Genomic DNA, 115,343 nt, shown 5'->3' with positions numbered 1-115,343 from the left:
GTTGATCTATTACTTAAATGTTATATGTGATGTGAATAACTTATTATTAATGGTTTGTATCGATGAAAATGGACCAAAATTCTCACCTTTTGAGATTATGAAGGCGTTAGCTCGAACATGGATTTTCTTACCAAGGGAAAAATTTTCTTACCTAAAACTCTTTGATAAAATTGCTGGGAATCCGCAAATTATCGAGAGGCAATTTGGGGAAATTATTCTTGATATGAAGTTTGCTGGTAGAGAAATAAAATCATATATTCCACTACAAGAGGTCATGAAAAGTTTAGTTTATTATTTTCCAGAGTTAGAAAGTCAGATTGAAACTACTTTACTAAAGGAAATGTCCAGAATTGAAGAAGAATTATTGATGTTCTTTAATCAGATTCGATCTACTATTGAGCTGCCCAATGTATCTACTATAGATAGAAAATATTTAGCTGATGAGGATGCATTCTTATACTTCGATAATGATTCAGTTATCCTAAGTGAAGAACAAGATCTGCTTTTAAAGGGTATTGCATACAGCATTAAAATTTTTTTTACAAAGAAGGAAATGGAATTTTAAAGCAGTTCTTTTATGGGGCCATAAGAAATTTAAAGCGCATCTTAGTAGTATTCTATATCGAAAAATACAATCAAATCTTAACAGAGCATGCTTGGGAATGGATATATATAACAGAAGATTCACGTTTAGTGAAAGTTTTGTTAGCAAAATTAATCATTGATGATGCAATGGGATTAAAACACCAAAAAGCTCAATCAGATATTCGAAAAGCAATGCTTGAGAACAAAACATTAACGCAGACAATTGCCGATTATATGGATAATGTGGAGATAATGAAACAGGTGGAGAAATATTTAGAATCTGATGATTAATTTTGCTAAAGAAACAGGTAATCCTGTGAGGGAATGCAATTTTTGTCTGTGATGTCCCCATTTATTTATAACGGAAACTATACCTAAAATAATTTCGCTAAATTAATTTAAACTACCATAAATCGGATAGAGGATTGGTGAATGTGGGATATATTTCAATTTCCCCACCTTCTTTTTATATGAAGTCTATTTCGCTGAATCATTAGAACAAGTAAAACAAAAAATTGGAGAGTAGTGTATAACACAAAAAGAAATTAATGAAGATCGTGATTTCGAAATAATAGAAATTACAGTATTCGAATGGAAACTAGATAAAAATAATAGCAGTGTCAAGGAAAAAGGTGATTACTATGACCAATAAATTAAGTGAAAGAAGTATCTTGTACAATTTAAAACCTGTCGGTATGGGTAGTAAATATGTGGAAAGCCTAACAAGCTATTTATTGAGGATTGCATATGAACATAATTTTACTATTGGAGATTTAATGAAAAATTTAATAGCTCCTCAAATTAAGAAAAAATATTTAATTAGAAGTGCTACATATGGAGGTAATCGTTTTTATGAGGGGGCCAAGACAATTAATGGTTTTATGGAAAATTCGAATGATTTAGTGAAAGTAATAGAGACATTAACATCCAGGAGTGATTTATCCAATCTGACCTTAAATAAATGGAAAGATTTTATTCCGTTAAGAAATCTTTTAAAGGAATCTCTTTCTTGGTGTCCGGAGTGTATTCAAAGCTGGCAATCCGGTTCGAAAGTTTACTATCCTCTTATTTGGTATATAAGACCAGTAAATATTTGCATAGAACATAATTGCTATCTTTTAGAAGAGTGTCCAGTTTGTGAAAAAAAAGTTGATATACTACGGAGGCAAATGTTGTCCGGATTTTGTCCTAATTGTTTTGCTTCATTATCTGTAACTGCAAGTAATGCAAAACCTGATTCCCCTGAATTAAAGTGGCAAAAGTTTGTTATTCAAAATATTGAAGATATATTAACAATGGATAACACTAGTCCCATTATACAAAGTTATAGAGGTCAAATATTAAATAGATTAAATATAATTTATGATGAAAATTTTTCAGGAAACATATCAAACTTCTCCAAGTTCCTTAACATACCGAAAAGCACTTTGCGATGCTGGTTATCCAATAAAAAATTCCCCACCACCATAATTGAAATGAAGTATTCCACCGTGGCATGGATTCTAGAAAAAGCAGATGATCCATTGGATAATTTGGAGGAAGGCCAAGATAATATTTGGAGAGAAAACATGACTTATAAAAGTCAAATAGGAAAAGAAAACAATGAAGAACGCTATAAAATTGGGAAAGAAGCAAGTGGTATAATAAAGGATATTGAAAAGATGAATAATTCAGTAATTCAGAATGTTTCAAATAGACATCATATATTAGCACTCGTTTCGCCACATAAACCAATCCCAGAAAAATATAAAGGATTATTCTATGGTGTTTCGGTAGGTACTTTTAAACTTATAAATAAATGTCTAGAGAAAAAACAGAATTTGGAGAATGGAGCAACTATATTTAAAAAAACTCTACAAGTATTGGAAAAACAATTGACAGTAGTTAACGACACATTTTTTAACATCAATCCACTTGAAAGTTGTTTAATAAATATTGGGACGATTGGAGAAGCATGTGATGTCCCAATAGACCTTTATTTCTTTGTAATAAGCTTTTAATCTCTAATAATAATAAAAAATGGATGTAATTTAAGACTAATTTATAGCTTCAAAGGGAGGATTAAAATGGAGTATCAATTTGAGGTTACGTTTCGAATAGGAAAAGATAATTCTACAAAAGATGTTAAAGAAATAAACATTACCGATAAAATAATTAATATGTTTGGTTCCTTGTATGGAGAAAGTCAAATAATAGATCTAGGCAATCATTTTAACTTGTATCACCAATACGGAAAACATAAATGGCATCTTAGTAAGGGGGGGAAAACTGCCGTACCAAAATCTTTTCCAAAGCACATATCAATAAATTTAGAAAAAAAACCTGGTACTTCAGTTTCAGGAAACTTTGGAGAAGTTCTTACAATTTTTATTCTTAAAAAGTTATTTCTTCCAAAGAAATTAACTATCTGTCACTTAACTTCCAATCGGACATGCCCGGATTTAATACTAGATTCTAGCGTAATTGATACTTATTGGTCTAGTAAGGCGCCAAAATATTCCTTACCGCCCTTACCACATATTTTATTGGGAGAATGTAAGAATACAAAGTTTCCCGAGGCTTTAAATCAATTGGCATCAATTTGGTATGAGATGGGACCTCCACCTAGTAATCCATTATTTGGGTTTGGGATAATATCTAACTTAAAATATAGGACTGTCCCACCAAAGATTACATTTAGTATAATTTCTCCAGCAAATGACACAGCTTTATATAATAAATTAGATGATGTAGCTAATGGTAGGGTAAAGACAACACCAACTATTAAAAGTATGAAACTTGATGACTTCAAAGGAGGTTTATTATATGGCATCTAAAGACCCTTTGAAAGATTTTATAAGTATTATGGACCAAATTGAATTATCTTTATGGCTTGGTAATTATGAAGATTGGAAACAATATATAAAAACCCTTTTAAAGGAATTAAAAGAACAATATCAATCAACTGGTTCTGAATATAATCCAGCGAAGTTGTTCATTCCTGATTTAATAGACCAATTAAAATTATCAAATATTAAAAATCTAAAAGATATGAATTGTAATAGCTTTACTAAAGACTTGCGACCAAATGTACATAAAATAGTATATACTTTAATTCATATTGGAAGTAATACGTACGAATTTAGAGGGAAAATATATTCTCAAATAGAGCATTTAGAAGGGGACACTTCCTTTGAAATTAATGTTAATGACAGTTCTAATAACTTTTTTGGAATTATTTTATATTCAATGATTGATAATCTTGTTCACGGTAAAATAATGACAAAAGAGGAATCCCTTAAAGAAGAACAACTTGTAGAAATAGGAAATATTATTTTAAATCTAGTGTTTGATAAATTGTCTAATATTGAAAGTTAACTTTATTTTATAGTCTATTTTGAAGTAAAGCTTTGGCTCTGTTAAAGAACTATGTTGATATTTGCCCACCTGTACAGTTGGTGTTAAAACTCATTCAAAATTAAGAATGTATGTACGGTGGGTCCTATGAGTATCAAAGACTTTCTTAATTTGTCTTTAAATAAAAAGACATCTAGACATTCCTCTATTTCTTAAAAAAATTCTAGGTTTTATACTTAATTCTTTACACAATAAAAATTGTGTTTACAGTTGGGATTCCTTTTCCTCATTCTATCAAAGAAATAAAAACATTTTCTAATCCACAATGAAATCCCAATTCTGCTTGTTAAGAACGATTATTCTTTCAATGACTTTTTAAAACATCTCCAAGATTATTTTCAATAGCAAGAAGTATTGCGTTTTGAAAGTTTATTATTACAAAATTTGAAGTTGGTTAAAGTAATGCCGAGGATATGATTGGATAAGGAACTTTGGACTGAGAAAAGAATTCTGGTCTGGGAGAGGGATTCCAAAAAATGTGCTAGAGGTAAGGTGGATATATCAATTGATAATTGTCATATTGATCATATTAAATCTGGTATATTTGAAGATATGGAGATTTCTCCTAAAATCACATTTGAAGGAGACGAAGCAGATACTGTAGTAGGTCTTGTTGCTGCAGGTTTGGGAATATCTATTTTACCGAATATGAAGGGGATTGACCAAAGTAAAATATCTCAATTAAGTATCGATTCGCCCCAATCTCGTAGGACTATTGGACTTGCTGAAGTTCAAGGAAGATATTTATCACCAGCAACATGGCAATTTAAACAATTTGTTTTTGACTACTTTTGTAAATCAGAATAAATGTTATTCTTCAGCAAAAGGGGGCTTTACTTCAATAGGGGTAAGGCATTTTTCTTGTTCAACTCCCTTAGTTTAATACGATTTTCTCTCGAATACTCGCTTATTCGCAGGATTTCATAACCCTTGATATAAAGTTAACGATTAAATGAAATGAGTTCAGATCTATATTAGATATTTCTATTCTAAATGGGACGTTTAATCTTTGATTCTGTAAGTTATTAGGCTGCCAACGGTGATAATGGTTGAATTTTATCAGGACAATAGGATTCATTACGGCGAGATATGCCTACAAAAATTCTAGCCAACTTGCCAATTAACTTCATAATTGATTTCATTTTCTTCATTTTTTTCACTTTAACATTATGAGAATATAATGCTTGAAATTCTGGGTTATTCATCACAAGACACATTGTCGCTAAATAAAGGAATCTCCTTAGTCTTGAACGTCCACGCTTAGAAATGACAATTTGGCCTTTCCACTTACCTGAACTTGCTTCAGCTAAATGCAAGCCTGCATGGCGAAGGGATCCTGAACAATACTTAGAAATTGTTCTTTGTCACGAGTTTGGTCATGTTATAGACAAAGATTTTACAGATGGATTTTATAAAAAAATTAGGGGAATTAAAGAAAAGTTGAATAATGAAATAGATAACCTCGAATCTCGAAATAATGGTAAACCTAAAGAAGAAAAAATAAAAGAGATTAATAAGATTCTAAAAGAATTAAGGGAAGTGAATACCCGGCTGAGCAAAGAGCATGTCAATTAGGGGAGAAATTCATCTCGAAACATTTGATAGATGATTACAAAAAACGTAGTACAGAACTTTTACAAATTTACCATACTTCATATAACTTTGAAGAAGACAACTTTTAATAAGTTGTCTTCTTATAGAATCACAAGAGTGAATATATTTTCTTTGTGTATACTGCATTTTTAAATCCTATCAGTTCACTATATCACTAGTCTCAAAATAAATTTTCTATACAGTAGGGACAAATATTCTGTTCCCAAAGTTTTTGGAAAGTATTAATGTTTACTATGCGCTTGCAGTTTTTGCAATTGATACTTTCGCCTTCTGAGAGACTTATCTGTTCATAAATTTCTTGAGGTGAATAAATATACCGTCTAACCTTGTCGTGAATAGGAGCATATTCTAACCAAAAGTTAAATTGATTTTCATTTTTATGTAGAGAATAAGTGCAAGAGTAATCTATTGCATATATATTAAGGCGTTTTTCATCATCACCGACTTTATTTGAAACATCTTTTTTTCTCATATGTATTAACCTTTGATAAAACAGTTCTGAGAATTCAGGGGTATTTAAAAGTTCTATGTTTTCTTTTGTAATCTCAATAGCGAAATGACTGGATTTCTTTAGTCTACAGAAATCTTCAATATTTTTTAATACGATATTTACCTTATTATTGAATTTAATGTTATTCCTTTTGGTTTGTCCATGAGACTTTATAGCAGTTTCTATCATTCCTTTACTTATATATTGAAAGGGTCTTCCTGGTGTTAATACATCGGTTCTATATGAGATGTATTGGTCAATACATTCACTAAGCATAAGTCCAAAATCTCGACTGTTTCCCATAGAAGCAATTACTAGTTCTTTAAAATTCTCCTCATTTCGAAACAAGGTACTATAATCAACTTGATACGAAGATAAATATTTTGATAATCGCTTATCTACTAAATCCTTAAAATAATTCAAACATCTACTGCTTTCATGATTTGAGTCCTCATAAATTAAAGAGGTATCGAGATTAATAGGATGGGGTAAATCTGCACCTTGAACTAGTTGGTGTAAATTTCCACGGCCAGGTACAAAAGCAATCCAAAAATATATTGGTGATCCATTTATTTTATCAATGAAGTTAGCTGTGTATTCTTGAATAATATTGTCTTTATATATCTTTTCCCATTCGTCTACATAAAAGACAATTGAATTAAGTGATAATTTATTTAAAAGAATGACAAGATTATCTTTCACACTAGATAAATTCAAATATGATAAGTAATCATTATTTTTTAACAATTTTTCAGATGACTCTTCTATTTGTTTACCTAGTATCTCACTCGATAAACTCAGCTCTTTTCCCTTTATACTTCCATTAACTTTACTACAAAGTTCATTAATTTCCTTTTGGTAGTTCTCAAGTGATAAACTTCCGGTACTAATTTCAAATATTTTTTCGTTACCTAATCGACTTATATTTTTAAAATCAATTATTGTAATTAATGCGTCTGTTAATGCTTTAATTGTTTCGCGATCATCCTTATTAAAGAGCAATTTTAATTCTTGGAAAATATTTTCTGCTTTCATGCTTTTTAATAAACGGAGAATTTGAAATTGAATCTGTTCATAAATGTGAATGCTAAAGATCCGATTAAACATTTCGGCATTTATATTTTCAGGGAAAGATATATTTTTTAGATTAATATATATAGATAAGGTTTTATGTTCATTAATTGTACTATTAAGCTTATCATTCGATAATAATAAAAGATGTGTTTTACCTGTACCTCTTTCACCATTTATAATTCCACTTGAATTTTTTGATTTTTCTATAAGAGTGTTCAAAAATTGATTGTTATCTACATGTAAGTCTTGTAAATCTGTTATTATCTTTTTACTATTATGATCACCAAAATTAATTTCGTCTTTTAAGTTGGTAAATGCACTTTTGATAGTTGCTATAAACTTAGGATCGTCAATAAAATCATTAAGCTGAGCCATAGAGCAATCTCCTTATATTTTTATATTTAAATTATAAGGAAATTATGGTAGATTGTATATGTATTTTAATATTTAGGGGATTTTAACTACAGAACTAGGCTAGATGCAACCTTTAGGTACAACAAATAATATAACAAAGATAAAGGAAAGAAAAATAATTGGTTAATAGAAAGAAAAATTTTTATATCAAAAATCTCATTTTGATCCATTCCGTTGAACTATTCTGAAAGGTTTGTTGCGTAGTACATCGATACTGGTAATATCAAAAAATTTAATACGCACATATTTTGCTGTAGTGCTTAATTTGAATTACGATTCAGAAGAACTAGACAAAATTGATTACAACTAGTTCTATAATATCGATAATAATACTTTAATCCACAAATGGATGAAATATATAATTCTGTTGACTTTGATGTTGGGCAATATATTGCAAATAAATTCCCTGCGTTTACAATGGTTAGTGCTGGAATAGATATAGATGAAGTGTATAACGAAAACTTTGGTAAATTGAGTAGGGAGATTCATTATTCAAATTTCAATGACTTTGTTGACGAACATTTTGAGATAAAATCGTTAGTTTATTTCCTGAATGATGAGTACGTGAACTATATCAAAAAACAATTTGAAAAAAATCAAGATAGAAATAGAACAGACAATTCAATAACTACATTAGTTACACCTACTTCAGATAGTGAACCAACTCTTTCGAAAGCGGTTGTACATCCAATTCATCCTATAGAAAAAACGAATCAACCTACACAAATTAAACCGCAAACAAGGTCCTCGATAGATAGAAGTGAGGTTACAAAGAGTAAAAATGGTAAATATGCTGAAAGGTTAGTGCGTAACAAACTAAAAGACATATATGATACATTAAGATGGACATCGGAAAATTCGGAAATTCCAGCTGAGAGGAATCAATCTTCTATATATGATATGGAATATCAAAGAGATGGAAAGAATGTTTATGTTGAAGTCAAAGCTGCAGTTAATAATTTCTATATGTCATCCGCTGAGTACCATTTTGCACACGAACACGCGGAATCGTATGAGATATATTTAGTCGATTTGGGAAAAGAGCATATTGATGGACCACATATCATTTATGAATTTGAGGCATCAAAAACTGCAACTCAGTATAGATTTGCTTATAATATGCAGTAATTTTTATTTTTTTAGGAGTATAGATATAGGGTAGTTAACTAATATAACGAACCAACTCATATCCATTTAACCAATTTAAAGATGAATGAGGATGAAGAATTAAGAGTGTTAGAACATTGTGGTGGGGTTAGTAAACTTGCGGTAGTGTTAATTCTTATAATAGAAATATCTGATAATATTAATTTATCTAACAATCAAGAACAATGAAATACAAAGAGGTGTCCTAAAGACTACTGGGGATACCTCTTTTATTATAATAAATGCTTCTAAATAGGTTAAACCCAAATAAATTACTTTTTGTCTAATTTATTTAGTCTATTCTAGATGGTCTAAAATAGACCACTGCTAAAAGATGTTAACTTATTATTGTTACCCGCACCTGTGATTATGATGCGTTAAGTTTTTTCTAGTCTATTTCTCAGAAAAGCTTGGATAGGATTTAAAGTAGAGATAAAGGAATGGCTGTGAGGCTATGTGTTTAAATAGAAGCGGGTTCTTAATTTCAAACTTAATTTTCACTAAAGAGCTTATAATTGAGTACCTGTTTAGATAGGAAAAACATACATTGAGTTGAATTACTCTTTACAAAGATTGCACTGTTTGTAATTTGAATTTTGTTGATCTTATACAGGTTTTGGCCACTTTGGTAAAACACTATGAAAACTTTTCTTTAATAATAATTCTTTCCTATAAAAGAATTTTGGTATTAAATTTTCACAATTAGTTACATACATATCCTTTAAAAATTTTTATATTAAAATCGGAAACACCGATGCGATGGGAATGTTTTTTTTACATAATAAATATTACTAACCTTAGCGGCTATGTTCTTGACTATTGAGGGTGTAGTTACTAATGAGCCTGAAGAACAAAGGCTGCATGTCAAATTGAGTGGCATGGAGTCCATGATGTAAGTGTAAAGAGAGCTATTTATAAAAGTCGAACATAGTACATCTATCTTCTTGATTGTCATAATTGCATTCATTGAGTCACTGCAAAGCGGTGGCGAAAATTGTTTTAATATATAATTAATTTGAGTGTTGTGTTACCATCCGTTATTTGGCGATAACAATTTGACATTATGCTGGTGTTGACACTTTTTATTGGAGATCCTAAATAAAGGAGTTATGAATAATGATAACACTCCAAATCCGAAAGTTTAGCTAGTATTGATATAAATCTTAACGAATTTGATGATAAGGCTTTTTTATAAAGAAATTTTTTTAATTATTGTCTTTCCACAGGCGTATCCCAATTGTAAAAGTGTATACGAAGACTGTAATTGTTCGATATACTTAGATAATAAAAACATCAGTATGGATATGGATAACGTAGAGTTAATAGGGTGTTTTTGGACAAATCGGAATTCAAGTGTAAAAAAAATAGTTTAAAACGGGTAATATCTATGCTATTATGATTATTATTTGATTAACTATTATTAGTTGAAATGTATCTATTAGTTGTTGTATTATTATATTAACTTAATAATCTCTTGATTGCATTTTATGCACTTTGGGTCAGAAGCACTGGACAGAGTGGATTGTTTACACAATCCGTCTGTCCTTTTTTATTTGTCTTTTTAGCTTAAAGGCAAAAAAAATGAATATTTCTAAAAGGTTTTTAAATTTATTATGGTGCGATGGTAATTTAAAAATGTAATTCGGGGGAAAAACATAAGAGGGAGCAATTGTATTGACAAAATTACTACAAAATAGAGAACTAAGTAATCATTCACAGTTTGATCATTCAACACTCTTACAAGAAGTTCTAGAACTTATCAAAAAGAATCAAAGCTGCTCTATGGACCAGATCAATTCTTTTGAGTGGGCGGTTAGTGGATTTATCGATTTTTTAAAGAATAATAGGGTAGAACCTAGTATTAGCAATATCAATGTAAGACTAAGTACGCGTTGGTTAGATTCATTAGAGAATGAGGAACAACATCAAGGGACGATTATCATGAAAATAATGGTCATCACTTCCTTCTTCACACATTTAAACCATCTAGGAATGATCTCATTTAACCCATTTTTAGAGTGCTATAAACATATAAACCATTCCATTAATCATTTATAAAATCTTGTGCATATAACTAACAGGCGTAATTTGGTTATAGAAGACACGATTTTATTAAAATCGGAATGTTTGTATATAGAGACTAGAAGACTTAGCAATAACGTGATAATAATCGAAACCAGTATAAAGGGGAAATAAAAATGGATGTACAATTAACAAACCAAAAAAATGCTACAATACAAGGTAAAATTAAGGACCGTATTAATGGTAAATCTACTATACGTGCCGCTTATGAAACCATGCAAGGTACTCGCTCATGGTCAAAAAACACCCTGTCTTCCTACAACAATAATATTTCAATACTGGAAGACTTTATGCTTGAAAACAAAATTGATCCGATCATCGAAAACATTGATTTTGAATTTGTAGTCCAGTGGATCAAGTACTTACGTGAGAAAAAACATGATAAATCAAAAACCATTAAGAACCGAATCGCAACCATGTCATCGATTTTTTCCTTTTTCAAAAATAATGGAGTCTTGGGGGCTAACCCATTTTTAGCGATTAAGGTTCAAGTGACAGATGTTGGGTATCATTCTCGAGTGCTAAGCTTTACAGAGGTCGTTGAAATTTATTCAGTCGTGAAGACAGATCCAGAACTCATGATGATGGAAATACCCATTCACCTAGATTTATTTACAGGATTAAGGAATGTGACATTGAGTAAATTAACCGCGAATTCGATTTCAAATGTAGAAAAAGGACTTCGATATGGAGATTTAGAAGGAGAAGAAGAGGAGGGCAGTGATCAAGAAATTGAATTAAATACGTCAAAATACAAAAAAGGTTTTATTCCATTACCTCCAATTCTTCTTAAAAGAGTAAATCAATATAAAGAAGATATGAAATTAAAAGGGGAGGATGCATTATTATATGGACTTCATGGGAAAGCATTGGCGAATAAGCAATTTAATCATATGGTAAAGAAACTATGCGATGTGCTGCAATGGGAGGATGAAAAGAAAATTACTCCTTATGCCTTCCGTTACACGTTTTCGACCATGTTAGGGGAAATGGGGGTTTCTGATGATGCCATTCGTTATGGTTTAGGTCACAGCATTGAAGCATCAAAAGGAACTTTAACTAGATATGTTCGCTTGGAAACCAGATACATAAAGGAATTACGAATTGCCCAAAACATTTTGGAAGAAGTTCTAGAAACACTTTTTATGCTCCAAGAGCATCATCTGATGAATGTTGATATAGAACAAATATATCAGGAATTACCGGATCTTTATAAACGAGCATTCAAGAATGAACAAAGCATTACACAGTTCAAAAACTATTTAATTGAGTTGGCACATAAGAATAAACAAATGGAATTGATCAACTTGAATGGTCAATCCACCATGCAACAAGGCAGTTTCCAAGATACACAAGCGTTTCAACAAACGAATCCATATATAATTCAATCAGGTGGGCAGGTCCCAAACATGTACATGCAACAAGCGGATCCTAACATAATTGGAATGATGATGCAACAACTATATCAAATGATGAAGAGGAACATGAATCCACAACCACAAGGTATGTTCCATTCGGATGGACCATTTAGTCAGGCATCCGCTATCCATCCATCTATGCAAACTTATCCTAATTTTCCACCTGGACGTAACCTTTGAGGAAAAAAGCTCCCATTACGGGAGCTTACTTTACTTATCTAAATGAAAACTATGGATGGCCTTCCGTTTTTGTTCAAAATCTACATGAGTGTAAATAGAAGTGGTTGCCAAACTTTCGTGTCCCAACAACTCTTGAAGCGTCCGAATATCCACATTCTCTTTGTTTTCTTGAAGAAGGAGGGTCGCAAATGTATGTCTCATATGATGAAGAGAAAACCGTTTAGGTGGAAGTCCTGATTTTTCAATTGTGTCCTTAAAAATACTATGGAGACCACGACCATTTAGTTTTTCTCCGTATTTATTTCGAAAAACCGGCTCTTCCGGATGGATTTGATAAGCTAATAAACTGCCTCGATAATCGATAAACAGCTTGTGGACCATTGGATGGAGGGGAAGGAGGCGTTCTTTTTTTCCTTTCCCAAATACTTTTACGGTCATATTGTCTAGATTCACTTGCTGCCAAGTGAGATCCACCAACTCTTGTCGTCTCATGCCTGTACTTGGCAGGAGTTTAAACATCAAATGATTTCTTAAGGCGAATCGACCTTGATCTTGCTCAAGAAAGCGAAAAAGCATCTGAAGTTCCGAAAGAGTCATGTAAACAGGGAGCTTATTATCATGTTTCGGTAATTCGATTCCAGCCATAAAATCGACTGTTATGAAGCGTTCTTTTAAGCAATATCTCGATAGTGATTTTAGGCACGAAATCTTTCTGGCCATTGTCCGTGGCTTCAACTCGTATTTGAGCACCATTTCTTGAATGTACCGTCTTACAGTAGAAGGAATTAAGTCTTCGAGTTGTAGCGAACGGTTATGACGAATTAAAAAGTCTTGTAGTGTTTTCAGGTCATATTCATAACTAATCAAGGTATTTTGAGAGTAGTTTCGCTCGACCTGTAAGTATAATAAAAATTCATCCATTGCTTGTGTTAGTAGCATGTTAAAGCCTCCTAGTTGAAATTAAAATAATAAACAAAGTAGAAATTATAGTTCAAATTTGATGAACTATGGGTTAAGCCAATTAACATAACTACCCGAAAGGAGACAATATTATGAGGAACTTAAGGGAACGAAGTTCCATATATCAATTATTATGGGGAGTTACAGAGGAAACGTCAGTTATGACGATAATTTTTATCTAGTTTACATAATATATATTATAGGAAGTTGAGTTTTAAAATTTAATTTAGTCTCATAACCAAAGAATACTTGTTTCATTGAGACGAAATAGATTTTTCATTAAAATAAAGTTATTTTCAAGCCGTTAGTTTTTTAGTAACATTCTGGATCTGGCTGTTCTGGAATTTTGTTAATCATAATAGTTTTTAACTATTTATGTATTAATTATTGATTAGAATCTAAATGATCATGTTTTTGATCGATCTTTTTGGTTTTATTCTATTTCTAGTTTACATAATAACTTATCCAATTAAATTTAGTTATGTAATTTAATTTTGTTTTTACCAATAAAATACCTGTATTTAATGCGCATATTATCTATATTTTGTATAGAAAATTTTGTACACATTAAATACAGGTTTATTTATTAATAATATTAATTAACAAAGGATAACTTCTACATCAATTTCTGGATTAACTTCTTTTAGCTTTTTAATAAATTGCGATTGATCTTTCGGTGAAATGATTACTGTATACCACTTGTTATACTGTATCTCAATTCGATCCATTGATAATGCAGGACTTGAAATAATGCTTTTGGTACTATTTATCGATTTAATTGCTTTTATATCAATATTTGCATATTTAAATGGTCCGGCAATAATTTTTAAATTTCCGTTATTAGTAATCTCATAATAGGTGTTTGTCCATAACCAAATAATTAAAACGAAAGAAATTAAAACTATAACAAGACCTAACAATGTATCTGAATCATGAATTCCTTGGATAAGCAAAAAAATCATTGTACTGAACAATATAATTATAAGACTCCACATACTAATTGATATGATAGGTCCTTTTTTAGAATAGAAACGCATAACCTCTTACTCCCCCACTTTAAAATCTCTATATGTATACTTACGAATGAGATGATAATTAGTTTCAAATTGGAAAAAAGTATTAAATGAAAAATTTAAACAATGATGCTGATTCTGATTCTGTTTCCATAAAGAACTCGCTTTACAAATACAATGCAGATAATTTTCAACAATAGCTACTAACAAATCCATAAAAAAAACACAGTTTTTCACCTGTGTTAAATATTTACCGATTCATTTATCAAATATTTTCTTGCTGAACCCATGTATAGCGATCGATAGAATTCGGGAATATTTGATTCGAATTCTATGTGTATTGGGGCATCTAAAAGCAATGAATGGTACTGAAGAAATTGTTTGTCCCCATTAATCATCAATCTAAGTAGGTTTGGCAGATCTTTTTGATAAATCATATAACGAATTTGAGCAAGTTTATCGTCACTCTCTTCATAATTTATATTGATTTTACCTAAAAGAATATATTCCCCCATTTTTGTAGTCCATTCAGCTTGAATTACGTCGAAAAAACTATTCTTGGAAGTTAGTGAAGGTTGGTGTGTCCCAATTGATAAATACCATGTACCAGACGCTTCACAATGTGTTAAAAAGTATTTTCTACCTTCCAAAGGGTTTAAAGATGTTGCTGGAGGAATAATTCTTACTGAAAATTTGTCAAATTGATCCATGGTAAGCATCTCCTCTTGTAACTATGCTTACCATATTGTATGATACTCGCCTAGAAAGAGTTCCCGATCTTTTTATTTTGAATGTTAGAAAGGGAATCATTCCTATTGGAACTTTACATTTATTAATTGCCAAGAACCATTATTATAATACCAGACAGATGAAACCGTTCCTAGGATATCTGCATGAGATGCTCCGCTAATTTGTCGAAATGCATTTAAACCATACCCCTCTCTCCCCTGCACTTTTACTACTTTATACATTGCAACGGGATCAATCATTAATTCGGTAGGTTCATTTAGTTTACCGTTTTCTTGGTATAATCCTAAACGAATGTAATCTTTTTTTCGACTTGATAAATCGATTACTTTTGTGTATTTTGTTTCAGGAATTGTGATTTTTGCTTTGTAGTTGTCTTTAAATTGGCCTTGTATATTTAATGAAGGTGGCAAAGGAATTTCTAGCCCTTTTCCATCTTTAAGTGTGGATAGATGATAATTGTATAAACCTCCGCTGCCACCGGTTGCACTTGATTCTAAAAGATCTGCAACCCCATCATGATTTAAGTCAACAAATTCAATTTTTGGTTCGTAACCGAGTTCATAGTCGATTTGAAATTTACCATTAGTTGAAGAAGTGATCTCAGCCCAGACTTTCTTCATATACATGCTAGTTGGATCCACTTGGATCCCTTTTAACACAATTTTTTCAGGTTTTTGATCACCTGTCACATCCACATTATATTCTTGAATAATTTTTTCCTTAATTGCTGCTGTTTCCCCTGCATATGTAATCGCCACAGTACTAAGTGACATTAGAAAAAAGGCAAGGAAAGCAAAGAAATATTCATGTTTCATGGCTGTTTATCCTCCTTGCTTCATTTATTTTCTATTATTTCCAATACCCCTCTGGCTATGTAAATAAATCCAATAATAATGATAAAATTTTTTGGACTATGATATCAAAAAAGCATTTGCCTCGAGGGACAAATGCTTTTCAAAGTTAATTCTCTTTTTCATTAACTTTTACGTTTAAACGATCTTTCCATACCTCATCTACTGATCCATTTTCGGTTTCATCTATGACAAAAGAGCCATTGGAGTATCGATCGTTAAATCGTAAGCTTTGGATTGATACTGTTTCAGTAACATCTTTCTCTGTGTGAATAAACATGATGTCTTCATTTTTTACGATATCTAGCCCTACTATTCGGTGTGGATTGTTTTTCAATTCACGTAGCATAACTACACCACGCTTAGCCCGAGAAGCTTTTTCAAACTCAGACAATTTCATTTTTTTCACAGCTCCACGCTGTGTTGCAACAAATACTGCCTCATTATTTGGATGATTGATTATTTTTGCAGAAACTACATAATCTCCATCTTTTAAATTGATCCCTTTTACACCTGCTGCACGCGCTCCAACAATATTTACTTCTTCCTCATTAAACCATAGACCAAATCCAAAGTGTGTCGCGGCAAAAATATCTTTAGAACCATCAGTAAGATGAACTTCTACTACTTCGTCATCACCTTTTAAGTTAATCGCTACAAGTGGTTTGGAGTAACGCTGTGCTTGATAGTGTATGAGTTCAGATTTTTTTGCCATTCCATTTTTAGTGAAAAATAATAAGAAATGTTGTGCATTGAAATCTTTTACTTCAAAAACTTTTATAATTCTTTCATCTCTATCGATAGGAATAATATTTGCTATATGCTGTCCGAGATCTTTCCAGCGGATATCAGGTAGTTCGTGTACTGGACAATATAAATAATTCCCTTTATTTGTAAACAATAAGATGATACTTGTCGTATTTATCTCTTCTTGGAATAAAACTCGATCGGTTTCTTTTATTGCCAGGTCTTGTCCATTTGAAGCTGTATATGATCTGAGACTTGTACGTTTTACATAGCCATCCTTAGTAACAGTAACCATAACATCTTCGTTCGGAATCATGACTTCCAAATTGATTTTAATTTCTTCAATCTCATTTTCAATAAGCGTTCTGCGGTCATTCGCATATTTCTTTTTAATTTCTTTTAATTCTTTTTTTATTACACTGAATAGTTTTTTCTCGCTGTCCAAAATCGAAGTAAGCTCTTCAATTTTTTGATTAAGTTCCTCCGCTTCCTTTTGAAGAGCGGTTATATCAGTATTGGTTAAACGGTATAACTGCAAGGAAACAATTGCTTCTGATTGTGCTTCAGTAAATTGAAATTTATCAATCAAGTTATCCTTTGCATTTCGTTTATCCTTTGATGCTCTAATAGTCGCTATAACCTCATCAAGAATCGATAATGCTTTCATTAGTCCGTCAACAATATGTTGACGCTCACGAGCTTTTTGCAGATCATATTTTGTCCGATTGGTTACTACTTCTTTACGGTGTTCAATGTAAGCATCTAATAGTTCTCTGAGCCCCATTAGTTTTGGTCTGCGATTATGTATCGCTACCATGTTAAAATTATACGCAATTTGTAAATCGGTATTTTTAAACAAGAAGTTTAAGACACCTTCTGCGTTTGCTTCTTTTTTTAATTCAATAACGATACGAAGCCCTGTTCGGTCGGTTTCATCACGAACTTCTGATATTCCTTCAACTTTACGGTCTAATCGTAATTCATCAATCTTCTTAACCATGTTTGCTTTATTGACTTCATAAGGGATTTCAGTGATTACGATTTGCTGTCTGCCGCCACGGATGTCCTCGATTTCTGTTTTTCCTCGGACAACCATTTTACCTTTACCTGATTCATAGGCTTTTTTAATGCCATCAATTCCTTGTATGATTCCACCTGTAGGAAAATCAGGTCCTTTAATAACTTCCATTAGTTCATCTACAGTGCATTCTGGTTTTTCGATACGCATAATAGTCCCATCAATGATTTCACCTAAATGATGAGGAGGAATATCGGTTGCATAACCAGCTGAAATTCCTGTTGAACCATTGATTAAAAGATTTGGAAATCTAGCTGGCAATACAGTCGGTTCTTTTGATGTATCATCAAAATTCGGGATAAAATCTACAGTATTCTTATCGATATCTTGTAATAATTCAGAAGCTATTGCGGATAATCTAGCTTCTGTGTAACGCATGGCAGCAGCAGGGTCTCCATCAATACTTCCGTTATTCCCATGCATTTCAACAAGAACATTTCTTACTTTCCAATCTTGACTCATACGAACCATAGCATCATAAACGGATGTGTCACCATGAGGGTGATAATTACCGATTACATTACCGACCGTTTTTGCTGATTTTCGAAATCCTTTATCAGCTGTGTTTCCTTCTACGTGCATAGCAAATAATATACGACGTTGCACAGGCTTTAAACCATCACGTGCATCGGGAAGTGCACGATCTTGAATTATATATTTACTATATCTTCCGAACCGATCACCTAAAACCTCTTCAAGGGGCAGATCTTGGAATTTCTCTAACATTGACATTAATCCTCTTCCCCTCCATCAACTAATATGTTTTCGTTCTCTAAAATGCTTTGATCTTCTTCAAGTCCAAAAGCGACATTGTTTTCTATCCACTTTCTTCTTGGTTCTACTTTATCACCCATTAATGTCGTTACACGTCGTTCTGCCCGAGCTGCATCATCAATTCGAACACGTATTAATGTTCTGGATTCCGGATTCATCGTTGTGTCCCATAATTGATCCGCATTCATTTCACCAAGACCTTTATAGCGCTGCAGAATATAACCTTTTCCAACCTTTTTGGTTACACCATTTAATTCGTCATCTGTCCAAGCATATTCAATTACTTCTTTTTTTCCAGTACCTTTACTTACTTTATATAACGGCGGTAAAGCGATATATACTTTACTAGCTTCTAAAAGAGGCCTCATATATCGATAAAAGAAAGTTAGTAATAAAACTTGAATATGCGCACCATCTGTATCTGCATCTGTCATGATAATGACTTTGTCATAATTCACATCATCTATATTAAAATCTGGGCCAACACCAGCACCAATCGTATGAATAATCGTATTAATTTCTTCGTTTTTAAAAATATCTTGAAGTTTTGCTTTCTCTGTGTTAATTACTTTACCGCGAAGAGGAAGTACCGCTTGGAACCTTCGATCTCGTCCTTGTTTAGCAGAGCCTCCTGCAGAATCACCTTCCACAAGATAAAGTTCATTCTTCTGTGGATTACGAGATTGTGCAGGTGTCAATTTTCCTGATAGTAAGCTTTCTGATTTTTTTCGTTTTTTTCCACTTCGGGCTTCTTCACGTGCCTTGCGAGCCGCTTCCCTTGCTTGTGCGGCCTTTATCGACTTTTTAATTAAAAGGTTACTGGATTCGGGATTTTCCTCAAGGAAATAGGCTAGATGTTCAGAAATCACAGCATCTACTGCGGATCTTGCTTCACTCGTACCAAGTTTTCCTTTTGTTTGTCCTTCAAATTGCAGCAATTCTTCAGGAATACGAACAGAAACAATCGCTGATAGTCCTTCACGGATATCTGTTCCTTCTAAATTCTTATCCCTTTCTTTTAACAGATTTACTTTACGTGCATATTCATTGATTACTCGGGTCATCGCGCTTTTGGCACCTACTTCATGGGTACCACCATCTTTTGTCCGAACATTATTAACAAAAGATAGCATGTTCTCAGAAAAGCCATCGTTAAATTGGAAGGCATATTCGACTTCTATATTGCTTGCTTCTCCTTCAATGAATACTACGGGATGAAGGACATCCTTGCCTTCATTTAAATACTCTACAAAGGCTTCTATTCCATTCTCATAATGAAATACATCTTTTTGATCGAATCTTTCATCAATAATCTCAATTTTTAACCCTTTTAGTAAAAAAGCAGATTCTCTCAAACGTTCACATAAAATATCGTAATTGTAAGTAATTGTGCTGAAAATAGTTGGATCAGGTTTAAAATGAATGAGTGTACCTGTTTGATTGGATTTACCGATTTTTTCAAGTGTTGTATCGGGTTTACCGCCATCCTTAAATTTTTGCTGGTACACAAATCCATCACGTTTAATCGTAACGACGAGCCATTCAGATAAAGCGTTGACGACGGAAGCACCAACACCATGCAAACCACCACTCGTTTTATATCCGCCTTGACCGAATTTTCCGCCGGCATGTAATACTGTGAAAATGACTTCTGTGGTGGGCTTGCCTAATTTATGCATACCCGTTGGCATTCCACGACCTTTATCCTGAACACTAATACTGTTATCTTTATGTATTTTAACGATAATATGATCTCCGTTTCCTGCCAATGCTTCATCAACGGAGTTATCTACAATTTCATATACTAGATGATGTAAGCCGCGAGCATCAGTTGAGCCAATGTACATCCCAGGACGTTTGCGTACAGCCTCAAGGCCCTCTAATACCTGTATTGCATCATCATTATATTCTATCAAGTTTTGTTTCTTTGCCACAAAAATTCCCCTTTCAATAACGCTGCTCTCTCTATTTATACCTTTATTGAAAAGTACATAAGACGAATAAATTTGTTTTACATTAATAAAAAACAAACAAATGTTCTTAGTTTATTATATCATTTTCCGAACGAACATCTAACAACTATTTTAACGATAAATTTATTTTTAGCAAATTCTTTTTAGAAATAGGTTATAGCAAGTCTTGCTTGCTTTAGTTCATACAGGATAAAAAAGCAAGCGTAAAAAATGATACGCTTGCTGATAAAAAGAAGATTATTTTGTTAAAGCATGCTCTACTTTAATACAGCGATTCATAATTACGGTCTTTCCTTTTTCTTTTAAGTACTGATAGGCTTCTTCATTTTCAACGCCAAGCTGTGCCCAAAATACATCTGCATTCATTTCAGCAAATTCTTTCGCAAGTTCTGGCAGGTATTCAGATCGTCTAAAGATATTGACAATGTCAACATGCTCTTTGATATCTTTTAATGATGCTACCGCTTTTGCCCCTAGTACTTCATCAACAGATGGATTCACAGGGATGATTTCATAACCTGCCTTTTGCATCGCTTCTGAAACCATATAGGAGGTACGTTCTGGATTGGCACTTAATCCTACTACAGCTACTCTCTTTGCCTTTTTTAATATTTTTCCAATCTCATCTCTGCTAGGATTCTCAATTGGCATAAAAAAACCTCCTGTCCAAAATAAAATTCTATAATTATCGTACTTTATTGCCTGCATAACTGCAAACCTTAGTCTAGTGAATCTGTTTCTTTCTCCACCGTAAATATTGCTCAGTTATGACTGCAGCGATTGTTCCGAGAATCAGTCCATTATTGATGATAGATGCAATTACTACTGGAAGACCTACTGTTGCTTCTGCTGGAAGAAACATGACTCCAACACCAATTAAAAAACCTAAACCTGCTGAAGTATAAGTAATTTGTCGATCATTTGATTTTTCGATTTCAGAAAGTGCCAATCCAACCATTTTTGTAAAGATAACAAATGTAACCGCGTATCCCACCGGTGCAGGTAAAGCACTCATAATATTCATTATTGGAGGAAGAAGGGAAATAATTGTGACAATTAGACTACCTAAAATAAATGGTTTTATTGATTTAATTCCTGTTTGTGTGACAAATCCTGCGGCACCAGAAATAGGAACCGAACCAATGCTTGAGAAAATTCCTCCAGTAATTTGATTAATCCCAGAAATAAAGCCTGCTTGTCGATAACGTACTGGAATATTTTTGTCTTTGTTTAATACTTCCTCCATCACCCGTATGGATGCGATCATATTGGTTACTAATAATATTGTAATAAAGAAGGAGGTAACGATGATTCCTGAATCTAGCTTTGGAACATCAAAAGAAAGTATTTCGGGAAACGATATCCATGAATGACTTTTTGGAACCTCTGGAGCAATCCCAAAAATAATAAATAAGATCCACCCAATAATCATGCCAAACATAATGGAAAATTGTTTGATCCATTGTATTCGCACTTGACCTAAGTAAAAGGATAGCAGAATGATAACAAAGCATAGTACAGCGGTTTTAGGCTGAATATGGTGAATGCCATTTGTTAACCCAAGCATCCCTTTCATAAAGGACCCGCTTAATTGGAGGATGAGTAAAAATAAATAAATAAATGTGATCGTTGGTGTAAATAGTTTTGCTAATTTTTGAATTAAACCGAACGCAGATAAAAGAAAGAAAAATACACCACTTAAGATCATTCCACCCGATAGTTCTCGTAGTGTTTCAATATTTGAAGTATATAAAGTACCTACAAACCCTGCATAAATAGTAAATACACCCCACCACAAGCCGGCAGGTCCTTCATTAATAGGTAAGCGATGTCCAAGTATTCCTTGAAGTAATCCAGCGATCCCTAATACAAAAATTGTTCTTTCTACAAATGCGGATGTTTCCGCTGGACTTAAATGATACAAATCAGCAATAGCAATAGGAGCTGCAATAGCTCCTGCAATCATAAAAGCCATCCATTGGATGGCAGAAACTGTTGTTTTCAAATCAAAAACCCCTAACTTTCTAACTCTTAAATCAATGTTTTGCTTTAATATACCCTCGACATTGGAAATTATTAAATGCCGTTTTCATATTAATTATTTAAAGCTTATAAAATCATTATTTTATTAAAAACAGATAATGATTTTATAAGTTGAATTCAGCTGTATGGTACGCGTGAAGCGATTTTTTTACGTAGAAAACCTAGCTGAACGTCTACCATACAGCGTTTGTATATAATAAATCATTATTTATTAAAAGCAGATAATGATGTTTGAAGTGCTAGCCAAGCTGATTGGTCACCGAAATATCGTGCCCATGAGGCAACACCCGCTAGTTTATAGTGTGCAGCCAGTTCCGCTCTTTTTCTCAATGATCGTTCATCTTCTAACCACATTTTATATACCGTATCCGTTTTAGGATCGCTATATTCAACATAGTTTTGACCTGACTCAGCATCTTCAGTAGTTTTCAAATTTTTTTCTTTAATCCATGCTTTTGCTTGTTCCATTGATAATGTTTGCGAAGAAACGAGGGTTTTCCCATCTTTTACTTCTTCCTTCCATAAGCGAGTATAAAATGGGACACCTAGAATAAGTTTATTACTTGGTACTTCATTTAAAAGCTGCTCTAAATTGTTTTTTACCCATGGAAGACTAGCCACGCTTCCTGATGTTGGGGAATTTCCCCAATGTTCATCATAAGCCATAACAATCAAGTAATCGACAACAGTAGCAAGCTTATCTCTCTCGTAGAATTCTGACCAATTACCTTTAGCAATGAATGTAATATCCATCGAAACAAACTTACCGGCTTTATGAAGGTAGGCAGAAGCTTCTCGAACAAACTGCGTGACAAGCGGTCCATCTTCTGGAGAAACATTTTCAATATCAATGTTCAACCCATCCAATTGATAGGTTTTCATATAAGTTAGTAATTGATTGATAATCTTTTTTCTCGTTTCATAATGACTAAAGGCTTCTTTTGTTAGATCTGGATCAAAGGAATTTGAAAATAACGCCCAAACCTGATATCCGTTTTTCTTCGCCCATTTGACATATGACTCAGAAGCTAGATTTGTTACTTCACCCTTCCCATTTTTTAATTTAAACCATGTAGGTGAAACAACATTGACACCAGGCATTTTAGGTAAATTAGCTGGATCTGGTGTTTTTGTATAAATAGCTTCCCATGTTAAATGAATAGGCTCTCTTATCATTGGCAACTTCGTTTTTTCTTGATGGGTTGTCGTTGAAACTAGCATTTTTTGTTTTTTATTGACATACCCCTTCTTTATAAAACCGCCTAACCCTTCTTTTGTCCGAACGTAGTAGTAATCATCTACTATTTTTTCAATACGGATATTTTCTCCTGAATGAACGTCAACTACGTAAGGTGATTGTAAATTAGGCTTGGTCCGGAGTCTTAAAAATGCCTGACGGGCATTTTTATTTGTGATGTTACCTTGATAATAGGAGTCTTGGTTTTTTTCAATCCAAACGATTTTTTCGTTTTTCGTTACATGATATTGAATACTATAAATTAATTTTAAAGTATTTAAGTCTATATATAGTTGGTTATTCATATTTTTAACTATAGGATAAGTTGTTTTTTCAGGTAATTGATTAATGAAATAACCGTTCTTATCGATAGGAAATTGAATTACTCGATGATTTGTTGTGAAAATAACTGAATTTGTTTCAACAAAAATTGAATCGTCAATCCCTTTTTTTATAACGTCTAAAGGAACAAATAATTTATTACCTTCAAGTACAGCATTACCTTGGATTTTTCCATTAAGTAATATGGAATATTCTTTACTCACATATTTTTCATTTTCAGTAGAAGCAAAAGGATAAAGATAGACTAATAGACTAATTGTAACAAAGAGAAATAAAAGAACTATCCCTAGCATTATTTTTTTCGATCGATTGGTATTGGATTTAACTTCTATAGTTGGCATCTCATTTCCTCCCTTCTTCATCCTACATGAGTACTACAAGCAAGAAAAGAGGAAAATAGAATTTTTAATAAAATTTTTCTTTCCCTTGAGTACATGGTACAATAAGAAAGCTTTATAGTTTCGTTTTAAAAGGGGTTATGGTTATGACGTATGCACTTATTATTATTTTAGCTTATTTACTAGGTTCCATTCCATCAGGTTTAATCGTTGGGAAGCTTTTCTATGGAATTGATATTAGGAAACATGGGAGTGGAAATCTGGGTGCTACGAATACCTTTCGAACATTAGGTATTAAAGCAGGGATTGCTGTAACGGCAGCTGATATATTAAAAGGGACTCTTGCTACTCTTCTACCAAAACTTTTTGGTATCGATGACTCTATTCATCCATTATTAATTGGGTTATTTGCTGTAGTAGGTCATATGTTTCCGATTTTTGCAGGTTTTCGTGGTGGAAAAGCTGTTGCAACTTCAGCTGGGGTATTGTTAGCATATGTTCCCATTTTATTTATAGTTCTTATAGGTGTATTTTTTATTAGTTTGAAGATATGTAAATATGTATCTTTATCATCTATCATAGCCGGTATCTTTGCAATTATTTATTCGATTATTTATACATTAGTGACTGGAGATTGGCCGTTAATGGTGGTAGTAATTGCATTATCTTCTTTTGTAATTTATCGTCATCGAGCTAATTTAGCTCGAATAAAAAATAAAACTGAACCAAAAATTAAATGGCTATAAGAATATATAAGCTATAAATGAATGGATCCTTTTATATAGGATTCATTTTTTATTTTTTTAAACTATAAAAATAAGGACTAAAATATTTGCAACTATTGTAAAATAGAATGGATTCTGAAAAGAAAGTTGGTGAACTTATGACAAAAAAGCGAAATTCTATTTTATTCTTGATTATTATTATTTTATTGCTGTTCATTTTTGCTTTATGTTATATGCAATATCACCAATGGAAAAATTCCTTTGCAAAACAAATACACTCTTCCCTCCCGAATTCTTCAAGAAGTGTGAATACAGCTCCGAAGGATTTTCATTCAAGTGCTGTTATTGGTGGAATTGGAGATATACTTGTTCATGATTGGGTGTATGAAGATGCAAAAACGAAAAACGGATATAATTTCAAGCCTATCTTTCAACCTGTAAAATCTCTGCTTCAAGGTACAGATTTATTGATTGCAAACCAAGAGTCTATTCCAGGTGGTGAAAAATTAGGAATATCGAGTTACCCTATATTTAATAGCCCGTTCGAAATTGTTGATGCGATTATGGATGCTGGAGTTAATTTCTTATCAACAGCTAATAATCATGCATTAGATAAAGGAGAAGCTGGAATATTAATTTCAATATCTTATTTTGAGAAGAAGAAACTACCACATGTTGGTACATTTAAAGATGAAAAGGATCAGCAAACACTTCGAATTGAAAATGTAAATGGAATTAAAGTAGCCATTCTTGCTTATACTTACGGTACAAATGGAATCCCTCTTCCAGAAGGAAAAAACTATTTAGTTAATATTATTGATAAGAAAAAAATCTTACTCGAGTTGAAAAGAGCTCGCAGTCAAGCAGATATCGTGATCTTGAGTCTCCATTGGGGAATCGAATATATGCGGCAACCAACCGAAGAACAAAAAGAATTGGCCAAACTTTTTACAAATGGTGGTGCGGATGTCATTCTAGGCACCCATCCTCATGTCTTACAGCCAATTGAAAAGCTTCGTACGGAAGACGGTAGAGATGCATATGTTGTTTATTCACTTGGTAACTTCATTTCCGGTCAAATGTGGGATTATAAAGACATTGGTGGAATGTTCGAATTCAAAGTTTCGAAAGACATAATTGAAAATGTGAAGAACATAAAAATAAGCGACATTCAGTTTCACCCAACATTTGTTTTCAATCAAAATCTTCATCATTATCGTGTATATCCTTTAAAAGAAGCTTATCAAAAAGGAATGATTGATCACTCCTACAACGAAATCATGCAGCATATGATGAATGGTGTAAAATAAAGTGAATAGATTAACATGTAGCCCTTCATTCCCCAACTATGCTTGTTCAATAGGAGTCAAAAATTATTAGGCATAATCATAGAATGATTCCTGTGAAAAAGCTTATAATGTTGTTATATGGATACTCTTATTCAAGAGAGGAGCTAACTTCATGGAAATTCGCATTACAGATGAAGCTGGAAAATGGTTTAAAGATGAGATGTTTTTAAAAAATGGAGATAGTATAAGGTTTTTTGTTAAATATGGTGGCTCTTCACCAGTTCAAGAGGGCTTTTCTTTAGGGATATCAAACGAAGCACCTAGTGATATTGCTGTTCATACTGAACAAGGTGGCATTGTTTATTATATTGAAGAAAAAGATCTTTGGTATTTTGATGATCACCATTTATATGTAAGCTATGACGGAGATTTAGACGAACCTGTATATGAATATAAAAAAATGTAATAAGCACCACCTTGCCAATAATTATTTATTGGTAGGGTGGTGTGTTTGTATACTATTTTTTTGCATTTTCATATGCTTTATGCCAATCAGGGAAAATTTTACGAATAGATACAGGACGAAAGTTTTCTTTTTTTACGCAAACATGTTTAGATTTTGCTAAAACTGATAAATCTCCATCTTCAGTTAATACTTCATACCCATATGTAACACGTATACCATCATATTCCTCTATCCATGTTTTCACTTTAGCTATTTCTCCGTAACGAACAGGCTTCTTATAGGATATTTCAATATCAATGACAGGAGATAATATCCCTTCGTTTTCCATGTCAGCATATTTAAATCCTAAATCCTCTATTAATTGAGTGCGACCTAGCTCTAACCAAACTAAATAATTGGCGTGATAAACGACACCCATCTGATCTGTTTCTGCATAACGTACTTGAATATCTGTTTCTGAAATGATCATACCAATAAAAAACACCTTTCTTATGAAATATACCCCTTAATATTATCATTAATTAAGGTTCTGTTAAACAATATAGCTAATGTCTAAAACAGCCTACCGTGGTACATGTTCATTACGATTCATTCGAATAAAACCCATTCATATGTACCACGGTAGGCTCTAAATAACATAGCCTAATAAAAAATAAAGCCGGCAATTATATGCCAGCTTTATTTCTAATTATTGATAATTATTATATTGTGCCTCATCTTTAACTTCGCTTCGCATTGCTTCAATGCTTTCTCGACGGCGTTCATTCTTTGCTTCAATTTTCGCACGTTCTTCATTGTTAGACAGGCTTGCAGTGTCTTCTGCTTTTTCAATATTTTCTAGAGTATTATCAATCATGTTTTGCAGCTTTTCTACATTATCACTACGATCATCTGGTTTTGGTTGATTCGAAGCCATCTCGAATTTCCTCCTTTTAGGTGAATGAGGTAACCACTATTCACAGCGGCACAGTCTTAGTATGACTTTTTTTCATAAAAACAGTCTGGATTTTTATAAAAAGTTAAGCAATATCACTAAATTATTCACCTTTTGTTTGCATTACTTGTGCGTGTTCACCAGATTTATTTTGCATTTGTTTTCCTTTATTTCCACCGAAGGAACGGGGCTGCATCCCGATATGGTTTGGAACAAAATCCTTGGAATTTCTTTTTGGCTTACTCATTCAAATTCCCCCTTTGATAATATATTTCACCTAAGCCTGAGGGAATATGAGTGAAAAAGATAGGTTTATTCTGCTAATTTAATCGAATGCTTTTGTTCCAGCTTCGTTTCAATACGTTCAATTGCTTCTTGATCTTTTAATAATGCTTGTTTATTTTCTAGTACTAGATCTGAAAAAGACTTTTTGTTTATTTTTCTCATGTATACTTCTCCTTCTTAAATTGTTCTTTATTTATAGTATGGGCATAATATTAGAAATTTATAATTATTTTTCCAATACTTAAAAATTAGGCTTAGTTAAATATTCCTATTAATATTAGCATATTCTATTGTAATTCCCAAGGAATTTACAAAATTTTAACGAAATTATAAAAAATCACCTCATTATCAAGGTGATTTTTTTAATATTTTTTCTAAGATTTTCGAATCGATTTGGCCAATATGTTTAGCGATGATTTTTCCTTGTTGATCAATAAAATACGTAGTCGGAATAGCTATAATTTGATATCTGTTGTTTATTATGTCCTTTATATCTAAAAGAATGGGAAAGGTTAAGCCTAACTTATTTATAAATCCTTTTACATTGGCCTTTGTATCAATATTAATAGCTAAAATTTCGATATCTGTTCGGTGTTTTTGATAAAAATTTTCTAATAATGGCATTTCTGATCGACAAGGTTGACACCATGTTGCAAAAAAGTTAATGATTACTTTTTTACCTTTCATGTCAGATAAACGTATTACTTTTCCATCTAGTGTTTTTAATTGAAAATCGGGAGCACTAGAACCAGTTTCAAGTCCTTTATGTAAGTCCTCCGTCTCAGAAACCGGTTCTTCTACTTGTGATGACAAACTATCATAGTACATTTGTTCGAGTTCATTATTATTGATGATCGTTTTCTTTGTTCGATCAGCAGAAACATAATCTTTTTCCTTTCCCACAGCTTGTACAACCATAACTCCAACTAAAATGGAAATAATGACAATTGGTAATATCTTTTTTAGCATTTGATCCTCCAATTAATTTAATTATTAATATTAGTTATAGCTTGTACTGTCATTTATATGTAGAAAATCTTATATTAGAATTACGAAAAGAGGAAGCGCAGGAGCTAGACAATAAAAAAACACACTCTGTAATTTACAGAGTGTGTTGAAATTTTACGATATTAAGCTTGAAGCTTATCGCGAAGTACCATTTGTAAAATACCACCATGACGATAGTAATCAATTTCAATGTCTGAATCAAAACGTACAAGTACTTCAAATTGTTTTTTGTTTCCAGCTTCATCAGTAGCAGTTACTGTCACAATATCACGTGGTTTAATATTTTCATCGATTTGAACATCAATGATTTCTTTACCAGTTAAACCAAGTGTTTCTGCGTTTTCACCTTTCTTAAATTGAAGAGGTAATACACCCATCAATGCAAGGTTAGAACGGTGGATACGTTCAAAGCTTTCTGCAATAACTGTTTTAATACCAAGTAGATTTGTACCTTTTGCTGCCCAGTCACGAGATGATCCCATTCCGTAATCTTTACCAGCAAGAACAACTAATCCAGTACCTTCTTCTTTGTATTTCATGCAAGCATCATACATTGAAGTTACTTCATTAGTTGGCCAGTAAGTAGAATAGCCACCCTCTGTTCCAGGAGCAATTTGGTTACGAATACGGATATTCGCAAATGTACCACGCATCATTACTTCATGGTGACCACGACGAGAACCATAAGAGTTAAATTCACGAGGCTCTACTCCGTTTTCACGTAAGTATTTACCTGCAGGTGTATCTTTACCAATTGCACCAGCTGGTGAAATATGGTCAGTTGTTACAGAATCACCGAATTTAGCTATAACACGAAGACTAGATAATGGTTTAACTTCGTCTGGATTTGGTGAAAGATTTTCAAAGAATGGCGGATTCGCAATATAAGTTGATTTTTCATCCCAAGTATATAAAGGATCATTACTTGTTTTGATTTCATTCCAACGTTTATTATCGTCGAATACACTTTCATATTCTTTACGGAATAATTCAGGTGTTACACTTTGTTTTACTGCTTCATTTACTTCCTCAGTAGATGGCCAAATATCTTTCATGAATACATCGTTGCCATCTTTATCTTTTCCAATTGGTTCGTTTACAAGATCGATGTCCACAGTACCTGCTAATGCATAAGCAACAACTAGCGGTGGTGATGCTAAGTAGTTTGCTTTTACAAGCGGGTGGATACGTCCTTCAAAGTTACGGTTACCAGAAAGTACTGAAGTAACAAGTAAATCGCTATCTGCAATAGTCTTTTCGATTTCGTCTTTAAGAGGACCAGAGTTACCGATACATGTTGTACATCCATAACCAACAAGGTTGAATCCAATTTGTTCTAAATATGGAAGTAAACCAGAATCTCTTAAATAACCAGTAACAACTTTAGAACCAGGTGCTAAAGAAGTTTTAACATATTTAGGAACTTCTAATCCTTTCTCAACTGCTTTTTTCGCTACTAATCCAGCGCCTAACATAACATATGGGTTAGATGTGTTTGTACAGCTTGTAATCGCAGCAATGGCAACAGCACCTGTTTTCATTGTTGCTTCATCACCATTATCAAATTTAACAACTGCTTCTTTATTAATTTCTTTATCAGTTAATCCGAAGCCTTGGTTACCTACAGGTGCAGTTAATGCTTCTTGGAATGCTTTTTGCATTTTAGAAAGCGGAATTAAGTCTTGTGGACGTTTAGGACCTGAAAGATTTGCTTCGATTTCAGATAAATTAATTTCAACTACATCTGTATATACTGGTTCTTCGTTTTCAGGAGTGAAGAACATGTTGTTTTCTTGAAGATATTTTTCAACAAGTTTAATTTGCTCTTCAGGGCGACCAGTTAGACGAAGATATTCTATGCTTTCGGCATCTACTGGGAAGAAACCACATGTAGCTCCATATTCAGGTGCCATATTTGCAATTGTTGCACGATCTGCAAGTGGTAATACTGATACACCAGGACCGAAGAACTCAACAAATTTACCAACTACACCTTTTTGACGTAGAACTTGTGTTACTTTAAGTGCTAAGTCAGTAGCAGTAGCTCCATTTGGAAGTTCACCAACAAGTTTAACACCGATTACTTCTGGAATTGGGAAGTATGAAGGCTGTCCAAGCATACCTGCTTCTGCTTCAATACCACCAACACCCCAACCAAGAACACCAATACCATTGATCATAGTTGTATGGGAGTCGGTACCAACTAGAGTATCAGGGAATGCTTCAAATTCACCGTCAGCTGTTTCAATTGCATGAACAACACTTGCTAAGTATTCTAAGTTAACTTGGTGAACGATACCTGTTGCTGGTGGAACTGCACGGTAGTTATCAAATGCTTTTGTAGCCCAGCTTAAGAATTGATAACGCTCTGCATTACGTTCAAATTCAAAATCCATATTTGCTTTAAGTGCATCCGGAGTACCATATTTATCAACTTGTACTGAATGGTCAATTACAAGATCTACTGGAATTTCAGGATTAATTTTATCAGGATTTCCACCTAAGTCTGCCATTGCTTTACGTAATGATGCAAGGTCTACTACTGCTGGTACACCTGTGAAGTCTTGAAGAATAACACGAGAAGGTTTGAAAGGCACTTCTGCGTCTTTTACTTCTTCAGATCCCCATTTTGCTAAGTTTTCTACATGTTCTTTTGTAATGACACGGCCATCCAGTTGGCGAAGTACAGATTCTAATAATACTTTTACAGAGTATGGTAAGCGAGATACTTTCGCTATACCTGCTTCTTCAAGTGCAGTAAGACGATAGAAGTTATAACGTTTGCCTTCTAAGTCGAATGAAGTGCGAGCGTTAAATAAATCGTTTTTAGCCACCTGAGATTCCCCCTTTTTCAACAATTGTCATAATTGCTTATAATTTTTACGAAAAGCTCGAAATATGTTCATTAACTTTTCACATAATAACATCTTAATACAAGAATTTACATAAGTAAATAACAAGAAAGTTATTGTTTTTAATAAGAATTTCTTATTGGTAGAAATTTGTCATGTTAATTCCGATGAAACGATCCCATCACTTCAGTTGTTTCAGTGATATTTACAAAAGCATTTGGATCAATTTCTTTAATTAAAGATTTTACTTCAGTTAGTTGATAACGTGTGATTACAGTCATCAGAATTTTTCGATTTTCACCAGAATATGCACCTTCCCCATCTATTAAGGTTATACCTCGATAAACACATGAGAGGAGCTTCTCTTTCATTTCTTTGCCCTTATCAGTAACGATCATTAGTGTAAGCTTTATATGCTTGGTGTGAATTGTATCAATTACTTTCCCAGTTGCATATATTGTTACCATTGTGTTTAAGGCGGCATCCCAGCTAAATATGAATCCGGAAATAATCACAACAACTGCATTCATAGCAGAGAGTATAGAACCTAAAGGGAAATCTTTTTTCTTATTTAACAGCATCGCAAGGATATCGAATCCGCCAGATGAACCTGAAACTCTAAATATTAGACCAATTCCTAATCCAGTCAATACTCCACCAAATAATGAAGAAAGAATAGGTTCAGTTGAAATTTGTTTAATAGGTATCACAAATAATCCTAATGAAATAACAACAACAGATAAGATTGTGTAGAAAATAAATTGTTTACCTAACTTGAAAACTCCTATAATCAGCAAAGGAAGATTAAGTAAAAAGTTAATTATTCCCGTATTAATAGGAGTAATGAGTCCAAACATAATGGCAATTCCACTTAATCCACTACTTAAAATTCCGTGAGGTATGAGAAAAAAATTATATGCTGCACTTACGATTAATGACCCAAATATGATAGTAAGTATTTTGTTCATTCCTATTCCCCTTTATATATACATTATCTCTAGTGAAATAATTATATTAGAGAAATAATGAATCAAATAAATAAAAGTTTTTTCAGAAATGTTGAATTCTAATGGAGATTCGAAAATTTAATTACACACTAATATTAGGTCCTTTTTAAGTTTAAGATTAAGCCTTTGTTTAATTTCATCTCCCACTGTAAACAATATACAAGGAGGTGAAATTAAATGGTGAAAAGAAAGGCGAATCATATAATACCAGGAATGAATGCCGCTAAAGCTCAAGGAAAAGGAACTGGATATAACGAAGAATTTTCAAATGAACCTCTGACTGAAAAACAAAAGCAAAACAACAAAAAGCGGAAGAAAAATCAATAATTAAGTGAAAAACTCGTCTTTAGGGGCTGTTGACTATTGGGAAGGTGTTCTCTTTTTGTCCGTCGCCCAGACGAGTTTTTATTATTGTTCCATATTCACTTCATTTACAATTTGTTCGATATCGGAAAGATATTTTGTTAGCTGCTCTTTTTGTGTTTGACTAGCAACTTCCATTGCATTTTCAATTTGTTGATAAGTTTCATTTACCTCTTGTTTTAAATGCTTCAATTGTTGTCCATAGCCGGCACTATCTTGAACCAAATTGGAATAACCATCTTTTACTTGTTCAAAACTTTTTTGTGCAGCTTGAAACGCTTGTTGTTTATTTTTATGATATGCCATATTTCTGCTCCTTTTCAAAATTGCTAATCATGATTAGTTTATTATTGCTTTCATCGTTTTTTAAAACGATCATTACATACTTAAGATTGTGCAGATTTTCATAAATTATACGGTATAAACAGGTCGGAATAACACAATCTATCTAAAGGAGGGATAATTATAATGGCTAATAAAAATGATGGAAAAGATATGAGGAAAAATGCTCCAAAAGGAGATAATTCTAACCAACCAGAACCATTAAGCGGTTCAAAAAAGGTTAAAAACCGAAATCATACGCGCCAAAAACATAACCAAGGACATGATATGTAGGAAAAAGCTCTTTTCTTAAACTTTGTTGCTATTTGTAAATAGAGTAAAAATCGGCAGTAGGATTTTTACGGTTATTTTCCGCTATCAAAATGAAATATAGAATGTAGAAAAGAGCACGACATTATATTTATTTAGGATTCACACTAGATGCGAAAAGCAACAATTTATACGAAAACAGCCTAGGAAAAACACATGAAATAAGGTACTAGGAAAATTTCCTAGTACCTATTTGTAAGGTTGAATACTTAATAACTCCGATAAATCAACTATTTCAAAGCCTTTTTTGTTTAATTCTTCGATTATGATCGGGACCGCTTTTGCTGTTTCTGCTTTATCATCGTTTGAATGCATTAATATGATGTCGCCATTTCGAACATTCGATACAACGTTTTTAACTATATTTTCATAATCTTTTTGTGACCAATCAAGTGTATCGATTGACCATAAAACAATATGATATCCAAGCTGACTCGCATTTGATATGACAGACTGATTTGTTTCACCATAAGGAGGCCGAAGAATAGCTGGCTTTTTGCCAATGATTTTTTCAATTGCTTTTTCTGTATCTAGTAAATCTTTTTTCATTTCTGCTGAATTTTTTTTCGTTAAATCATCATGGAAATAGCTGTGGCTTAAAACAAGATTGCCATTTTGGTAAGCTTGTTTGACCACTTCAGGATATTGTTTTACTCGTTCTCCGATGAAAAAGAAATTTCCTTTTACATGGAATTTTTCTAAAGTATTGATAATTTCTGGAGTGTTTATATTGTCAGGGCCATCATCAAAAGTAAGAGCTACTTTTTTTACATTAGGTCCATTTACAGAGACTTCTTTATGTTTCTTAGCCAATAAAACTGCATCCTCACGCCATTTCATCATATTTTTCCATGCGAAATCACTTAGTTGATTGCTATTACCTTTAATCGGCAGAAAATAATCTGTCTTTTCGGCCTGTTTACAACATGCTTGGTCCCATTGCTGATCATAGACGGAGATATGATCAACTTTCCCTGTAGACTGCTTAATAATAAATTTCAGCTGATAGCTTTTATTCACTTGATATACGACAATATTTTCTTCATTATTTTTTCTTTGATCATATGGTTTACCTAATACTTTTTGGATCAATTTAAAATCAAGATTTTGTAATTGTTTATCATAGGATCTTACGTCGTAGATGATGTTTTTATTATTATATCCATACGTAATTTTTTTCTCATCGTAAACAGCATAAAACCCATTATTTACTTGATCAATCTTATCTGGTTGCCCCCACTTTTCCTGAACATATTTAAAGTTTTGAGTGAGTTTTGTAGATGCATTTTCTACCTCACCTTTATCTGCAAGTTCTTTCATTTTTATTATTTGATTTTCCTGATGTATTGTTTTTGATTGATGATCATTTGATGTATTAGTCACAACTTTTTCAGGTTCCTTATTATGATCTGTTTGATTTTTCACACATGCAGATAATGCGAATACGACCATTATGGGAATAAACAATCGTATAATATATTTCATTGCCAAGAAATCTCTCCTTTAAATTTTCAAATACCCTATCTAAATAAATTTATTCTAAATCGATCATTTAGTATAGGCCTTCTCCTACATTATTCTGCTTTCTTATAAAGATCTACATAATGTAAGACATCTTCAACATATTGTTCACTATGATTGTATGAATAAATCGCTTTTCGCAATTTTCCATTGGCGGCTCCATTTTGTGACAGATAATTTGCTGCACTAAAAATAGCATCTTCAATATCCCAAACATCCGCTTTTCCATCACCATTGGCATCCACACCGTATCCACCATATTTCTTAATAACGGCGGGATCTTCTTTTTCCTTTTTAGAGATTTTTCCTTTCCCTTTTCCTTTACATGTTGGATGCTGCCAACCAACAAAAGTACACGGCATAAATTGCATCGGACCTTCAGCCCCAACTGGTGATATCATTGGATCCATTGTTGAGAATCTTGTTTCAACTCGATGATGCGCGGCAAGTACATACCATGGAACCCCATACTTCTTTTCCGCTGCTTTATAAATTGGGATGTACTCTTTTGGAATTAATTCTTGGATTTTGGTTTCATGTTTTCTTGATTCTTGCTTTTGGTTATGAATAATCCCATAAAAAGCTAATACAATAAGTGGTATCAATAGAATAATCAATGGTGATTTCTTTTTTATTTTTCTTTTATTCCTTGCTTTTTTCATTCTTATATAAGGTCCTTTCAGTTATCCACAAAAAAATTCTAAAATAAAAGGCATAACTAAGTAATACTAGTTATGCCAATTATACATGAACTCCATAAAAATTTTAATGTAATAGTATATCTCTTTAAATTTTAGTCTTTATTTATTATTTGTTTTTTTAAACCTTTTTATTTTAAGTTTACTAGGATATACGATTTTTCTATTTGGAAATTTAGGTTCTTTTTCTTTAATATACCTTCCGAAGATAAATAGTATGTAAGTCCCTAAAGCCACATAATAGAAAAAAGGAATATGTACAAATTTTGTTTTAGCTACCAAATAAAACATATAAAATAAGAATAATGTTATAAGTACACTGTTTTTTGGTAATCCGATTTTTTTCAAACTTGGAATTTTTATTGTACTAACCATTAAAATACATAATCCATAATAAATTAGAATGAACACCCATAAGGAGAAAAAACTTTCAAATAAAACTAAAAATGCAATAATTCCACCTGATAAAGTAATTGGAATACCCTTAAAATACTTTAATGATTCATTCATTGATGTTATATTGAATCTCGCTAAGCGATAAGCTCCGAATAAAGGAAGCAATCCTGATGCAATCAGCCCATACATCCCAAAATCACTAAAATAAGTATGTGCTGTAAGAAAGGCCGGAGCTACCCCAAAGGACACTATATCTGCTAGGGAATCTAGTTCTTTTCCTATCTCATTAGATACCCCTAATATTCTTGCTACTCTTCCATCTAGTGCGTCTAGCATAATGGCAATAAAAATTAAAATTGTTGCATTTTTGCTATCGCCATTTATGATGTATCCAATTGATAAGAAGCCACAAAATAAATTTCCAAATGTTAATATGTTAGGTATATGTTTCTTCATTCGGCACTTCCTTTAAAATTATATTCCTATTTCTTCTCCCCTAATTATATATTATTTCTATCTATTCCTTTCTTCAACAAACATTTTTAGAAATCCCGGGTTATTTACTATATATTTTTTCTAATTAATGGATATCTCAATGTTTTAGGATAACATTTATGGTTAACAACAGCAAAATAAAAATACCTACACTCGATTATTCATGTAGGTATTTATATTCTATAAACTTTTCCCCATTCCTTTAAAGAAAGCTAAAAAGAATGATACCGATCGATTAATATCCGGATCTTTCATCATTTTCATTAACTGAAATGTGTTTATATCTTTTTCTTCTTCAAGACTAGAAACTGCCGACTCGATCCCTTTGCTAACTCCCTTTTTGAGAATGTTTAATTGATTTTTGTTAAGATTTTCGGTTTGCGATAGAAGTTCCAACATTGAAGTGAGTATATTTTTATCCTTTAAATTCTTTACAATCTTTCCTATTTCTATTAGTTCATCCTGATAATGAAGTAATGTCGCATTTCCGTTATGTGGTAATGGTCTTGTTGTAATATTCCCTTTCTTTTTCTCAATTGGTTTCCCCATTCCTTCACCAAGCTTTCATAATGTAGTGACTTTACAATATATGCTGGATATCGTTAATTGATGAATAAACCTATATTTCTGATCTAATGAAAGAAAGCTGTATCTTATTGTCGTGATTTACTCTTTTTCGGACATACTATTTTTTAAGGGAGGAATAAATATGTCTAGAAGAAGTAAACGAACGTTAGTTCCCGGTGCAAGAAATGCATTAGACGATTTTAAAGGAAAAGTAATGGCTAATAAAGGTTATCAAGTAAATCCTAATGAACCAAACAATGTAAAATATGAAGTTGCTAAAGAACAAGGTGTACCGTTAAAGAAAGGTTACAATGGACATCTTACATCAGAGGAAGCTGGAAAAGTGGGTGGCCCGATAGGCGGTAATATGGTAAGAGAAATGATTCGCATGGCACAGGAGCAACTTAGTAAAAAGCAATAATGCCGGGAAATCCCGGCATAAAAAATTAATATTTATTTAGATCGAACATTTTTTAAAACATTGATTACAAATAAAAGAATTCCAACAGAAGCAATTGTTGCACCTGTAGCAATGACAGGCTCGACATCAGCGTTTCCACCCTCTAAAATGATTAAACCAATGATCATTATAGGTAAACCAATATTATGAAGCCAGAAGTGAATCTTCCCTAATATGCTATTGCCTGCATCAGGAAATTGATGATAAATAATTCCAGCTAGTGCGAGAGATGCCCAACCTAATAAGTTAATATGTGCATGTGAAGGTGCATATTGAAAATGATGAGTAATCGACATATACATGCCCAACCCAATCCCTATCAGAAAGTAGATTACTGATATTTTTATTAACTTTTCTCCCAAAATAAATCCCCCTTGAAATGAAGTAGTTATACTATACCTACTTCACTATATTCGGTACACTAGCTAATGATACAGGGGAGGAAAAATTTTTTATTGGTCTTTTAAAAACTTCAAGGTAGGAAAAATATATTCAAAAAGTTCTTCATTTGTAAAATGGCCTTTTATTCCATGCTGTTTTAAGAAGTACTCCACTATTTCACTGTGGGAAAGACCAACTTGTATTAAACCTCTTGCAATAGTTTTTAAATAAGAGGATGTTGGCACGTTAAAGGTGGCATTTTCGATTTGTTGATTACTTGTAAATGTAAACATCGGAGCCCCGTCTTTTACACCAAGATACATAATTCTTCCGTACCAACCATCATTAATCGTAGAAAATCCATTTTTAATCACTTCTTGTAGATCAATATTTATTTTTTCCTGATCATTTTCTTGGGCTACTACGTCAATAAATTGTTCCTCTGTTATTAAATACATACGACCATATGTTTTATGATCATTCAATTTTTCATAATCGATAAAAGCAACTCCACCTGCCCCCCATTTGCTTTTTTCTTTTGCAAAATAAAGTGGATACGGGATTTCTATCTTTTCATTTGCTTTTGGAGTGGTTTGATCACGACATCCTTTTTCTTTTTTATCAGATCCTGTTGGTTTTTCACCAATTATGTAACACAAAAATCGATCATAGCAAATATTAGATCCATAACTGACATACCATACATTCATGCTTGTTTTCTCCTTATGTTAGAATTTGTTTTATACTGTTTAATAGTTTCGATAGATAAAATAAATATCCTTCCTTAAAGAAAAGGAAGGATAAAAATAACGTCGATAATTAAGAAATGATTTAGTTCATTTTTTGAATTTATAGGTTTAAGTTAAACTAGAGAAGCAAAAATGCAATCGGTATTGTAATGATAAGAGTTAAAATGACACGCTCAATCCAAATGACAATTAGCTTTGGAAGTGAGATTGGTATATCAGTAGAAACGATACACGGAATTAATGCTGAAAAGAAAATAATCGCTGATACTGATACGACAGCAATAACAAATTTTGTTACAAGAGCACTCCCCGTCACAAACAAGGCTGGTAAAAACATCTCCGCAATTGAAACAGCACTTGCCTTTGCCGCGAGTAATGGTTCAGGAAGATGAAACAACGCTGTGATTGGATAAAAAATATAACCAATAATATCAAAGACTGGTGTATATTCTGCTAATACTAATCCCAATAAACCAACCGAGAGAATTGATGGTAATATGGACATTGTCATAATAAAGCCATCTTTTAAATTGACCCAAATATTTTTACCAAGACTAGGTGAGCCTTGAGCAGCTACCATTGCTTCCTTCCAAGCATGTTTAAAGCGGTCCCCTTTGACAAGTTCTTCCGGTTTTCCTTCACCATCGTAATATTCATCACTCATCGAACGAAGCGGCCATATTCTAACGGTTAAAGCGGTTACAATAAAGGTTATTACTAAAGTTGCCCAGAAATAAAGATTCCACATGTTCATCAAGCCAAGTGTTTTGGCGACAACAATCATAAATGTAGCAGATACGGTAGAAAACCCAGTAGCAATGATAGCAGCTTCCTTCACCGTATATTTCCCTTCTTTAAACACACGGTTTGTAATTAATAAACCGATTGAATAACTCCCAACAAAAGATGCTACTGCATCAACAGCAGATCTGCCAGGTGTTTTCCAAACTGGTCGCATAACAGGTTGCATTAATACACCAATAAATTCTAATAACCCATAGCCAACTAATAGAGCGAGAAAAACTGAACCAATTGGTACGAGCAGCCCGACAGACACAACCAATTTATTAAACAGAAATGGTCCCATATCAGGAGCTCCCAGCCATTTTGGTTCAAGTTTAAAAACAAGCAAACATGCAACCAATAGCCCTATTACTTTGAAAATTGAAAAAAATATAGATATACCATTCTTATTCCATGTCTTTGTATAAAAAGGATAGATTGCACCAAATAAGATAACAATTAATGCATAATACGGTATAATAGATGGTACGCTTTTTTGTATAAATGTAACAATATGATCTAACATGATGGATGATGTGCCATTAATAGATATTGGAATAAAAAACATAAATATTCCAATTGCACTGTAACATACGAACTTTAATATATTGCTCCAATTCGTATTTGAATGAATTTGAGGGAGATTAGTAGATTTCAGTTTTGTATTTTCCATGATCATTACCCCTTTGTTTGATTAGATGTGGCTGTCTATTAATTGTCGAGCACTTATTAGACAGCCACAAATACCTCTATCTTCAATAGATATTATTTAACTTAACTGACCTTTCTCAACAACGATTTTTCCAGACTTGATCACTGTATCTGTATGATTCATTCCATAGTGGTATTGAAGCTGCATGTAATTTGGAACATTTAGAATGACAACATCGGCTTTCTTTCCGACTTCTAGACTTCCAATTTCTTTTCCGCGATTAATTGCATGAGCAGCATTAATCGTACAAGCTGTAATTGCTTCTGCAGGTGTCATTCCCATTTTCATACAAGCTAGATTCATAATAAATGGCAAGGATGTTGTGGGAGATGAGCCAGGATTACAATCAGTCGATAAAGCTACTGGTACGCCTTCATCTATCATTTTTCTTCCTCGAGCTGAATCCGCCATTAAGAAAAATGCCGTACCAGGCAGTAACACCCCTATTACTCCTTTTTCGGCCATCTTTTTGATTCCATTATCTGAAGCTCGTAATAAATGATCTGCAGAAATGGCTCCAACCTCAGCCGCTAATTCAGCACCCTCATATGGTTCAATCTCATCAGCATGAATTTTCGGGATTAGATCATACTTTTTACCCGCTTCAAGGATTCTTCGACTTTGTTCCGGAGTGAAAACTCCTCTTTCACAAAAGACATCATTAAATTCGGCTAGATTTCCCTTTGCTACTTCTGGAATCATCTCTTTGGTGACAATTCTTACAAATTCGTCAGGGTTTTCCTTATAATTTGCAGGAACAGCATGTGCTCCCATAAAGGTGCTTACAACATCAATCACATGTTCATCGTTTAAGCGTTTTGCTACTTCAAGTTGTTTTTTTTCTGTTTCCCAATCTAAACCATACCCACTTTTTGCTTCGATGGTTGTTACACCATGTTTTAAAAATGAGTTTAAACGTTTTTTGCTTTCAGAAAGTAATTCCTCATGAGAGGCTTCTCTAGTCCTTGAAGTTGTTGCATGAATGCCGCCGCCATTATTCATAATTTCCATATAGGTAGCGCCATTTAGACGCATATTAAATTCATTTTCACGACTTCCTGCATAAACAATATGGGTATGCGGATCAATAAGTCCTGGTAAAACGATTTTTCCTGTTGCATCAATTATCATTGCTTCATCTAATCGGTTTGAAAATTTCACCTGTAATTCCTCTGTCGTACCTACCGCCTTTATTATTCCATCCTCTAACCAAGCTGCACCATCGTTAATTATCTCGAGATGATTCATCTCTTCTTTTGTTAATGGTTTTTCAGATCCTCCACTGACAGTAATCAATTCATTCGCATGCTGTATAAAAATTGGTTTCTCTGACAATTTTAGTACCTCCTTATTAGAAAAGCGTAAGCGTCTTGGTCAGCCCCAATCCAAAAATGCTGGGTTTATGATTATGAGGGGCTGACTCCTCCCGCTTGACCTGTTAAATTTACTTCTTTAATTTGATGAACGAAGCATAGGAATATGAATTCCTTTATCATTTGCTGTTTTTATGGCTAAATCATATCCTGCATCCACATGACGGACAACACCCATTCCAGGATCAGTAGTTAATACACGTTCAAGTCGTTTTTCTGCTTCTTTCGTACCGTCAGCAACAATAACCATACCTGCATGTAAGGAATAGCCCATACCTACACCGCCGCCATGATGAACTGATACCCAGCTTGCTCCGCCAACTGCATTGATTAAAGCATTTAATATTGGCCAGTCCGCAACAGCATCACTACCATCCTTCATTCCTTCTGTTTCACGATTTGGTGAGGCAACAGAACCTGAATCTAAATGATCACGTCCAATAACGATTGGAGCTTTCAATTCACCTTTTGCCACCATATCATTGATGATTTTTCCAAATCTTGCACGTTCTCCGTAACCAAGCCAGCAAATGCGTGATGGAAGTCCTTGAAATTGAATTTTTTCCTGAGCCATTTTAATCCAATTACATAAATGTTTATTATCGCTAAATTCGCGAAGAATTACTTCATCTGTTTTATAAATATCTTCTGGATCACCAGATAATGCTACCCAACGGAAAGGACCTTTTCCTTCACAAAATTGCGGACGAATATATGCTGGAACAAATCCAGGGAAATTGAAGGCATTATCCACTCCTTCATCCTTTGCCACTTGACGGATATTGTTTCCATAATCAAAGGTAATCGCACCTTTTTCTTGCATGACAAGCATTGCCTTTACATGATCAGCCATGCTTGCTTTTGATAATTTTACATATTCAGCTGGATTTTCTTTACGTAAATTTTCGGCTGCTTCTAAACTGTAACCTACTGGAATGTAACCATTTAAAGGATCATGAGCAGACGTTTGATCTGTTAGTACATCTGGGATAAAGCCTATTTTGATCATTTGTGGTAAAATTTCAGCAGCATTTCCCAATAATCCAATGGATAAGGCTTTTCCTTCTGTCTTAGCTTCTTTTGCTAATCGAATTGCTTCCTCTAATGAATTCGTTTTTACATCCAAATAGCGTGTTTCAATTCGACGATCAATTCTTGTTTCATCTACTTCAATGGCAATACATACACCCTCAGCCATTGTTACAGCAAGTGGTTGTGCTCCACCCATTCCACCAAGCCCAGCTGTTACAGTGATCGTTTGTTTTAACGATTCTCCAAAATGCTGCCTTGCTAATTCAGCAAAAGTTTCATAAGTTCCTTGTACAATTCCCTGACTACCTATATAGATCCAACTGCCTGCAGTCATCTGTCCATACATCATTAGCCCTTTTTTATCAAGCTCATGGAACGTATCCCAATTTGCCCAAGCAGGAACTAGATTAGAATTGGCGATAAGTACTCGTGGAGCATCTGCATGTGTTTTAAAGACAGCAACAGGCTTACCGGATTGTACAAGCAAAGTTTCATCTGATTCTAGCTCGTGAAGTGTTTTTACAATCGCATCATAACAATCCCAGTTCCTTGCAGCTTTTCCGATACCTCCATATACAACAAGATCTTCAGGTCTTTCTGCCACATCTTTATTTAAATTGTTCATTAGCATTCTTAGCGCTGCTTCTTGAACCCAACCTTTTGCATGCAATTCTGTACCTGTATAATTATGAATCTCTCTTTTTGTATCCGTTTTCATATTTGTTACCTCCTAAATTATATTCACTTCCTTCCTCTATTATAAAAACGAAAAATTCAGTAAAGTAATTTAATAATATTAGTTTTTTTGCACAAACATGATATTTTTCATTTCTTTTTTATAATAAAATGTAAACAAATTTATAATTAATTTATATTTTTATAATTTTATTTGATTTGTTTAGAACAGAAGAAAAGAACCAGTTTAGTATCGACTGGTTCCTCTTTTGGGGTTGTCTTCTTAAAATCGAGTCATTATCTACCGATTGCCAATCGATTCAATTGTTCGAAATTGCTTAGCAGTCTTTCCTACGGAATTTTTAAATACTCTTGAAAAGTAATGTTGATTTTGGAAACCTATTAAAGCTGCGATTTCTTTTATCGTCATATCAGACTCAATAAGTAATCTTTTCGCTTCCTTAATCCTAAGGTCTGTTAAGCTTTCACGAAAGGTTTTCTTCGTTTTTTCTACGAATAAATGACTTAAATAGGTGGAATTTCGTCCGACATAGCTAGACAATTCACTTAAATCCAAGTCTTGTTTCCAATAATTTAGCTCCATATAGTGTAAACATTTATCAATAATATCGAGATGCTGATTTTTACTCGTATCTTTAACGGCATCAATTATTCTCGATGTAAAAATTAATAGCTTTTGTATAATACGATAGATTAATGGCTCGTATAAAATCGTATCAAATAATTCTAAATACTCTTGTTCATAAATACTTTGATCAAGGTTAGCTGATTTCATATGCCTTCGTATTTGCGCCAAAATACTAGTTAGGCGAATCCGTAGTAAACCAGGATCTGGGTAGGAGTCTGTAAATTGTAAAAACTCACTGGATAAAAATTGAGAAATTCCTTCTTTATTTCCCTCATTTAGAAAGCTTATCCACTGTCTTTGCTCACTTGGTGTTAAAAACGGATCGATAAACTTCCACCGTAATTTATTATTGAATTGAAGTACCTGTCTGTATCCGACAAAGAAAGTTACCTCTGTCATTTTTTTTGTATGAATATATTTTTCATGAATAGTTAATTCAGGTTGTTTTTCTTGATTTATGATGATACAAATCGGCTCCTGTTCATGATGTTCCCAATCATACATAAAGCGTTTACAAATTTCATTCCAATTTACGTGAGATTGATCTTTGAATAAACAAATAGTCATATCACTTAAAGGGAAAATTAAAGGAGACACAGGGAATAAGTAATCTTTTAAAAAACTATTTAATATTGGTAGAATACTAGATTTTTCTGGTTGAAAAGCAACAAATAAAAATGGTTTTGCCTGTTTGCTTTCTGCTAAAAATAATTGTTCATATACTACCTCTTGTGTCAATGTGTGAATAGAAATTTTCTCGGTTTGCTTTCTTTTCCTATCAAAATCTCGAATGATTAAATTGATATTATTTAACAACTCTTGAGGAGAAAATGGCTTAATTAATAAAAATTTTGTCCCGATATCAATTGCTTTCTTGGCAGCACCATAGGTTGCCTCCATCGTTAACGAAATAATTACAGGTTCATTGATTTTAATTGCTTTTACTAGTGACTCATCAGTACCAATATTCATTTCATAGATAAAAATATCTGGCTGTTCATTTTCAAGATCCGTAATTGCATTTGCTAAATTAGACGCTACTTTTACTGTTACATTTGATATAGAAGACTCTATGAGCCACTGAATTCCTTTTGCCTCAAATTCATCATGATTCGCAATTAATATTTTGATCAATTTTCTCACCACCTACTCCAATGTTTCATAACCTCATTATCCCAAAGACAGAAATGTTGGTAAAGAATGAATACTATTATATAGAAAAGGACATTTTTTAAAAATGTCCTTTAAACAATTACTTTTTTAAATTGTGATATTTTCCTTCAAAGTACAGAAGTGGATTTCCGTCGTTAATAATGATATCAGTAACCTTACCAATAACGAGCATGTGGTCTCCAGCTTGTTTCAATTCATATTTTTCACAAGAAATAGCTGCAAGTGTGTCCTTTAATATCGGCTGTCCATTAAGACGATCGAAATCAATAGGTTTCTCTGGCTTTAGTTGATTTGCAAAAATCATTGAATATGATTGTTGGTCTTCTTTTAAAAAGCTAATGGAAAATTTATCTGCTTGGACAATCTTATCGTACATAGATGCTTTTTCATCTATCGATACTAAAACAAGCATTGGATCTAGTGATATTGACATAAAAGCATTCACCGTCATGCCATGTATATCACCATCTACTTCAGTTGTTACAACTGTGATACCAGTCGCAAACTTTCCCATTGCATCGCGAAATGTTCGTTGATCCATCTGTATCCCCCTACTATTGTTTACGAAGGCTCTTTTCTAAAACTTTGTTGCTTTTGAAAAGAAAATCTTAATAAAAACCGCCAAATCATCTAATAATTAATTTTTTTAGAAAAGATGCCCCGAAACCGAGCTATATTTGAAAGTTATCTTTTTACGATAAAACAAGAATATTTTCAAAAACAACCTTTACGAAAACGTATTTCATGATTTAACTATACATTTTTTAGATTTTTATTGTCAAAGGCTCTTTCCTTTTAATATATAGTTTTGAAAATTAATTATATGATGTTAAGAAAAAAGACAAGCTTTATAATCCATGTGTTACTCGCTGTGTTTGTTTTATTTTTTTCTTTTGACCAGAAAAAATGGTGAAGATAATGACAAATAGGAAAAAGAAGCTTGATATTTGAAATAACGTACCGATTGAAACGACCTGAGCCAAAATTCCAAATATTAATCCGCTTGCTCCAATTCCTAAATCAATCGCTGAATAGAACATCCCATTTGCTACTCCACGTCGCTCTGGTACGGTTTTTTGCAGTACCCACGCTTGTAGAGTTGGAATTAATGAACCATATCCAGCTCCAAACAGAATACCTGATATGATGATATAGATATTAGAAGTTGCAAAAGAAAGAACCCATAAAGCAATAAATGTTAGAGTAGCACAGATTAAAATTAATGCTCTAGGCCCTTTTCTGTCGAACCATCTACCAGTTATAGGACGAACCAAAGTTGCTACCACTGCATTACATAAATAAAATAAATAGATTTGATGAAGTCCTCTTTCCTCACTAAAAATAACAATAAAAGTGACAATCGTTCCATAGCCAAATGTCGCCATTAATGTAACAAACGCCGGATACCAGCTTGACTTTTCAATTAAAGAGCCGAAAAAGGAAAATTGAACCTCATCTGCACGTTTATTTTTCACCACTTCAGGTGTTTTGTACTTAACAATTACAAGTAGCAAAATTGCAATAGCACTTAAAATGGTGGACACTACAATAATGATGGAAAATTGAAAATGCTGATAGAGAAAAATTCCCAAACTCGGTGCAATGATCATTCCAACCGTAGCGGATAGACCGAAATATCCCATACCTTCACCTAATCTTGCATTAGGTACCACATCTACTGCAGCTGTTCCATTTGCAGTTGTTGACCAACCCCAACCAATACCGTGCAATAATCGAAAGCCTAAAAAAATAAAGACAATTTGTGAAACTGGATACAAAATCGTTATCACTAACAGTGATATTGCACCTATAATAACAAGTGCTTTCCGCTCCCTATATTCTAGAAAATAACCAATAAATGGCCTAATAATGACTGCCCCAATGGAAAATAATGTTGTGGCTAATCCAATTTCAATACCTGAGGCTCCTAATGATTGAATATATGGGGGGATGGTTGGAATCAACATTTGAAAGCCCATAAAAACAAAAAGATTGGCAATAATTAATAAACTAAATGATCTCGTCCATAAGGGCACAGTCGATGTTTTACTCCCCATTTAACCTCTCCTCTCTCTATATTAATAAAATGGATTCGAAAAGGAATCCATTTTTATATAAAGATATAATTTTATATAGTTTATTTTTTCGTATATCGAAATATTCTTTAAACAATCATACTATACAATGTTAAATTAAAAAATATTTTATTAAAAACTTTAAGAATTATTTTTTTGAAAAATGAAAGAAAAAGTGATTGCGTTGAAAAATTACAAAGCCTTTTAAAGTTTCTGTTATTTTGATATCAATTTAAACTGATATTATTGGCACATATCCTCTTTCAATACTTGGAATTGTCCTTTTAATTTTGTTTCACCCTCACTGTTTTTCACAAAAACATTTCCGACAAGCCTGTTCTCCCCATTAATTTCTATTTCGTCAATAATACTACCCTCAATGGATAAGTTTTCTCCTGGTTTCGTCATTGCTGAAAAACGTACTTTGAATTGACGTAAATTTTTACGTGGGAACCATTTTCCTAATGCCTCTCCAGCCATCCCCATAATTAACATGCCGTGTGCAATTACTCCTCCTAAACCTGCTTCTTCCCCAATTGGTACGACAGTATGGATGGGATTAAAATCACCAGAAGCACCTGCATATCGGACAAGCTGAGTATGAGTGATCGTTGGTTTATGAATGGTTTCTATATTCTGCATATAAACTCCTCCTACATTTTCGACTATAATTAATGCCTTTCAATGATAGTTGATCGACTTTTAAGAACAACTTGTCCATCTCTTTTATAAATTACTTCGATGGTAATAAAATCCATTCTCCTTTTCTCAATATGCGAAATGACTTCAGCTGAACAAGAAATAGTATCCCCTGCATAAATATTACCAAAGTATTCGTATTCCTGTTCGCCATGGAGCACCATTAATGGGTCCAGTTCTAGCTTTTGTATAAGGGTTTCAAAATCTAAACCACCCCACATTTCGATAACGGTTGGAAACGTGGGAGGGATAGGTATATCTTTATATCCATTATCTTTAGCTGACCCTATTTCATAATAAATCGGATTATCATCGCCAATCGCTAAAGCAAATTCCTTTATCTTTCCACCCTCTATGGTAAATGAATCAATAGAAAAAGTAAGTCCTGCTTTATTCATGAATTCAGCTCCTTTAGATTTATAGACATTATAGAAAGTATTCGAAATTAAATGCTTAAACTCCTTCTCTAATAGAAACATTGTAACTCATTATTTTCCAATTAGCACATGTCACTGATTGTCGAAACTAAATTTTTATTGGGTAAAATAACAAGTGAAAATAGTTTACGTTTTTATAATTATTGAATAAAATAAAAACATGTCTAGACTTTCCTTAAGGAAACTTTTTTGTTCGAAGTTTACATTTAGATAGGGAGGAAACAAACCTTGAGTGATAAAGCATTTACTCGTAAATACAACCCTAAAATGAGTAAAACAAAACTATCCGCTGATGCAGTACTAAGAGGAGAGGTTGGCGGAATTAAAAAAATTCTCCCCTTTTTAGGCCCAGCATTTATTGCTGCAGTGGCATATATTGATCCCGGAAATTTCGCAACAAATATCACCGCAGGTTCTAAATATGGTTATCTACTGCTCTGGGTAATTGCCTTTTCCAACTTATTGGCAGTTCTAATACAATCATTATCTGCGAAGTTAGGTATAGCCACAGGAAAAAACCTCCCTGAAGTTTCGAGAGAAAATTTTCCACAAGGAGTTTCTATCTTTTTATGGATTCAAAGTGAATTAGTTATCATTGCAACCGATTTGGCTGAATTTATCGGGGCAGCACTGGGACTTTATTTACTATTTGATATTCCAATGATTCCAGCTGCAATCATTACAGCTGCAGGCTCATTTGCTATATTAGAACTACAGCGCCGTGGATTTCGCTCATTAGAAGCTGGAATTGCTGCAATGGTACTGATTGTTGTATTAGCATTTGCTTTTCAAACATTTCTTGCAAAACCAGACTTAGGATCGGTGTTGGGTGGAATGTTTACTCCTAAATTCCAAGGTGTGGATAGTATATTATTGGCTGCCGGTATATTAGGTGCTACCGTTATGCCACATGCAATTTACCTACATTCTTCGCTTACACAAAATCGGATTGTAGGAAGAAATGAGATGGAGAAAAAAAGAATTTATAAATTCGAATTTATTGATATTATCATTGCTATGATTATCGCTGGTGCAATTAATATGTGTATGTTAATTATTTCAGCTGCATTATTTTTCAAAAACGGTTTGGTCGTAGAGGATTTAGATGTTGCCTTTCACGAATTTGGTCATTTTGTAGGGCCAGTTGCAGCCATGTCCTTTGGTTTAGGTTTATTAATTGCTGGATTGTCTAGTTCTTCAGTAGGAACGATGGCAGGTGATGTAGTTATGCAAGGTTTCATCAATGTTCGAATAAATTTATATCTACGAAGAGCAATAACGATGATACCTGCCCTTGCGATCATTATTTCGGGTGTAAATGCAACAGATGCATTAATTATGAGCCAAGTTATTTTATCCTTTGGAATTGCCTTCGCGCTCGTTCCTCTTATTATGTTTACAAGTAATAAAAAAATTATGGGCGGACTTACGAATCATCGGATTACTACCATTATTGCATGGGTAGTTGCAGCGTTAGTTATTTTGTTGAATCTCTTCTTATTGATTGAAACATTTAAATAAATTTAAGCAAGATAAAATGTAAAAAAGTCGTGATTATTTCATTTATAATCACGACTTTTTTATGATTATTACTTATGAGTTCATCGTCATTACAACGGCTGTTGCTATAATTTCTGCACCCGTAAACATTGCTTTATGATCAAATGTCATATTCGGATGATGAAGCCCAGGCTTAAGATCGCACCCAAGGCCTAACATCGTTGCTTTTAACCCCGGTCTCTTAATGGTATAGTAATGAAAATCATCGCCTCCCGTTGTTTGTATCGGTGGTACATAGTTATCGATACCTAACACTTGGATAATCGCTTTTTTCATACAATTTGTGGCGTCAGCATTAGCAACAGCTGCAGGTACATTTGAACTTATCTTATATGGGATTTTCACTTCGTAAAATCGTTCTAATGCATCGATCATTAAATCGATTTTTGCTTGCATTTTTTCCATGGCTTCATTTGTTTGCGCTCTCATATCTAAACTAAATTCGGCGTGTCCTGGGATAATGTTAGAACTCTCGCCTCCTGCTTGAAACTTGGTCAACTTTACTGATGATGGAACAAGTGGATCAATATGAATGGTTTTCAGCATTTGATCGAGTGTTGCTCCTATCTCAATTGCATTAGCACCTAGATGCGGTCTAGCTCCATGTAAATCATCGCCCATAATTTTTCCATTAATAAATCGACAGGCACCATGGATAATCATTGGAGAACAATAACCATTAGGCACCTCTTGAAAAGGACGTAAATGTACACCGAATAAGTAATCAACATCATCAACGACTTGTTTTTCTACCATGCTTAACGCACCCTGTCCTTTTTCTTCAGCAGGTTGAAAGATAAACCGAACTGTACCATTTAACTCTGTGTTCTTTAGTAAGAATAAGACTCCAATTGCAATCGTCATATGTGCATCATGACCACATGAATGATTCGCTTGAAACTTCCCATTCACTTCCTGCCACAATGCATCAATGTCTGCACGAATAGCAATGACTGGTTTTCCGTTCCCTATTTCAGCGATTAAACCTGTACTATTTTCAAATGTCGAAACTCGGCATCCGTGTTTCTCAACAAGTTCCTTTAAAAATTTCGTCGTTTCTTTTTCTTCCCAGCTAATTTCTGGATTTTGATGAAGCTGATGAAAGATCTGAAGCAGTTCATCTTTCACTTCATTCGAACAAACAAACATGAATATCCTCCTTCTTAGAAGTAAAAATCTATAGTAATTTTAATTAAATTTAAAATTTCAAACAATAAAAATATAATATTACATACATTAACCTAATACTTCACACAAATCTATACAATAGTTTATAGTGTTTGATTACTTTAGGTGATTTATTAAGGCTCTTTTCTCTGACATATAAAAAAATAGGATCGAAATCCATCATATTTCCTGTTTAGACTGTTTATTAACGACAATTTTTACAAAAAGATCGGACATAAAAAAGAAAATATAGTCCTTATGTGACTATATTTCCTAATTACTGTTATGATATTGAGTTCCTAATTAATTCAGGAAGCCATACATGCAAATCCTGAAATTGAAAACCTAAGTCTGTTGCTTTTTGATTCGACATCGTCCATGTACTTGGAATAGCATATGGTGTTTGTTTATCGTCCTCTTGACTTATTTCTACTTTTGCTTTTTTCCCTGTAGCTTCTTCAATATAAGCTATAAATTCTTTTAAAGTGACCGTTCCATTTGTACAAGTATTAATTGGTCCCTGGAAATCTGTGCTGCTGATCCAGCTAAGAAATTTTCCTGCTTCATCTTCATTAATAAAGCTTATGGAAGCCTCTAGATTCCTTAAATAAATGGTTTCTTCATTTATAACTTTGTCTATATAATAAATCATTCTTTGTGTATAATCATTTTCACCTAGAACGATCGGAAATCTAACAGTTACAACTGGGAATGGTGATTTTTGAAAAAAAACAGCTTCAGCTTGCCGTTTTCCTTCTTGATAAGTGACATCATCTTGTTCCTCATACTTTATTGGATAAGTGTATGGGTCAAAATCATTTTCATTTAGTTCCCTGTCGACAATATCGTAAACCGATAAAGTAGAGGTGAAAATGTATTTTTTCGTCTTGTTTTCAAAAACATCAATGGCGTTCCGTGCGTCGATTGAAGAATAACAAATTTGATCAAATACTATATCCCACTCCCTGCCTTCGAATGCCGTATGGAAAGATTCAACATCATTTCGATCAAATTGAATCGTATCTACTTGATCTGAGAAAGGTATAGGTGTGTTCCCTCTGATAGCAACCGTTACCGATACACCATTATCAAGTAAGGATTGGACTAGTTTCACTCCAAAGAACCTTGTTCCACCTAATACTAATGCAGTTTTCATCTTATTCTCCTCTCAAAGTGTATTCAATGTATATTTCGCTTAAATTTTTTAAATTCCTTCATTTTTCTACTAGGAATAGCGTCAGGAACATGCGGATTTTAAAAACAATAAAAAAACATCTCAATTAAGTAATATGAGATGTTTGTAAAATGAATGATTTTATTTACCGACGATATTAAATGGCTGATTCATTTCAATGGAACGATTTGTTGTACTTCTAACAGCTTCTTTGATTGCACTTCCCCCACCATATAATTCTAATGCATTTAAACCTGCTTCTGTAGGACCATTCGGTGCTGCTACGTTTTTACGTAGTGTAGCAGGTGAACCCTGTTGGGCCAATACCATTTTTGCAGCGCCTAGTACTGTTTGCGCAACGATGGAGCGAATCTGTTGTTCAGATAAGCCGCCTTCTACTCCAACTTGCTCCATTTGCTCCATAAAGTAATAAAAATACGCTGGTCCACTACCTGCAATACCCGTAAATATGTCCATGTTTTTTTCGGGAATTAGATAAACTTCACCAATACTTCTTAATAACATTTTAGCGATGTCAATTTGTTCTTCTGATACATATTGACCGACTGTCATAGCAGTTGCAGATTCAGAAACCATACTTGAAGTGTTTGGCATGACTCTTATAACTGGCTGATTTTTTAAGTTTGCTTCAAAATACTCTGTCGTAATACTTGTTACTATAGATAGAATTAACTGATCAGAACGAACATTAGAACTTAACAGTCCCAGAACATCTTCAATATGTTTTGGTTGCACAGCCAATACAATTGTATTAAAATCATTTAATTGATTTTTATTCTCATCAAAAATATTTATCTTATATTTTGCTTGTAATTCATTTAAACGATCGTGATTCATTCTGTTTTGTACATAAATTTGGTTCGCTGGGATAATGGCTGATTGGATCATTCCAGAGATTATCGCTTCAGCCATCGGACCAGCACCGAAAAATAAAACTTTTTGATTTTGTAACATACATACCTCTTCCTTTCAATTAATATATCGTATCATGTTAGACGATAATTACAAGGAATAAAGTATGGAATGAAAAAGTAAAAAAATTTCAATTCTTTATTTAGTCTTGATTTCCCCTAATAATGCTTCAATCTCTTCTGCTAATGTTAAAGGTTTTATCGCCGGTGAATATCTTGAGACCACTCTCCCTTCTCGATTCACCAGAAATTTTGTGAAGTTCCATTTAATCTTTTTTGATCCTAGAATTCCGGGAACTTCCTTTGTTAAGTACTGAAATAGCGGGTGAGCGTCTTTTCCGTTGACATTGATTTTTTGAAACATGGGAAAGCTTACTCCGTAATTCAAAGAGCAAAACTCCTCTATTTCTTGATTTTCTCCCGGATCCTGGTGATTAAATTGATTGCATGGAAACCCTAGTATTTCTAACCCTTTTTCATGATATTTTTGATATAAATCTTGTAATTCCTTAAACTGAGGTGTAAAACCGCATTTGCTGGCAGTATTGACTATGAGTAATACCTTCCCTTGATAATCCGAAAATAATTGTTTATTTCCATTCATTCGTATAGCCTCAAATTGGTAAATATTCATTTCCTGCACACCTCGCGTATATTCATAATTTAATAGCAATCAACTCTTTATATTTTAATATAATGCATGTGAACGATTAGATTCAAATAACTTAAACGAAAAAAATGGCGGATTATTTGCCGCCGTTTTCAGGTAAGTATTTGAGAAAATATTATTCATTTATATACGGATAAGAAATATGAATGCCATTTATGGTTCCTGGTTCATGATCGTCTTGCAGTGCTTGTATAAAATCCTCAAATTCTTCTTGTAAATTTTCTGGTGCACCGGGCTTCAAATGCCAATTTCCAGGCTCGTCTACAAAAAAGGGACTATTCATAAATCTTGGTCTAATTCTAGGCAATATAGATCACACCTTTTTGCTTTATTATTTTCGTAATAAGTAAAATAATACACTTTTACAGTGTCACAGAGTTTTCCCTTTCCATATACTGAAATTCGATTTACAATAAAATGAGAAATCTTTAGGAGTGAAGATGATTGACGAATATTTGGATACCTATTTTGAGTATTATGGTTATTATTTATATAGTGATTGGTGTATTTTTGATACGTTTCCTAAAGAAAAATAAAAAATCATAAACTTTGATTCATTTTTTTAGTTATACATAACAGGGAGTGGGATTAATCGAAAAACAGGGGATTTCTTTAAACCCTGTTTTTCTTATGTCTAGCTCCAGCGCTTACGCTTTTCTTATTTCCCTATTCATATGCCAAATAGGCCCTGAACATCCATAAATGCTTTTCAAATCTACCTTGCAGATCGTTTAATAAATCTACGGTTGGTTGATCTTGTTGTTCTTCTGCTAGATTTCTTCCTGTTTCATTTATTTCTCTCACTATTTGTTCATAATCTTTAATAAGCTGCTCCATGATTTCTTTTTCCTTATCATCAGCTTGAGCTTCAACAAGTGTTGTTTCTTCTAAGTACTTACTCATCGTCGCTAAAGGCTTGCCTCCAATTGTTAATACTCGTTCAGCGATTTTATCTAAATCTTCGGCCATTTCATTATAAAGATTTTCAAATAAACTATGTAATTGGAAGAAATGCTTCCCTTGTACAAACCAATGATATCGATGTAATTTTACATACATAACAGTAAAATTTGATAACTCTTGATTCAAAAAATTGACTAGCTGCTGATTTGACATCCAAAAATCCTTTCCTTTCCAAATAGATTTAATCTTAGTATTAGATAGAAGTTCTTTTTTATTCATTTGGCTTTATTAATCGATGATAAAATCTCTCGTAGGATATGTGTTAAGTGAGTTCTTTACGTAGTAAAACTAGCTGAACGTAAAAAAGGGCGGTTTGCACCGCACCTTAATTAATATTCGATTTCTTCATAATCTTTCGGCTGTGGAAGTGGATTATTAGGTACCTTTGTTTTTTGCTTTTCTTTGGATTTCTGCTGAACTTTATTCGTATTCGGTTTAACATTTTTACTCATATTCTCACCTCGAGTATATTTTGAGCAAAATGTTGATGAATATTCATATGAAATTCTGTAAATTCAATTTATCACTGCTTATCACCTAGCATTGACTTTATTTAGGAACTGTAATAATCGTGGGTTGTCTGAATGGTTAAATACCTCTTCAGGTGTTCCTTTTTCAACAACTATTCCATGATCCATAAAGATCACTTGATCGGCTACATCACGTGCAAACTGCATTTCATGTGTAACAACGACCATTGTCATTCCTTCATTTGCTAAATCTTTCATTACTTTTAGCACTTCTCCTACAAGCTCTGGATCTAAAGCAGATGTTGGTTCATCGAATAGTAAAACTTGTGGATCCATCGCCATCGCCCTAGCAATGCCTATTCGTTGTTGTTGACCACCTGAAAGCTGATGTGGGTACATTTCCCCGCGATCTTTAAGCCCCACTTTTTCCAATAACCCTAGTGCTTTTTGTCTTGCTTCCGTTTTTGATCGTTTTAAAACAGTTGTTTGGCCTTCCATGATGTTTTCCATTGCTGTTAAATGAGGAAATAAATTATAACCTTGAAATACCATTCCAGTCTGTCTCCGAATCGGCATCACCTCTTGTAGTTTAAGCCTATTTTTCTCATGAAAATTAATTTTTTTATCCCCTATTGATAGAAAACCTTTATCAGGTGTTTCTAATAGATTCAAGCAACGAAGGAGAGTTGTTTTACCTGAGCCAGAAGGACCAATGATAACAGCCGTTTTTCCTTTAGCTATAGTAAGATCAATTCCTTTTAAAACCTCTAGATCTTTAAAACTTTTATGTAAATGTTCAATTGTAATCATTTATTTTCCTCCATTATTTTGCTACTGTCCGATCATATCTTCTTTCTAGCAAGGATTGACCAAATGATAGTACAGTACTAAAAATTAAATAGATAAATGCAACCTCTACATAAAGCCAAAGAGGTTCATATGTAGCTGCAACGATTTGTTGACTTTTTTGAAACATTTCTGTCACTGTTATGGTTGCTGCTAAGGAGGTATCTTTGACTAAGCTGATAAAGGAATTACCTAATGGAGGCAAGGATACACGCATAGCTTGGGGTAAAATAATTCTCCTCATTGCTTGGGATTTAGTCATTCCAATCGAAAAGGCTGCTTCCCACTGCCCTTTTTGAATAGATAAAATCGATGCCCGGAAGATTTCTGAACTATAGGCTCCTACATTCAGTGTAAAGCCAATCACCGCTGCTGGAAAAGGGTTTAATGTAATCCCTAAATTCGGTAATCCATAAAAAAGTATAAAAAGCTGAACGAGCAATGGTGTCCCCCTGAAAATCCATACATAGAATTTGGCAAGAACGATTAAGGGCTTTATATTTGAAATTCGGACAATCGCTGTAAAAAAAGCTAATAATGTCCCTAAAATAAATGCAATGATAGAAAGAGGAATTGTAAAATATAAACCGGCCTTTAATATTGGAAAAAAGGAATCACTAAGGATTCCTATTATTCTCGAGGTTGCCTCATTTGTAAACATCTATTTTCCATTCCTTTATTTCGACACATCTGTGCCAAACCATTTTTTTGAGATTTTTAAATACGTACCATCTTTTTTCATGCCAGCTAATGCTCCATTCACAGCATCAACTAGCTCTTTCGAATTTTTTCTAAATAAAAAAGCATTGTTTGTTGCATTTTTTTCCTCATAAACAACTTTTATTGGAAGATTGGGCTGGTGCTTTCTTAAATCATAATAGGAAAGACTATCATTAATTGTTGCGTCTATCCTTTTCGAAGTGATCAAATCAATTGCTTGATTAAAACCATCAACAACGGTGTTGGTTGCTCCATGGTCCTCTGCGATTTTTCTGTAGTTACTATCTAATGATTGTCCTACCTTTTTTCCTTTTAAGTCGTCTAATGATTTAATATCATTATTATCTTTACTTACTACCAATACAGCTTTAGATACAATATATGGATCGGACATATCGTATTTTTTTAAACGATCCGTTCTTACAGCAACCTCATTGGCTATTAGGTCATACCGCTTTGCATCTAATCCAGCGATCATGCCATCCCATTTTGTTTCAATATATTTAGTTTTTATTTTTAATCGTTTAAACACTTCATTTGCTATATCAATATCGAAACCTGTCAAATTGCCTGATTTATCATGAAAGGTAAAAGGTGAGTAAGTTCCTTCCGTTCCAATGGTTACTTCCCCTTTATCTTTTATTTGATCATAAAGATTTTTTTGCTCTTTCTTATTTCCACCTTTTGCGGCACATGCTGTTAATGCAATAACAATGGACATCGCTAAAATTGCAAGAAATATTTTTTTCATTTTTGTTCCCTCACTATGCTTGGAATATATCATAGTTTACCCTTGGCAATTCGTGCTATGCATGACCTGATTTTTTAAATATCCTTAAATTTCTTATTTTCTTGCATTCAAATCACCTTATTAATGTTTGTACATATATTAATAATGAAGGAGGTGGTTAAACATGGTTCTATTATTTTTGGCTGCCATTGTCGCAGGATTCGCTTTACTTGGCCTTAGCCTTTTAGGAGTCGTAACCGCCACATTAGCAACAGTACTTGAATTTATTGGTGCAGCAGCAGTAGTAGTATTTGCAATCGTATTGATCGTAAAGGCGATCATGGCCCTATTTGGAAAACTTAAACTTTAACATCCTTTTTTAAAAATCTGTGGAGGATGTCTGTTATCATAAGATTTATTTAGGACTCATTTATAATTATCATTTATCTAAGTGGGAGCAATCCCACTTTGTTATTTTTTAAAAAAACATACATATTGTCCAATAATTATTAAAAAGATAAAATAAAGGAGGTTATTACTCATGGTAAATCAAGACTTTGAAAAGTTTCATCAGCTGCAAGAAAAACATAAATCCAGCTATCTTGGGAAAAAGTCCGACCAAAAGCAATTAAATTCAGATCCTGACTATAACAACCAGTCTGATACTGATAAAGTAATTGGTGCTACTGGTAGAGAAGTAAAATAAGCTAGTCTATTCCTCCACTGTCAGCTATATTAAAAAAAGACCTATTACCTTAGGATCACATGTCCTGGGGTTATAGGTCTTTAATGTTTTTCAGGTTGTACTCCAACTTATCTGCTTTAATACAAAAAATCAGTTTCCAAAAGAAAACTGATTTGTTCATTGTCATTATAAAAGGCCGCCTTTGCCGTATGAGTATTAAGAAAGTTTTAAACCACCACTCCTCAAAGTGGGTGTTTGCAGAAACATTCTTGCTTGTCCTCCATGCCATATAGGCAGAGACATGTCATTCCAGTTCCAATATAAAACTCCCTATTACAGCTTAAAGGTTAAAACTTTATTATCAATACGTACAATGCAGCTTGTATTGTTATATTACTTTATAATAAGATTTTTTTCAAGTGAAAAATCTTCCTAAACATATTCTTAGATTAATATGAAAAATGATACAATTGAATAAGCATTTTTCATTCTAGTTATTTAAAAAGTTGGCAGTTGATCTAAATTATTTTCTTTAATTCCATCAGGCTCGCTCCTCAATATGTCCCTTCCATATTTATGAAATACATCAACATTTGCTAATTTACCTGACTTTGCTTCTTCCAATGCACTTACATAATCTAGTTCTCTTCCATTATCAGTTTTTATGGCGATAATATCACCATCGTCATTTTTTCTAACAGCGACAATCTCTTCCTTTCCACTGACTTTATTTTGATTTGCTACTTCTTTCCTAGCATTTTCTTCTCCATGAATTTTATATTGTTCATAAATCTGCTCAAAATCTTTTGATTCCAATTCATCCACCTCCCGAACGTATATTTAGTATGCTCGATTGATTACAATTTATGTATTATGATTAAAGGAGACTTTTTTCACAGGATGAAAATTACTACTTTTGTCATGATGTACAGATTGATGCTATTTCTATAAAATAGACATTGGGGCGAAAATTTGTATTTTATCTTTCAATATTTCCTATTTTAAGAATTTAGTTTGAATATGGAAATCTCTTTGTATATAATAAGATAAGATAAAAAAGAACATTGGCTCCCAACCAATGTTCCTATACACAGTAAACTGCATGAAGCAGTGGCCCTTTTTTAGGAAACTGTTAACCTACCCTTATCCATGGCCCGGCAGGGTGGGTTATTTCTTTTTTGTCAGAGAAATAACGACTGTAATCACGGTAACGATTAATGACCCAAACATCATCATTAGCGATAACGCCTCGTAAAATGTGATCATCAGTGATCCCCCTTTCGGATAAGAAGTAACCACCGCCACCCTGCTATACTGTGTTACCCATTATTATAGCACAAGCATTTTGAGTTTTTAGAAATTTCTTACAAAATCAATTCAATCTACCTACACTTTTTGTGAAAATAAGATGATTGGTCTATGTCCACTCGTTTGTTTACATAATGATGTTACTGTAAATAATAATTTTTTATTAAGGCTCTTTTCGTATAAATTGTTGTTTTTAGACTATAAACTTAGTCCGTTGATTTCCGCTCCAGACACTTGCTTTCCGTGGGGAGGGATGGGAGCCTCCTCGGCGTTACCGCTTGTGGGGTCTCCCACTTCCCTCTTTTTCCCGCAGGAGTCAAGTGTCCTCCGCTACAATCAACTCAGATTGTTAATAAAATATCACTAAAAAAGCAACAAACTTTACGAAAACAGCCTTTATTAAAATAAAGAGACTGTCTGAAAATTAAAATTCTCAGACAGCCCCCTAAACATTTTAATTTGTTGTTTCTAGTTGTTTCCACTTAAGTCCCATCTCTGGACGTTGGTAGTTTATTAGTTTTTCCAATAATTCTAAAGCATTAGGTGCTGAAACAAGAAGAGCTTTGTTTGAAGGATTCATGAAGCCCTCATTTGCAGCGTGATCGACCATTTTTATGATTGGATCGTAAAAATGATCGATATTTAATACACCTACTGGCTTCTGATGAATTCCGATTTGAGACCAACAAATCGCTTCAAATAATTCTTCGAAAGTTCCATAACCACCTGGCAATGCGATAAAGCAATCGGATAGCTCACTCATCTTTGCCTTTCTTTCATGCATTGTGTTGACTTCTATCAATTCAGTTAAACCTTGGTGAACAATCTCACCTTTAAATAGGGATTTGGGCATGACACCAATCACATTCCCTCCATTTTTAAGAACTTCATTAGCTACCTCACCCATTAATCCAACACATGAGCCGCCATACACTAAATCCAAATTATGCTTTATTAACAATTGTCCAAGCTCCTTAGCTTGGACAGCATATTCTTCTTTTTCCCCTAAATTTGATCCTGCATATACACAAACTCTTTTCATTTTATCACCTTCTATTTATACTTTAATTTTGCTTTACACTTAAATGATTACGAATAGATTCTATCGCTTCTTCTATGTTGTTTACATTTATAGTTATTTTACGATCATCTGGATATTGCTTTGCTGTATGTTCATATAATGGGTCATAGTAATATTCCAGTAAAAGTCCGACTGCGGAAGAGTAATCCTCTGATTTTAAATCTGATTCAATTTTATTAGCAATAGGAGTATGGATCCTCCTTTTAATTCTTGTGAATGCTTCAAAGCACTCTTCTTCGTGTTCCCATGGTTGGTAGTCCTCCAATATATGACGAATGCGTTCTTCTATTGGCATTTCGATAAAAAATTGAAGCCCCTGTTCCTTTTTTTTAACAACAAAGTCAGGGAGTGTAACTTTGCCGACCCTTTTGCTTTCCCCTTCAAATAAAATAAAAGGTGATTGTTGGAAAGGAAGAATGTTTTCAACAAGTAAAGCATCAAATGTTTTTTGATTATTTGGCTCTAACCCAATTTGACCAAATATGGATCCTCTATGTTTTGCCATCCCTTCAAGATCTAAAACTGGGAAACCTTCTTCATTTAGACGACGGAGAATAGTTGTTTTTCCGGAGCCAGTATATCCATTTAACACAAAGACTTCAGGTTTAATTTCTAAGGTTTTTAACGTACCTACAACCCAATTACGATATGATCGATAGCCTCCATTTAATCGAAAGACGTTTATCCCCATTAATGAAAGAACGGTCGCTGACGTTTTACTTCTCATTCCTCCACGCCAGCAAAAAACTGCTTTTTGACCATTTATTTGTGCAAATTCTTTTACAAAGGCAGGGAGCTTGGCAGAGACAATCTCAAGTCCTCTTTCTTTGGCAGCTTGTGGACTAATTTGCTTATAAATTGTCCCAATTTCTGCTCTTTCCTCGTCATTAAAAAAAGGAATATTTAAACTACCAGGAATTGTTGCATCTTTATATTCGGAAGGAGAACGTACATCAATTACTGTAAGCTCGTTTTTATTTTTTAAAGTAAGTAATTCATTAATCGAAATATCCTGGAACACAATGTTTCCTCCTTTTAGATCAAGGACAAATATTACTGATATGTAGTGCATGCCTTTACTACGGATTTAGAAGATCTATGACATAGGATATATAATAAAATTACATCACTATTATATGACCTGGGTTTTCACTAGTTACTCCACCAATTAAAGCTGCCTCGACCCCAGCTTTTTGTAAATCGGAAAGGAGAGATTCTGCTTCCTCACCTGCAACTGAAATTAAGAGCCCGCCTGATGTAACAGCATCACATAATATCCATTGATCAATTTGATCCATCGTTTCTGGGAAAGTAACATTTTTTTCAATGTGAGCATAATTATTTTTAGTCCCGCCGGGTATTGCGCCTGCTTCAGCTAACTCCCTTACACGAGGCAGTATTGGCACTTGTTCTTTATATATGCGAAGCCCAGTATTACTTCCTTTTGCCAATTCTGTAGCATGTCCCAGCAATCCAAATCCGGTTACATCTGTACATGCATGGACATTATAGGATTCCATCGTTTCAGCGGCAGTTTTATTTAAAGTTGTCATGACATTTGTCACACGGGCAATTTCTTCTTCAGTTAGAAGATCACGTTTTATGGATGTCGTCATTATTCCTACACCAATAGGTTTTGTTAAAATCAATTTATCCCCATGTCTTGCACCCGCATTTGTACGTACTTTATCAGGATGGACAATTCCAGTAACCGCTAGACCAAATTTTGGTTCTTTATCATCTATTGAGTGACCACCTACAAGAGTTACACCTGCTTCTTTTAACTTATCCCCTGCACCACGTAAAATATCTGCTAGAATTTCTTTGTCCAATGTATGAATTGGAAAGGCAACAATATTCAATGCAGTAAGAGGCTTTCCTCCCATAGCATATATATCACTAATTGCATTTGCTGCAGCAATCTGACCAAACGAATAAGGATCATCAACAATTGGTGTAAAAAAATCAACAGTTTGTACGATTGCTAAATCGTCACTTAATCGATAGACTCCAGCATCATCACTTGTGTCTAAGCCTACTAATAAATCCGGATTTGGAACGGCCGGTGGCAAAGTTCGGATCACGGCTGCCAAATCTGCTGGACCGATTTTACAGCCACAGCCTCCTTTGGTAGATAGTGAAGTAAGTTTAATAGTATTTGTGTTTGTCATTAGACAACACCCTTTCTTTTAAAGCTATTTACTTATTATTATAGAACACAAAGTCAAAAATTGCATAATGAATGAATTGACTACACGTCTTACTGTAAATTGTATATAATGGAATTAGCAGAATATAATAAGAAAAGCGAAAGCGCCGCAGCGCTAGTGTACGGATTTCGTAGTCTTCGACTGAGATAAAGGAAACACTGCGAGGTAGTTAACGAGCTAGTGAAATTGGCACTTCAAATTTCACCTGATGTTGACTTATCGTAGGGAGGAGACGGAGAAATCCGCTAGCCGATAGGCGCTGGAGCTAGACAAAAAAGGAACATTGGTGTACACCAATGTTCCTTAACACAGCTACTGCATGATGTGCAGTGGCCCATGAGGAAGAATAGCTCACCCCAACTACGGCCTAGGCAGGGTGGGTTATTTTCTTTTCTCAAGAGAAATAACAATGGTAATCACGGCTACGATTAATGACCCAAAAGTGAGCATTAGCGTTAACGCTTCGTAAACTGTGATCAATAGTAATCACCCCCCTTCACTAAAGGAGTGACCACTACCACCCTGCAACTGTGTCCTTATCATTATAGCACCTCTTTTTAGAATTTATAAAAATTTTCCAAAAAATAATTCGATAGGCCTACACTTCCTCTTTTACTTTTAACTAATTTCCAATCTATATAAAAACTCTAATGAAATTTCTTTATTGGGAGAAACTATTGCTTAGTTAGGAGGAATAATAATGTTTAATCGTATAAAAGTTTCACATTTCATTTTACTACTAATAATTATTGGCGCTTTTATATGGTCATCTATTAAAACTACTGATTATTTTACATGGGTTTTAGAGGTTAGTCCTGTCACAATAGGATTATTAATATTAATTTTTACCTATAAACGTTTTCGGTTTACCACTCTTTCCTATATTATCATTACTGTTTTATCAATCTTCGTCTTCATCGGAGGTCACTATATATATGAAAGAGTCCCCTTATTTAATTGGATAAAAGATGTATTTCACTCACATAGAAATAATTATGATCGATTTGGCCACTTTGCTAAAGGATTTTTTGCCATTATCATTCGTGAAATATTAATTAGAACATCATGTCTTCAGCCTTCAAAATGGCTAATCTTTATCACGTTATCAATTGTACTAGCCATTTCCTCCTTATATGAAATCCTTGAATGGCTCGCTTCTAAAATTTTCGGAAAATCGACTAAAGACTTTCTAGGGACTCAAGGTGATATATGGGATTCTCAATGGGATATGTCTTTATCATTACTTGGTGGGATTCTTTGTTTATTAATACTTTCAAAATTGCATAATAAATATCTTAAAAAGCCTTTATAAAAGCAAATGTACCTTTGGTAACAGTATGTGAGATTTGTCACGCTAAAAAAGCTATCCTTTAATCCAAACAAAGATAGCTTTTTTAGTATTCAGATAAGCTTCAATTACACTGCCGGGTACATCGGATTCCCTTTCATTCCAATCCATAGGTCGGATTGCTCTATTTGATAAGCAATATTTAATAACCAGTCTTCTTTCCCTTTCGGTGCCATAAATTGTACTCCAAGTGGTAGGCCTTTATTAGTAAGATGGACAGGTATCGATATTGCTGGCTGCCCAGTTAAGTTTGCGAGCTGTGTAAACGGTGTATAAGTTAAGCTTGGTTCAAACATGTCATATACAAATTTCAGTTGATCAGCCTTTGTTAATTCGCTAATTTTCATTAACTCAGCAATTTCTATTTCTGTCTGTGTTAGCTCACCAATCTTTGGAGCTGAGTAAGCTGTTGCTGGAGTGATAAATAGATCATAAGTTTGATGGAATTCTGCCATTTGAGCAGCAGCGACATCCCACTCCGCTATGCTTTGGGTAAATTCAGCTGCTGTTACTGATTTACCTGCAACGTTTAATACCCAGGCCACAATCTCCATATCTTTAGCAGTTATAGCTCTCCCTAGCGCTTTTTCTATTGAATCGACCATTCCTGCAATCTCGCCATTATTCATTATATAATAGTTTTCCATCAGTCGGATTCCATCAACATTATTAGTTCTTTCTTCCACTTCATGCCCTTGTTCTTCTAGCCATTGAACTGTTTTATATATAGCATGCCGAGCTTCTTCACTAACAGGAGTGTCAACGGGTGACTGAGTCGTAAATGCAATTCGAAACTTTTGTTTAGTCTGTTTTTTGATTTCCTCAAAATAACTTCCTGGAAACAACGGTGTTTGAAATGCAGCTTCAGGCTGAATCGTTTGTAATACATCCAAAAGGGCAGCACTGTCACGAACAGATCGAGATAAAACAAAATCTATGGAAGCACCTTGCCATTGGCGTCCGACTCCAGGTCCTACCGGTGTTCTTCCCCGAGTGGGCTTTAATCCAAAAAGGCCTGTAAAGGAAGCAGGAATGCGAATTGATCCTCCCCCATCACTTGCACCAGCTATCGGCACAATTCCAGAAGCAACACTTGCTGCGGCCCCGCCGCTTGACCCGCCTGATGAGTATTGTGTATCCCATGGATTTCGAGTCGGTCCATGTATTTCAGGCTCGGTAATATTTTTTAAGCCAAACTCAGGTGTATTCGTGTGGCCTAAAAAAAGAAATCCAGCTTGGCGCAGACGAGCCACATAGTTTGAATCTTGTCTAGCTATATTATCGATAAAAAGTTTGGATCCCGAGGTAAGCGGCTCCCCTTTAATAGATTGTGATATATCCTTTAGCAATATTGGCACTCCAGCAAAAGGCTTATCTTCAATATGTAGTTGCTCCGCTTCCTCCAAAACTTTTTCATAACGGGTTCTAACAACAGCATTTAATAACGGATTTACTTCTTCTAATCGTTCAAAAGCTGTTTCAACTAGTTCTTTTGGTGAAACCTCTTTCTTTTTGACTAAGTTTGCAAGACCTACCGCATCATGTGCTAAATATGTATGCTTGTCCATTTCTCCACCTCACCTGAGATTTTCTAACCAGCTTTTATTTTCCGATAAAATTGGAATGATTACAAATTTGGCGGTTAGAAGTATAAGATATTCACCACTTTCTGGCATAAAAAAAAGACAATTAGTTCCTTTGTTGAACTAATCATCTTTTATAAGGTGCATATAAAACTAGTAAATTATTTAACTTAGTCTCGATCAATTACCTCTACAGATGAGATAAAGGTCGGATTAATGATTAAATTCCCAAATTTTTGAATAACATTTGTCATAAGTCCCATTTGATTAGTGACTTTTTTCATAAATTCATCAATATGTGTATCAACTAAATATTCCTTGCCATTAGCCATCGTTACTTTTACTGGCATGATTGTATCCCACCTTTACCATAAGAAATATTTAACATAGTTTATGAATCCTTTAAATAAAAATGACTCTTAAAGGTCTCTAAATCAGACTTTCTTTATTATAAAAACACATCTCATTTCCAGTCAAATATATTGCGTTAAAAATTTACATTTTTCTAAAAGGATTTTCATATATTTTGTTGAAGTGTATTCATATAATTAATTCCTATATTTGAGGAGGGTTTTTCATGTCAAAAAAGATTTTAATTATTGCCGGAGACGCAGTTGAAGCATTAGAAATCTACTATCCTTATTTTAGGTGTTTGGAAGAAGGATTTGACGTTACCATTGCCGCTCCATCTAAGAAAAAACTCAATACTGTTGTACATGACTTTATCGGGTGGGATACGTATACGGAAAAAGGTGGATATTTAATTGAAGCTAATGCATCTTTCGACGAAGTGAATCCAGAGGAATATGATGGGTTAATTATTCCTGGTGGACGTGCACCAGAATATATTCGCTTAAATGAGCATGTTCCTGGAATTGTTGCCCACTTCTTTGAAGAAAATAAACCTGTTGCAGCTGTCTGTCATGCCAGCCTAGTGTTAACTACTGTTCGTGAATATCTCGTAGGAAGAGAGATGACAGCCTATATTGCTTGTAAACCTGAAGTGGAAGCTGCTGGATCGACCTACATTACCGAGCCTTTGCATGTTGACGGAAATCTTGTTTCAGGACACGCGTGGCCAGACCTGCCTGGACTTATGAGGGAATTTATTAAGCAAGTGGCGAGGTAATTTCGTAATAGTGAGAAAATAATAGGAAGGTTTTTTAAAGGGAGAATAATAATGCCTACCATCAAGCATCAAGAATTTATCAAAGCACCTATCGAAGCTTGTTTTGATCTTGCAAGGAATGTTGATATTCATACTCAAACTACTTCAGATACGAAAGAAAGAGCTGTTGGTGGGGTAACAAAGGGGTTGTTAGAGGTAGGAGATACCGTTACATGGGAAGCTTTTCACTTTGGTGTCAAGCAGAGACTGACAGCCAAGGTTACAGAAATGCAAAAGCCATACCAATTTGTTGATATTATGTTAAATGGTGCCTTTCATTCCTTTATTCACATACATCAGTTTTCTGAGGTAACCGATGGAACTATTATGACTGATACATTTCAATATAAGTCCCCTTTCGGTTTAATCGGGAATATGGCTGATATCTTGTTTTTGAAAAAGTATATGCATAGGTTTATTGTTTTCCGTGCAAAAGCATTGAAAGAGATTGCTGAAAATATGGATTCTATCGCCAAATAAAGTATCAACTATCAACCTGGGGAAGCAGTGAGATTTCACATATGGAACTCACTGCTTTTATCATATGCTTATTTAACAGCCTTCATTTCTCGTTTGTTTTTAACAAAAAAATACAATAGGAGAAGCACTATTCCACCAAAAAATAATCCCAAGGTAAGTAAAGATTGATCCTTTGGAGCGCCTGTAATTCGCTCAGCTATAAAATTAGGAGCAATAATAATACATGGAACAATAATTGTTGACCATGTTTTTGCGAAAATAGCATAACCAATTAAAAATACGATACATATGACTGCAATCAAGCTATTTTGAAAAGGTGTTGCTTCAAATATTGGTTTTAATCCCATCCATTTGTTCAAGAAATGTGTACCAAAAAAAATTGCAAAAGGAACAGCACCTATTACCCAAAACATTGCTATTTGCTTACTTTTTGATATCGTGTTTGAACTATCATAACGAAATAACCAAACGAACATCACGATAGAAATGATAATAGCAGACATATTCCCGATTATTTCAATAATGGTAAAGGACGCTTGCCCTCTGATTGCATCAGGTAATATGATATAAGCCAAAGCAAGAGAGAAAAAAAGAAATAAGGTTGATAGTATCTCTTTTCTATCAGTGTTCATTTCATTTTTTATCTGATTCATATACGCTTTAGGTGACCCACCAGTTATTGTATCTATATTTTTTCCGGATTTTTCAGCTTGAATTAAATGATCTTCTAATTCATTTACAATTTCTCTGATATCCTTTTCATTCTTTCCATATGTCTGTAAATAAATATTTAAATTTGCCAAAAACTCAGTTGCCTTATCTGATAACATCTACTCCACTCCTTTATTAAGATCGATGGTAAATAAAGCGTGTACGGCCTTTGAAAGCTCGAACCACCTTTCTTGAAAATCAGCTAAAACCGTTACCCCAGCTTCTGTGATTGAATAGTATTTTCTTTTTGGACCATTTGGTGAAGATTTCATTTCAGTTGTAACTAAACCTTCTTTCTGCATTCTCATTAAAACAGGATATATACTGCCTTCGCTGACCATATTAAGTCCAAATCCTTCTAACTTCTCAATCATTTCATATCCATAGGTCTCCCCTCGAACAATGACAGCTAACAAACAACCTTCTAATATTCCTTTCAGCATTTGTGTTGATGACGACATTACCTCCACTCCTATGCATTACAAGATAGTAACCTAAAAAAATATTATGTATCTTGTAATACACTATAGCTTAGAAAAAAATAAAAATCAACTATTTTGTATTACAAGATACTAATTTTTTTACCTAAAGATATTCAAAAATAGAAATATATTTTAGGAAATACAAATGGTATTTTTTCAAAATCCAAAAAAGGAAAGCTTTTGAACTAGCTTTCCTTTCTTTTTATTTATTGGAGCTCGATATTTTTTGTTTCTTTTCCTAAAAATAGTACAGATGCTGCTCCGATTAAGACAGAAATGCAGAAAATAGTAAAAATTATATTGATTGAATATTGTTGGGCAATAAGATACGGCACAAGAAGTGGTCCGAGAATCCCCCCTATTCTACCAAAAGAAGTCGCCATTCCTGTTCCTGTCCCCCGAATTTTAGTTGGATATTGTTCTGGAGTATAAGCATATAATGCGCCCCATGCTCCAAGATTGAAAAATGAAAGTAAAATTCCAGAAGTTATGAGTAATGCTAAAGAATCAGCAGTACCGAATAAATAGGCACTTATTGCTGTTCCAATTAAATAAACAACGAGAACAAATTTCCGCCCTACCCTTTCAATTAACCATGCAGCTGTAAAGTAACCTGGCAATTGGGCTAGGGTCATGATCAATACGTACTCGAAACTTTTGATCATACTAAATCCTTTCATTACCATAACACTAGGTAACCAAAGAAACATTCCGTAATAGGAAAACACAACACAAAACCACAGTATCCAAAGCATAACAGTTCTACGTGTATATTTTTTTGACCAAACAGCAGCGATGCTTTGTAACAACGATGGTTTTTCCTTTTCTTTAACCGTAACAAAACGGTCCGAATCAGGCAAATGTATGCGAAGATAAAGAGCATAAAATGCTGGAATGACACTGATTAATAAAGCGACTTGCCATCCGTATTTTGGAATAACGAAGTAGGAAATAACTGCGGCGATTAACCATCCGAATGCCCAAAAGCTTTCAAGCAATACGACAATTCTCCCGCGTTTTTCAGTAGGTACACTTTCTGATACAAGTGTCGAAGCTACCGGCAGTTCTCCGCCTAGCCCCATACCAATGAGGAAGCGCAAGATCAAAAAGATTGAGAATGAAGTAGTAAAAGCTGCGGCACCACTTCCTAATGAAAATAATAATAAAGTAATAATAAAGACATGCTTTCGACCAATTCGATCTGCAAGTATTCCAAAGAGAAAAGCTCCGACTGCCATTCCAATAGAGTTAATACTTCCAATCCAACCCATTTCTTCTACTGATAAATTCCAATCTACCTTTAAGGCGGCAATAATGAAGGAAAGCATCCCTACATCCATTGCATCAAACATCCAGCCGAGACCGGCAATTCCAAGTAGTTTATTATTCGAGATCCCATTCTTTCTAGCCATAATACCCTCCTATATGTCACTTATAAAAATTAGGAACATTACTATGTTACCATGTGTCTTTACACCTGTCGACACTTTTGTGGTTTCGTATTTATCCTAGGTTTTTGATATAGATTATTTGTATTTTTATTGAAGGAAAACGTTATTGATAAAATATCTGAATCTACCCTATACATAGATTTTTTTCAATTAAGCAGTATTTATGATAAAATTCATCCTATGAAAACAATTAAGAAGTATGGAGATTGATCATGACTACTTATAAAATTTTATTTCTTGATATCGATGGAACCATTCTAACCCCTGATGATAGAATCGAAGAATCAACAAAGGAAGCAATTGCTGAAGTTCAGAAAAAAGAAATAGAAGTTTTTTTAGCTACAGGCAGACCTCTTCATGAAATTTCTCAGATAGCAGAAGAATTAAATATCCATTCGTTTATTGGGTATAATGGTGCGTATGCTGTTCATAACGGAGTAGATGTCTTAAAAGAACCAATGAATGCTGAAATTGTCGAAAGCTCTATCGAAATTGCAAAAGAATTTAATCATGATATTGTTTTCTACACTAGTGAGCAAAACCTCTTTACCACATTAGAAAGCCCCGCAGTTAAAGAGTTTATTAAAAGATTTCACTTACATAATAATGATCTGTACTCACCAAAGGTTGTCAATGATATATTAGGAATGACCATAATAAATATAGAAGAAAATGACCCCCGTCATTATGAAAAGGATGAAAATATTCACTTGTCCCAAGTCAATGTGGAGGGATTAACCCATAATTACGATGTTATCCGCGACAGTGTAAATAAAGGGTTCGCAGTTAGTAAAGTACTGGAGCTTCTAAATATCGGAAAAGAAAGCGCAATTGCCTTCGGTGACGGGATGAATGATAAAGAAATGCTAATGCTTGTTGGAGAAGGATTTGCTATGGGAAATGCTCATCCGGATCTTTTTGCTTATGCAAAGCATAAAACGACAGAGGTTACCAACTCTGGGGTCTATAATGGGTTAAAATCTCTTGGTGTAATTAACGGGAATTAAGATGAATATTACATAAGAAATAGTTACTTGGAAGAGAAGGAATGTTAACAATGAAGAAAATAGTTGTTATTGGGGCTGGGATTCTAGGCGCATCCACCGCCTATCATTTGGCAAAAGCTGGTGCGGATGTCGTTGTAGTTGATCGCAAGGATGAAGGACAAGCAACAGATGCTGCTGCGGGAATTGTTTGTCCTTGGCTATCACAGCGTCGGAACAAAGCATGGTATCGGCTTGCAAAAGGTGGGGCACGATTTTATCCTCAGCTTATTGAAGAACTAGAAAAGGATGGAGAAACAAATACTGGCTACGCACGTGTAGGAGCAATTAGTGTTCACAAAGATGAAGAAAAGCTATTTGCGATGGAAAAACGAGCTTTAAAAAGAAAGGAAGACGCTCCTGAAATTGGTAATATTACCATCCTTACACCTGAGCAGACAAAAGCCTTATTCCCTCCATTAGTAGATGAGTACGGAGCTGTCCATGTTAGTGGCGCTGCACGAGTTGATGGCCGCGCACTGCGACATGCTTTATTGAAAGCTGCGTGTAAACATGGAGCAGAAATTATCACTGGTGATGCCAGTCTATTATTTGAAGGGAAACAAATAACGGGTGTATTAGTAAATGAAGAAAAAATAAAAGCACAAACGGTAATTGTTACTGCAGGAGCATGGGCTAATCAAATTTTTGAGCCATTAGGGATTCAATTTAAAGTAACTTCACAAAAAGCTCAGATCATTCATTTAGAGTTGCCGGAAATCGAAACAAATAAATGGCCTGTTGTCATGCCCCCTACTGACCAATATTTATTAACATTTGATGATCACCGTATTGTTATCGGCGCAACTCATGAAAATAATGTTGGCTTTGACAACCGTGTGACCGCAGGAGGAATTCAAGAGGTTTTAACTAAAGCGCTGCAAGTCGCACCTGGATTGACTGAAAGTACGGTTTTAGAAACACGGGTCGGTTTTCGCCCGTTCACACCCGGTTTCCTTCCTGTTATTGGCCATCTTCCAGGTTTTAAAAATTTACTAGTCGCCAATGGACTTGGTGCATCTGGATTAACTATGGGCCCTTTCATCGGAGCAGAATTAGCCAATTTAGCTCTTGGAATAGAAATGGAAATTGATATATCGGATTATGATGTTGCTGGTGCGCTGGAGTAAGTTTGAGAGTAGGAGAAGAATATGAATCAAAAAAAAGAACAATGGTCCTCAAAAATTGGTTTTATTTTATCATCTGCAGGTGCAGCAATTGGTTTAGGCGCTATATGGAAGTTTCCATACGTAACTGGTATGAGCGGTGGCGGTGCATTTTTTCTTATTTTTGTTATTTTTACATTGCTGATTGGGCTGCCATTGCTCATTTCTGAATTTATTATAGGCCGAGGTTCTGGGAAAGAGGCCATAAGTGCCTATAAAACATTGGCCCCTAATAGTCTATGGAAATGGGTCGGTAGATTAGGAGTTCTTGGCTGCTTTTTATTATTATCATTTTATAGCGTAGTTGGCGGTTGGATCATTATTTACAGTGGCTTGTCGATTCCAGGGAAGATAATTGGTGAAGGCATAAATTATCCTGACCTTTTTAATTCGATAACGAGTAATCCTTTTATTACAATAGGAGGACTAGCCCTATTCATTTTGATAAACATCATTGTCCTTTCATTTGGAATTCAAAACGGAATTGAAAAAGCCAATAAATATATGATGCCGATCCTCTTTATCTTTTTTATCGTGCTTGTAATTCGTTCCATCACATTAGATGGAGCTTTAGAAGGGATTCGATTCTTCTTATATCCTGATTTTTCCAAAATAACTGGTGAAGCAATTCTTTATGCCCTTGGCCAATCCTTTTTCTCGTTAGCAGTTGGATTTTCATGCATGGTAACTTACAGTTCCTATTTAAAAAAGGATGTAAGCTTACCTTCATCTGCTAATTCAGTTGTTTGGATGAATATTTTTGTTTCATTACTAGCTGGCCTTGCTATTTTCCCTGTTGTTTTCGCATTTGGATTAAAGCCAACTGCAGGCCCAGGTTTACTATTCGTTGTATTACCTACGGTATTTTCGCAAATGCCCTTTGGACATTTGTTTTTGTGCTTATTTTTAATTCTATTTTTATTTGCAACCTTAACTTCATCCTTTAGTCTATTAGAAATTATTGTCGCCGCGTTTTCATCTAATGGAAAACATTCGAGAAGAAAGATTTCATGGATTTCTGGATTCATTGTTTTTATTGCAGGGATTCCGTCAGCATTGTCATTTGGAGCATTAAAAAATTTCCATCTGTTTTCGAAAACGGTATTTGATGCGATCGACTATCTAGTAAGTAATATTATGCTGCCAATTGGAAGTTTCCTTATTGCCCTTTTCATCTCCTATCGGATGGAACAATCTATAGTTAAACAAGAATTTTTTCTTAGTAATTCCCTTTCCCTTACCTGGTTTTCAATATGGAGGGTGTTGATGAAATGGATTATTCCAATAATAATTATACTTGTTTTTCTAAATATGATTGGGGTATTTTGATTGTCAACCAACACTATGGGGGATCCAGAAGCAATATATCTGATATTTTGCTTTTGGATCCCCTTTACTTGCTTAAAAATAACGGATACTGTTCCGTTCAAAATGTACTTTTAAACCTTTTCCAAGCTGATTAAATCCAATAATGGCAAATGTAATGAATACACAAGCAGCAAATGGAATCCACGGTTTAGTAAAAACATCGAAAGTAACATCTTTAAAGAGTAATGGCCACGCATTTGAGTCATTTATTATTTCTAACTGTAATTCGTCCACTGATTCAATTCGATGTGCGAGAAAAATATTAATAATACCAAGTTGTCCAAGTAAGAACATATTTCTACCGAAATCTAATAAAATGTTGACAATTAACTCAGGTAAAAGGAATGGAAAATAGTGACGAGAAAACATTTTTTTAGCATTTGTTCCTGTTGATAGTGCCGCTTCAATGAAAGGCTTTTTTGAAACAGTTAGGACAGTGGTTTGAACGAATTGTCCAACCCTTCCTACCTCCAGCAAAGCAATAATGAGAATCACGATGATTGTCCGATGTTGAGAATACATAATATATGGCAAATTAACGATAAGGACAACCATAAAAATAATAGGTACAAATGAAAACATTTTGTTATAGAAATCTAATAATCTACTAGCAGCCTTGTTAACACTTGATATTAAGCCAAATGGAACAGCAATCAAAAAACGGATTAAAGTGATTCCTAATATACTGATTAATACTTCTTTTGTACCAATAATAAGTCGACTTAAAATATCACGCCCCTCTTTATCTGTCCCTAATATATTTGAATGAGATGGTGCATAGGCAGGTACCTTAAGTGTTCCATCATTCATTTTTCGTAGTCCTTCCGTCTTTAATTGCTGATCAACAAACGGGAAATATGGACCTGCAATAGCAATCAATACGATAAAAGTGACAAGAATGATACCAATGAGTAAAGACCGATTTTTCTTCATTTCTCTAAGGATGCCTCCCTTGCAAGTAATAATGAACGAACGATATCACTGACAATTTTGGTCAGTAGGACAAAAGTTGTAAACAGGATAACGTATTCAATAACAACAGGGATATCTATCTCCATATCAGAACCTACACCGAAATTTTTTTGTACATTAAAAGCTTGATAAAAACGATAGGCCCCTCCCCTATAACCAGTCAAAAATTCAACAATAAATAAATTTGATAAAATGTATAGCATTAACGTATTGATCTGTCCAACAACTCTAACCCAACAATTACTAAGCATATGTACATAGATAACCTTTTTGTTAGGCGTACCTTTACCAATCGCTGTCCGCACATAATCCTTTCCACTTTCAGTTGATAGATACATTTCAGTAATACGTGCCACATAAAAAGTTGGATAAATCGATAAAAACAGGATCGCAAATAACTTATTTGTAAAGGTTTCACTACCATACAAATTTATATGTGGAAATCCAAGATCAATTAAAGCCATTATTCCAATTTGAATGCATATAATGACAAAAAAGTCAGGAACAGATAGAAACAAAGAGGTAATCTTTTCTCCGAAAAAGCGAAATCTTCTATCCCCCATTTTAAAATCATAGATTCCTTTAATTAAACCTAGAAAAAAGCTGATGATAAAACTAGGGATGAGTATATATATGCTTTTTACCATATATCTCCAAACTTCATATTCTATTGAAAAACCATAGGTGGTTTGCCCTAAACTCTTATTTTTTATTGCATATGAAAAAAAATTTGTAATATTTTTCTGATATTTTTCCCATGAAAAGGTCGTAATGCCTTTGTCATTTCCACTCTTGACCCTGAAAGATAAATATCACTTTCTCCCCGAGGCAATAATATAAGTAGTATCAATACACTTGTAACTAGAATCCACAATAGTAGATTGCTTAAAATTTTTGTGAATAGCTTTAATACCAAAATGAATCCCCCTTGTATAACCACACTTTACATTATTAATCCTATAATACCATATTATGGATTTTGTTGACCGATAATCATAGATCAATATTACCATAACATTTTTATTTTTTTCAAAATATTCTAGAAAAAGAAAAGGAAACTATACATTCATGGCGAATATACTTTATTAAGGGGGATGATTGAATGAAAACAAACAAAGTTCTGGAACTTCGTTGTACCAATCCAAATTGTAAAACATGGTTTCAGTCTCCGTTTTTTCAAGGGAATGTTGATCACTTTGATGTAAACGCTTTCAAAGGTCTCAAATCTCAATGTCCTTTATGCGGTAAAATGGTGCAAGGATCTATAAAAAATGTACGAATTCGGCCGGTCGGTGACAATGATCGTTTCGGTAAAATCTCATAAATGTATGAAGGCAGTCTCTTTCTCCATTATTGAAAGAGACTGCCTTTTTTATTCAATATACAACTCTTGCTGAAAAATATCCTCATTTGTATAAAGATACATCAAACAATCAGTAACATTTTCTGAATGGTATTCAGACACTTCTCCTATGTAAATTGAATCCAACATTAATTTCCAAATTGTCTATCTCAGGTGGAAAAAAAACCTTAATGTCCATCTTCGGTGCCTGACACCAAAGTGCCGAACCAGTTTGGCGGCATTCCTGGGGATATGCGGATACGATGGAGTGCGTATAGGCCTTGGTCGCTTGATGCGGCGCCTGGTTCTGTTGTAAGTGCCATTTTATATCCAGTTTCTTCGGCCAGTTTTAGTGTTTCCTCGTTATATTGTCCAACTGGATAACATAGGATTGATGTTTCCTGGTCCAACATGTGGTCAAACAATTCTTTCGAACGCTTCATTTCTTCCATTTGTTGGCTAGGTGTTAAACTGTTTAGTTCTAAATGACTATATGTATGGCTTTCGATTGAAATTTCATTCGTGCTCATTTCCAGCATTTGATTTGTTGTAAGATGGTTATTTTTATCGATTAATTTACCTATCATAAAAATCGATGCTTTCAACCCGTATTCTTTTAAAATTGGGTATGCTTCTGTATAGTTATCTTCATATCCATCATCAAATGTAATCCAAACAGTCTTTTCAGTCGGTATCTTATTTTGTGTCAAAACTAAATAAGCTTCTTCCGGACTAAGCGTATAGTATCCATTATCCTTGAGCCATTTCATATGTGCTCTAAATTCCTCTTTGGGAACACGCAAACTATTCCCTGAAGAAATGCTATGATACATGAGAATGGGAATCTTTGCTGGTTCATTCACATCAATCCACTGAGAAGTATCAACTTCTTTTTGTTCCTCATTAATGACTTCTTCTTCCTCTACTGTTTGTTTCTCTACAGGTTGAACGACAGATTTCTCAGCAGGCTCTTTTTTTGGTTTTTGTGCTTCCGCCTTGAATGAACATCCCGCTAACACCACTATTAAAAGTAAAAAAATCACAAATATTAAACTGTTCTTTTTCATTTTATGCCCAACTTTCTCACTTTCTACAAACGTATTATACACGAATGTAATATATTTGTAATAAAAATTTATAATTAAATCAATATTAAAAATTTAGAATAATTATTTTAAATAATTTCACTCTTAATTAGTTTTTCAAAGAAATAATTATTAATCCATTTATCTCCTGTTATTTTATTGGAATATTTCGGAAGGAATAAAAATAAAAATAAATTTTACTTTGACAGATAGAGTAATTTACGTTAATATTACTCTATCAGATAGAACAATCATTTTTATGGAAGGTGAATTATGATTAGGAGTGACATTATCCGTGGACATTTGGATTCAATTATCCTTTGTTTAATCTTGGAAAAAGATCAATATGGATATGAAATATCAAAACAAATTAGTCAACGGACAGAAAATCGATTTCAAATAAAAGAAGCCACCCTCTATGCGGTATTCCAACGATTAGAAAAGAAGGAATTAATCGAATCGTACACTGGAAATATTACACATGGTGGGAAACGAAAATATTATAGAATCACCACCCTCGGTAAAGCTTATTTAAAGGAAACAGTTAAAGAATGGGAAGAAACAAAGGAAATAGTTGATTTATTTTTGGAGGGATTACAATGAGAAAAATAAGGGACCATGTTGATTATTTATTTAAAAAAATTCCAGATAGTGAACAAAAAGAACTGGTAAAACAAGAGATTTTGGAAAACCTTGAGGAGAAAGTATATGACTTAATGGCACAAGGGAAAGAAGAGGAAGATGCGATCAATAAAGCCATTATTGATTTTGGTGATATAGATGAAATAGAAAAAGAGCTTGGTACGATACAGCAGCCAGTAAAGAAAAATATGACAAAATTAGACTTAGGTTTCTCCTTATGGGGTAGTGGGCTAATCATTGCTTTGTTTATTTTTATCAATTTCTATTATACTCCGAATATCATTTGGTTTGTCTATCCAACATTTGGTGTATTATGGTGGCCACTAAGTATGTTTTATAGATGGTTACGTCAAAAATAAAGGAGGGAACAAGATCGTGCATAGACATGATGTCATTTTTGCTTGGTTAGCAAGTATTATAAGTATTTTATTTTTCATTAGCGTTAATTACTTGACTAGCTCTGATAATCTATGGTTTATCTACCCTTCTTTTTTCATATTATTATGGCCGCTCAGTGTTCAATCTATAAAAAATGGTGAATATAAAGTTCATTCTATTTTCACTAGCTTATTGATCATATTATTTCTCTTTATCGTTAATTATTTTCACAGCCCTGGCCATCCATGGTTTTTGTACGCGTTTTACCCAATTATTTGGTGGCCGATTCTTATGTGTTTAGAAAAAAAGAGGAACACTGTCTCATTGGCTATTCTCGGAAGTTTAATCACGATCGTGTATTATTCAGTTTTAAATAGTATCCTTTCACCACAATACCCTTGGGCTATCTACCCTTCTTTTGCAGTGATATGGTGGCCTTTATCGATGTATTATGCAAAAACGAAAAAATATTTTCAATTTTCAATATCTGCTAGTTTTCTTATAATCATATTTTTTACAGTTGTAAATATTGTATCCTCACCAAATACGGTGTGGGCTATCTACCCTACCTTTGCAGTGATATGGTGGCCTTTATCGATGTATTATGCAAAAGCGAATAAATTTTTTCAATTTTCAATATCAGCTAGTATTCTAATAATCATATTCTTTATCGTTGTAAATATTGTTTCCTCGCCAAATACGGTGTGGGCCGTCTACCCAATCTTTGCTATTCTTTGGTGGCCATTAAGCATGTATTATTATATGCAAAAAAAATCACGATTCAAATGAGATTCCAACCTATCAATCTATTATTCTAAAAAATTTTAAAAAGGTGATGTTTTAGATGAGCGAACAATCAAAGTACAATCTACGTGAATGGAAGAAAAAATTAGCATCATTTGAACGGCCACGCATTTCAGCGAGTGTTGGACAACTAATTAATTCCGTAGGACCGTTTTTAATATTATGGGTGTTGGCCTATTTAAGCCTCAATGTGTCCTATTGGCTTACTTTATTGTGTGCCATTCCAGCAGCCGGATTTTTAGTGAGAACGTTTATAATTTTTCATGATTGTACTCACTACTCATTTTTTAAGAACCGTAAGGCGAATGAAATTGTGGGCATAATCACAGGTTTGTTTACTTTTTGTTCCTATGAACAGTGGAAACACAGCCATTCCATCCACCATGCGACGAATGGGCATTTAGAAAAACGTGGTGTTGGTGATGTGTGGACAATGACACTTCAAGAATATGCAGAAGCTTCTTGGTTAAAACGTTTATGGTACAGAATTTATAGAAATCCAATCGTGATGTTCATAATTGGACCTCTATATCTCTTTTTAATCTCTTACCGCTTTAATCGAAAAAATGCACCTAAAAAAGAGAAAAAGCATGTTTGGATTACCAATATTATTCTGCTGACTATAATGCTGCTCTTAGGCTTTACATTAGGATGGAAAGCTTTGATATTAGTAGAGTTACCAATTTTCTACATCGCATCATTTGCTGGAGTTTGGTTATTTTATGTACAACATCAGTTTGAGGATGGTTACTTTGAAAATGGTGAGAACTGGAACTATGTCGAAGCCGCTTTAAAAGGTAGTTCTTTCTATAAGCTTCCGAAAATTTTACAATGGTTCTCGGGAAACATCGGGTTTCACCATGTCCATCATCTGAATTCTCGTGTACCAAACTATCATCTCGAGAAAGCACACAAAAGCGACCCACGACTTCAAGATGTACCGACACTCACACTTTGGACGAGTTTAAAATCACTTACCTTTAAGCTATGGGATGAGAAGACAAAGAAATTTATTGGAAATCGAGACATTCAGAACTTTATTCGTAAAAAACATTTAGTATAACTATCTTATTAAGCTGCCCATTTGGTCGAGGTACTAGACAATTTGGACAGCTTATTTTTGTGAAAATTTTTATATTTCGTACAGGGTGAAGATATTTGTGACATCCCTTTTTAACAAATATATCTTCCTCTACGTACGAATTCAAAATTATTTAGATTTCTGATTCAAATGCAACATATAAAACAAGTCTTATTGAACTAAAGATAGAAGCCAATCTTTCAAATCTAAAAAACGTAAATACTTCGGAGTGGTGTTGGTACCGGTTACGATCATTGAGACTAAGGAATCTTCTTTGTGTAATCCCCCATGACTTGCTCCACCTATATGTGTAGGTGATCCCTCTCCAATGAACTCAAAACCAGGCTTTGCACTTACAATTAAGTAATTGCCCTCATGCGAGAAAAATGAAGAATATAATCTTGCTAATGCATCAGGATAATCCCCATATTGAATTCTTTTATCCGTGATTGACAGATCTAATATATCTGCATTCCCTTCTAAAAACCAAGATTGCTTATACTCATCAAAATATTCTCCCTCTGGATGAAAATGAAGCTGGCCATTGTGTATACCTGATGTAACGGTTACGGTTTTTTCATTTTTTACTGCTATGACATCAATTCGATCGTCTTTTTGCAAGAGATTTGCAATTTCGTTTAAACGTACTTTTTGGTCGTCAAGGGTATATATAAAAGACATTCTTTCGTTAACACAAAGAACGATTTCGTCTTTTGATGTAACACCCTCTTTTAATTTGACAATTCGATAGGAATTCAATAGATCTCGTAAATCAATAAGTGCTTCTGTCTTGTTGTTGCTAATCCATGCTTGTCCATTGTCTCCTGAAATTATCCATATATTATTCGATAATGCCTCTTCCCATGAAGGATACTGATTTAGGATTTCTTGTAATTGTTTATCAACCTTTTGAATTCCTTCAACATCGGTTCTCCCATGTTTATGAATACGTTGGTCTAAGTCAGGGAAATATGCAATCGTTAAAGGTGGTACTTTATTTTTTTTAATGAGATATTTTATTTCATGTGCTGCAAATTTATCATTAAACCCATATTTTTGCCAAAAACGAGTATGTTTTTTTAAAGGATTGAACCTGCGAAAAGCTCCGTAAGAAAATAAGTCAGGCGAATGAGAAGATAGATTCTTTTTTAAACCAGTTAATTTTAAAAAAAATGGTACTTTCAATTGAATAGAGTTACTTCCTCTATATAAAAGTGTATTGATTGCGGAGGTTTGTATTCCCTTCTCTTTTAAGATTTCATGTACCGTTTTATGCTGTTTGCTAAAATGTACATGATTCAGATTATAAAATATGTCTTCCATGGATTGCTTTAGTCCCAATTTATATAGTTCTCTAATATGGCTTCCATAATTAATAATTCTTTTTTCTTTTTGGCTATACCAAACCAGTCCTGGTACTTTATGTTTATCACTGTATACACCCGTTAGTAAAGTACTATCAACAGTAACTGACATCGTCGGAAAAGTACTCACTACATTCGGATAATAATGTCCATTATCTATGAAAAATTTAATAGCAGGAGCATTACCAGATGCTATTGCAGCTTGTATGGTTGTATCCATTAATGTATCAACGATAAGCAAGATAACCTTTTTATTCTGAGAACGATCAGATGTCACCACTATTCTCCTCCCTTCGAAAGATGAATTTTAACAACCTTTAATCAAGAGTGAGTGTCGCCTTTAATGGCAAATGGTCAGAGGCTTTTGATAATAAAGTTACAAGTTCAACGTTGTCTATTCGAAAAGAAGAACTGACAAAAAGATAGTCTAATCTTCTTCTCGGTCTAAGTGAAGGATAAGTGAATCCTTCACCATTACCTGCTTGATCCCAAACGTCGTGAAGCTCTCTAGTGATTTTCTTCCATCCATGGGAACCTGTTCTCATATTCCAATCACCCATAATAATAATCGGATGCGAACATTTATGAACCAGATTGATAATAAAGTCTGTTTGTTTTCGATGAAGAAAGGTATTGAGACTTAGATGAGTGACATAGATACGAAATAACTTTTTGTTTATTTCAATGGTAGCTTCAAGTAATGACCTTCCTTCGACTAGTCCTGGGATAAAATTAAATGAAAAATTCGTATGATTTACAATTGGATAACTAGATAAGAGGGCATTTCCGTATTGTCGAACATTTGATGAGTTAAATGTCGGTATAGAGATAGATGGACTAAAAATTTGATACATGTTTAATTGTTTTGCAAGCCATTCTACTTGATTTACATAATTACTGCGCTTGGATAAATGTTTATCTACTTCGTTTAAACCAATAATATCTGCTTTACTTTTTTTGATTACTTCAGCGATTCTGTTAAGGTCTGATATCTTATCACTCCCTTTGCCATGATGAATATTATAGGTCATTACTGTGATTTCCAAAATCTCCACACCTCAATGATCACACTTTACTGGTATTATTGAAGCCAATTATTCTTGTTGATTGTGTATTAGTTCCTGTTGACCTGGCATAGAAAGTTTCTCACTAGGATATCTTCTTATTAGTTCCTTCGTTGAAATGGCAATTACTTTTGGAACAAGCAGCTCCTGTTTTGTTTTAAATCTTTGTCTCCCTTGTGGGTGAATCACGAGCAACAATAGTCTTAAATAGATTTTAGTAAGAAATGCAAAAATCCCTTTTGGTAGGCTAATAACAGTAAATCCTAATTGTTTTGTTCCACGATGGATCATAGAGACCCCAAATAAACCTTTAATTTTTTCACTCTTAGGGTGATTAAGAATAAATGGTCGAATGTTGACTAATAATTGTTCTGATGCTCGAATTAATTGAATGGCTAAATGGACAGAAGAACGAGAATTCATTACCATGTGAAAAAGCCTTTCATTATTAAAATGAAGCTCTAACACTCGATCTCCTCTTTGAATTTTTTCTCCATCTGACAATTGAATGGTTTTTCCCCAATAAGTACGGACTCTCCCATTTAAGAATGGATGATTTTCATCAATAGTTTTAATACGTAAGATGCCATTAAATAATCTTTCCCATTTAATCCATAGAGTGATCATTAATTTCTTTTTCCAGCTCACTTCAGATACCAATTTTTGTTTATGTAATTGGTTCATCTGTTTATCCTCCGTATTTAATGAATCGCATCTATTTTGCAGTTTTCCCTGTTTCAAATCATTCTATGTAACATGAAAAATAAGATTGTTTTCGTTGTAACGATGACATGATTAAGATCATAGTAGTAAGATAATGCCGAATTAAAAGGCAGGGATTTAACCTCTTTTTAATTAAAATGAACAAAAAAAGGACAAACTTAAAGAAGTATATTTCTTTCCACACACATTTTGTACAAACTGAATTCATATTTTCAGTAATTAATGTCCCATTAAAAACGTTAGTCTACGAGGTGAAAATGATGCGTGCTGAATGGCTGGCAATTGCCAGAAATAAAATGATCCTCATTTCCATCATTGGGGTAATTCTAATCCCCTCTTTGTATTCCGGTATTTTTGTTTGGGCATTTTGGGATCCTTACGGTATGATCAAGAAGTTGCCTGTTGCCATGGTGAATCTTGATCAACCAGTTCAATACAAAGGTGATACTATTTCCGTTGGTAATGATATTATTGATGAATTACGAAAAGATCATAAAGTGAAATGGGAATTTGTGTCCGAACAAGAAGGAGTTCAAGGATTAAGGAAAAACCGTTATTATGCAATGATTCAAATCCCAAAAGATTTCTCGAAGAACCTTACTAGCGTTATAGAAAACAAACCGAAGCGAGCGAAAATCGAATACATCCCAAATACAGGTTATAATTTCGTTTCGACAAAAATAACTGATTCTGCATCTGAAGCATTAAGAAAAACGATTTCAGAAAATATCACAGAGCATTACACGAGTGTTTTGTTTAATCAATTTGGTGACATTTATCATGCACTTAACAAAGCTCACAACGGTGGAATCGAATTAGTAAATGGTCTTGATACATTACATACTAAATCCAATCAATTGTTAAGCGGATTGAAACAACAACAGCCTTCTATCCATGAACTTGCAACTGGATCTGCACAACTTTATTCCAAAACAGCTGAATTAAGCAATGGACTCTTAGGATTCGAGAAAAAACTAGATAGCATTTCATCTAATATGAAGGAAGTTACTAAGTTCATTGATAGCATTTATCCGAAGCTGCAAACAAATCTTAGTACATTAAATAATCAAATTAACGAAATCATGAATCGGCTAAATCAAACAACCAATCAAATGGAGCAATTAAAAAGATTGGTTCCAACACTTCAAAGTGACATACAAAAATACACTGCTAACCATCCGGAAACTGCAAATGACCCAAATTTTCAAGCGGTGTTAACCGGTATCGGGCAGCTTTCCGAGATCATAAAAACAATGAATTTTGGTAAGGTGGAAAATCAATTATCCGGTCTATCATCTATGCTTCAAAGTCTGAAAGATCAACAATTATCCTTACCTTCGAAGCAGCTCAATACTACTGCTCAGCTTGATACGTATCTCAATCAATTTAGAACGGCTGCAAATGGAAGTATTGCCCTGAAAAATGGAGCTAAAAAAATAGCAGAAGGAACGAAAACCGTAGAAAATGGCTGGGGAACATTAATACATTCGGTCTCCTTATTAACAGATGGAGAAGATCAACTTTTAACAGGTGCTAAAAAATTATCTAAAGGGTTAAATGATTTAAAAGAGGCAATTGGAGCGGTAAAAGGAGCAAACAATGCACGCAATTCAATGTTTGCTGCACCAGTCGAAGTAAAACGCAAAGATATGACTGAAGGAATTACGTATGGTGCCGGATTCACACCTTATTTTCTGTCACTTGGGCTTTTTGTTGGGCCGCTAATGCTTACAACGATATACAATTTAAGAGATCCTGTGGGGAATCCAACTTCAGGATTAGGTTGGCTCATTAGTAAATATTCAGTTTTAATTGTTGTTATACTTGGCCAATCGCTAATTACAGCTTTATTCTTACTACTCACATTTCATTTAGCGGTGCAAAGTATTCCATTGTTTCTTCTATTTAGCTTTATATCGAGCCTGGCATTCGGAACACTTATTATGTTTCTTGCGGCAGGTTTCGGAAATCCAGGGAAGTTCGTCGCACTTGTTGCGTTAATTTTACAATTAACAACAAGTGGAGGATCTTACCCTGTTGAATTAATTGCTCCAGCCTTACAACCGTTTCATCGTTTTCTTCCAATGAGTTATGCCGTAGCAGGACTTCGTGATGTTATGTTTACAGGCGACTTTTCCGCCATGTGGCATCAAGCAGGTATTTTGGCGGGGTACTTTATCGTATCACTTATTTTACTCATTGCTTTGTTTGTCAATCGTTTTAAAAAATTGAAGGAAGAAGCCTAATCAAGCTTCTTCCTTCACATTCTAAATTAATAAATGAAATAAATTGCTGTCCTTATTCACTTCTATAAAAGGAAAGCCCTTTTTCTTCATTCTTTCTATGAGCAAATGGTAATCCTCACTTCTTTTCAATTCGATCCCGACTAACCCTGGACCACTTTCTTTATTATTTTTCTTAGTATATTCGAAGGTAGTAATATCGTCATCAGGTCCTAATACGCCATCTAAAAATTCGCGAAGAGCACCTGCCCTTTGTGGGAAATTAACAATGAAGTAATATAGTAATCCTTCATGAATCAATGATTTTTCTTTAATTTCTTGCATCCTTCCAATATCATTGTTGCCGCCGCTGATGACACAGACAACCGATTTGCCTTTTATTTGATCTTTATAATAATCAAGTGCGGCGATAGGAAGTGCGCCTGCAGGTTCAGCAACAATCGCATGTTCATTATATAAATCTAATATAGTTGTACAAACCTTCCCCTCAGGAACTGGAGCGATCTCCTCTACAAAATGATTACAAATATCAAACGTTTTTTGGCCAACACATTTTACTGCTGCACCATCGACAAATTTATCAATTTCAGAAAGTGGGAGGATGGCACCATTTTGAATAGATGCTTTCATACTGGCAGCCCCGCTTGGCTCCACCCCAATCATTTTTGTTTTAGGAGAAACACTTTTTATATATGTACTTATTCCCGACATTAATCCACCGCCGCCGATGCTTGCAAACACAAAATCCAGTGGTTCCTCCACATCATTCATGATTTCAACTGCAACAGTCCCTTGACCAGCAATGACACTTTCGTCATCAAACGGATGAATAAATACCATCCCCTCTTCTTCCGCACACTTGACTGCACTTGCAGAGGAGTCATCGAATGTATCTCCCGTTAAAACAACCTCTACAAAATCGCGACCAAACATTTTGACTTGGTCAATTTTTTGTTTTGGAGTGGTTTGCGGCATAAAGATTTTACCGTGAATACCTAAATCACGACATGCATAGGCAACACCTTGAGCATGGTTTCCTGCACTCGCACATATTACCCCTTTATCACGTGCCTCATTTTCTATAGATTTTATTTTATAATATGCCCCTCTTAATTTAAATGAACGTACATGTTGTAAGTCTTCTCGTTTCAAATAAATATTGCATTGATATTTTTCTGATAAACGTTCATTTTTTTGTAATGGTGTATGCGTAACAATATCTTTTAGCAGCTGATACGCAATAAGAATGTCTTCCACATGTACTGTTTTAGCTTTCACCATTTCTTGACTCATCATTTAACCTACCTTCTTCTGAGTTTTCTCATAATTTGTACATTATAGCATGATAAAACAAGAATTTAAACATCAATATTCGAAATATTCAGATGAAAGCGTTACCACTTTTTAAAATTATGGAAGATTTAGCTTAGGTAGTGAAGAGGAAATTTGAAGGAGTTAATTTTTCTTTACATTAATAAAATTAATACATTTTGTAATTTGTTCAATTCAATGACAAAGAGTGTATTATAAGCTATAATACACCCTTGATTCTCATTAACAAAAAAAGTTTTATTTATAAAATACTTTATCTATATTATATTTTGCTTGAAGCTTATTAATAATGAATGTTTCATAAATTTCTCGTTCCATCGGATCTTCTACATAAATAACAGCAATTTTTTGCACTTCTTCCCTATGCTTTTTGATTGCTGATACATTATCATCAAAATGCTTAGTTACCCGTTGTCGGAGCTTTCTAGCTTTACCGACGAATAATAGTTCATCTTTTGCATTATAAAATAATATAATGCCGCCTTTTTCGCGTGAAATAAGTCTAAAATCAGTAAATCCATAATCACTACTAATTTTGTGATCCTTAACTTCTTCTAAAGGTTTCTTTTTTGTAATTACAACATCTGGCTTTGGGATGTCAATTTTTATCATAATTTGTCACTTCCTGTTCTGAATTGAATTTCCATTATAGCACATTGTGAGACAATAAGCTTGCCTTCGTTTTTACAGTGAATGAGTTCATGAAGTGAAAAAAGATGTGAACGGAAATCCTGTTCACATCTTTTTTCTTATTTCGTTAATCCAATTCCGCCGCTCGTTGTACCAACGTTGATAAAAAGTTTGCCATCAGCAATTTTCCTGATTTCATTGCCATAGGTATCTACAGCTTTTACTTCGATGGCTGCACCATTCGCTTGCGTCTTGAGTGGGACCGTCCAGTAACCAACATAATGGCCGTTTGCCATTTCCATCATCGGTAATTCTGTAGCATTTGTGATTTGTTTTGAGTTCGTGTTCGTTAGAGGCATATGAATATAGAAAGTAGCTCTAAGTCCAGGCTCACTGTCGAATTCAATTTTAACGCTTTGGCCAGTATCGAGAGTTTTATCTTCGTTTGGCAGTAAATGATCAATTTGCGGTGCGAAATATTTGGCAAAAACTTTAACTTTTTTCGTCGTTTTATTCCCAGCAATGTTCTGGGCAACAACTTTGATTTCATTTTCTCCATTATCTAACATGACACGTTTTGAATATTTGCCATTCACGACATCGGTTTTTTGGCCATTGACTTTCACCCAATCCAGGTTAGCCGCTGAAACAGTTCCCTCGACAGTAACTGTTTCCCTATTCGTTTTATCTCCATGTTTTGGATTATCAATGGTAAGTTCAGGTGCCATCAAAACTAATTTTACAGTAACAGTTTCCGATTCCTTTGTTAGTTTATCCTCAACTAAAGATAAAGCCTTAAAATTATTTTCTCCCTCAATCAACTTTGTTGGAATTGCAAACGTTCCATCATCACCAACTTTAGCAGTTCCTACATTTTCACCATTATTTAACAATTGAATAGTAGTTGATGGAGATGCAGTACCTTCTACTATTATTTCAGCTTCATTTGTAATAAAATCATTTACTGGTGAAGTTATTACAGGTGTAACCACTTCGTAACTAACCCGCGCTCGAATCATAAAGTTTCCCCAGTAGTCAGATGTTTGTATCCATAACCCATCTGATTTATTATATTGGTAACTTCTATTTGCAAAAATACCATCCTCATCACTAGCTAGACCAGGTACATACGGATTATTACCAGTCTGCCTATAAACCATATAAAAATCATCTTCAACTATAATATTATATTTTCGTAAATCTACAATGGTCCATTGATTTTTGTCTCGTATAGCATCAGCATAGAATGGACCAGCAATTTTTTTACCTGGAAAACCCTTAGCCCCTGAAGAATCCCAAACTTCTACTGCAAACTCTGTTCCCCCTGGATCTGGAAAATCAGCTTCCCAAAAACAAAATATACCGTCAGTAACAAGGGCTGAATTTTTACCTTTAGGAAGTGACATTTTTACTGCATATGCGTTACCCGCATTCAAAAACGCTAAAGCATTTTCTGCTGATCCATCATCATAGCCAATTTCTCCGCCTGGATACGTATAAAAAGGTTCAAGATCAACATTTAATTCCTGATCAGAGTCCCCCACTGTAATTTTAATTTCTTTCCAATGGTAACCTTGTGCCATCACTCTTAGTGTATAATTACCTTTGTATAAAGTTAAGGTGAAATATCCGTTCTCATCTGTTTCTACAGGTGTAACATTTGCATCCTCTAACAATAAAACAGTTACCCCCGGAATTCTTTTTCCAGTTACTTGGTCTTTAATGATACCAGTAATGTTTGCTTGTGCCATTTTTTTTAAATAAAAATCTGCTATTGATGTTTCATTATTTACAACAGTTATCGTCTGTTCGGCAGGGTAAAAACCATAAGCCTCAGCTTTAACAGTAAAAGTACCAGCTGCATGTAGTAAGGAATACGTTCCATCTGAAGGATTTGTTTTCACTGAGTAACCACTTTCTAATACACTAACTCTTGCCTCTGAAGGAAATAAATCAGAGTTCGGTAATCCTTTTTCATAAAAATCTATTTGATTATTCATTGTTGCATTATTTAAACCCGTTTTAATTTTTTTCCTTTCGTTTAGAACTTGTCCTTTTATTTTACCAGGTCCACTTATGATAAAAGAAAGGGCATTCCTAGCATTAACTAAACCATATCCGTATCCATTATTAGGAGAGACGGGATATTGAATATCAGTTAATGGTGTTGCTGTATTTAACAAAATTTCTTCCATTTCATCGACTGTCAAACTAGCGTTTGCCTGACGTAACATCGCAGCAACCGCTGTTACAACTGGACTAGCCATTGATGTTCCACTATTATTATCATATGAATTACCAGGTACTGCAGAGCGTATATTTACACCAGGAGCTGTAATATCTGGTTTAATTTCGTCGTAAGGTGACGGGCCTCGTAGTGAAAAACCAGCTAATCCATCATTACTATCCGTTGCTCCGACAGCAAATGATTCAGGATAGTTAGCTGGAACTGGAATTGAGCCTGGCCCACCCGGATTTAATAAATCCGTGTTCCCAGCTGCAAATTCTGGAAAAATCCCAGCATCTCTCCATGCTCTAATAGTATCACGGTACCACTCATTTAAACCTGGTCCACCGCTCCATGAGTTATTAACAGCATCAGGTGCCAGATCAATTCTTCCACCGGGAGCAATAATCCATTCCGCAGCATCTAATAAAACAGCATCTGTAGCATTTCCATGTGAGTCAAATGCTTTAGCAGCAATCCATTTGGCTCCAGGAGCAACCCCAATCTGGTTCGATCCGTCTGGCTCACTTCCAATCATTGTTCCTGTAACGTGTGTTCCATGTCCATGATCATCATATGGCGCTTTTTGCCTAGCAGCTGTAGCATCGTAAAAGCTATAACTATGATTAACTTCCCCTGTCGTCTCATTGAAGCCACGGTATTTTACTTTTAAAGCAGGATGGTCCCATTGAACACCAGTATCTATACTTGCTACAACAGTTCCTGAACCATCAATTCCCATTGCCCATGCTTGTGGGGCATTAACACGTTCAACATTCCATTCGACATTTTCAAGCTTCGAATGAGGAATTTTCTCATTTTCTACCTTTGTATTTAACAATTTACGGGTTTCGTTAGGTAATACTTTTTCAACTTCAGAAAAGGCTGCTAGCTGCTCTGCAATTTCTTTAGTCGCCGTAACCGCAATCCCATTAACGATAAAATATGATCTAAAATCTTCGACATTTCCTTTTCTCGTCTCCCTTTCCAGAAACTCTATCACTCTCTGTTGTGATTTTAGAGAAATAGATTTCAATTCGGAAACAACTGCCGAACGCTGTAAAAACTCTGCTTGAATTGGCGAATTCTTAGATTGCTCAGAATTCCTCGCTTTATTAGCCACTAATGTTGTTTCTGCCTTTTCATTAAACTTAACAAGAAAGGTAACTTTATCATTATTTTTAAACTCACTTAATAAACGCTGACTAACTTTTGTTTTAGCACTACTTTTCGAATCAAATAAGGATTGATGAAGTTTACCATTTGACTTAGTGTTTTTACCAATTGATTGAGAATTTGCTAGTACTGGTGTAAACAGTGAAAAAAGCATGAGCACTAATACTACAATACTAAAAAAGTTAATCCGATTTCTTTTCTTCAACTAGTTTTCCCTCCTTTGTATTTCTAGACAATAGCACTATCACTATCACACCCCTTGCTTTTGATTTGGTTTTCCTTGCTATCATGGTCTAAGTTTGATTATTTTGATTTCATGACAATAATAATGAAAATCAAACAGAAATTATGTCGAACTACGTCCCCTTTCCCTTAACTATCCCAATTCGAATAATTAGAACTACTTTGTAAAGAAAATTTTAATGGGTAATTAGTAACTTACTAGCATAATATTTTTAAGCAAACATCTAGGAATATGTATAATTGTAAATGTGTATTTCTACACCCATTTTTTATGTTTCCCATAATAAATAAAAAAATAGGTAAATAGGACTATTATTATATGTCAAGACTAACTTTAAGTTAGTTGGTATAATTTATGTTTGCTCCATAAAAAAAAGAAAAACCTCCTAAAAAAGGAAAATCTGAATTTAGTTTATTGTGGGTACAGCCACATGCCTATTAAGCTAAGGAAAATCATTACCCCAAAATCTAAAAAAAGCGCTATTCTTTCTATAATATGATGGAAAATATGTCATTTTTTATGTCGGGAGTTTCGAACGAACTTACTCTCTTTTCTCAGGAATTACAACGATAATAGCTGGCCAAAAAAGGTAGGTTTTGTTCAAACTGAGCCATAGTGCACTTTACCGGTGATTAAGGATGGAAGAAAAATATTTAACGAACAAAGATGAAAAAATTCTTTTGTTTTTATAAAGCATGTTGTAATATCGATAAGGGCACCCCAAAAATTGAGAGAGGTGCTTAATATGTATGGAGTAATTAATTATGAGGTATTTTTATTAACAGGAATTTTACTAAACTTAATTCCTGGTGCAGACACAATGTATATAGTTGGGAGAAGTATGTCACAAGGCCGAAAAGCAGGAGTTTATTCTGTTTTAGGTATTATTACTGGTTCTTTGACTCACACGTTGTTCGTTGCTTTTGGTTTATCAATCATACTTGTAAAATCTGTTCTCTTATTTAATATCATCAAAATTGTTGGTGTTATTTATTTAGTATATTTAGGAATTAGAATGTTGATTGATAAAACAAATTTAGCTTTTCAGGCTGCTGCAACCGTCAAGCTAAACATACGGAAAATATACGTGCAAGGGCTTTTGACAAGTCTTACGAATCCAAAAGTTTCTTTATTTTTTATTGCGTTTCTTCCGCAATTTATTGATGCAAAGGCTTCTGGACCGATCCCATTTATCATTTTGGGACTGACCTTTACTATCACTGGGTTGTTATGGTGTCTATTCGTTGCTTATTTTTCTTCCTACGTTACAAAAAAACTAAGAGGAAATCAAAAGATAGGAATGGTTTTAAACAAAATTACAGGAATGATTTTTATCGGTATGGGGATAAAGCTACTGCAAACAAAAGCTCCTCACTAAACTTGAATATATAACAACATTGCCCCCTTCAGATATTTAAATTCAGGTTTAAGTAGATTCATATATGTTGAGAAGCCCTTCTGTATTATTCTGAAGGGCTTTTTATTTTTTAACATTTGACACATTACTTTTTATCTTCAGAAATACTACAAGACATAGCCAAAAATAGTAATAGTAAACATTTACGGGCATGAATATACATTTCACGAACACGTCGCTAGAAGAAGTACCAACGAACTATGTGCATTCATTGTATTTACTTCGATGGACTTATCTGAAATCTATGTAGCGTCCAGGTCAAATATAAATGAAATTATATCCCCTTCTTAACATTTTTGATCACTACAAAAATTTTCATGAGTAATAGTCTTATTCTTTGTAAATTCTTCTCTGTTTACTCAAAAAAAAATGACTCTTTCATGAGGTATTTTTCCTATAGGTTAACAATATAAAAAGCTATAATTTGATATAAATATTCAATCAAAACATTTCCAGCATTATCATACCTCTGAATGCAAATATTAAATGATGGAAGAAGAAAATTTCTTTCCTAATTTACAATCAAGGAAGTGATTAGAATTGAATAAATGGATAGCTACTCTTTTTAATATAGGGGGAAGAAACAATTTCCTCAAAATGCTTGGAATAAGAAGAAACAATAGAGGGATGATGTGGATGTCATTGTTGGGAGTTGGAGTCAGTGCTGCTATTTTTGGTTTGAGTAGAAATCGCAATAAAAATATGCTAGGCCCACTCCAAAATTTTATGAAAAATTCTAGGATGCCAAATTTTGGACAAATGCAGAATATGGCTACAGAATTTTCAAAAGAACTAATGCCTAACAATGATCAATCAAACAAAAAATAAGTTTTCTTTTTGTTTAGGCTCCATAATTTTTATATACGATATAACTAGCACAATTTTCTAAGTTGTGCTAGTTAGTGTTATTTTTCCTAAATTAAGGTTGAAATAAACTAAAAACTTCTTCCCAATTCCAATGTTCATAATACCAAGTTCCGAGATTAATGTTTTCAATCCAGATTTTCTGGTTTAAACCATTTGGATCAGCAATCCAAACATTTGCTTTTTCTCTATTTGTTCTAATCCAAATCAATTGGTTTTCTTTATTGATGTATTGTGGATAAAAATCGCCTTCTTTTGATGAAGGTGAAGTTATTTTCTTAGTATGCTTTGTTTTTATATTAATTTTATATAGGGATGGCATTGGTCTTTGCTCCACATCGACCCATTTACTTTTCAAGGAACGTGAGACAAAGATGAAATGATCGTTTTGCCATATTAAATCTCGATCAACATATCCTCTGGGTGTATATTTGATAGTAATTTTTTTATCTATTTCTGCAACGTTTAATCCCTTATTTTCTATAGCCACCCTGTTACTTCCTTTAATATAACCTAAGTTATTAAAACTTGGTGCCCACTGAAACCAATCTTCGTAATTTAACATCTCATTCAATTTACGGAAATTTCTGCCGTCATCAGAAAGAACGCTTAAAGTATTACTATCAGCAGATAATGATGCTGTTGGAACTAATTGAAAAGCAATCCATCTTTGATCATGGGACCATTTAAATTTACTGGTACCATAAAAATTCTCATCCTTCCCAACTGGTATTGTATAAAAATGGTGTGGCTTATACTGGTTCTTATTGTGATAAAAAAAAATTTTGTTTAACACAATGTCTGAAAAAACACTCTTTCCTGCTTTAGAAGATGTTAATATGCCACTTCCATCTGGTAACCAGGAAAAATCGATAATTCCTGGAGCAATTGTATGAGGTTGATTTAAAGATCGAACATCAATTATGTTTAATCCTTTGTCGGTTTGAAATCCAATGGAATTTTGATTCGGTGCCCATTGAAAATTAGTCATTACATATGTATCAACTTTAAAGTGTCTCATTGTTTTTACACTATATAGCCAAAGCTCCCCACTCCGAAGTGTAAATTGATCTTTACTGGATCCTCTGATATAAGCAATCCAAGTGCCGTCAAATGACCATTTAGGAAATCTGACATATTTACCTTTGGTAATTCTCGTTTCTTTATCTTTCGTTTTTATCCATAAATCATCATTTTTGATAATTGCTGCTTTTACATCGTAACTAGATTCTGCGGTAACAATGGAGGAGTGTTGAATACAAAAAAATAATATAAGAACATATATTAATACCTTTTTCATATTTGAATATTTACTCCTTTTATAAGGTACCTTTATTTTTTTCCTTTCTTTACATTTTTACTAATAAAAAAAACAGCGATTTTAATCGCTGCTAATTTCGTCATTCAATCAAAAAAATTATTTTTGACTTGCCATATTTATTGCAGTACGATACAACAGTTCTGTTCCTAAAAATATATCCTCAAATGATGAAAACTCTTTTGGATTATGACTGATTCCATCCTTACATCTTACAAAGATCATCCCATATTCACACACGTATGACATCGCTAAGGAATCGTGAAAAGGACCGCTCATTAATTCGATCGGATTTAATCCAATTTGTTTACTTTCGTTTCTCATAATACTCATTATTCTTTCAGAACAATAGCGTGGTTCACTATTTGTATCTTCAGTGATTTTATAGTTTAACTGATGTTCTTCCGTAATTTCCTTAATTCTTGTTCTTAATTGTTCTTCCAATCGGTTTCTTCGCTCGATATCAATATCCCGTAAATCAATTGTAAAGCTTACCTTCTCAGGTATAATATTGCGCGAGTCTGGGAAGACATTTATACTTCCTACTGTTCCAACAGTTGGTGCGTCAATATCCTGACTTGCTAGATCATTTAGTGCTACTATGATTTTTGCCGCCCCAACTAGCGCGTCTTTTCTCATGTGCATTGGCACAGAGCCAGCATGACCTGCGAAGCCTTCTAATTCAACCGTTAACCATAACGGTCCTGAAATTCCCGTAACAATTCCGATTGGTATGTTCTTAGCTTCTAAAATAGGGCCTTGTTCTATATGCATTTCAAGAAATGCGTCAATATTCTCTACTGTATATTCAGACTCCTTTAGCTTAGTCGGGTCACAGCCGAATTGAATTAATGCTTCTCTTCTAGTAATTCCATTTTTATCTTTCCGCTCTAATTCTCCCTCTTCTAGTTTTCCAAGTATGCCTCTTACCCCGAATAAGCCCTTATTAAAACGACAACCTTCTTCATCGGAAAAAGCGACTATTTCAATTGGCATTTTTGGTAGTATATTTCTCTCCTTCATTGATTGCGCAACTTCAAGTGCACCAAGTACTCCGATAACACCATCAAATCTTCCTCCATACGGCTGTGAATCGATATGTGAGCCTAGCATCAAAATGGGAGCTTCAGGATCTTCTCCTTCAAGTCGCCCTATTAAATTTCCAAAGTGATCAATTCTTGCTGTTAGACCTGCCTCCTCCATCCACTGCTTTACGGTTTCAACTGCTTGTCTATCCTCATCAGACAATGTCAATCGACAAACTCCTGTCTCACCAATTTTTCCTATTTGTGACAAATCAGTTATCCTTTTTTCTAATCGGTTTTTATTAATTGTTAATGTTTGTACAACCATTTTTTTCACCCTCGTTCTTATCTAAAAATAAATTTTGAATAGACAACTGCTTTTAATTTTTTGTTGAAAACGTTCCATAAAATATATGCCTTTAAGACTGCCTCTAAAACAATGACTCAATTAATTTACAATGAATAAAAACACTCGTAATCAATTCCTTGTTTGTAAAGATTACGAGTGCTGTTTAGTAATTCTCTATATAGTTTTTATTTCCTCTGTTAACGTTTTAATAACAAAGTCCAGATCTTTTTCCTCTATATTTAATGGTGGAGCCAAGGTCAACACATTGTTATACCCTGCAACAGTGGTCCCATTTTTTCCGATTATTAGGCCATTTTGTTTACAACCTGCAATAACTTTATTAACCAAATCCGCTTCCAGAGGTTCTTTTGTTGCCTTATCTTTAACAAGTTCGATTCCTACCAGTAGTCCCTTTCCTCTTACATCTCCTACGTATGGATGTTCTTCAAGAGAAACAGATAAGCTTTGTTTCAAATATTCTCCTAATTTTTGAGAACGATCAAATAGATTTTCATTCTCCATAATCTCAAGATTTTTTAAGGCAAGTGCACATGCTGCTGGATTGCCGCCAAATGTATTAACATGGCGGAAATAATCATATTCCTCTGTTCCTTTAAATGCTTCGTAAATCTCTTTTTTAACAGCTGTTGCTGATAAAGGCAGGTAGGCACTTGTAATTCCCTTTGCCATTGTAATGATATCTGGTTTCACCCCATAATTCATAAATCCAAATGGTTTTCCTGTTCGACCAAATCCACAAATGACCTCATCAACAATGAGAAGCGCACCATGTTTTTCGCAAACCTCTTTAACCCCGGACATATAACCATCAGGTGGAACAATCACACCGCCACCTGTAATGATTGGCTCCATGATAACACCAGCGATCGTTTCACTTAACTCCCATGTCATTACACGATCAATGTCTTTTACTGATTGCAAGTCACTAGGTTTACAATCAGCTTTGTCAGAAGAACGGTATAAATCAGGCGGGGCAACATGGATGAATCCTGGAGCTAATGGCTCGTATTTATATTTTCGCTGTGCTTGACCAGTAGCTGCAAGAGCTGCCATTGAATTTCCATGATAGGCACGATATCGAGAAATAAACTTGTATCTGGCATAGTCTCCTTTTTGTTGATGGTATTGTCTGGCAATTTTAAAAGCTGTTTCATTCGCTTCTGATCCGCTATTGGAAAAGAAGATAACATAATCATCCCCAAGTAATTCATTTAATTTTTCTGCCAGTTTAATAGCTGGTGTATGACTTTGAGAAAGTGGGAAATACGCCATTTCTTTTAGTTGCTCATAGGCCGCTTCTGCCAATTCTGTTCGTCCGTAACCTACGTTTACACACCATAAACCAGCCATAGCATCTAAAAATCTCTGACCATTATGATCTGTTACCCAAGCCCCTTCAGCCTTTTCTGCAATCATTGTAGAATCCGGATTATATGGTTTCATTGAATGCCAGAGATATTCTTTATCTTTTGTTAAATAGTCCTCGCTCTGTTTAATATTAGTCATTTCGATCACTCCCTTTTTACAATCTGGCTTTGTTAAAAGTTATTGATGATTACTTTCTTTCATAAAGCCTACATTTTTAATAATCGAATCTTGACGTGATCATCTTTTTACGAGTATAAAAGTTCACCCCATCTTTTCCATTTACATGAAGATCACCGTAAAAAGAATCCTTCCATCCGGAGAATGGGAAAAAGGCCATAGTAGCTGGTACACCAACATTTATCCCCAGCATACCTGCATCTGCTTCCTCTCTAAACTGTCTAACAGCCTTTGCATCTTTTGTATAAATAGTTGCACCATTTCCAAAACGAGATTTACGAATGTACTCAAGTCCCGCATCTAAATCCTTTGCACGAAGTAAGCTTAGAACGGGAGCAAAGATTTCTTCCTTTACAATTGTCATATCAGGTGTTACATGATCAAAAATGGTTGGTCCTAAGAATGTCCCTTCCTTCATATCGTCCATTTCTTTTCGACCGTCGCGGATTAAGGATGCACCTTCTGCTAAACCTGTTTGAATATAATCTAATGCTTTTGAACGGTGTGAGTCTCTTATTAGTGGAGTAAGCAATACTTCTTCATCTAGTCCATTTCCAATAATGATTTCATCCGCCTTTTGTTTTAACGCTTCAACAAATTCGTCCCCATCGCCCACGACAACAACAGCACTACAAGCCATACAGCGCTGACCAGCACTTCCGTATGCGGAGCTGATAATATGTGTGACGGCCTTTTCCATATCTGCATCCGGCATCACGATATGATGATTTTTCGCACCTGATAGTGCTTGAACACGTTTTCCATTCGCAGCTGACCGTTCGTACACATATTTTGCCACTGGTTGAGAGCCAACAAACGAAATCGCTTTAACATCTTGATGATCAAGCAGACCATTTACTACATCATGCGCACCATGTACGACATTTAATACTCCTTTAGGTGCCCCTGCTTCTGTAAACAAACGAGCAAGTTCATTTGCAAGAATTGGAGTACGTTCAGAAGGTTTTAATATAAATGTATTTCCGCAGGCAATGGCTAATGGGAACATCCAGAGTGGAACCATCATCGGAAAATTAAATGGTGTAATACCGCCAACAACTCCCAGTGGAAAACGAAACATTTCTGAATCTATTTCTTCTGCAATATTTGATAAACTCTCCCCCATCATTAAGGTAGGGGCTCCTGCTGCAAATTCAACACACTCAATCCCTCTTTGGACTTCACCATATGCTTCTTTGAACGCTTTTCCATTTTCTTGTACAACTAATCGAGCCAGTTTTTCATGATTTTCTGTTAATAAATAATGGAATTTATATAATATTCTCGCACGTTTTGGAACAGGAGTATTTTTCCAATCCAAAAATGTTTCCTTAGCGGCTTTTACTGCCTGATCAACATCTTCTTTTGAGGAAATTGGAACTCTTACTAATGTTTCACCAGTCGCTGGATTAGGTACCTCTAGAGTTTCCGAACTTAAAGAGTCTACCCATTCCCCGTTTATATAGTTTTTTAATACAACTGTTTCATTTTTGATTAATGTCATGAATACGAAACCTCCTCTTTACGGTTTTAAGTTTTGAAAAAATTCTTATACATAATTATCACTTATTTTGTAAGTGCTTTCATTAGACATTGTGTAAAATAACTGCTTGTTTTTATTCCACATTATGAAAGTACCAATAGCATAAATCTTTCATTTAGCAACAAAAAAACCTACTATTTAAAAGTAGGTTAATATGCTTCAAGTCCCATCTCCTTCATTTGTTTGGAAGAAATTAAAAATTCATAGGATAATACCATAAATTCAATTGCTAATCTTTTTTCAGGAATCATAAAATCCTCACCCAGTAATTTTTCGAGCTTTTGTATGCGATGATAAAGTGTTTGTCTTACTATGTATAGCTTCTTAGCTGTTTCCTGCTTCGAACCATTACAAGACAAATACGTCTTTAAAGTTTCCATTAACTTTCCATTATACTTTTTGTCATATTGAATAACAGGTTCTAAGTACTCCAGGACAATTTCATGTAAATCTAAATGACGATTGACTAAAGAAATGAGACGAAAAATATGGAGATCGTCATAGAAATAACTTTCAGATTGATCGGAAAGTCTATCTTGAATCCGAATCGTTTTTAAAGCGGTTTGATAACTTTTGTAAATACATTTTAGATCAGACACATATTTTCCGATACCTATTATTTGTTTCGATTTTTGATTCCCTTTTTGTGATTCAGCTTTTTTTAATCGATAGATCCCTTCCTTCATTCTTTTTTTCCAGGTGCTAGGATTTCTTTCATCAAGAATAATAAAAATGATGGTATTTCTTTTTTCAATAGTAAAGAGTCTAAATCCTTGTTGTTCAAAAATCGTTCTAAAGAACAACTTATAATACGTTAAATCTAATTTAGAATACTTTTCAAATGAATGTAGATTACATATACATACAAATGCACCTTTTGGTTTAATTGTCGGGGAATGATAAGACAAATATTCCATAATTGTCTCCTCACTATGGACACCTTCTAACCAGCCAGTAAGCCATTCTGCCTCTTCTACCCTTCCTTTTTCTTCAACGTAGAGATCACGTAAAAGAAGTTGTGCAAGTGCCGTAGCTGTTCGATCTAAAATTAGTTGATCAAATTCAGTCAGTGTTCTCTCTTTCGTTGCAATTATTAGTTCAGCATAATTTTCGCCTAATAAATGAATAGGTACTTTGGCAATTGAATACTGTGTTTTTAAGGAAGAATCGATTAATGCATTTAGTAGTGTTTTCCGTTCAGGTTCAAAGATTTCAGGAATACATTCCACTTCTTTTGTGTTGAATATGATCATTACTTGTACATGTAAAAAATGATGGATATATTTGAGGATTTCAATATAATGTTCAATTGTTAACAGTTTTTTGCTTAATGTTTGAGAGTAATTTTCTAAGTCCGAAATGATTTGATATTGCCGATTGATGAGGAGTGCATGAATGTCTTGAGTTATTTCTACAAATGGAACTTCTTTATGAAAGAGGACAATTGGAAAATGAAATTGATTGGCAATGTTGATTATTTCTTGCGGGATCTTGGAAGTATATGTACCAATTTCAATGCAAAGTCCAGCAGCGTTAGAATCTATTAATTGCTCTAATATCGATACGAAATGCTTCTTTTCTTCTTTCCAAGCTACTCCTGTTGAAAGAATTAATTCATTTCCATTTAAGAGATTACGAATGTTTGTTACTTCTACTACGTGAACCCATTTTACAGCATTGTTTAAACCTTCCTTCCCTGCTAAAACTTCAATACTTTCAAAATGCTTTCTTTGTAAAATGTCTTTTACTGTAATATAAGATTTCAATTTCGAACCACCTCTAAAATTGAATTAATAAGCATTAACACTATTATAAAGGAAATCTAGGAGATTGCGGAAAATAATTATTAAAATATTCTAACAAATAAACCGAAAAAATTACAAATTTCGTAAAGGACTACATGAAAAAGCCGATTTTAACATTATGAAATCTGACTTTTAGTGAAGATATGAGCATCTATATAAAAAAGTCTGAACCCCATAATACAAAGGGTTCAGGCTTTTTCATTTTAAAATCTTCTTTCAAATATTTCAACCAATCTCTTACATCTAATAAACCATTACATCTTTTCCGGTCTATTCACTAATTCATTTGTTACGATATTCCTTTTTACTGGTTCATTAAAATGACTGAAAAATATTTACGTGCATCAGCAGTTAGAATGTGTAAAGTTTCATTTTCAACATTCGAATCCATTCTTTTTTCAAAATGGACAAAAGCACCACTCAAATTTTCAGTAATATTTATGATTTTATATCCATTTTCTACTAAGTAGTCGATTCGGTCTCGCTCTTGTAAGAACTGTTGATACTCGGACATTTTATTTTTCTCACTCCTCCATTTGGAAATCTGCCTCTATTTATTGATTTACAGCATCTTGAACGACTATCGATTCTTGTACAGTTTCAATTTCCCAATCACGCCCAACGGTGATTCCTAAATATTTTTCATCATTTGGATCCTCTATTTCTGCTTGAGTATATTTTTTGAACCACCAATATTTTGCTAGAACATAGTAAATAATAGCACCTACCACAAAACCTACAATAAAAGAATAAGCGGATAACCAATAGGCCGCAAATCCTCCAATAACCCATGCAATCATTCCAGCTATATTAAAACCATTCATATATTTAAACTGCCCATCTTTTTCATAGAGGTCTTGCACATTCACCCGTCTCTTTCGAAGGACATAGTAATCCGTAAATAAAATTCCAACAATTGCAGACAGGATACCACCAATTACGAGTAACGCTGGAATAATGACGTCAAATAAACTCCACGGTTGAACAATAATGCCCACGATACCTGCAATGATAACACCCGCCCAGAAAGGAACCTTTGGACCACCAACATTTGAGAATACAGTAGCTGCAGGAATAACGTTTGCTGATGTATTAGTAGACCATTGGGCAAATACGATCATTAATAATAATATACCTAGAACAAAACCGCCGGCAGCCTCTTGAAGTGCTACAACAGGATCATAATTAGTAACAGCAATATAAGAAACTGCTCCAATAATGATCATAAAAGTATTAACTATAGGCATAACGATGATACTTCCTACGATTTGGGATTTATTTCGTTTAAACCAGTTTCGTTCATTTTTAGGTGCCTTGAAAAATCTGGATAAAGAAGGCATATCAGCTGCCAATGTTGCCCAGAAGCCCATATTACTCATTACCACAACCATGAAAGCTGTTATTGCAGCAACGCCCGTAACGGGATTTTCTACCCATGACCATACGGCTCTACCTTGCTCCATTGCTTTATCAGAGAGAGAGGTGTACATCCATGCGGAAATTATAATAATCGTTGGTGCTGCCAAATCTGCAAATCTTTCGATAGCTTTTATCCCTAGAGCTGTATTAATTAATTGCACTGCTGCAAATAACAAGAAACATAGGAACCAATTATCAAATCCAAAAAGTAAATTTAATATTCCATTCATGGCTGTTGCGCCGAAATAAGTATTGATTCCAAACCAACAAGCTGCGGTTATACCACGCACTAAGGAAGGGATATGTGTGCCAATTGTTCCAAATGGTGCTCTCATATAAACTGGAAACGAAAGCCCGTGTTCGACTCCAATATCACCTATTATAGTCATGAAGATTCCAATTGCTACGGATCCAACGAGTGTTGCAACGATCACCCAACCTAAAGGTAAACTTTGTACACCAGCCCCACCTATAGCAAAAGCTGCCAATACCACTGCCATTCCCACCCAGATAACTGCAAACCCTTTAACTCCTATGTTTCTTTGGTTATGAGAAATTGGTAATAAATCTGGTGATTTCAAATATTCATCGTTCCTATTCATTAAAACACCCCATTCTGAATGATATATTCATAATATTCAGATAAATAAACACATAATTTTATCGATTCACTTACACATTTCAATCTGTAAGGATGGAAGGGAAAGGGTTATTCATTAGCATGAACTCTCTCCCTTCTTCTCATATCAATTGAGGGGATAAAATTAAATTTTTAATGTGTTGTCTTCTTCAGTTTGTTTTCTTTCACCATATTTTGCACGTTTCAAATACTGTCCAACACCAATTTTTCCTACAAATTTTTTATCACGAATAACAAATTCTCCACGAGATAATACTGTTACAGGTTCTCCAGTAACTTTCATACCTTCAAAAGCATTATAGTCTACCGCCATATGGTGTGTTTCTGCAGAAATGGTTCTGTCTACTGTTGGATCAAAGATAACGATATCAGCATCAACGCCAACAGCAATTGTCCCCTTTTTAGGATACAATCCGAATAATTTTGCACTTCTTGTTGATGTAATATCAACAAACTGATTTAAGGTGATTCTTCCTTTTTTAACACCTTCAGAGAAGAGGATACTGATACGATCCTCAATTATAGGGCCCCCGTTTGGAATTTTAGAAAAATCATCTTTCCCAAGATCTTTTTGACCTTTAAAATCAAACGAGCATTGATCAGAACCGATCGTTTGAAGCTGCCCCGTTTTTAAAGCATTCCACAAAACATCCTGGTTCCATTTTTCACGTAAAGGCGGCGACCATACATATTTAGCACCTTCGAAATTTGGTCTTTCCAAATACGTTTGATCCAACACTAAATATTGTGGGCAAGTTTCTCCCCATACATCAATACCATTATCTCTTGCCTCAGCAATTTTTCTAACCGCATCTGCACAAGAGACATGGACCACATAAAGTTGAGAATTTGCTAATCCTGTAAATGTAGCTGCTCTACCTGTGGCTTCTCCTTCTATTTCTGGTGGTCTTGTTAAAGCATGATAGATTGGATCAGTATTCCCTTGTTCTAAAGCTTTTTTAGTTAGATAATCAACGACATCCCCGTTTTCTGCATGTACCATAACAAGTGCACCTAAATCTTTCGCCGCGATTAGTGTACGGAAAAGTGTTTCATCATCTGCTTGAAATACATTTTTATAAGCCATAAAAACCTTAAAAGATGTGATTCCTTCATCTTCGATTACAGTAGGAAGTTCATTTAATACTGCCTCATTTACCTCCCCTATCATAAGATGGAAACCGTAATCGATGACTGCTTTATTTTTGGATTTCGCGTGCCAAGTTTCGATTGCGTTTTTTAAAGGTTCACCTTTTTCTGTTATGCAAAAATCAATTACAGTCGTAGTACCTCCAAATGCAGCAGCTATTGTTCCTGTTTCAAAATCATCCTTTGTAACAGTACCGCCAAATGGCATTTCCAGATGTGTATGTGGATCAATTCCGCCAGGGAATATATAACAACCTTTGGCATCAACTACTTCTGCCCCTTGTGTAGAAAGATTTTCTCCAATCAAACTTATAACACCGTTTTCAATTAATACATCTGCATCATAAATATCTGTAGCAGTTACAATTGTTCCATTTTTTATCACTTTCTTCATACTTATCCCCCTCGCAATCTTTTATTCAAGTAAATTTGAATTATTTATTTACGATATCAACACTACAAGACATAGCACCAAGAGCTGCTTGCCGATCATTCCATGTCATCGGTGGAAGTTCACTTGGTATTTCAACCATGTCAATTGCGCCGTCAACTGGACATACGATCGAACATAAATTACAACCAACACAGTCCTCTTCTCTAACTTTCAATATACTATTTCCATTTCCATCCTTTAACATATCAATACATTGATGGGATGTATCTTCACATGCAATATGGCATTTATTGCAATTAATACAAATATCATTATTAATTCTAGCAACGATTTTGTAGTTTAGATCAAGATCACCCCAATCAGAGTATTTTGAAACTGTTTTTCCAACTATATCCATAACAGAGTCGATACCTTTTTCATCTAAGTAATTATTTAATCCTTCAATCATATCCTCAACGATTCTAAAACCATGGTGCATCGCAGCAGTGCACACCTGTACACCTGTTGCGCCCATCAACATAAATTCAACTGCATCCTGCCAGCTAGAGATTCCGCCTATTCCGGATATAGGAATATTAATTCGAGGATTTCGAGCACATTCTCCAACCATATTGAGCGCAATTGGTTTAACAGCAGGGCCGCAATAACCACCATGAGCACCTTTCCCCGCCACATGTGGAATCGTGTTCCAAGAATCAAGATCCACACCGGCCAAACTGTTGATTGTATTAATCATACTGATCGCATCAGCGCCTCCATTTGCTGCTGCTTCAGCTGTTACCGTAATATCTGTTATATTTGGAGTCAGCTTGACGATTACAGGGGTTTTCGCCGCTTCTTTTACCCAATAGGTTTGTTTTTTAACCAATTCTGGCACTTGCCCGGAAGCAGATCCCATTCCTCTTTCAGCCATCCCATGTGGACAGCCAAAGTTAAGCTCTAATCCATCTACCCCAACATCCTCTACTCTTTTTACAATCTCATGCCATTTTTCCTGCTTTGGTTCAACCATTAAAGATGCAATGATTGTATGATCAGGAAAACGTTTTTTTGTTTCATATATTTCCTTTAAGTTTACTTCTAAAGGTCGATCAGTGATTAATTCAATATTATTAAAGCCTGCTACTTTTTGGCCGTTAAAGCTAACTGCAGCAAACCTTGATGATACATTTATTATGGGGTCTCCTAATGTCTTCCAAACTGCACCGCCCCATCCAGCTTCAAAGGCACGTTGAACTTGATAACCTGAGTTTGTTGGAGGAGCGGAAGCTAACCAAAATGGGTTGGGTGATTCAATTCCTGCTAAATTTATTCGTAAATTTGCCATTATCTTACCTCCCTTGTATTTCTATTTGGACTATGCTGTTTCTATGACAGTCTTGGACAATAATTGATGAATGGAATAAGCTGCCTCTTTTCCTTGCTGTGCAGCGGAAACTACCATCGCTTCTCCTTGTCCTTTTCCAAATATCACATCTCCACATGCAAACACCTTTTCATTTGAAGTTTGATATGTGTTTTGATCTATTTTTACGACTCCACCATTATGTTCTAATTCAAATTGTTCAATGAGATCTATATATCTTGATTGACCAATTGCTTTAATAACTGCATCTACTTCCAGTATGAATTCTGATCCTTCAATCGGTAAAGGACGCCGGCGACCATCCTCTCCAGGCTCTCCTAATTCCATTTTGATGCATTCAATTTTCTTTACATGTCCATGCTCATCTCCAATGATCCGTTTAGGTGCAGTCAGCCATCTAAATTCAACACCATCCTGCTTCGCAAATTCATATTCAAACTCATACGCAGTCATTTCGTCGAATGTGCGTCTGTATAGGATTTTCACATTTTCTGCTCCTAGTCGAACGGAACAAGTAGCACCATCAATCGCTGTATTACCAGCTCCTATAACCACTACTCTTTTTCCTAGAAAACTATTTGAAATTGGCTTTGTTTTTGTTGCTTTTACAAAATCAATGGCATCATATACTCCCTCTAAATCTTCACCACTAATACCTAAATTAGGAACATGAGACATTCCTATTGCCAGCAAGACAAAATCATAGTTTTCAAGAATCTCATGTACTGTTATATCTTTACCAACTTGTGTATTTGTTCTGATTTCCACATCTAAGCTTTTAACTTGATTAACTTCCCAATATGAAATTTCTTGTGGAAGTCGGAATGAAACGATTCCGTAAGTGTTTAAACCTCCTGCTTTTTCCTCTGCTTCAAAAATAGTGACATCATATCCTAAAAGCCCAAGTTCCCTGGCAGCTGCCAATCCTGCTGGACCTCCTCCAACAATGGCTACCTTCTTGCCGATTTTCTTACCTGCCTTGAATAATACCTGTTCATTTTTAATGGCCCAATCAGTTGCATAGCGCTGTAAATTTCCAATCATAATTGGTTTAGTCGAGTGGTTAAGTACACAAGCACCCTCACACAATTCCTCCGTTGGACAAACACGCGCACAGCTTGCTCCGATTGGATTTGCCGTCATAATTGTCTTGGCTGAACCTTTAAGATTACCGGAAGAAATCTTTTTGATAAACGTTGGAATATCAATACCTGTTGGACAGGCCTGTATACAGGGGGCATCGTAACAATAAAGACATCGATTTGATTCTTCGATTGCTTCCTGTTTTGTAAATCCTGGATGAACTTCTTTAAAATTATCAGTTAAATTTTCATATGAAATTCTAGCCACACTAAACAGCCTCCTTAACCAAACGCATATTATCTAAAAAGGGCTTTACTAACTTTGTTATAAAGCCCTCTACTAAATACTTGTTTTAATGTCTAAATAGCTCCTGCACGCAGCCCATCAAGGTTAAAAACCAGGAACCCGCTGCTTATCGAGGCGCTTCCGATTTTCTTATTATGGTAATAATGCGGTCATTTCTTGATACGTTTCAGGTCTGCGGTCACGGTAAAATTGCCAAGTATCACGAACTTCTCTGATCATTTTTTTGTTCATTTCACCGATGATCACTTCATCATTATCTCTGCTTCCCATTGCAACAAAATTCCCCCTTGGATCAACTAGATATGATTGCCCATAAAATTCTCCCATATTCCAAGGGCTTTCTATTCCAACCCGGTTAATAGCACCTAAATAATATCCATTTGCAACAGCATGGGCAGGCTGTTCAAGCTTCCATAAATATTCAGAAAGTCCAGCCACTGTCGCAGATGGATTTAACACGATCTCTGCACCTTTTAATCCTAGTAATCTAGCGCCTTCAGGAAAATGTCGGTCATAGCAAATATAAACTCCTACTTTGGCAAATGCAGTATCAAACACTGGGTAGCCTAAATTCCCAGGTTTAAAATAGAATTTTTCCCAAAATCCATACCCATTTTCTCCTACACCTACATGTGGAATATGTTGTTTTCGATATTTTCCTAAATAAGAACCATCTGCATCTATTACTGCTGCTGAATTATAGTAAGTCGAAATCTCTTCTCTCTCATAAATTGGTAAAACGATTACGACTCCGAGTTCTTTTGCTAAATCTTGAAATAGTTTTGTAGTTGGGCCGTTCGGGATTTCTTCGGCTGCATCATACCATTTTGTATTTTGCTCGGAACAAAAATAAGGTCCATAAAAAATCTCTTGTAAGCAGATTATTTGTGCACCTTTTTCCTTTGCTTCCCTAACAAGCTTAATATGCTTTTCTATTGCTTTTTGTTTATGAACTTCAACTGGCTGATTTCCATCCACATCATTTGAAGCTTGAATAAGACCAATTTTTACGTTATCAGACATTAGTAAATTCCTCCTCAAAAAAATTAAAAGTGTAATATACTAAAATTAATATATTATCTACTTTATTACTCTATAACGAGAAAGCGCTTACAGATAAAGTCGAAAAATGATTTCAATATAAACCTCCGATATATATAGGAATTAACAAAATAATTTGAAGTTTAAGTTTATTTTACTTTTTTTTATCTTTGTTTGCACTATACACTTTGTTAAATGATGTACATGGTTTGTTATTCATTGTGTAACATCTTATACATGTTTCAAAAGGAGTGTTTTCTTTTCTAAAATTTAATTAGTATAGTGATTTTTCGCTTATTTAAATAGCTATAATTCATTTATTGTTAGAATTTTAATCATCATTCCAAGCTATCATGGCTATACGAAAAAAATATATGATTGGCAGTATTATTATGGCGAAGGTAAATTCAAGGGAAAGATTTAAAACAGAACTGATGAAAAAGACTAAACATAATATATATGTTGGTAAAGTAATGAAAATATAATCTAGTGCTTTAAAAGATCTGAATGTCACTACAATTGATATAATTACACCTGCAATACCTATCCACGTGAGGAAATCAAAGTTCATTTCATCAGTTTTTTTTAATACCTTTATAGTAGTGTAAATAAAAACCAATGTCATTATTGTACCTAAAATAATTTTCAGCACGTTCTTCTTCATTCTTTCCTCCTTATGACTTAAATCTTAATTTACAATATTTTCTGTTGGATAATTATAACAAATATTCACAATCAAAATAACCAAATTAATCTTTGGAATAAAATATTGCCTATATGCCAATGCAATTTGATAGTTACTATATGCTCTAATAAGGGGAACGGCAGGGAAAATCGCCGATTAACAACGTTAAGGAAATTACAATATTAAAAAGTCCAATTCCTCTGTATTAAAATTGAGAAATTGGACTTTTCGTAACTCCAGATATGTAACACAATACATTTCGGAACGAATGTTCTGATGAATTCTACTAAATAAAATCACCTATGCAATTACATACTCCATCCCTGAATTTACGCCGGATAACTATAATGCGAGTATATTTTAATCATTATGCTCAAGACATTGATAAACCGCCATCATATCTTGTTTATTCAACTCACGAATACGATTAAAAATTGGAATATCTGCAACTGCGTCACGACTTAAGCTTTCAGCCACAACATCCTTTACTTTGCCTGTTAACCATGTTTGTACATCTATGCCATCGACAATTTCCTTACGACCTTCATCATTGATGCCACTTGCATAACAACTTACACATGGAATTGTCAATTTAAACACGCCATCGTGTAGATTGTCTTCTGAAATGACTTTCTTCCCTTTACAGAATGGGCATGGATTACTTGCCTTAATCTTATTAATTTGGGTAACAATTTTTTTGTAACCAAACGCTTCATAAACATAAGTTAGTTTTTTATATTTCCCATTGGTAAAATACTTATCAATAATGGTTTCTCTAGTTTCGTCAATATTGGCAAAATCACAGATTGTTATCAGATTTTTGCTGCTTATTGCTTCGATATTGTCCTTAATTTTGTTCCAGAATGGTAGGACATTTTGTAAAACCATTTCATATCCAGCAAAGCTTGCTAGTTCCAGTTCTAGCATTTTCAGCGCGACTTGTGTTTCCCTAGGCAACAGAGAGATATCTTCCGTCAAGGTCATATCGCCGCCAACAATTGCTTTTAATTTTTCCAGTTCTGGTAACATCCCTACTGTTTTTATGACCTGATCAATAGGCTGATGAATGATCTCACGAATATCCGTGCCACCAAATGTTAGTTTTTTATGGTGGTTTAGTACGGTTCCTTGACAGACTGGACAGGTAATCGTCTCTTTGGACTCTTTTATCTGTTCTTTAATAATCGACTTCGAAATGGCCATATACATTCCAATGATCTTATTAAAGCCCTCCCATTTTCTCCGTGTCTTGCCTGCTTTATCGTAAAATGACTTTTCCCAATAACCATATAAAAAGGTATGCTTTTCCGCTTCTGTCATCTCATTATAGCTTTTACTAATATCTTGACCTAGTTCATTCTTGATCTCATCAAAAAGGAATTGCAATTTCGGATATTGATAATATTTTAATACTTCCATTACATCTGGATGTAGTAGACCATCCCAGAATGGTACGTTTTTGTCTTGAATGACCACATCAATATCAAATTTCCCAATCACCCGACGACCAGAACAGGATGGACAATGATTTTCTTGATTATAGAAATCGAAGCTTCTTGTATCTTTATTAGTCGGATGAGCAGCCACAATATGGTTGATCAGTCCCCCAATTTCATACAGAAAACTGTATTGACTATACAAGTGTCTTTCAAGATCGATGGCGATGACAGGCGCGATTGTATCAGATTCGAATTCACCATAAATCAAACGGGCCATTGATGATAAGCTTTTTAAGATGCCGCCCTTATAGACGTTTTCTGCATTTTTAAAATAGCTAATATGATTTTCTTTTAAGTAGTTAATGCCATTCTTTGATTTTAGTGTTGATGAAATATGCACTGGAGTAACTCTATTTATATTATTATTTTGAGAAAAATAATCATCGTGACTGACAACATTAAGATGTTGAACAGGTTCCAGCTGTCTTTTCCCAAAATCAATGATAAAATCAGAGCTTTCCATCATATATGCATTATGTTCAATCATAATGATGGAGATGGATTCATCTTGCAGAATACCCCTCACACTATCAATGAATTGGTTTAAAATATTTTGTGATAAACCTTTTGAAGGCTCGTCAAAAATAAAAAGCGTATGAGGGTTTCTTGAGTTAGCAAACAGCTCCGAAACTAAATGAACACATTGAAATTCACCTGTCGATAAGGATTGTGTTTTTCTTTCCAGCGTCAAATAACCGAGTCCCAGTTTGATTAACAGACTCAAACGTTTATGAGCGATGTCTTCATTGGGGAGTTCCTCAATAATATCTTCAATCGAGCGCTGAAAAATATCATCAATATCTTCACTGTATTTTGTGAGTTTCTTTTTAATATCAAGAAAAGTCGCAACAGTTGACCGACTGGTAATCGATTGATTCCGATCTTGACCTACCAAAACCAATTTATCTTTTGGATATCGCTTTAGAAAATCTTTGGTAATACATTCATTGACAAGTGTAGATTTACCACATCCAGACTCACCTGTAACGGTTATAAGTCTATTTTTGGGAATCTGAATTTCATCCATTTGAATGTTACGACAGTAAAGATCATGAAATTGATAGTATTCTGTTGGCATTGTCTCATTTCTTTCCCAGAAAACAGGTTTTGGACGAGGTGATTCTTCAACAATCTTTCCGCCATATTTACCACTGCCTGGTCCAAAGAACAATTGCTCATCCGTTGCATCGAGTACCGTATCAGAATGATCAATGAGCCAAATTTGATTCTTATAGCCTAATTGTTTAATCTCTTCTAAAATTTTCAATAATGTTTGGTGATCAAGACCGACGGAGATTTCATCAATAATAATGACGGTATTTTCACTGGCTGCCATGAATTCTGCCAAATAAAGCCTTGTTAATTCCCCTCCTGACAATGTACCCATGATCCGATTTAATGTTAAGTATCCAATTTTCATATTGATTATGTTTTTAAGAATAAGTTGTTTCGCTTCACTTATATTTAGTTCCTCTGAAAGGGAATAAATCGCTTCAACGCTTAAATTATTGATATCAGAAATACTGTGTGGTTGATTCCATAATTCTAGCTTATATTCCTCAACTTCCGGATTATAACGCCTACCCCTACACTTTTTACATTCGACATTTTTGGTCGTGCCGCGTCCTTTACATCCAGGACACCAACCTAATGCATTATTAAAGGAAAAAACTTCTGGTGAAAGATGAAATTCATCTGCAAGTCGCACACGGAGCTCTTTAAAAACGCCGGTATGGGTGCCAATCGTTGAACGCGGATTAGAAGAAATCGATGATTTTCCTAGAAAAAGAACTAAAGGAATTTCTTCCATCTTTATGGCACTAAAATTCGTTTCCATTATATTAGAAAACAAATACTGATATTCAGCCTTAGGCAATAAGGAAACGAGACGCTTCTTGGATTCTTCCCCAATGGTTTGACAAAATGTGGTTTTGCCGGATCCGGACAAACCAGCAATTCCAAGCGATTGATCTTCCGGCAAGACGGTATCTAAACGGTTAATATTGTTGGCAATTAATTGATTTATTTTCATATTGATATCCACTCCATTCTCTAAATCTAGTATTGCCATGTTAGTTAGAAATGCGCAAGCGCCTTGCTCATCGGCGTACGGATTTCGTAGTCTTCGACTGAGATAAAGGAAACACAGCGAGGTAATTCTCGAACTGATGTTGACTTATCGTAGGGAGGAGACGGAGAAATCCGCTAGCCGATAGGCGCTGAAGCTAGACAGAGTCTAAACTTTTGAAATTATCTAGTTGATACAAAACACATACATTCTTATCTTTTAAAAAAGCAAAAGGCTCAGTCCTAAACCAAGCCGTTTGCTTTTTCTTATTCGTTTGCTTATTACTAAAAACACTCACTTCAGAGGTTTGATCTTATATTTCCTCTACAACTTTTTTAAGTTCTTCGACCATATTAGCCCAACCATATTTCGCACCATTGAACGCCTGATCTTCTTTTTCAAATCCTGTTTGTTCAAGATGTAAGTAGGTTGTTCCATCCTCTTCTTTCAGCGTCCATGTGACTACAGTATTTATCGGACCACCTACCCATGTGTAAGATAACTTATAAGGCTCTTCCACTACTAATACTTCACAATCTACAATTAAATTCCACTGCTCATTTTGGAATTGATATTTTTGCCCTACGACTGGTTTAAAGTTATTTTCCATTATCCATTTTGCAAGATTATCCGAATCTGTTAATGCATTCCACACATTATTGATCGAACTATTAATTTGAAAATCCAATGAAATTTCTGCCATTATTTATTCCTCCTCTAATAAAATTTTTAAAAGTGCCACTTTTTCCATCCAAAATTTTTCGTAAAAGGATACCCAATCTTTAATTTCCTGTAGGGGAGCTGCATTTAGTCGATACCTTGTTTCTCTACCAAATTTATGGTCAACAACTAGACCAGCTTCCTTTAGGATAGCCAAATGTTTAGAAACAGCAGTACGACCCATTTGAAATTGAGCGGTTAGTTCGTGTAGAGGTAACTCTTCTGCATCTGCCAACAAACGTAGCAATTTACGCCTTGTTGGGTCAGCGATAGCTACATATACATCGCGCTCTTGTTTTTTCTCGCTCAAAATCACCCCCCCCTTACAAGAAAAGCGCAAGCGCCAGGTCTAGCGTACGGATTTCGTAGTCTTCGACTGAGACAAAGGAAACACAGCGAGGTAGTTCACGAGCTGATGTTGACGTAGAAATACGATAGCCGATGGCTGCTTGCGCTAGACAGATCCTACATGGGTTAAACAATTTATTTAATAAAAAATATATACTTTATTACCCTTTTAATTGGACACCAATTAGTGTCATTATTATATGACACCAAACAGTGTCCAGTCAATTATTATTTCAATGTACTTGTTTGATTCTCCTATCATTAAGTATATAAGTTCCTTTTTTTTATTTATTCAATAGATTAAGTTAAAACATTTTAAATCCTTAAAACTAAACAGCTGGTTTACTTTAATAAGAAAATATGATTCCATGTTTTAAAGGATGGATCCGTTACTTCTATAAGCTGTAAATTCAAGATTATTTCTCCCATATTTCAATCCATCTACCTTCTGGATCAGAAATCCAAATAAATGTTCCAAATTCGCTTTTTTCAGGTTGTTTTAAAAGTGGTATTCCAATATTATTGAAATGTTCCATCCAAGCTTCGATATTTTCTACTTGAAAATTCAGCATCACAGATTGTTCTTCTGGAAAATAATCACTATCTTCTTTAAACAAAGAAAAGATTGTTTCATTGTCAGCATCTGGCTTGATGATAGCACCATTCCACTCTTCCATCGATATACCTAGTGTTTCTTTATACCAATTTTTTAATGAAACAACATCTTTTGTTCTCCAAAAAACCCCACCGAAACCTTTAATTTTCATAATCATGACCTCCTATTAGATATATATAAAAGATTTTATTGTAAACGATCTGCCCTTTAGTGTAACAAGATAAAGAGCTGCAGCTATAACTTTTTACTAAACTATAGCCCACTATAGAGGAACAAGCAATTTATCTATAATCTTTAATCCCACTTTCAAAAGCCTGCCTATCGTCATTCTCAATTCCGTGCAATGCTTCTTGTAAAGCAAATGTACTTTTATAAAAATTTACTCGTTCAGATATTTCATCACCGTTAGGATACAGGTTAATACACATATCAAAAAAATCTCTACCATAGCTGGAGAGTATTCCAGCAAAATCATATGCTGGGTCTCCTAAACCAGAACCACCAAAATCTATAATCCCTGAAATCCTACATGTTTCTGG

At 34.2% G+C, this 115,343-nt stretch carries 112 protein-coding genes, 1 other RNA gene and 1 pseudogene (1 of these 114 running past the window's edge); 33 read left to right on the top strand and 81 right to left on the bottom strand.

Features of this window, described 5'->3' with window-relative positions; translation table 11 throughout:
* From ACQKP0_RS14880 to ACQKP0_RS14855, 6 genes are all read left to right on the top strand, one after another.
* On the top strand, window positions 1–565 hold the 3' portion of the coding sequence (locus ACQKP0_RS14880; protein ID WP_427406643.1) for a hypothetical protein. It extends 524 nt beyond the left edge of the window; the window shows 565 of its 1,089 coding nt (coding positions 525–1,089); its start codon lies off the left edge, out of view; it ends in the stop codon at window positions 563–565.
* A 128-nt stretch (window positions 566–693) separates the two neighbouring features.
* Window positions 694–876 (top strand): hypothetical protein, encoded by a 183-nt coding sequence (locus tag ACQKP0_RS14875; protein WP_427406642.1) that lies wholly within the window; start codon window positions 694–696, stop codon window positions 874–876.
* Between the two features lie 350 nt (window positions 877–1,226).
* Entirely contained in the window at window positions 1,227–2,585 is a 1,359-nt protein-coding gene (locus ACQKP0_RS14870; RefSeq protein WP_427406641.1) for a TniQ family protein, read from the top strand.
* 66 nt (window positions 2,586–2,651) lie between these two features.
* Window positions 2,652–3,401: a hypothetical protein gene (locus ACQKP0_RS14865; protein WP_427406640.1), complete on the top strand. Its 750-nt coding sequence runs from the start codon at window positions 2,652–2,654 to the stop codon at window positions 3,399–3,401.
* Window positions 3,391–3,942, top strand: coding sequence for a hypothetical protein (locus tag ACQKP0_RS14860; RefSeq protein WP_427406639.1), 552 nt, complete (start codon window positions 3,391–3,393; stop codon window positions 3,940–3,942). The genes ACQKP0_RS14865 and ACQKP0_RS14860 overlap by 11 nt, the downstream gene beginning before the upstream one ends.
* Window positions 3,943–4,398: 456 nt before the next feature.
* Complete coding sequence (locus ACQKP0_RS14855) at window positions 4,399–4,788, top strand: LysR substrate-binding domain-containing protein (protein WP_427406638.1); 390 nt, start codon at window positions 4,399–4,401, stop codon at window positions 4,786–4,788.
* A 218-nt stretch (window positions 4,789–5,006) separates the two neighbouring features.
* On the opposite strand, the pseudogene ACQKP0_RS14850 reads toward ACQKP0_RS14855, so the two are convergent.
* Window positions 5,007–5,312 (bottom strand): annotated as a pseudogene (locus tag ACQKP0_RS14850) (transposase); the annotation flags it as partial.
* Between ACQKP0_RS14850 and ACQKP0_RS14845 the strand changes: the two are divergent.
* Window positions 5,248–5,556, top strand: a complete 309-nt coding sequence (locus ACQKP0_RS14845) for a hypothetical protein (protein WP_427406637.1) — start codon at window positions 5,248–5,250, stop codon at window positions 5,554–5,556. The pseudogene ACQKP0_RS14850 and the gene ACQKP0_RS14845 overlap by 65 nt on opposite strands.
* 199 nt (window positions 5,557–5,755) lie before the next feature.
* Here ACQKP0_RS14845 and ACQKP0_RS14840 read toward each other — a convergent pair whose 3' ends face one another.
* Window positions 5,756–7,534: a hypothetical protein gene (locus ACQKP0_RS14840; protein WP_427406636.1), complete on the bottom strand. Its 1,779-nt coding sequence runs from the start codon at window positions 7,532–7,534 to the stop codon at window positions 5,756–5,758.
* Between the two features lie 384 nt (window positions 7,535–7,918).
* Between ACQKP0_RS14840 and ACQKP0_RS14835 the strand changes: the two genes are divergently transcribed.
* From ACQKP0_RS14835 to ACQKP0_RS14825, 3 genes are all read left to right on the top strand, one after another.
* On the top strand, window positions 7,919–8,701 hold the full coding sequence (locus ACQKP0_RS14835) for a protein NO VEIN domain-containing protein (RefSeq protein ID WP_427406635.1): 783 nt from the start codon (window positions 7,919–7,921) through the stop codon (window positions 8,699–8,701).
* Between the two features lie 1,692 nt (window positions 8,702–10,393).
* On the top strand, window positions 10,394–10,777 hold the full coding sequence (locus tag ACQKP0_RS14830) for a hypothetical protein (RefSeq protein ID WP_427406634.1): 384 nt from the start codon (window positions 10,394–10,396) through the stop codon (window positions 10,775–10,777).
* Between the two features lie 140 nt (window positions 10,778–10,917).
* Entirely contained in the window at window positions 10,918–12,399 is a 1,482-nt protein-coding gene (locus ACQKP0_RS14825; RefSeq protein ID WP_427406633.1) for a tyrosine-type recombinase/integrase, read from the top strand.
* A gap of 30 nt (window positions 12,400–12,429) precedes the next feature.
* On the opposite strand, the gene ACQKP0_RS14820 is transcribed toward ACQKP0_RS14825, so the two are convergent.
* From ACQKP0_RS14820 to ACQKP0_RS14780, 9 genes are all read right to left on the bottom strand, one after another.
* Window positions 12,430–13,338, bottom strand: a complete 909-nt coding sequence (locus tag ACQKP0_RS14820; RefSeq protein ID WP_427406632.1) for a tyrosine-type recombinase/integrase — start codon at window positions 13,336–13,338, stop codon at window positions 12,430–12,432.
* A gap of 620 nt (window positions 13,339–13,958) precedes the next feature.
* A complete protein-coding gene (locus tag ACQKP0_RS14815; protein ID WP_427406631.1) occupies window positions 13,959–14,396 on the bottom strand; it encodes a PH domain-containing protein in 438 nt (145 codons plus the stop codon).
* Window positions 14,397–14,614: 218 nt separating this feature from the next.
* Window positions 14,615–15,082, bottom strand: a complete 468-nt coding sequence (locus ACQKP0_RS14810) for a staygreen family protein (protein WP_427406630.1) — start codon at window positions 15,080–15,082, stop codon at window positions 14,615–14,617.
* Between the two features lie 102 nt (window positions 15,083–15,184).
* Entirely contained in the window at window positions 15,185–15,937 is a 753-nt protein-coding gene (locus ACQKP0_RS14805) for a hypothetical protein (protein WP_427406629.1), read from the bottom strand.
* Between the two features lie 145 nt (window positions 15,938–16,082).
* Window positions 16,083–18,530, bottom strand: coding sequence for a DNA topoisomerase IV subunit A (parC, locus tag ACQKP0_RS14800; protein WP_427406628.1), 2,448 nt, complete (start codon window positions 18,528–18,530; stop codon window positions 16,083–16,085).
* On the bottom strand, window positions 18,530–20,506 hold the full coding sequence (gene parE / locus ACQKP0_RS14795) for a DNA topoisomerase IV subunit B (protein ID WP_427406627.1): 1,977 nt from the start codon (window positions 20,504–20,506) through the stop codon (window positions 18,530–18,532). Before parE ends, parC begins: the two co-directional genes overlap by 1 nt.
* Before the next feature lie 276 nt (window positions 20,507–20,782).
* Window positions 20,783–21,196, bottom strand: coding sequence for a CoA-binding protein (locus ACQKP0_RS14790; RefSeq protein ID WP_427406626.1), 414 nt, complete (start codon window positions 21,194–21,196; stop codon window positions 20,783–20,785).
* A gap of 73 nt (window positions 21,197–21,269) precedes the next feature.
* A complete protein-coding gene (locus tag ACQKP0_RS14785; protein ID WP_427406625.1) occupies window positions 21,270–22,550 on the bottom strand; it encodes a purine/pyrimidine permease in 1,281 nt (426 codons plus the stop codon).
* 242 nt (window positions 22,551–22,792) lie between these two features.
* Window positions 22,793–24,508 carry a glycosyl hydrolase family 18 protein gene (locus ACQKP0_RS14780; RefSeq protein ID WP_427406624.1) on the bottom strand — a complete coding sequence of 572 codons (1,716 nt, stop codon included), beginning with the start codon at window positions 24,506–24,508 and terminating at the stop codon, window positions 22,793–22,795.
* A 143-nt stretch (window positions 24,509–24,651) separates the two neighbouring features.
* Between ACQKP0_RS14780 and plsY the strand changes: the two genes are divergently transcribed.
* The 3 genes from plsY (at window position 24,652) to ACQKP0_RS14765 (ending at window position 26,985) form a co-directional block, all read left to right on the top strand.
* Complete coding sequence (gene plsY / locus ACQKP0_RS14775; RefSeq protein ID WP_427406623.1) at window positions 24,652–25,251, top strand: glycerol-3-phosphate 1-O-acyltransferase PlsY; 600 nt, start codon at window positions 24,652–24,654, stop codon at window positions 25,249–25,251.
* Window positions 25,252–25,535: 284 nt separating this feature from the next.
* Complete coding sequence (locus ACQKP0_RS14770; RefSeq protein ID WP_427406622.1) at window positions 25,536–26,540, top strand: CapA family protein; 1,005 nt, start codon at window positions 25,536–25,538, stop codon at window positions 26,538–26,540.
* 151 nt (window positions 26,541–26,691) lie between these two features.
* Window positions 26,692–26,985 (top strand): HesB/YadR/YfhF family protein, encoded by a 294-nt coding sequence (locus ACQKP0_RS14765; protein WP_427406621.1) that lies wholly within the window; start codon window positions 26,692–26,694, stop codon window positions 26,983–26,985.
* Between the two features lie 52 nt (window positions 26,986–27,037).
* On the opposite strand, the gene ACQKP0_RS14760 is transcribed toward ACQKP0_RS14765, so the two are convergent.
* The 7 genes from ACQKP0_RS14760 to ACQKP0_RS14730 all read right to left on the bottom strand — a co-directional run bounded on the left by ACQKP0_RS14760 (window position 27,038) and on the right by ACQKP0_RS14730 (window position 33,032).
* Complete coding sequence (locus tag ACQKP0_RS14760; RefSeq protein ID WP_427406620.1) at window positions 27,038–27,454, bottom strand: acyl-CoA thioesterase; 417 nt, start codon at window positions 27,452–27,454, stop codon at window positions 27,038–27,040.
* Between the two features lie 219 nt (window positions 27,455–27,673).
* Window positions 27,674–27,901: a small acid-soluble spore protein Tlp gene (gene tlp, locus ACQKP0_RS14755; protein ID WP_427406619.1), complete on the bottom strand. Its 228-nt coding sequence runs from the start codon at window positions 27,899–27,901 to the stop codon at window positions 27,674–27,676.
* A gap of 121 nt (window positions 27,902–28,022) precedes the next feature.
* Window positions 28,023–28,166 (bottom strand): acid-soluble spore protein N, encoded by a 144-nt coding sequence (locus tag ACQKP0_RS14750; RefSeq protein ID WP_427406618.1) that lies wholly within the window; start codon window positions 28,164–28,166, stop codon window positions 28,023–28,025.
* A 65-nt stretch (window positions 28,167–28,231) separates the two neighbouring features.
* Window positions 28,232–28,366, bottom strand: coding sequence for an FbpB family small basic protein (locus ACQKP0_RS14745; protein ID WP_427406617.1), 135 nt, complete (start codon window positions 28,364–28,366; stop codon window positions 28,232–28,234).
* Between the two features lie 186 nt (window positions 28,367–28,552).
* Window positions 28,553–29,173, bottom strand: a complete 621-nt coding sequence (locus tag ACQKP0_RS14740) for a TlpA family protein disulfide reductase (RefSeq protein ID WP_427406616.1) — start codon at window positions 29,171–29,173, stop codon at window positions 28,553–28,555.
* 161 nt (window positions 29,174–29,334) lie between these two features.
* Window positions 29,335–32,046, bottom strand: coding sequence for an aconitate hydratase AcnA (gene acnA / locus ACQKP0_RS14735; protein WP_427406615.1), 2,712 nt, complete (start codon window positions 32,044–32,046; stop codon window positions 29,335–29,337).
* 176 nt (window positions 32,047–32,222) lie between these two features.
* Window positions 32,223–33,032, bottom strand: a complete 810-nt coding sequence (locus ACQKP0_RS14730; protein ID WP_427406614.1) for a YitT family protein — start codon at window positions 33,030–33,032, stop codon at window positions 32,223–32,225.
* Between the two features lie 216 nt (window positions 33,033–33,248).
* On the opposite strand from ACQKP0_RS14730, the gene sspO reads away from it, so the two are divergent.
* The gene (gene sspO / locus ACQKP0_RS14725) at window positions 33,249–33,398 is read left to right on the top strand and encodes a small acid-soluble spore protein O (RefSeq protein ID WP_427406613.1); all 150 of its coding nucleotides are present in this window, start codon (window positions 33,249–33,251) and stop codon (window positions 33,396–33,398) included.
* 81 nt (window positions 33,399–33,479) lie between these two features.
* Here the strand turns inward: sspO and ACQKP0_RS14720 are convergent, their stop codons facing one another.
* A complete protein-coding gene (locus ACQKP0_RS14720) occupies window positions 33,480–33,740 on the bottom strand; it encodes a hypothetical protein (protein ID WP_427406612.1) in 261 nt (86 codons plus the stop codon).
* Window positions 33,741–33,902: 162 nt separating this feature from the next.
* On the opposite strand from ACQKP0_RS14720, the gene ACQKP0_RS14715 reads away from it, so the two are divergent.
* Window positions 33,903–34,049 carry a small acid-soluble spore protein P gene (locus ACQKP0_RS14715; RefSeq protein WP_427406611.1) on the top strand — a complete coding sequence of 49 codons (147 nt, stop codon included), beginning with the start codon at window positions 33,903–33,905 and terminating at the stop codon, window positions 34,047–34,049.
* A gap of 225 nt (window positions 34,050–34,274) precedes the next feature.
* Here ACQKP0_RS14715 and ACQKP0_RS14710 read toward each other — a convergent pair whose 3' ends face one another.
* The 4 genes from ACQKP0_RS14710 to ACQKP0_RS14695 form a co-directional block, all read right to left on the bottom strand.
* Entirely contained in the window at window positions 34,275–35,570 is a 1,296-nt protein-coding gene (locus tag ACQKP0_RS14710; protein ID WP_427406610.1) for a polysaccharide deacetylase family protein, read from the bottom strand.
* Between the two features lie 89 nt (window positions 35,571–35,659).
* A complete protein-coding gene (locus ACQKP0_RS14705) occupies window positions 35,660–36,268 on the bottom strand; it encodes a lytic transglycosylase domain-containing protein (protein WP_427406609.1) in 609 nt (202 codons plus the stop codon).
* Between the two features lie 138 nt (window positions 36,269–36,406).
* Window positions 36,407–37,156: a CDP-diacylglycerol--serine O-phosphatidyltransferase gene (gene pssA, locus ACQKP0_RS14700; RefSeq protein ID WP_427406608.1), complete on the bottom strand. Its 750-nt coding sequence runs from the start codon at window positions 37,154–37,156 to the stop codon at window positions 36,407–36,409.
* Window positions 37,157–37,375: 219 nt separating this feature from the next.
* Window positions 37,376–37,744 (bottom strand): DUF1641 domain-containing protein, encoded by a 369-nt coding sequence (locus ACQKP0_RS14695; protein ID WP_427406607.1) that lies wholly within the window; start codon window positions 37,742–37,744, stop codon window positions 37,376–37,378.
* Window positions 37,745–37,904: 160 nt separating this feature from the next.
* Between ACQKP0_RS14695 and ACQKP0_RS14690 the strand changes: the two genes are divergently transcribed.
* On the top strand, window positions 37,905–38,183 hold the full coding sequence (locus tag ACQKP0_RS14690; protein WP_427406606.1) for a small, acid-soluble spore protein, alpha/beta type: 279 nt from the start codon (window positions 37,905–37,907) through the stop codon (window positions 38,181–38,183).
* Window positions 38,184–38,215: 32 nt separating this feature from the next.
* On the opposite strand, the gene ACQKP0_RS14685 is transcribed toward ACQKP0_RS14690, so the two are convergent.
* The 10 genes from ACQKP0_RS14685 to ACQKP0_RS14640 all read right to left on the bottom strand — a co-directional run bounded on the left by ACQKP0_RS14685 (window position 38,216) and on the right by ACQKP0_RS14640 (window position 48,921).
* Window positions 38,216–38,584, bottom strand: a complete 369-nt coding sequence (locus ACQKP0_RS14685) for a cytochrome-c oxidase (protein ID WP_427406605.1) — start codon at window positions 38,582–38,584, stop codon at window positions 38,216–38,218.
* Window positions 38,585–38,674: 90 nt separating this feature from the next.
* Window positions 38,675–39,313 carry a hypothetical protein gene (locus tag ACQKP0_RS14680; protein ID WP_427406604.1) on the bottom strand — a complete coding sequence of 213 codons (639 nt, stop codon included), beginning with the start codon at window positions 39,311–39,313 and terminating at the stop codon, window positions 38,675–38,677.
* A 157-nt stretch (window positions 39,314–39,470) separates the two neighbouring features.
* Window positions 39,471–40,808: a YjiH family protein gene (locus tag ACQKP0_RS14675; RefSeq protein ID WP_427406603.1), complete on the bottom strand. Its 1,338-nt coding sequence runs from the start codon at window positions 40,806–40,808 to the stop codon at window positions 39,471–39,473.
* A 96-nt stretch (window positions 40,809–40,904) separates the two neighbouring features.
* Window positions 40,905–42,182 (bottom strand): imidazolonepropionase, encoded by a 1,278-nt coding sequence (gene hutI / locus ACQKP0_RS14670; RefSeq protein ID WP_427406602.1) that lies wholly within the window; start codon window positions 42,180–42,182, stop codon window positions 40,905–40,907.
* A 117-nt stretch (window positions 42,183–42,299) separates the two neighbouring features.
* Window positions 42,300–43,970 (bottom strand): urocanate hydratase, encoded by a 1,671-nt coding sequence (gene hutU / locus ACQKP0_RS14665; RefSeq protein ID WP_427406601.1) that lies wholly within the window; start codon window positions 43,968–43,970, stop codon window positions 42,300–42,302.
* Between the two features lie 258 nt (window positions 43,971–44,228).
* Entirely contained in the window at window positions 44,229–45,710 is a 1,482-nt protein-coding gene (locus ACQKP0_RS14660) for a helix-turn-helix domain-containing protein (RefSeq protein ID WP_427406600.1), read from the bottom strand.
* A 118-nt stretch (window positions 45,711–45,828) separates the two neighbouring features.
* Complete coding sequence (locus ACQKP0_RS14655) at window positions 45,829–46,290, bottom strand: flavin reductase family protein (protein ID WP_427406599.1); 462 nt, start codon at window positions 46,288–46,290, stop codon at window positions 45,829–45,831.
* A 307-nt stretch (window positions 46,291–46,597) separates the two neighbouring features.
* A complete protein-coding gene (locus ACQKP0_RS14650; protein ID WP_427406598.1) occupies window positions 46,598–47,806 on the bottom strand; it encodes an MFS transporter in 1,209 nt (402 codons plus the stop codon).
* 261 nt (window positions 47,807–48,067) lie between these two features.
* Window positions 48,068–48,466: a MaoC/PaaZ C-terminal domain-containing protein gene (locus ACQKP0_RS14645; protein WP_427406597.1), complete on the bottom strand. Its 399-nt coding sequence runs from the start codon at window positions 48,464–48,466 to the stop codon at window positions 48,068–48,070.
* A 29-nt stretch (window positions 48,467–48,495) separates the two neighbouring features.
* On the bottom strand, window positions 48,496–48,921 hold the full coding sequence (locus ACQKP0_RS14640) for an FAS1-like dehydratase domain-containing protein (RefSeq protein WP_427406596.1): 426 nt from the start codon (window positions 48,919–48,921) through the stop codon (window positions 48,496–48,498).
* A 267-nt stretch (window positions 48,922–49,188) separates the two neighbouring features.
* On the opposite strand from ACQKP0_RS14640, the gene ACQKP0_RS14635 reads away from it, so the two are divergent.
* Window positions 49,189–50,481: an Nramp family divalent metal transporter gene (locus ACQKP0_RS14635; RefSeq protein ID WP_427406595.1), complete on the top strand. Its 1,293-nt coding sequence runs from the start codon at window positions 49,189–49,191 to the stop codon at window positions 50,479–50,481.
* Between the two features lie 72 nt (window positions 50,482–50,553).
* Here the strand turns inward: ACQKP0_RS14635 and ACQKP0_RS14630 are convergent, their stop codons facing one another.
* The 10 genes from ACQKP0_RS14630 to ACQKP0_RS14585 all read right to left on the bottom strand — a co-directional run bounded on the left by ACQKP0_RS14630 (window position 50,554) and on the right by ACQKP0_RS14585 (window position 58,213).
* Window positions 50,554–51,669, bottom strand: coding sequence for a M20 peptidase aminoacylase family protein (locus ACQKP0_RS14630; protein ID WP_427406594.1), 1,116 nt, complete (start codon window positions 51,667–51,669; stop codon window positions 50,554–50,556).
* Window positions 51,670–51,970: 301 nt separating this feature from the next.
* On the bottom strand, window positions 51,971–52,843 hold the full coding sequence (locus tag ACQKP0_RS14625; RefSeq protein ID WP_427406593.1) for an NAD(P)H-binding protein: 873 nt from the start codon (window positions 52,841–52,843) through the stop codon (window positions 51,971–51,973).
* Between the two features lie 159 nt (window positions 52,844–53,002).
* Window positions 53,003–53,836, bottom strand: a complete 834-nt coding sequence (proC, locus tag ACQKP0_RS14620) for a pyrroline-5-carboxylate reductase (protein WP_427406592.1) — start codon at window positions 53,834–53,836, stop codon at window positions 53,003–53,005.
* 96 nt (window positions 53,837–53,932) lie between these two features.
* Window positions 53,933–54,427, bottom strand: coding sequence for a glutathione peroxidase (locus ACQKP0_RS14615; RefSeq protein ID WP_427406591.1), 495 nt, complete (start codon window positions 54,425–54,427; stop codon window positions 53,933–53,935).
* 151 nt (window positions 54,428–54,578) lie between these two features.
* The gene (locus ACQKP0_RS14610) at window positions 54,579–54,770 is read right to left on the bottom strand and encodes a hypothetical protein (protein ID WP_427406590.1); all 192 of its coding nucleotides are present in this window, start codon (window positions 54,768–54,770) and stop codon (window positions 54,579–54,581) included.
* Between the two features lie 359 nt (window positions 54,771–55,129).
* Window positions 55,130–55,579 carry a Dps family protein gene (locus ACQKP0_RS14605; protein WP_427406705.1) on the bottom strand — a complete coding sequence of 150 codons (450 nt, stop codon included), beginning with the start codon at window positions 55,577–55,579 and terminating at the stop codon, window positions 55,130–55,132.
* 176 nt (window positions 55,580–55,755) lie between these two features.
* Window positions 55,756–55,878, bottom strand: coding sequence for a hypothetical protein (locus tag ACQKP0_RS14600; protein WP_427406589.1), 123 nt, complete (start codon window positions 55,876–55,878; stop codon window positions 55,756–55,758).
* A gap of 81 nt (window positions 55,879–55,959) precedes the next feature.
* A complete protein-coding gene (locus tag ACQKP0_RS14595) occupies window positions 55,960–56,706 on the bottom strand; it encodes an amino acid ABC transporter ATP-binding protein (protein ID WP_427406588.1) in 747 nt (248 codons plus the stop codon).
* A 13-nt stretch (window positions 56,707–56,719) separates the two neighbouring features.
* Entirely contained in the window at window positions 56,720–57,403 is a 684-nt protein-coding gene (locus tag ACQKP0_RS14590; RefSeq protein WP_427406587.1) for an amino acid ABC transporter permease, read from the bottom strand.
* 15 nt (window positions 57,404–57,418) lie between these two features.
* Window positions 57,419–58,213: an amino acid ABC transporter substrate-binding protein gene (locus ACQKP0_RS14585; protein ID WP_427406586.1), complete on the bottom strand. Its 795-nt coding sequence runs from the start codon at window positions 58,211–58,213 to the stop codon at window positions 57,419–57,421.
* A gap of 163 nt (window positions 58,214–58,376) precedes the next feature.
* On the opposite strand from ACQKP0_RS14585, the gene ACQKP0_RS14580 reads away from it, so the two are divergent.
* Window positions 58,377–58,562 carry a hypothetical protein gene (locus ACQKP0_RS14580; protein WP_427406585.1) on the top strand — a complete coding sequence of 62 codons (186 nt, stop codon included), beginning with the start codon at window positions 58,377–58,379 and terminating at the stop codon, window positions 58,560–58,562.
* A 171-nt stretch (window positions 58,563–58,733) separates the two neighbouring features.
* Window positions 58,734–58,898, top strand: a complete 165-nt coding sequence (locus ACQKP0_RS14575) for a hypothetical protein (protein WP_427406584.1) — start codon at window positions 58,734–58,736, stop codon at window positions 58,896–58,898.
* Between the two features lie 168 nt (window positions 58,899–59,066).
* Here ACQKP0_RS14575 and ssrS read toward each other — a convergent pair.
* The 7 genes from ssrS to ACQKP0_RS14540 all read right to left on the bottom strand — a co-directional run bounded on the left by ssrS (window position 59,067) and on the right by ACQKP0_RS14540 (window position 63,956).
* Window positions 59,067–59,262, bottom strand: a non-coding RNA gene (gene ssrS, locus ACQKP0_RS14570) — 6S RNA.
* Window positions 59,263–59,375: 113 nt separating this feature from the next.
* The gene (locus ACQKP0_RS14565) at window positions 59,376–59,693 is read right to left on the bottom strand and encodes a DUF3892 domain-containing protein (protein WP_427406583.1); all 318 of its coding nucleotides are present in this window, start codon (window positions 59,691–59,693) and stop codon (window positions 59,376–59,378) included.
* Between the two features lie 351 nt (window positions 59,694–60,044).
* Window positions 60,045–60,143 carry a putative holin-like toxin gene (locus ACQKP0_RS14560; protein WP_235813293.1) on the bottom strand — a complete coding sequence of 33 codons (99 nt, stop codon included), beginning with the start codon at window positions 60,141–60,143 and terminating at the stop codon, window positions 60,045–60,047.
* 496 nt (window positions 60,144–60,639) lie between these two features.
* Window positions 60,640–61,227 (bottom strand): TIGR00730 family Rossman fold protein, encoded by a 588-nt coding sequence (locus ACQKP0_RS14555; RefSeq protein ID WP_427406582.1) that lies wholly within the window; start codon window positions 61,225–61,227, stop codon window positions 60,640–60,642.
* 22 nt (window positions 61,228–61,249) lie between these two features.
* Window positions 61,250–62,287, bottom strand: a complete 1,038-nt coding sequence (gene mnmH, locus ACQKP0_RS14550) for a tRNA 2-selenouridine(34) synthase MnmH (protein ID WP_427406581.1) — start codon at window positions 62,285–62,287, stop codon at window positions 61,250–61,252.
* A 100-nt stretch (window positions 62,288–62,387) separates the two neighbouring features.
* On the bottom strand, window positions 62,388–63,437 hold the full coding sequence (selD, locus tag ACQKP0_RS14545; protein WP_427406580.1) for a selenide, water dikinase SelD: 1,050 nt from the start codon (window positions 63,435–63,437) through the stop codon (window positions 62,388–62,390).
* A 420-nt stretch (window positions 63,438–63,857) separates the two neighbouring features.
* Complete coding sequence (locus ACQKP0_RS14540; protein ID WP_427406579.1) at window positions 63,858–63,956, bottom strand: putative holin-like toxin; 99 nt, start codon at window positions 63,954–63,956, stop codon at window positions 63,858–63,860.
* 220 nt (window positions 63,957–64,176) lie between these two features.
* Between ACQKP0_RS14540 and ACQKP0_RS14535 the strand changes: the two genes are divergently transcribed.
* On the top strand, window positions 64,177–64,788 hold the full coding sequence (locus tag ACQKP0_RS14535) for a DUF2238 domain-containing protein (RefSeq protein ID WP_427406578.1): 612 nt from the start codon (window positions 64,177–64,179) through the stop codon (window positions 64,786–64,788).
* Window positions 64,789–64,892: 104 nt separating this feature from the next.
* On the opposite strand, the gene ACQKP0_RS14530 is transcribed toward ACQKP0_RS14535, so the two are convergent.
* Both ACQKP0_RS14530 and ACQKP0_RS14525 read right to left on the bottom strand, forming a co-directional pair.
* Window positions 64,893–66,392 carry an amidase gene (locus tag ACQKP0_RS14530; protein WP_427406577.1) on the bottom strand — a complete coding sequence of 500 codons (1,500 nt, stop codon included), beginning with the start codon at window positions 66,390–66,392 and terminating at the stop codon, window positions 64,893–64,895.
* Between the two features lie 185 nt (window positions 66,393–66,577).
* Window positions 66,578–66,757 carry a hypothetical protein gene (locus ACQKP0_RS14525; protein ID WP_427406576.1) on the bottom strand — a complete coding sequence of 60 codons (180 nt, stop codon included), beginning with the start codon at window positions 66,755–66,757 and terminating at the stop codon, window positions 66,578–66,580.
* Between the two features lie 227 nt (window positions 66,758–66,984).
* Between ACQKP0_RS14525 and ACQKP0_RS14520 the strand changes: the two genes are divergently transcribed.
* Window positions 66,985–67,536, top strand: coding sequence for a DJ-1/PfpI family protein (locus tag ACQKP0_RS14520; protein WP_427406575.1), 552 nt, complete (start codon window positions 66,985–66,987; stop codon window positions 67,534–67,536).
* Between the two features lie 51 nt (window positions 67,537–67,587).
* Window positions 67,588–68,055 carry an SRPBCC family protein gene (locus tag ACQKP0_RS14515; RefSeq protein ID WP_427406574.1) on the top strand — a complete coding sequence of 156 codons (468 nt, stop codon included), beginning with the start codon at window positions 67,588–67,590 and terminating at the stop codon, window positions 68,053–68,055.
* A 68-nt stretch (window positions 68,056–68,123) separates the two neighbouring features.
* Here ACQKP0_RS14515 and ACQKP0_RS14510 read toward each other — a convergent pair whose 3' ends face one another.
* The 3 genes from ACQKP0_RS14510 to ACQKP0_RS14500 all read right to left on the bottom strand — a co-directional run bounded on the left by ACQKP0_RS14510 (window position 68,124) and on the right by ACQKP0_RS14500 (window position 70,660).
* The gene (locus ACQKP0_RS14510) at window positions 68,124–68,885 is read right to left on the bottom strand and encodes an HAAS domain-containing protein (RefSeq protein WP_427406573.1); all 762 of its coding nucleotides are present in this window, start codon (window positions 68,883–68,885) and stop codon (window positions 68,124–68,126) included.
* On the bottom strand, window positions 68,886–69,227 hold the full coding sequence (locus ACQKP0_RS14505; protein WP_427406572.1) for a PadR family transcriptional regulator: 342 nt from the start codon (window positions 69,225–69,227) through the stop codon (window positions 68,886–68,888).
* Between the two features lie 227 nt (window positions 69,228–69,454).
* Entirely contained in the window at window positions 69,455–70,660 is a 1,206-nt protein-coding gene (locus ACQKP0_RS14500; protein WP_427406571.1) for an MFS transporter, read from the bottom strand.
* A 251-nt stretch (window positions 70,661–70,911) separates the two neighbouring features.
* On the opposite strand from ACQKP0_RS14500, the gene ACQKP0_RS14495 reads away from it, so the two are divergent.
* From ACQKP0_RS14495 to ACQKP0_RS14485, 3 genes are read left to right on the top strand one after another with little or no spacing between them, the layout of a single operon-like run.
* Window positions 70,912–71,706: a Cof-type HAD-IIB family hydrolase gene (locus ACQKP0_RS14495; protein WP_427406570.1), complete on the top strand. Its 795-nt coding sequence runs from the start codon at window positions 70,912–70,914 to the stop codon at window positions 71,704–71,706.
* 50 nt (window positions 71,707–71,756) lie between these two features.
* A complete protein-coding gene (locus ACQKP0_RS14490; RefSeq protein WP_427406569.1) occupies window positions 71,757–72,872 on the top strand; it encodes an NAD(P)/FAD-dependent oxidoreductase in 1,116 nt (371 codons plus the stop codon).
* Between the two features lie 21 nt (window positions 72,873–72,893).
* Entirely contained in the window at window positions 72,894–74,237 is a 1,344-nt protein-coding gene (locus ACQKP0_RS14485; protein WP_427406568.1) for a sodium-dependent transporter, read from the top strand.
* 72 nt (window positions 74,238–74,309) lie between these two features.
* On the opposite strand, the gene ACQKP0_RS14480 is transcribed toward ACQKP0_RS14485, so the two are convergent.
* Window positions 74,310–75,209 (bottom strand): ABC transporter permease subunit, encoded by a 900-nt coding sequence (locus ACQKP0_RS14480; protein ID WP_427406567.1) that lies wholly within the window; start codon window positions 75,207–75,209, stop codon window positions 74,310–74,312.
* Complete coding sequence (locus ACQKP0_RS14475) at window positions 75,206–75,895, bottom strand: ABC transporter permease subunit (protein WP_427406566.1); 690 nt, start codon at window positions 75,893–75,895, stop codon at window positions 75,206–75,208. Before ACQKP0_RS14475 ends, ACQKP0_RS14480 begins: the two co-directional genes overlap by 4 nt.
* A gap of 455 nt (window positions 75,896–76,350) precedes the next feature.
* Between ACQKP0_RS14475 and ACQKP0_RS14470 the strand changes: the two genes are divergently transcribed.
* Window positions 76,351–76,572, top strand: a complete 222-nt coding sequence (locus tag ACQKP0_RS14470) for a hypothetical protein (protein ID WP_427406565.1) — start codon at window positions 76,351–76,353, stop codon at window positions 76,570–76,572.
* A 206-nt stretch (window positions 76,573–76,778) separates the two neighbouring features.
* On the opposite strand, the gene ACQKP0_RS14465 is transcribed toward ACQKP0_RS14470, so the two are convergent.
* Complete coding sequence (locus ACQKP0_RS14465) at window positions 76,779–77,657, bottom strand: polysaccharide deacetylase family protein (RefSeq protein ID WP_427406564.1); 879 nt, start codon at window positions 77,655–77,657, stop codon at window positions 76,779–76,781.
* A gap of 291 nt (window positions 77,658–77,948) precedes the next feature.
* On the opposite strand from ACQKP0_RS14465, the gene ACQKP0_RS14460 reads away from it, so the two are divergent.
* From ACQKP0_RS14460 to ACQKP0_RS14445, 4 genes are read left to right on the top strand one after another with little or no spacing between them, the layout of a single operon-like run.
* The gene (locus ACQKP0_RS14460) at window positions 77,949–78,278 is read left to right on the top strand and encodes a PadR family transcriptional regulator (RefSeq protein WP_427406563.1); all 330 of its coding nucleotides are present in this window, start codon (window positions 77,949–77,951) and stop codon (window positions 78,276–78,278) included.
* Window positions 78,275–78,676 (top strand): permease prefix domain 1-containing protein, encoded by a 402-nt coding sequence (locus ACQKP0_RS14455; RefSeq protein WP_427406562.1) that lies wholly within the window; start codon window positions 78,275–78,277, stop codon window positions 78,674–78,676. The genes ACQKP0_RS14460 and ACQKP0_RS14455 overlap by 4 nt, the downstream gene beginning before the upstream one ends.
* Window positions 78,677–78,692: 16 nt before the next feature.
* Window positions 78,693–79,484 (top strand): hypothetical protein, encoded by a 792-nt coding sequence (locus tag ACQKP0_RS14450; RefSeq protein ID WP_427406561.1) that lies wholly within the window; start codon window positions 78,693–78,695, stop codon window positions 79,482–79,484.
* A gap of 55 nt (window positions 79,485–79,539) precedes the next feature.
* A complete protein-coding gene (locus ACQKP0_RS14445; protein ID WP_427406560.1) occupies window positions 79,540–80,562 on the top strand; it encodes a fatty acid desaturase in 1,023 nt (340 codons plus the stop codon).
* A 189-nt stretch (window positions 80,563–80,751) separates the two neighbouring features.
* Here ACQKP0_RS14445 and ACQKP0_RS14440 read toward each other — a convergent pair whose 3' ends face one another.
* The 3 genes from ACQKP0_RS14440 to ACQKP0_RS14430 are packed head-to-tail and all read right to left on the bottom strand — an operon-like array spanning window position 80,752 to window position 83,692.
* Window positions 80,752–82,221, bottom strand: coding sequence for an alkaline phosphatase family protein (locus ACQKP0_RS14440; protein ID WP_427406559.1), 1,470 nt, complete (start codon window positions 82,219–82,221; stop codon window positions 80,752–80,754).
* Window positions 82,222–82,261: 40 nt separating this feature from the next.
* On the bottom strand, window positions 82,262–82,999 hold the full coding sequence (locus ACQKP0_RS14435) for an endonuclease/exonuclease/phosphatase family protein (protein ID WP_427406558.1): 738 nt from the start codon (window positions 82,997–82,999) through the stop codon (window positions 82,262–82,264).
* Window positions 83,000–83,038: 39 nt separating this feature from the next.
* Complete coding sequence (locus tag ACQKP0_RS14430) at window positions 83,039–83,692, bottom strand: YkoP family protein (protein WP_427406557.1); 654 nt, start codon at window positions 83,690–83,692, stop codon at window positions 83,039–83,041.
* Between the two features lie 176 nt (window positions 83,693–83,868).
* On the opposite strand from ACQKP0_RS14430, the gene ACQKP0_RS14425 reads away from it, so the two are divergent.
* Entirely contained in the window at window positions 83,869–85,977 is a 2,109-nt protein-coding gene (locus ACQKP0_RS14425) for a YhgE/Pip family protein (RefSeq protein WP_427406556.1), read from the top strand.
* Window positions 85,978–85,998: 21 nt separating this feature from the next.
* Here ACQKP0_RS14425 and ilvA read toward each other — a convergent pair whose 3' ends face one another.
* The 3 genes from ilvA to ACQKP0_RS14410 all read right to left on the bottom strand — a co-directional run bounded on the left by ilvA (window position 85,999) and on the right by ACQKP0_RS14410 (window position 91,493).
* Complete coding sequence (gene ilvA, locus ACQKP0_RS14420; RefSeq protein WP_427406704.1) at window positions 85,999–87,267, bottom strand: threonine ammonia-lyase IlvA; 1,269 nt, start codon at window positions 87,265–87,267, stop codon at window positions 85,999–86,001.
* Window positions 87,268–87,543: 276 nt separating this feature from the next.
* Window positions 87,544–87,918, bottom strand: a complete 375-nt coding sequence (locus tag ACQKP0_RS14415; RefSeq protein WP_427406555.1) for a nucleotide excision repair endonuclease — start codon at window positions 87,916–87,918, stop codon at window positions 87,544–87,546.
* 137 nt (window positions 87,919–88,055) lie between these two features.
* Window positions 88,056–91,493 (bottom strand): S8 family serine peptidase, encoded by a 3,438-nt coding sequence (locus ACQKP0_RS14410; RefSeq protein WP_427406703.1) that lies wholly within the window; start codon window positions 91,491–91,493, stop codon window positions 88,056–88,058.
* Window positions 91,494–92,328: 835 nt separating this feature from the next.
* On the opposite strand from ACQKP0_RS14410, the gene ACQKP0_RS14405 reads away from it, so the two are divergent.
* Both ACQKP0_RS14405 and ACQKP0_RS14400 read left to right on the top strand, forming a co-directional pair.
* On the top strand, window positions 92,329–92,961 hold the full coding sequence (locus tag ACQKP0_RS14405) for a LysE family translocator (RefSeq protein WP_427406554.1): 633 nt from the start codon (window positions 92,329–92,331) through the stop codon (window positions 92,959–92,961).
* Window positions 92,962–93,540: 579 nt separating this feature from the next.
* Window positions 93,541–93,828, top strand: a complete 288-nt coding sequence (locus ACQKP0_RS14400; RefSeq protein WP_427406553.1) for a hypothetical protein — start codon at window positions 93,541–93,543, stop codon at window positions 93,826–93,828.
* A gap of 91 nt (window positions 93,829–93,919) precedes the next feature.
* Here ACQKP0_RS14400 and ACQKP0_RS14395 read toward each other — a convergent pair whose 3' ends face one another.
* The 17 genes from ACQKP0_RS14395 to ACQKP0_RS14315 all read right to left on the bottom strand — a co-directional run.
* Window positions 93,920–95,164, bottom strand: coding sequence for a translocation protein TolB (locus ACQKP0_RS14395; protein WP_427406552.1), 1,245 nt, complete (start codon window positions 95,162–95,164; stop codon window positions 93,920–93,922).
* A gap of 117 nt (window positions 95,165–95,281) precedes the next feature.
* A complete protein-coding gene (locus ACQKP0_RS14390; RefSeq protein ID WP_427406551.1) occupies window positions 95,282–96,535 on the bottom strand; it encodes a M20 family metallo-hydrolase in 1,254 nt (417 codons plus the stop codon).
* A 195-nt stretch (window positions 96,536–96,730) separates the two neighbouring features.
* Window positions 96,731–98,083, bottom strand: coding sequence for an aspartate aminotransferase family protein (locus ACQKP0_RS14385; RefSeq protein WP_427406550.1), 1,353 nt, complete (start codon window positions 98,081–98,083; stop codon window positions 96,731–96,733).
* A 76-nt stretch (window positions 98,084–98,159) separates the two neighbouring features.
* Entirely contained in the window at window positions 98,160–99,626 is a 1,467-nt protein-coding gene (locus ACQKP0_RS14380; RefSeq protein WP_427406549.1) for a CoA-acylating methylmalonate-semialdehyde dehydrogenase, read from the bottom strand.
* 188 nt (window positions 99,627–99,814) lie between these two features.
* A complete protein-coding gene (locus ACQKP0_RS14375; RefSeq protein ID WP_427406548.1) occupies window positions 99,815–101,431 on the bottom strand; it encodes a PucR family transcriptional regulator in 1,617 nt (538 codons plus the stop codon).
* A 343-nt stretch (window positions 101,432–101,774) separates the two neighbouring features.
* Window positions 101,775–101,984 carry a hypothetical protein gene (locus ACQKP0_RS14370; protein WP_427406547.1) on the bottom strand — a complete coding sequence of 70 codons (210 nt, stop codon included), beginning with the start codon at window positions 101,982–101,984 and terminating at the stop codon, window positions 101,775–101,777.
* A 40-nt stretch (window positions 101,985–102,024) separates the two neighbouring features.
* Window positions 102,025–103,491 (bottom strand): NCS1 family transporter, encoded by a 1,467-nt coding sequence (locus ACQKP0_RS14365; RefSeq protein ID WP_427406546.1) that lies wholly within the window; start codon window positions 103,489–103,491, stop codon window positions 102,025–102,027.
* A 162-nt stretch (window positions 103,492–103,653) separates the two neighbouring features.
* The gene (gene hydA, locus ACQKP0_RS14360) at window positions 103,654–105,072 is read right to left on the bottom strand and encodes a dihydropyrimidinase (protein WP_427406545.1); all 1,419 of its coding nucleotides are present in this window, start codon (window positions 105,070–105,072) and stop codon (window positions 103,654–103,656) included.
* A 40-nt stretch (window positions 105,073–105,112) separates the two neighbouring features.
* Window positions 105,113–106,399: an NAD-dependent dihydropyrimidine dehydrogenase subunit PreA gene (gene preA, locus ACQKP0_RS14355; protein WP_427406544.1), complete on the bottom strand. Its 1,287-nt coding sequence runs from the start codon at window positions 106,397–106,399 to the stop codon at window positions 105,113–105,115.
* A gap of 30 nt (window positions 106,400–106,429) precedes the next feature.
* Complete coding sequence (locus tag ACQKP0_RS14350) at window positions 106,430–107,779, bottom strand: NAD(P)-dependent oxidoreductase (RefSeq protein WP_427406702.1); 1,350 nt, start codon at window positions 107,777–107,779, stop codon at window positions 106,430–106,432.
* 180 nt (window positions 107,780–107,959) lie between these two features.
* On the bottom strand, window positions 107,960–108,850 hold the full coding sequence (locus tag ACQKP0_RS14345) for a nitrilase-related carbon-nitrogen hydrolase (RefSeq protein WP_427406543.1): 891 nt from the start codon (window positions 108,848–108,850) through the stop codon (window positions 107,960–107,962).
* 349 nt (window positions 108,851–109,199) lie between these two features.
* Window positions 109,200–109,532 carry a hypothetical protein gene (locus ACQKP0_RS14340; RefSeq protein ID WP_427406542.1) on the bottom strand — a complete coding sequence of 111 codons (333 nt, stop codon included), beginning with the start codon at window positions 109,530–109,532 and terminating at the stop codon, window positions 109,200–109,202.
* Between the two features lie 381 nt (window positions 109,533–109,913).
* Window positions 109,914–113,084, bottom strand: coding sequence for an ATP-binding cassette domain-containing protein (locus tag ACQKP0_RS14335; protein ID WP_427406701.1), 3,171 nt, complete (start codon window positions 113,082–113,084; stop codon window positions 109,914–109,916).
* 349 nt (window positions 113,085–113,433) lie between these two features.
* Window positions 113,434–113,823: an SRPBCC family protein gene (locus ACQKP0_RS14330; RefSeq protein ID WP_427406541.1), complete on the bottom strand. Its 390-nt coding sequence runs from the start codon at window positions 113,821–113,823 to the stop codon at window positions 113,434–113,436.
* 3 nt (window positions 113,824–113,826) lie between these two features.
* On the bottom strand, window positions 113,827–114,150 hold the full coding sequence (locus ACQKP0_RS14325; RefSeq protein ID WP_427406540.1) for an ArsR/SmtB family transcription factor: 324 nt from the start codon (window positions 114,148–114,150) through the stop codon (window positions 113,827–113,829).
* A 454-nt stretch (window positions 114,151–114,604) separates the two neighbouring features.
* The gene (locus ACQKP0_RS14320; RefSeq protein ID WP_427406539.1) at window positions 114,605–114,955 is read right to left on the bottom strand and encodes a VOC family protein; all 351 of its coding nucleotides are present in this window, start codon (window positions 114,953–114,955) and stop codon (window positions 114,605–114,607) included.
* 130 nt (window positions 114,956–115,085) lie between these two features.
* The coding region (locus ACQKP0_RS14315) for a phosphotransferase (protein ID WP_427406538.1) at window positions 115,086–115,343 on the bottom strand (258 nt) is incomplete at its 5' end.

Origin of the sequence: Heyndrickxia sp. NPDC080065, assembly GCF_050281185.1 — a bacterium.
In the GTDB taxonomy this organism is placed as follows: domain Bacteria; phylum Bacillota; class Bacilli; order Bacillales; family Bacillaceae_C; genus Heyndrickxia.
Note: the sequence above shows the minus strand (reverse complement) of the source record. Positions and strands in the feature narration are given on the sequence as shown.

Excerpts from the sequence above, each read along its gene's own strand:
- ACQKP0_RS14870 (WP_427406641.1), top strand. The coding sequence starts at position 1,227 with ATGACCAATAAATTAAGTGAAAGAAGTATCTTGTACAATTTAAAACCT.
- ACQKP0_RS14865 (WP_427406640.1), top strand. The coding sequence starts at position 2,652 with ATGGAGTATCAATTTGAGGTTACGTTTCGAATAGGAAAAGATAATTCT.
- ACQKP0_RS14860 (WP_427406639.1), top strand. The coding sequence starts at position 3,391 with ATGGCATCTAAAGACCCTTTGAAAGATTTTATAAGTATTATGGACCAA.
- ACQKP0_RS14845 (WP_427406637.1), top strand. The coding sequence starts at position 5,248 with ATGACAATTTGGCCTTTCCACTTACCTGAACTTGCTTCAGCTAAATGC.
- ACQKP0_RS14840 (WP_427406636.1), bottom strand. The coding sequence starts at position 7,534 with ATGGCTCAGCTTAATGATTTTATTGACGATCCTAAGTTTATAGCAACT.
- ACQKP0_RS14835 (WP_427406635.1), top strand. The coding sequence starts at position 7,919 with ATGGATGAAATATATAATTCTGTTGACTTTGATGTTGGGCAATATATT.
- ACQKP0_RS14825 (WP_427406633.1), top strand. The coding sequence starts at position 10,918 with ATGGATGTACAATTAACAAACCAAAAAAATGCTACAATACAAGGTAAA.
- ACQKP0_RS14820 (WP_427406632.1), bottom strand. The coding sequence starts at position 13,338 with ATGCTACTAACACAAGCAATGGATGAATTTTTATTATACTTACAGGTC.
- ACQKP0_RS14815 (WP_427406631.1), bottom strand. The coding sequence starts at position 14,396 with ATGCGTTTCTATTCTAAAAAAGGACCTATCATATCAATTAGTATGTGG.
- ACQKP0_RS14810 (WP_427406630.1), bottom strand. The coding sequence starts at position 15,082 with ATGGATCAATTTGACAAATTTTCAGTAAGAATTATTCCTCCAGCAACA.
- ACQKP0_RS14805 (WP_427406629.1), bottom strand. The coding sequence starts at position 15,937 with ATGAAACATGAATATTTCTTTGCTTTCCTTGCCTTTTTTCTAATGTCA.
- parC (WP_427406628.1), bottom strand. The coding sequence starts at position 18,530 with ATGTCAATGTTAGAGAAATTCCAAGATCTGCCCCTTGAAGAGGTTTTA.
- ACQKP0_RS14790 (WP_427406626.1), bottom strand. The coding sequence starts at position 21,196 with ATGCCAATTGAGAATCCTAGCAGAGATGAGATTGGAAAAATATTAAAA.
- ACQKP0_RS14780 (WP_427406624.1), bottom strand. The coding sequence starts at position 24,508 with ATGCCAACTATAGAAGTTAAATCCAATACCAATCGATCGAAAAAAATA.
- plsY (WP_427406623.1), top strand. The coding sequence starts at position 24,652 with ATGACGTATGCACTTATTATTATTTTAGCTTATTTACTAGGTTCCATT.
- ACQKP0_RS14765 (WP_427406621.1), top strand. The coding sequence starts at position 26,692 with ATGGAAATTCGCATTACAGATGAAGCTGGAAAATGGTTTAAAGATGAG.
- ACQKP0_RS14760 (WP_427406620.1), bottom strand. The coding sequence starts at position 27,454 with ATGATCATTTCAGAAACAGATATTCAAGTACGTTATGCAGAAACAGAT.
- tlp (WP_427406619.1), bottom strand. The coding sequence starts at position 27,901 with ATGGCTTCGAATCAACCAAAACCAGATGATCGTAGTGATAATGTAGAA.
- ACQKP0_RS14750 (WP_427406618.1), bottom strand. The coding sequence starts at position 28,166 with ATGAGTAAGCCAAAAAGAAATTCCAAGGATTTTGTTCCAAACCATATC.
- ACQKP0_RS14745 (WP_427406617.1), bottom strand. The coding sequence starts at position 28,366 with ATGAGAAAAATAAACAAAAAGTCTTTTTCAGATCTAGTACTAGAAAAT.
- ACQKP0_RS14740 (WP_427406616.1), bottom strand. The coding sequence starts at position 29,173 with ATGCTAAAAAAGATATTACCAATTGTCATTATTTCCATTTTAGTTGGA.
- ACQKP0_RS14730 (WP_427406614.1), bottom strand. The coding sequence starts at position 33,032 with ATGAACAAAATACTTACTATCATATTTGGGTCATTAATCGTAAGTGCA.
- sspO (WP_427406613.1), top strand. The coding sequence starts at position 33,249 with ATGGTGAAAAGAAAGGCGAATCATATAATACCAGGAATGAATGCCGCT.
- ACQKP0_RS14720 (WP_427406612.1), bottom strand. The coding sequence starts at position 33,740 with ATGGCATATCATAAAAATAAACAACAAGCGTTTCAAGCTGCACAAAAA.
- ACQKP0_RS14715 (WP_427406611.1), top strand. The coding sequence starts at position 33,903 with ATGGCTAATAAAAATGATGGAAAAGATATGAGGAAAAATGCTCCAAAA.
- ACQKP0_RS14710 (WP_427406610.1), bottom strand. The coding sequence starts at position 35,570 with ATGAAATATATTATACGATTGTTTATTCCCATAATGGTCGTATTCGCA.
- ACQKP0_RS14705 (WP_427406609.1), bottom strand. The coding sequence starts at position 36,268 with ATGAAAAAAGCAAGGAATAAAAGAAAAATAAAAAAGAAATCACCATTG.
- pssA (WP_427406608.1), bottom strand. The coding sequence starts at position 37,156 with ATGAAGAAACATATACCTAACATATTAACATTTGGAAATTTATTTTGT.
- ACQKP0_RS14695 (WP_427406607.1), bottom strand. The coding sequence starts at position 37,744 with ATGGGGAAACCAATTGAGAAAAAGAAAGGGAATATTACAACAAGACCA.
- ACQKP0_RS14690 (WP_427406606.1), top strand. The coding sequence starts at position 37,905 with ATGTCTAGAAGAAGTAAACGAACGTTAGTTCCCGGTGCAAGAAATGCA.
- ACQKP0_RS14680 (WP_427406604.1), bottom strand. The coding sequence starts at position 39,313 with ATGAATGTATGGTATGTCAGTTATGGATCTAATATTTGCTATGATCGA.
- ACQKP0_RS14675 (WP_427406603.1), bottom strand. The coding sequence starts at position 40,808 with ATGGAAAATACAAAACTGAAATCTACTAATCTCCCTCAAATTCATTCA.
- hutU (WP_427406601.1), bottom strand. The coding sequence starts at position 43,970 with ATGAAAACGGATACAAAAAGAGAGATTCATAATTATACAGGTACAGAA.
- ACQKP0_RS14655 (WP_427406599.1), bottom strand. The coding sequence starts at position 46,290 with ATGGATCAACGAACATTTCGCGATGCAATGGGAAAGTTTGCGACTGGT.
- ACQKP0_RS14650 (WP_427406598.1), bottom strand. The coding sequence starts at position 47,806 with ATGGGGAGTAAAACATCGACTGTGCCCTTATGGACGAGATCATTTAGT.
- ACQKP0_RS14645 (WP_427406597.1), bottom strand. The coding sequence starts at position 48,466 with ATGCAGAATATAGAAACCATTCATAAACCAACGATCACTCATACTCAG.
- ACQKP0_RS14640 (WP_427406596.1), bottom strand. The coding sequence starts at position 48,921 with ATGAATAAAGCAGGACTTACTTTTTCTATTGATTCATTTACCATAGAG.
- ACQKP0_RS14630 (WP_427406594.1), bottom strand. The coding sequence starts at position 51,669 with ATGTTTGTTTGTTCGAATGAAGTGAAAGATGAACTGCTTCAGATCTTT.
- ACQKP0_RS14625 (WP_427406593.1), bottom strand. The coding sequence starts at position 52,843 with ATGAAAACTGCATTAGTATTAGGTGGAACAAGGTTCTTTGGAGTGAAA.
- proC (WP_427406592.1), bottom strand. The coding sequence starts at position 53,836 with ATGTTACAAAATCAAAAAGTTTTATTTTTCGGTGCTGGTCCGATGGCT.
- ACQKP0_RS14615 (WP_427406591.1), bottom strand. The coding sequence starts at position 54,427 with ATGAATATTTACCAATTTGAGGCTATACGAATGAATGGAAATAAACAA.
- ACQKP0_RS14605 (WP_427406705.1), bottom strand. The coding sequence starts at position 55,579 with ATGTCAAATCAGCAGCTAGTCAATTTTTTGAATCAAGAGTTATCAAAT.
- ACQKP0_RS14600 (WP_427406589.1), bottom strand. The coding sequence starts at position 55,878 with ATGAGTAAAAATGTTAAACCGAATACGAATAAAGTTCAGCAGAAATCC.
- ACQKP0_RS14595 (WP_427406588.1), bottom strand. The coding sequence starts at position 56,706 with ATGATTACAATTGAACATTTACATAAAAGTTTTAAAGATCTAGAGGTT.
- ACQKP0_RS14590 (WP_427406587.1), bottom strand. The coding sequence starts at position 57,403 with ATGTTTACAAATGAGGCAACCTCGAGAATAATAGGAATCCTTAGTGAT.
- ACQKP0_RS14585 (WP_427406586.1), bottom strand. The coding sequence starts at position 58,213 with ATGAAAAAAATATTTCTTGCAATTTTAGCGATGTCCATTGTTATTGCA.
- ACQKP0_RS14580 (WP_427406585.1), top strand. The coding sequence starts at position 58,377 with ATGGTTCTATTATTTTTGGCTGCCATTGTCGCAGGATTCGCTTTACTT.
- ACQKP0_RS14575 (WP_427406584.1), top strand. The coding sequence starts at position 58,734 with ATGGTAAATCAAGACTTTGAAAAGTTTCATCAGCTGCAAGAAAAACAT.
- ACQKP0_RS14560 (WP_235813293.1), bottom strand. The coding sequence starts at position 60,143 with ATGATCACATTTTACGAGGCGTTATCGCTAATGATGATGTTTGGGTCA.
- ACQKP0_RS14555 (WP_427406582.1), bottom strand. The coding sequence starts at position 61,227 with ATGAAAAGAGTTTGTGTATATGCAGGATCAAATTTAGGGGAAAAAGAA.
- selD (WP_427406580.1), bottom strand. The coding sequence starts at position 63,437 with ATGACAAACACAAATACTATTAAACTTACTTCACTATCTACCAAAGGA.
- ACQKP0_RS14535 (WP_427406578.1), top strand. The coding sequence starts at position 64,177 with ATGTTTAATCGTATAAAAGTTTCACATTTCATTTTACTACTAATAATT.
- ACQKP0_RS14530 (WP_427406577.1), bottom strand. The coding sequence starts at position 66,392 with ATGGACAAGCATACATATTTAGCACATGATGCGGTAGGTCTTGCAAAC.
- ACQKP0_RS14525 (WP_427406576.1), bottom strand. The coding sequence starts at position 66,757 with ATGCCAGTAAAAGTAACGATGGCTAATGGCAAGGAATATTTAGTTGAT.
- ACQKP0_RS14520 (WP_427406575.1), top strand. The coding sequence starts at position 66,985 with ATGTCAAAAAAGATTTTAATTATTGCCGGAGACGCAGTTGAAGCATTA.
- ACQKP0_RS14515 (WP_427406574.1), top strand. The coding sequence starts at position 67,588 with ATGCCTACCATCAAGCATCAAGAATTTATCAAAGCACCTATCGAAGCT.
- ACQKP0_RS14510 (WP_427406573.1), bottom strand. The coding sequence starts at position 68,885 with ATGTTATCAGATAAGGCAACTGAGTTTTTGGCAAATTTAAATATTTAT.
- ACQKP0_RS14505 (WP_427406572.1), bottom strand. The coding sequence starts at position 69,227 with ATGTCGTCATCAACACAAATGCTGAAAGGAATATTAGAAGGTTGTTTG.
- ACQKP0_RS14500 (WP_427406571.1), bottom strand. The coding sequence starts at position 70,660 with ATGGCTAGAAAGAATGGGATCTCGAATAATAAACTACTTGGAATTGCC.
- ACQKP0_RS14495 (WP_427406570.1), top strand. The coding sequence starts at position 70,912 with ATGACTACTTATAAAATTTTATTTCTTGATATCGATGGAACCATTCTA.
- ACQKP0_RS14490 (WP_427406569.1), top strand. The coding sequence starts at position 71,757 with ATGAAGAAAATAGTTGTTATTGGGGCTGGGATTCTAGGCGCATCCACC.
- ACQKP0_RS14485 (WP_427406568.1), top strand. The coding sequence starts at position 72,894 with ATGAATCAAAAAAAAGAACAATGGTCCTCAAAAATTGGTTTTATTTTA.
- ACQKP0_RS14480 (WP_427406567.1), bottom strand. The coding sequence starts at position 75,209 with ATGAAGAAAAATCGGTCTTTACTCATTGGTATCATTCTTGTCACTTTT.
- ACQKP0_RS14475 (WP_427406566.1), bottom strand. The coding sequence starts at position 75,895 with ATGGTAAAAAGCATATATATACTCATCCCTAGTTTTATCATCAGCTTT.
- ACQKP0_RS14470 (WP_427406565.1), top strand. The coding sequence starts at position 76,351 with ATGAAAACAAACAAAGTTCTGGAACTTCGTTGTACCAATCCAAATTGT.
- ACQKP0_RS14465 (WP_427406564.1), bottom strand. The coding sequence starts at position 77,657 with ATGAAAAAGAACAGTTTAATATTTGTGATTTTTTTACTTTTAATAGTG.
- ACQKP0_RS14460 (WP_427406563.1), top strand. The coding sequence starts at position 77,949 with ATGATTAGGAGTGACATTATCCGTGGACATTTGGATTCAATTATCCTT.
- ACQKP0_RS14455 (WP_427406562.1), top strand. The coding sequence starts at position 78,275 with ATGAGAAAAATAAGGGACCATGTTGATTATTTATTTAAAAAAATTCCA.
- ACQKP0_RS14445 (WP_427406560.1), top strand. The coding sequence starts at position 79,540 with ATGAGCGAACAATCAAAGTACAATCTACGTGAATGGAAGAAAAAATTA.
- ACQKP0_RS14430 (WP_427406557.1), bottom strand. The coding sequence starts at position 83,692 with ATGAACCAATTACATAAACAAAAATTGGTATCTGAAGTGAGCTGGAAA.
- ACQKP0_RS14425 (WP_427406556.1), top strand. The coding sequence starts at position 83,869 with ATGAACAAAAAAAGGACAAACTTAAAGAAGTATATTTCTTTCCACACA.
- ilvA (WP_427406704.1), bottom strand. The coding sequence starts at position 87,267 with ATGAGTCAAGAAATGGTGAAAGCTAAAACAGTACATGTGGAAGACATT.
- ACQKP0_RS14415 (WP_427406555.1), bottom strand. The coding sequence starts at position 87,918 with ATGATAAAAATTGACATCCCAAAGCCAGATGTTGTAATTACAAAAAAG.
- ACQKP0_RS14410 (WP_427406703.1), bottom strand. The coding sequence starts at position 91,493 with ATGCTTTTTTCACTGTTTACACCAGTACTAGCAAATTCTCAATCAATT.
- ACQKP0_RS14405 (WP_427406554.1), top strand. The coding sequence starts at position 92,329 with ATGTATGGAGTAATTAATTATGAGGTATTTTTATTAACAGGAATTTTA.
- ACQKP0_RS14395 (WP_427406552.1), bottom strand. The coding sequence starts at position 95,164 with ATGAAAAAGGTATTAATATATGTTCTTATATTATTTTTTTGTATTCAA.
- ACQKP0_RS14390 (WP_427406551.1), bottom strand. The coding sequence starts at position 96,535 with ATGGTTGTACAAACATTAACAATTAATAAAAACCGATTAGAAAAAAGG.
- ACQKP0_RS14385 (WP_427406550.1), bottom strand. The coding sequence starts at position 98,083 with ATGACTAATATTAAACAGAGCGAGGACTATTTAACAAAAGATAAAGAA.
- ACQKP0_RS14380 (WP_427406549.1), bottom strand. The coding sequence starts at position 99,626 with ATGACATTAATCAAAAATGAAACAGTTGTATTAAAAAACTATATAAAC.
- ACQKP0_RS14370 (WP_427406547.1), bottom strand. The coding sequence starts at position 101,984 with ATGTCCGAGTATCAACAGTTCTTACAAGAGCGAGACCGAATCGACTAC.
- ACQKP0_RS14365 (WP_427406546.1), bottom strand. The coding sequence starts at position 103,491 with ATGAATAGGAACGATGAATATTTGAAATCACCAGATTTATTACCAATT.
- hydA (WP_427406545.1), bottom strand. The coding sequence starts at position 105,072 with ATGAAGAAAGTGATAAAAAATGGAACAATTGTAACTGCTACAGATATT.
- preA (WP_427406544.1), bottom strand. The coding sequence starts at position 106,399 with ATGGCAAATTTACGAATAAATTTAGCAGGAATTGAATCACCCAACCCA.
- ACQKP0_RS14345 (WP_427406543.1), bottom strand. The coding sequence starts at position 108,850 with ATGTCTGATAACGTAAAAATTGGTCTTATTCAAGCTTCAAATGATGTG.
- ACQKP0_RS14340 (WP_427406542.1), bottom strand. The coding sequence starts at position 109,532 with ATGAAGAAGAACGTGCTGAAAATTATTTTAGGTACAATAATGACATTG.
- ACQKP0_RS14335 (WP_427406701.1), bottom strand. The coding sequence starts at position 113,084 with ATGAAAATAAATCAATTAATTGCCAACAATATTAACCGTTTAGATACC.
- ACQKP0_RS14330 (WP_427406541.1), bottom strand. The coding sequence starts at position 113,823 with ATGGCAGAAATTTCATTGGATTTTCAAATTAATAGTTCGATCAATAAT.
- ACQKP0_RS14320 (WP_427406539.1), bottom strand. The coding sequence starts at position 114,955 with ATGAAAATTAAAGGTTTCGGTGGGGTTTTTTGGAGAACAAAAGATGTT.